87 protein-coding genes, 1 tRNA gene and 2 pseudogenes (1 of these 90 running past the window's edge) are annotated in these 115,343 nt (G+C 48.0%); 58 read left to right on the top strand and 32 right to left on the bottom strand.

The window, feature by feature from the left end; genetic code table 11:
* From BTV99_RS13245 to BTV99_RS00055, 11 genes and pseudogenes are all read left to right on the top strand, one after another.
* Positions 1 to 68 (top strand): annotated as a pseudogene (locus tag BTV99_RS13245) (elongation factor Tu); the annotation flags it as partial.
* 414 nt (positions 69 to 482) lie between these two features.
* Positions 483 to 558 (top strand) — tRNA-Trp (locus BTV99_RS00010).
* 51 nt (positions 559 to 609) lie between these two features.
* Positions 610 to 1,098 carry a preprotein translocase subunit SecE gene (secE, locus tag BTV99_RS00015; RefSeq protein ID WP_075100321.1) on the top strand — a complete coding sequence of 163 codons (489 nt, stop codon included), beginning with the start codon at positions 610 to 612 and terminating at the stop codon, positions 1,096 to 1,098.
* 69 nt (positions 1,099 to 1,167) lie between these two features.
* Positions 1,168 to 1,698: a transcription termination/antitermination protein NusG gene (gene nusG / locus BTV99_RS00020; RefSeq protein WP_075100322.1), complete on the top strand. Its 531-nt coding sequence runs from the start codon at positions 1,168 to 1,170 to the stop codon at positions 1,696 to 1,698.
* 88 nt (positions 1,699 to 1,786) lie between these two features.
* Entirely contained in the window at positions 1,787 to 2,218 is a 432-nt protein-coding gene (gene rplK / locus BTV99_RS00025) for a 50S ribosomal protein L11 (protein ID WP_075100323.1), read from the top strand.
* Positions 2,219 to 2,920: a 50S ribosomal protein L1 gene (gene rplA / locus BTV99_RS00030; RefSeq protein ID WP_075100324.1), complete on the top strand. Its 702-nt coding sequence runs from the start codon at positions 2,219 to 2,221 to the stop codon at positions 2,918 to 2,920.
* 428 nt (positions 2,921 to 3,348) lie between these two features.
* Positions 3,349 to 3,876 carry a 50S ribosomal protein L10 gene (gene rplJ / locus BTV99_RS00035; protein ID WP_075100325.1) on the top strand — a complete coding sequence of 176 codons (528 nt, stop codon included), beginning with the start codon at positions 3,349 to 3,351 and terminating at the stop codon, positions 3,874 to 3,876.
* A 126-nt stretch (positions 3,877 to 4,002) separates the two neighbouring features.
* Complete coding sequence (gene rplL / locus BTV99_RS00040; protein WP_075100326.1) at positions 4,003 to 4,374, top strand: 50S ribosomal protein L7/L12; 372 nt, start codon at positions 4,003 to 4,005, stop codon at positions 4,372 to 4,374.
* Positions 4,375 to 5,002: 628 nt separating this feature from the next.
* Positions 5,003 to 9,121: a DNA-directed RNA polymerase subunit beta gene (rpoB, locus tag BTV99_RS00045; protein ID WP_075100327.1), complete on the top strand. Its 4,119-nt coding sequence runs from the start codon at positions 5,003 to 5,005 to the stop codon at positions 9,119 to 9,121.
* A gap of 166 nt (positions 9,122 to 9,287) precedes the next feature.
* Entirely contained in the window at positions 9,288 to 13,505 is a 4,218-nt protein-coding gene (gene rpoC, locus BTV99_RS00050) for a DNA-directed RNA polymerase subunit beta' (protein WP_075100328.1), read from the top strand.
* A gap of 157 nt (positions 13,506 to 13,662) precedes the next feature.
* Complete coding sequence (locus BTV99_RS00055; protein WP_075100329.1) at positions 13,663 to 14,196, top strand: DUF6586 family protein; 534 nt, start codon at positions 13,663 to 13,665, stop codon at positions 14,194 to 14,196.
* A gap of 454 nt (positions 14,197 to 14,650) precedes the next feature.
* On the opposite strand, the gene BTV99_RS00060 is transcribed toward BTV99_RS00055, so the two are convergent.
* The gene (locus BTV99_RS00060) at positions 14,651 to 17,269 is read right to left on the bottom strand and encodes a penicillin-binding protein 1A (RefSeq protein WP_075100330.1); all 2,619 of its coding nucleotides are present in this window, start codon (positions 17,267 to 17,269) and stop codon (positions 14,651 to 14,653) included.
* A gap of 194 nt (positions 17,270 to 17,463) precedes the next feature.
* On the opposite strand from BTV99_RS00060, the gene BTV99_RS00065 reads away from it, so the two are divergent.
* From BTV99_RS00065 to BTV99_RS00115, 11 genes are all read left to right on the top strand, one after another.
* A complete protein-coding gene (locus tag BTV99_RS00065) occupies positions 17,464 to 18,519 on the top strand; it encodes a pilus assembly protein PilM (RefSeq protein WP_075100331.1) in 1,056 nt (351 codons plus the stop codon).
* The gene (locus BTV99_RS00070) at positions 18,519 to 19,169 is read left to right on the top strand and encodes a PilN domain-containing protein (protein WP_075100332.1); all 651 of its coding nucleotides are present in this window, start codon (positions 18,519 to 18,521) and stop codon (positions 19,167 to 19,169) included. Before BTV99_RS00065 ends, BTV99_RS00070 begins: the two co-directional genes overlap by 1 nt.
* Positions 19,166 to 19,873 (top strand): type 4a pilus biogenesis protein PilO, encoded by a 708-nt coding sequence (locus tag BTV99_RS00075; protein WP_075100333.1) that lies wholly within the window; start codon positions 19,166 to 19,168, stop codon positions 19,871 to 19,873. The genes BTV99_RS00070 and BTV99_RS00075 overlap by 4 nt, the downstream gene beginning before the upstream one ends.
* Positions 19,870 to 20,403, top strand: a complete 534-nt coding sequence (locus BTV99_RS00080; RefSeq protein WP_075100334.1) for a pilus assembly protein PilP — start codon at positions 19,870 to 19,872, stop codon at positions 20,401 to 20,403. Before BTV99_RS00075 ends, BTV99_RS00080 begins: the two co-directional genes overlap by 4 nt.
* A gap of 27 nt (positions 20,404 to 20,430) precedes the next feature.
* The gene (pilQ, locus tag BTV99_RS00085; protein ID WP_075100335.1) at positions 20,431 to 22,815 is read left to right on the top strand and encodes a type IV pilus secretin PilQ; all 2,385 of its coding nucleotides are present in this window, start codon (positions 20,431 to 20,433) and stop codon (positions 22,813 to 22,815) included.
* A gap of 158 nt (positions 22,816 to 22,973) precedes the next feature.
* Positions 22,974 to 23,531, top strand: a complete 558-nt coding sequence (gene aroK, locus BTV99_RS00090) for a shikimate kinase AroK (RefSeq protein ID WP_075100336.1) — start codon at positions 22,974 to 22,976, stop codon at positions 23,529 to 23,531.
* Between the two features lie 72 nt (positions 23,532 to 23,603).
* Positions 23,604 to 24,710, top strand: coding sequence for a 3-dehydroquinate synthase (gene aroB / locus BTV99_RS00095; RefSeq protein WP_075100337.1), 1,107 nt, complete (start codon positions 23,604 to 23,606; stop codon positions 24,708 to 24,710).
* Positions 24,711 to 24,841: 131 nt separating this feature from the next.
* Positions 24,842 to 26,023: a hypothetical protein gene (locus tag BTV99_RS00100; RefSeq protein ID WP_256713686.1), complete on the top strand. Its 1,182-nt coding sequence runs from the start codon at positions 24,842 to 24,844 to the stop codon at positions 26,021 to 26,023.
* 909 nt (positions 26,024 to 26,932) lie between these two features.
* Positions 26,933 to 31,396, top strand: coding sequence for a glutamate synthase large subunit (gltB, locus tag BTV99_RS00105; RefSeq protein ID WP_075100338.1), 4,464 nt, complete (start codon positions 26,933 to 26,935; stop codon positions 31,394 to 31,396).
* A 144-nt stretch (positions 31,397 to 31,540) separates the two neighbouring features.
* Positions 31,541 to 32,962, top strand: a complete 1,422-nt coding sequence (locus BTV99_RS00110) for an FAD-dependent oxidoreductase (RefSeq protein ID WP_075100339.1) — start codon at positions 31,541 to 31,543, stop codon at positions 32,960 to 32,962.
* A gap of 216 nt (positions 32,963 to 33,178) precedes the next feature.
* Entirely contained in the window at positions 33,179 to 34,414 is a 1,236-nt protein-coding gene (locus BTV99_RS00115; protein WP_075100340.1) for an FUSC family protein, read from the top strand.
* Between the two features lie 38 nt (positions 34,415 to 34,452).
* Here BTV99_RS00115 and BTV99_RS00120 read toward each other — a convergent pair whose 3' ends face one another.
* Positions 34,453 to 35,613, bottom strand: coding sequence for a PotD/PotF family extracellular solute-binding protein (locus BTV99_RS00120; RefSeq protein ID WP_256713687.1), 1,161 nt, complete (start codon positions 35,611 to 35,613; stop codon positions 34,453 to 34,455).
* Between the two features lie 265 nt (positions 35,614 to 35,878).
* Between BTV99_RS00120 and BTV99_RS00125 the strand changes: the two genes are divergently transcribed.
* Positions 35,879 to 36,142, top strand: a complete 264-nt coding sequence (locus BTV99_RS00125) for a hypothetical protein (RefSeq protein WP_075100341.1) — start codon at positions 35,879 to 35,881, stop codon at positions 36,140 to 36,142.
* Between the two features lie 405 nt (positions 36,143 to 36,547).
* Positions 36,548 to 38,167 (top strand): AbgT family transporter, encoded by a 1,620-nt coding sequence (locus tag BTV99_RS00130; protein WP_305956330.1) that lies wholly within the window; start codon positions 36,548 to 36,550, stop codon positions 38,165 to 38,167.
* Positions 38,168 to 38,406: 239 nt separating this feature from the next.
* Here the strand turns inward: BTV99_RS00130 and BTV99_RS00135 are convergent, their stop codons facing one another.
* Positions 38,407 to 39,237, bottom strand: a complete 831-nt coding sequence (locus BTV99_RS00135; protein WP_241900755.1) for an HAD family hydrolase — start codon at positions 39,235 to 39,237, stop codon at positions 38,407 to 38,409.
* 209 nt (positions 39,238 to 39,446) lie between these two features.
* Between BTV99_RS00135 and BTV99_RS00140 the strand changes: the two genes are divergently transcribed.
* Positions 39,447 to 40,052: a hemerythrin domain-containing protein gene (locus BTV99_RS00140; protein ID WP_083608452.1), complete on the top strand. Its 606-nt coding sequence runs from the start codon at positions 39,447 to 39,449 to the stop codon at positions 40,050 to 40,052.
* Positions 40,053 to 40,196: 144 nt separating this feature from the next.
* The gene (locus BTV99_RS00145; protein ID WP_075100342.1) at positions 40,197 to 40,670 is read left to right on the top strand and encodes a BLUF domain-containing protein; all 474 of its coding nucleotides are present in this window, start codon (positions 40,197 to 40,199) and stop codon (positions 40,668 to 40,670) included.
* 142 nt (positions 40,671 to 40,812) lie between these two features.
* Here the strand turns inward: BTV99_RS00145 and parC are convergent, their stop codons facing one another.
* A complete protein-coding gene (parC, locus tag BTV99_RS00150; RefSeq protein WP_075100343.1) occupies positions 40,813 to 43,119 on the bottom strand; it encodes a DNA topoisomerase IV subunit A in 2,307 nt (768 codons plus the stop codon).
* Positions 43,120 to 43,717: 598 nt separating this feature from the next.
* Here parC and BTV99_RS00155 point away from each other — a divergent pair.
* From BTV99_RS00155 to BTV99_RS00175, 5 genes are all read left to right on the top strand, one after another.
* The gene (locus BTV99_RS00155; protein WP_075100344.1) at positions 43,718 to 45,445 is read left to right on the top strand and encodes an AMP-binding protein; all 1,728 of its coding nucleotides are present in this window, start codon (positions 43,718 to 43,720) and stop codon (positions 45,443 to 45,445) included.
* Between the two features lie 590 nt (positions 45,446 to 46,035).
* Positions 46,036 to 47,826: an AMP-binding protein gene (locus BTV99_RS00160; RefSeq protein ID WP_083608453.1), complete on the top strand. Its 1,791-nt coding sequence runs from the start codon at positions 46,036 to 46,038 to the stop codon at positions 47,824 to 47,826.
* Positions 47,827 to 48,029: 203 nt separating this feature from the next.
* A complete protein-coding gene (gene rph, locus BTV99_RS00165; protein ID WP_075100345.1) occupies positions 48,030 to 48,746 on the top strand; it encodes a ribonuclease PH in 717 nt (238 codons plus the stop codon).
* Between the two features lie 76 nt (positions 48,747 to 48,822).
* Positions 48,823 to 49,326, top strand: a complete 504-nt coding sequence (locus tag BTV99_RS00170) for a hypothetical protein (RefSeq protein WP_075100346.1) — start codon at positions 48,823 to 48,825, stop codon at positions 49,324 to 49,326.
* Positions 49,327 to 49,552: 226 nt separating this feature from the next.
* Positions 49,553 to 50,341, top strand: a complete 789-nt coding sequence (locus BTV99_RS00175) for a hypothetical protein (RefSeq protein WP_256713688.1) — start codon at positions 49,553 to 49,555, stop codon at positions 50,339 to 50,341.
* Between the two features lie 168 nt (positions 50,342 to 50,509).
* Here the strand turns inward: BTV99_RS00175 and hemJ are convergent, their stop codons facing one another.
* The 6 genes from hemJ to serB form a co-directional block, all read right to left on the bottom strand.
* The gene (hemJ, locus tag BTV99_RS00180) at positions 50,510 to 50,944 is read right to left on the bottom strand and encodes a protoporphyrinogen oxidase HemJ (protein WP_075100347.1); all 435 of its coding nucleotides are present in this window, start codon (positions 50,942 to 50,944) and stop codon (positions 50,510 to 50,512) included.
* 128 nt (positions 50,945 to 51,072) lie between these two features.
* A complete protein-coding gene (gene bioB, locus BTV99_RS00185; protein ID WP_075100348.1) occupies positions 51,073 to 52,221 on the bottom strand; it encodes a biotin synthase BioB in 1,149 nt (382 codons plus the stop codon).
* Between the two features lie 226 nt (positions 52,222 to 52,447).
* Positions 52,448 to 52,957 (bottom strand): SCP2 sterol-binding domain-containing protein, encoded by a 510-nt coding sequence (locus tag BTV99_RS00190; RefSeq protein WP_256713689.1) that lies wholly within the window; start codon positions 52,955 to 52,957, stop codon positions 52,448 to 52,450.
* Between the two features lie 148 nt (positions 52,958 to 53,105).
* Positions 53,106 to 53,498, bottom strand: coding sequence for an AciT family ciprofloxacin tolerance protein (aciT, locus tag BTV99_RS00195; RefSeq protein ID WP_256713690.1), 393 nt, complete (start codon positions 53,496 to 53,498; stop codon positions 53,106 to 53,108).
* Between the two features lie 165 nt (positions 53,499 to 53,663).
* Positions 53,664 to 54,620 (bottom strand): DUF368 domain-containing protein, encoded by a 957-nt coding sequence (locus BTV99_RS00200; RefSeq protein WP_075100350.1) that lies wholly within the window; start codon positions 54,618 to 54,620, stop codon positions 53,664 to 53,666.
* 318 nt (positions 54,621 to 54,938) lie between these two features.
* Positions 54,939 to 56,135: a phosphoserine phosphatase SerB gene (serB, locus tag BTV99_RS00205; RefSeq protein ID WP_075100351.1), complete on the bottom strand. Its 1,197-nt coding sequence runs from the start codon at positions 56,133 to 56,135 to the stop codon at positions 54,939 to 54,941.
* Positions 56,136 to 56,484: 349 nt separating this feature from the next.
* Between serB and BTV99_RS00210 the strand changes: the two genes are divergently transcribed.
* The 6 genes from BTV99_RS00210 (at position 56,485) to BTV99_RS00235 (ending at position 61,578) form a co-directional block, all read left to right on the top strand.
* Positions 56,485 to 58,029 carry a hypothetical protein gene (locus BTV99_RS00210; RefSeq protein WP_075100352.1) on the top strand — a complete coding sequence of 515 codons (1,545 nt, stop codon included), beginning with the start codon at positions 56,485 to 56,487 and terminating at the stop codon, positions 58,027 to 58,029.
* A gap of 204 nt (positions 58,030 to 58,233) precedes the next feature.
* Positions 58,234 to 58,470: a PA3496 family putative envelope integrity protein gene (locus BTV99_RS00215; RefSeq protein ID WP_075100353.1), complete on the top strand. Its 237-nt coding sequence runs from the start codon at positions 58,234 to 58,236 to the stop codon at positions 58,468 to 58,470.
* A 264-nt stretch (positions 58,471 to 58,734) separates the two neighbouring features.
* Positions 58,735 to 59,292 carry a YecA family protein gene (locus tag BTV99_RS00220; protein WP_075100354.1) on the top strand — a complete coding sequence of 186 codons (558 nt, stop codon included), beginning with the start codon at positions 58,735 to 58,737 and terminating at the stop codon, positions 59,290 to 59,292.
* Positions 59,293 to 59,387: 95 nt separating this feature from the next.
* Positions 59,388 to 59,834 carry a YbjQ family protein gene (locus BTV99_RS00225; protein ID WP_075100355.1) on the top strand — a complete coding sequence of 149 codons (447 nt, stop codon included), beginning with the start codon at positions 59,388 to 59,390 and terminating at the stop codon, positions 59,832 to 59,834.
* A 44-nt stretch (positions 59,835 to 59,878) separates the two neighbouring features.
* Complete coding sequence (locus BTV99_RS00230; RefSeq protein WP_075100356.1) at positions 59,879 to 60,352, top strand: YbjQ family protein; 474 nt, start codon at positions 59,879 to 59,881, stop codon at positions 60,350 to 60,352.
* A gap of 302 nt (positions 60,353 to 60,654) precedes the next feature.
* The gene (locus tag BTV99_RS00235) at positions 60,655 to 61,578 is read left to right on the top strand and encodes a bile acid:sodium symporter family protein (protein ID WP_075100357.1); all 924 of its coding nucleotides are present in this window, start codon (positions 60,655 to 60,657) and stop codon (positions 61,576 to 61,578) included.
* 231 nt (positions 61,579 to 61,809) lie between these two features.
* Here the strand turns inward: BTV99_RS00235 and BTV99_RS00240 are convergent, their stop codons facing one another.
* A complete protein-coding gene (locus BTV99_RS00240; protein WP_075100358.1) occupies positions 61,810 to 62,856 on the bottom strand; it encodes a formate/nitrite transporter family protein in 1,047 nt (348 codons plus the stop codon).
* 295 nt (positions 62,857 to 63,151) lie between these two features.
* Here BTV99_RS00240 and BTV99_RS00245 point away from each other — a divergent pair, with 295 nt between their 5' ends.
* From BTV99_RS00245 to BTV99_RS00260, 4 genes are all read left to right on the top strand, one after another.
* A complete protein-coding gene (locus tag BTV99_RS00245; RefSeq protein ID WP_075100359.1) occupies positions 63,152 to 66,109 on the top strand; it encodes a valine--tRNA ligase in 2,958 nt (985 codons plus the stop codon).
* Between the two features lie 205 nt (positions 66,110 to 66,314).
* The gene (locus BTV99_RS00250) at positions 66,315 to 66,797 is read left to right on the top strand and encodes a hypothetical protein (RefSeq protein ID WP_075100360.1); all 483 of its coding nucleotides are present in this window, start codon (positions 66,315 to 66,317) and stop codon (positions 66,795 to 66,797) included.
* A gap of 312 nt (positions 66,798 to 67,109) precedes the next feature.
* A complete protein-coding gene (locus BTV99_RS00255; protein ID WP_075100361.1) occupies positions 67,110 to 67,532 on the top strand; it encodes a YbaN family protein in 423 nt (140 codons plus the stop codon).
* A 233-nt stretch (positions 67,533 to 67,765) separates the two neighbouring features.
* Positions 67,766 to 67,975 carry a cold-shock protein gene (locus tag BTV99_RS00260; protein ID WP_025644841.1) on the top strand — a complete coding sequence of 70 codons (210 nt, stop codon included), beginning with the start codon at positions 67,766 to 67,768 and terminating at the stop codon, positions 67,973 to 67,975.
* A 205-nt stretch (positions 67,976 to 68,180) separates the two neighbouring features.
* Here the strand turns inward: BTV99_RS00260 and BTV99_RS00265 are convergent, their stop codons facing one another.
* Positions 68,181 to 69,266, bottom strand: coding sequence for a YeiH family protein (locus BTV99_RS00265; protein ID WP_075100362.1), 1,086 nt, complete (start codon positions 69,264 to 69,266; stop codon positions 68,181 to 68,183).
* 282 nt (positions 69,267 to 69,548) lie between these two features.
* Between BTV99_RS00265 and BTV99_RS00270 the strand changes: the two genes are divergently transcribed.
* Positions 69,549 to 70,484 (top strand): LysR substrate-binding domain-containing protein, encoded by a 936-nt coding sequence (locus BTV99_RS00270; RefSeq protein ID WP_075100363.1) that lies wholly within the window; start codon positions 69,549 to 69,551, stop codon positions 70,482 to 70,484.
* Between the two features lie 132 nt (positions 70,485 to 70,616).
* Here BTV99_RS00270 and BTV99_RS00275 read toward each other — a convergent pair whose 3' ends face one another.
* Both BTV99_RS00275 and BTV99_RS00280 read right to left on the bottom strand, forming a co-directional pair.
* Positions 70,617 to 71,078, bottom strand: a complete 462-nt coding sequence (locus BTV99_RS00275) for a universal stress protein (protein ID WP_075100364.1) — start codon at positions 71,076 to 71,078, stop codon at positions 70,617 to 70,619.
* 99 nt (positions 71,079 to 71,177) lie between these two features.
* Positions 71,178 to 71,639: a universal stress protein gene (locus BTV99_RS00280; protein ID WP_075100365.1), complete on the bottom strand. Its 462-nt coding sequence runs from the start codon at positions 71,637 to 71,639 to the stop codon at positions 71,178 to 71,180.
* Between the two features lie 304 nt (positions 71,640 to 71,943).
* Here BTV99_RS00280 and BTV99_RS00285 point away from each other — a divergent pair, with 304 nt between their 5' ends.
* Complete coding sequence (locus tag BTV99_RS00285) at positions 71,944 to 75,021, top strand: insulinase family protein (RefSeq protein ID WP_075100366.1); 3,078 nt, start codon at positions 71,944 to 71,946, stop codon at positions 75,019 to 75,021.
* A 126-nt stretch (positions 75,022 to 75,147) separates the two neighbouring features.
* Here BTV99_RS00285 and BTV99_RS00290 read toward each other — a convergent pair whose 3' ends face one another.
* Positions 75,148 to 75,711, bottom strand: a complete 564-nt coding sequence (locus BTV99_RS00290; RefSeq protein WP_075100367.1) for an NUDIX hydrolase — start codon at positions 75,709 to 75,711, stop codon at positions 75,148 to 75,150.
* Between the two features lie 542 nt (positions 75,712 to 76,253).
* Between BTV99_RS00290 and BTV99_RS00295 the strand changes: the two genes are divergently transcribed.
* Complete coding sequence (locus BTV99_RS00295) at positions 76,254 to 76,991, top strand: CoA pyrophosphatase (protein ID WP_075100368.1); 738 nt, start codon at positions 76,254 to 76,256, stop codon at positions 76,989 to 76,991.
* Between the two features lie 32 nt (positions 76,992 to 77,023).
* Here the strand turns inward: BTV99_RS00295 and BTV99_RS00300 are convergent, their stop codons facing one another.
* The 3 genes from BTV99_RS00300 to nhaA form a co-directional block, all read right to left on the bottom strand.
* On the bottom strand, positions 77,024 to 78,379 hold the full coding sequence (locus BTV99_RS00300) for an oxygenase MpaB family protein (protein ID WP_075100369.1): 1,356 nt from the start codon (positions 78,377 to 78,379) through the stop codon (positions 77,024 to 77,026).
* A 40-nt stretch (positions 78,380 to 78,419) separates the two neighbouring features.
* Positions 78,420 to 79,001: a DUF2799 domain-containing protein gene (locus tag BTV99_RS00305; protein ID WP_172953127.1), complete on the bottom strand. Its 582-nt coding sequence runs from the start codon at positions 78,999 to 79,001 to the stop codon at positions 78,420 to 78,422.
* 221 nt (positions 79,002 to 79,222) lie between these two features.
* The gene (gene nhaA / locus BTV99_RS00310) at positions 79,223 to 80,428 is read right to left on the bottom strand and encodes a Na+/H+ antiporter NhaA (RefSeq protein WP_075100370.1); all 1,206 of its coding nucleotides are present in this window, start codon (positions 80,426 to 80,428) and stop codon (positions 79,223 to 79,225) included.
* 498 nt (positions 80,429 to 80,926) lie between these two features.
* On the opposite strand from nhaA, the gene BTV99_RS00315 reads away from it, so the two are divergent.
* Positions 80,927 to 81,682 carry a TSUP family transporter gene (locus BTV99_RS00315; RefSeq protein WP_075100371.1) on the top strand — a complete coding sequence of 252 codons (756 nt, stop codon included), beginning with the start codon at positions 80,927 to 80,929 and terminating at the stop codon, positions 81,680 to 81,682.
* Positions 81,683 to 81,826: 144 nt separating this feature from the next.
* Here the strand turns inward: BTV99_RS00315 and BTV99_RS00320 are convergent, their stop codons facing one another.
* The 3 genes from BTV99_RS00320 to radC all read right to left on the bottom strand — a co-directional run bounded on the left by BTV99_RS00320 (position 81,827) and on the right by radC (position 87,899).
* Positions 81,827 to 83,203 (bottom strand): dicarboxylate/amino acid:cation symporter, encoded by a 1,377-nt coding sequence (locus tag BTV99_RS00320; protein ID WP_075100372.1) that lies wholly within the window; start codon positions 83,201 to 83,203, stop codon positions 81,827 to 81,829.
* Between the two features lie 636 nt (positions 83,204 to 83,839).
* Positions 83,840 to 86,938, bottom strand: coding sequence for an acyl-CoA dehydrogenase (locus tag BTV99_RS00325; protein ID WP_083608455.1), 3,099 nt, complete (start codon positions 86,936 to 86,938; stop codon positions 83,840 to 83,842).
* Between the two features lie 277 nt (positions 86,939 to 87,215).
* Complete coding sequence (radC, locus tag BTV99_RS00330; protein ID WP_075100373.1) at positions 87,216 to 87,899, bottom strand: DNA repair protein RadC; 684 nt, start codon at positions 87,897 to 87,899, stop codon at positions 87,216 to 87,218.
* Positions 87,900 to 88,040: 141 nt separating this feature from the next.
* Here radC and coaBC point away from each other — a divergent pair, with 141 nt between their 5' ends.
* Together coaBC and BTV99_RS00340 are read left to right on the top strand one after the other, a co-directional pair.
* Positions 88,041 to 89,438: a bifunctional phosphopantothenoylcysteine decarboxylase/phosphopantothenate--cysteine ligase CoaBC gene (gene coaBC, locus BTV99_RS00335; protein WP_075100729.1), complete on the top strand. Its 1,398-nt coding sequence runs from the start codon at positions 88,041 to 88,043 to the stop codon at positions 89,436 to 89,438.
* Between the two features lie 107 nt (positions 89,439 to 89,545).
* Entirely contained in the window at positions 89,546 to 90,319 is a 774-nt protein-coding gene (locus BTV99_RS00340) for a sulfite exporter TauE/SafE family protein (protein ID WP_075100374.1), read from the top strand.
* 149 nt (positions 90,320 to 90,468) lie between these two features.
* On the opposite strand, the gene BTV99_RS00345 is transcribed toward BTV99_RS00340, so the two are convergent.
* The 4 genes from BTV99_RS00345 to BTV99_RS00360 all read right to left on the bottom strand — a co-directional run bounded on the left by BTV99_RS00345 (position 90,469) and on the right by BTV99_RS00360 (position 93,887).
* Entirely contained in the window at positions 90,469 to 90,675 is a 207-nt protein-coding gene (locus BTV99_RS00345; RefSeq protein ID WP_075100375.1) for a DUF2905 domain-containing protein, read from the bottom strand.
* A gap of 56 nt (positions 90,676 to 90,731) precedes the next feature.
* Entirely contained in the window at positions 90,732 to 91,649 is a 918-nt protein-coding gene (locus BTV99_RS00350; protein WP_075100376.1) for a histone deacetylase, read from the bottom strand.
* A gap of 119 nt (positions 91,650 to 91,768) precedes the next feature.
* Positions 91,769 to 92,617: a YbjN domain-containing protein gene (locus tag BTV99_RS00355; RefSeq protein WP_075100377.1), complete on the bottom strand. Its 849-nt coding sequence runs from the start codon at positions 92,615 to 92,617 to the stop codon at positions 91,769 to 91,771.
* A gap of 142 nt (positions 92,618 to 92,759) precedes the next feature.
* Positions 92,760 to 93,887 carry a hypothetical protein gene (locus BTV99_RS00360; protein ID WP_256713691.1) on the bottom strand — a complete coding sequence of 376 codons (1,128 nt, stop codon included), beginning with the start codon at positions 93,885 to 93,887 and terminating at the stop codon, positions 92,760 to 92,762.
* 211 nt (positions 93,888 to 94,098) lie between these two features.
* Between BTV99_RS00360 and ccmA the strand changes: the two genes are divergently transcribed.
* The 5 genes from ccmA to ccmE all read left to right on the top strand — a co-directional run bounded on the left by ccmA (position 94,099) and on the right by ccmE (position 97,611).
* Positions 94,099 to 94,728 (top strand): heme ABC exporter ATP-binding protein CcmA, encoded by a 630-nt coding sequence (ccmA, locus tag BTV99_RS00365; RefSeq protein ID WP_075100378.1) that lies wholly within the window; start codon positions 94,099 to 94,101, stop codon positions 94,726 to 94,728.
* A 60-nt stretch (positions 94,729 to 94,788) separates the two neighbouring features.
* Positions 94,789 to 95,502, top strand: coding sequence for a heme exporter protein CcmB (locus tag BTV99_RS00370; RefSeq protein WP_075100731.1), 714 nt, complete (start codon positions 94,789 to 94,791; stop codon positions 95,500 to 95,502).
* A 198-nt stretch (positions 95,503 to 95,700) separates the two neighbouring features.
* Positions 95,701 to 96,489: a heme ABC transporter permease CcmC gene (gene ccmC / locus BTV99_RS00375; protein ID WP_075100379.1), complete on the top strand. Its 789-nt coding sequence runs from the start codon at positions 95,701 to 95,703 to the stop codon at positions 96,487 to 96,489.
* A 16-nt stretch (positions 96,490 to 96,505) separates the two neighbouring features.
* Positions 96,506 to 96,718, top strand: a complete 213-nt coding sequence (gene ccmD, locus BTV99_RS00380) for a heme exporter protein CcmD (protein ID WP_075100380.1) — start codon at positions 96,506 to 96,508, stop codon at positions 96,716 to 96,718.
* Positions 96,719 to 97,110: 392 nt separating this feature from the next.
* On the top strand, positions 97,111 to 97,611 hold the full coding sequence (gene ccmE / locus BTV99_RS00385) for a cytochrome c maturation protein CcmE (protein WP_075100381.1): 501 nt from the start codon (positions 97,111 to 97,113) through the stop codon (positions 97,609 to 97,611).
* Positions 97,612 to 97,867: 256 nt separating this feature from the next.
* Here the strand turns inward: ccmE and BTV99_RS00390 are convergent, their stop codons facing one another.
* From BTV99_RS00390 to BTV99_RS00420, 7 genes are all read right to left on the bottom strand, one after another.
* Positions 97,868 to 98,716, bottom strand: coding sequence for an aldo/keto reductase (locus BTV99_RS00390; protein ID WP_075100382.1), 849 nt, complete (start codon positions 98,714 to 98,716; stop codon positions 97,868 to 97,870).
* 505 nt (positions 98,717 to 99,221) lie between these two features.
* The gene (locus BTV99_RS00395; RefSeq protein WP_075100383.1) at positions 99,222 to 100,181 is read right to left on the bottom strand and encodes a MetQ/NlpA family ABC transporter substrate-binding protein; all 960 of its coding nucleotides are present in this window, start codon (positions 100,179 to 100,181) and stop codon (positions 99,222 to 99,224) included.
* A 168-nt stretch (positions 100,182 to 100,349) separates the two neighbouring features.
* Positions 100,350 to 101,036, bottom strand: coding sequence for a methionine ABC transporter permease (locus tag BTV99_RS00400; RefSeq protein ID WP_075100384.1), 687 nt, complete (start codon positions 101,034 to 101,036; stop codon positions 100,350 to 100,352).
* Between the two features lie 18 nt (positions 101,037 to 101,054).
* A complete protein-coding gene (locus BTV99_RS00405; protein WP_172953126.1) occupies positions 101,055 to 101,825 on the bottom strand; it encodes a methionine ABC transporter ATP-binding protein in 771 nt (256 codons plus the stop codon).
* A gap of 287 nt (positions 101,826 to 102,112) precedes the next feature.
* The gene (locus tag BTV99_RS00410; RefSeq protein ID WP_075100385.1) at positions 102,113 to 104,359 is read right to left on the bottom strand and encodes a sensor histidine kinase; all 2,247 of its coding nucleotides are present in this window, start codon (positions 104,357 to 104,359) and stop codon (positions 102,113 to 102,115) included.
* A gap of 98 nt (positions 104,360 to 104,457) precedes the next feature.
* A complete protein-coding gene (locus tag BTV99_RS00415) occupies positions 104,458 to 105,180 on the bottom strand; it encodes a response regulator transcription factor (RefSeq protein WP_058025471.1) in 723 nt (240 codons plus the stop codon).
* Between the two features lie 317 nt (positions 105,181 to 105,497).
* Positions 105,498 to 106,799 carry an efflux RND transporter periplasmic adaptor subunit gene (locus BTV99_RS00420; protein ID WP_075100733.1) on the bottom strand — a complete coding sequence of 434 codons (1,302 nt, stop codon included), beginning with the start codon at positions 106,797 to 106,799 and terminating at the stop codon, positions 105,498 to 105,500.
* A 786-nt stretch (positions 106,800 to 107,585) separates the two neighbouring features.
* On the opposite strand from BTV99_RS00420, the gene pilG reads away from it, so the two are divergent.
* The 6 genes and pseudogenes from pilG to BTV99_RS00455 all read left to right on the top strand — a co-directional run.
* Complete coding sequence (gene pilG, locus BTV99_RS00425) at positions 107,586 to 107,963, top strand: twitching motility response regulator PilG (protein ID WP_075100386.1); 378 nt, start codon at positions 107,586 to 107,588, stop codon at positions 107,961 to 107,963.
* 219 nt (positions 107,964 to 108,182) lie between these two features.
* A complete protein-coding gene (locus BTV99_RS00435; RefSeq protein WP_075100388.1) occupies positions 108,183 to 108,545 on the top strand; it encodes a PleD family two-component system response regulator in 363 nt (120 codons plus the stop codon).
* 3 nt (positions 108,546 to 108,548) lie between these two features.
* Positions 108,549 to 109,079, top strand: a complete 531-nt coding sequence (locus tag BTV99_RS00440; protein WP_075100389.1) for a chemotaxis protein CheW — start codon at positions 108,549 to 108,551, stop codon at positions 109,077 to 109,079.
* A 516-nt stretch (positions 109,080 to 109,595) separates the two neighbouring features.
* Positions 109,596 to 110,669, top strand: a pseudogene (locus BTV99_RS00445) (methyl-accepting chemotaxis protein); the annotation flags it as partial.
* A gap of 57 nt (positions 110,670 to 110,726) precedes the next feature.
* Complete coding sequence (locus BTV99_RS00450) at positions 110,727 to 111,707, top strand: protein-glutamate O-methyltransferase CheR (RefSeq protein WP_083608456.1); 981 nt, start codon at positions 110,727 to 110,729, stop codon at positions 111,705 to 111,707.
* Between the two features lie 55 nt (positions 111,708 to 111,762).
* Positions 111,763 to 115,343 carry the 5' portion of an Hpt domain-containing protein gene (locus BTV99_RS00455; protein WP_075100391.1) on the top strand. 3,397 nt of this gene lie beyond the right edge of the window, so only the first 3,581 of its 6,978 coding nucleotides appear in the window; the start codon lies at positions 111,763 to 111,765; the stop codon falls past the right edge of the window.

A 115,343-nucleotide genomic window follows, 5' to 3' on the forward strand; every position in this document is an offset into this window, starting at 1 on the left:
TACGTTTCGCTATCCGTGAAGGTGGCCGTACGGTAGGTGCTGGTGTGGTAGCTAACGTTAAAAACTAAGCGATACTGCTCTCAGCGCAAGCTGACACAAAGTATTGAGTAGTGAAAAGCCATCCTTTATAGGGTGGCTTTTTTTGTGGGAATTGTAGGGGTTATGGGGGTTTATTAAAAAGGGGCGGGAAGGTGGTACTTCATAAAAGTATGTTTTTTAAAGCTATAACTATCAATAACTACAGTAAGTAAAAATACCGTTCTTTTTGTTTTTAGTCTATTGTGTTTTTTATGAGAGCTTGCTATATTAACGCTGCTTCTAATAAGTCAGTTGGGACATCGATTTTTACTTATTTATTTACTTAAGTAAGACTGATGTAGCCGCAAAATGACTAAGAGCAAAGCTCGGTAAAAATGATAATTTTACCGCTAAGGGCTTGCATTCTATGCTAAATATTGTATAATGCTGTCCTTTACACCCATAGGCGATTGGCTCAATTGGTAGAGCATCGGTCTCCAAAACCGAGGGTTGTAGGTTCGAGTCCTACATCGCCTGCCATCTTCTTATCACATCTTTGTTGTACCTCACCATCTCCGAAGCGAGTTCTTTATGAGCAATAATCAAGATAACCTCGAGAATAAGTTATCTGATGCCAAGGCGACGGCGAGCTCGATGCTGACTAAAGGTAAGCACGTCTCAGCAGGCAATAAGACCACTGCGGTCGAGGTTGCTAAGACAGGCTCAATCAAAGATTTGGTTTTGTGGCTTGTAGCCGCAGTAGTATTAATTGCAGCAACATTGGTCAATCAGTATTTACCCGGTTATTGGCAGCCAGCCAACGATGTCTGGGTGCGTATTGGCATCATTGTTGCTTTAGTTGTGGTTGCTTTGGTGTGTTTGGCCTTAACCCATCAGGGTCGCGCTTTTAAAATTTTACTAAAAGACGCTGCGGTTGAGCTACGCCGAGTGACCTGGCCGAGTAAAGACGAAACCTTTCAATACACATGGCAAGTGCTTGTCGTGATTGCGATTGTTGGGTTCTTTATTTGGTTGTTGGATAACTTTTTTAATTGGTTCGTTGGTATCTTTATTGGCTAGTCACACGTATTAGTGGGCAAGACCAAAATGGACAGATAACGACTTATTTATAATGATCAGGAGCGTGATATGCGTTGGTATATTGTCCAAGCATTTTCAGGATATGAAAAGCAAGTACAGCGTTCATTAACTGATCGTATCAACCGCAGTGAGTTTGCTGATTCGTTCGGTGATGTGTTGGTGCCGACAGAAGAAGTCGTCGAAATGAAAGACGGCAAAAAGCGTAAGAGTGAGCGTAAATTCTTTCCAGGATATGTATTGATCCAGATGGAAATGAATGACAACACGTGGCACATCGTCAAAGACTGTCCACGTATTATGGGCTTTATTGGCGGTACGCCAGAGATGCCAGCACCTATCACGCAGGCAGAAGCGGATCGTATTTTGAACCGTCTGAATCAGACTGAAGCTGACCCACGTCCTAAGACGCTCTTTGAGCCAGGCGAAGAATTATTGGTCATTGATGGTCCATTCACTGACTTTAAAGGGTTGGTAGAAAAAGTGGATTATGAAAAGTCTAAACTACATCTGACCGTAAACGTATTTAATAGGCCGACTCAGGTCGAGCTTGAGTTTAGTAAAGTTGAAAAACTAGACTAAACCTATAAAGTTCATTAACCGGGGAGCTGTTTTTCGACAAGGTTTCTACCATGTTGATTTGGCGCTATCACCCATTTAGGAGAATATCATGGCTAAGAAGATTGATGGTTACATCAAACTGCAAGTGCCTGCAGGTAAAGCAAACCCTTCACCACCGATTGGTCCAGCTTTGGGTCAAAAAGGCGTGAACATCATGGCGTTCTGTAAAGAATTTAACGCTGCGACTTCATCTCAAGAGCCGGGTCTGCCGATCCCAACTGAGATCACTGTTTATAGCGATAAATCTTTTACTTTCATCATGAAGTCACCACCAGCTGCGTTTTTACTACGTAAAGCTGCTGGTATCACGAAAGGTTCTGGTACGCCAAACACCGCAAAAGTCGGTAAAGTTGACCGTGCACAACTAGAAGAAATCGTGAAAACTAAAGACGCAGATTTGACTGCTGCTGATCTTGACGCTGCTGTTCGTACCATCGCTGGTACCGCTCGTTCAATGGGTATTACCGTGGAGGGTGTGTAAATGAGTAAACTTACTAAGCGTCAAAAGCTAATCGCTGATCGCGTTGAAAACGAAAAGCTATACACTCTTGAAGAAGCGGTGCAAATCCTAAACGATTTGCCACCTTTGAAGTTCAAAGAGTCTATCGACATCGCAGTAAACTTGGGCGTTGACCCACGTAAATCTGACCAAGTCGTTCGCGGTGCTACCAACCTACCTGCGGGTACTGGTAAAACCAAACGCGTTGCCGTATTCGCTCAAGGCGCTGCTGCTGAAGCCGCCAAAGAAGCTGGTGCAGACGTTGTAGGGTTTGAAGACCTAGCAGAAGACATTAAAGCCGGTAACATGGACTTTGACGTTGTTATCGCAGCTCCAGATGCGATGCGTGTGGTGGGTCAACTAGGTACTATCCTAGGTCCACGTGGCCTAATGCCTAACCCAAAAGTTGGTACAGTAACGCCAAACGTTGCGGAAGCTGTGGCCAATGCCAAAGCTGGTCAAGCACAGTATCGTGTTGACAAAGCGGGTATCATTCACACCACTATCGGTCAAGTTGGTTTCACGACTGAACAAGTTACCCAAAACGTTCAAGCATTGATCTCAGATCTAAAACGCGCTAAGCCTGCGACGTCTAAAGGTACATTCATTAAGAAAATCACCTTGTCTAGCACCATGGGCCCAGGCATCACTATCGATCCTGTTCCTTATCGCGTGGCTAAATAGTTTTTTGTATAAAAATTACTCGATATTCAACGATTTTGAATAAAGAGTCTATATTGTTTTAAAGAATTAGGTCAGCGTAGCAAACGCTATGCTGTCTAAGACCGTAGGTAGAGAGCGGTTTTACGTCATTATTAAGTGGTCTTTTGATAGCTAGTGATGACGGTAAGCTGCTTTTGTTAATCGACGACAGATGAAAATCTTAGTTGTCCTACGCAGACGGTGACCCACCCAGTTGTTGATAAGAGCCGATAAACCGGTATTTATACCAAGCTATCACTCGATGTCAGTCTGATAACGGTGCCGTAATCAGTCGTTATGAATAAACTCTATTTTTAGAAGTTATGAATAACGTGTCGTATCAAGTCAATCTTAGCTGATCGTTTTTAACTAAAAGATGAGCGGATTGATAAGATTAAAGGAGTCAACTTATGGCATTAACGCTAGAACAAAAACAACAAGTTGTGGCTGAAGTGTCTGAAGTTGCTGCTAATGCTTACTCAGCAGTAGCTGCCGAATATCACGGTATTGGTGTTGCACAGCTTACTAAGCTGCGCGAACAAGCTCGTGAAAAAGGCGTCGTTTTGAAAGTGGTGAAAAACACCCTAGCAAAACGCGCATTTGAAGGCACTAATTTTGAGAGCATGTCAGACCGTATGACTGGTCCACTACTTTTGGCTTTCTCTATGGAAGATTTGGGTTCTGCTGCCAGAGTCGTTTTCGACTTTAGCAAAGAAAACAAAGCGTTAGAGACCAAAATAGTATCAGTCGGTGGTGAAGTTTATGGTCCAGAAGAGCTAGAGCGCGTATCGAAGCTACCAACTCGCGACGAAGCAATCTCTATCTTGATGGCAACTATGAACGCACCAGTGACCAAGCTTGTCCAGACTATGAACGCTGTTCCTGGCAAGTTCGTTCGCACTGTAGCGGCAATCAAAGACGCAAAAGAAGCTGCTTAATTGCTTGTTTTAACGTAACTTTGACATCGCTGGTTGTACTGTATTGCCAACTCTATTTGCATATTTGGCAAACAATCAAAGCGATATTAAAATCAATTAATTTTTATCAGATAACGGAGAGTTCTCATGGCACTATCTAAAGAAGATGTGTTAAACGCAATCGCTGAAATGTCAGTAATGGACATCGTTGAGCTAATCAGCGATATGGAAGAAAAATTCGGCGTAACTGCTGCTGTTGCTGCTGCTGCACCTGCTGCCGCTGCTGCTGGTCCAGCTGCTGAAGAAAAAGACGAGTTTGACGTTGTTCTTGCTAGCTTCGGCGACAAGAAAGTTGGCGTTATCAAAGCCGTACGTGAAGCAACTGGTCTTGGCCTAAAAGAAGCAAAAGATTTGGTTGAAAGTGCTCCAGCACCAATCAAAGAAGGCGCATCTAAAGCCGAAGCTGAAGAGTTGAAAAAGAAACTTGAAGAAGCTGGTGCAACTGTTGAACTAAAATAAGTTTAACGCTGTACGAAAAAAAAGCTGGTAATGCCTTGCATTGCCAGCTTTTTTTTACTATAATTCGTAGCTTGACCTTTTGTGTCTGCCAACATACGTATGCAACATCACGGTGGATACCCATCAAAAGGACAGACGATATACATGCAAGCACACATGCCAGTTTTTAAAATCAGTGATATGAGCTAAACGTCTTGAGATGTTTGGCGTTTTTTTGTGTCTGCATGCTTTTCCATTAACGCTATAGTTTACACTGATTCTAAAAGTTATAGTTATCCCCAATATTATTAGTTCTAATAAGCTGTTTATCTTAGGTTATTCATTTTGCATGGTTGTACTGTCAGTATGTAGGCTCGTAGACGGTAGATATCAGCGACGATATTGGTTTTGATGAGTGACAGCTGATGGGGTTTTGGCTGGATGGTTTAGGTAAAAGACCTAGATGCTGATGACAAAACTTGATAAGGGTGCTAAGCCGGCACTGGTAGTAAAGTAGTCATTAACAAAAGATATAAACTGAACACGAACACCTGTTTTATATTAACGTTTACGTTGCTATGTTTGCATAGTATTTATGCACGCATGCCACGCTTTTAATTTGTTTCCACGTTTACTGTAAGGACTCTCGATGGCATATTCTTATACTGAAAAAAAGCGTATTCGCAAAAGTTTTGCTGAATTGCCCACTGTAATGGACATTCCCTATTTACTGTCTATTCAAGTAGATTCTTATGAGCAATTTTTGCAAGAGCACAAAAAGCCGAAAGCTCGTGAGAATACTGGTCTACAAGCTGCCTTTTCATCTATTTTTCCGATTGAGAGTCATTCTGGTAATGCAGAGCTACAATTCGTTGAATATTACTTAGGCGAGCCTGAGTTTGATGAGCGTGAGTGTATCTTGCGTGGCTCAACGTTTGCAGCACCGATGCGTGTCAAGATCCGTTTGATTATCAAGGACAAAGACAGCAAAGACAAAGACAGTAAAGCGGCGATCAAAGACATCCGTGAGCAAAGCGTCTATATGGGCGAGATGCCACTGATGACTGATAACGGTACCTTTATTATCAACGGTACTGAGCGTGTCATCGTATCACAGTTGCACCGCTCGCCTGGTGTGTTCTTTGATCATGATAAAGGTAAGTCGCACTCAAGTGGTAAGGTGCTTTATAACGCTCGTATCATTCCTTATCGCGGCTCATGGCTTGACTTTGAATTTGATGCTAAAGACTTAGTTTTTGCTCGTATTGACCGTCGTCGTAAATTACTTGCGTCTATTATCTTACGTGCGCTTGGTTTGACGACCTCTGAAATCTTAGACTTGTTCTTTGATAAAGTAAAAGTCTATAAGGGTGAAGAGCAGTTTGAGATTGATCTGGTCGCTGATCGTCTGCGCGGCGAGATGGCGCAGTTCGATATCGTGTCACCTGATGGTGATGTCATCGTCGAGCAGGGCAAACGTATCAATGCTCGCCGTATCCGTCAGTTAGAGCAAGCGGGTATGACGAAAATTGCTGTGCCTGATGAATATCTATACGAGCGCATCTTGGCTGAAGATATCGTGGTCAATGGTGAAGTGATTGCTCATGCCAATACGCTCATCGATCATGAATTACTGGTCAAGCTCAGTGCGTTCGAAGCCAGTGATGCACTCAAAGAGTTTAGCATTTTGTTCACCAACGATATCGATCAAGGCAGTTATATCGCCGATACGCTACGTGCTGATACCACTTCTAGCCGTGAAGAAGCATTGATTGAGATCTACAAAGTCATGCGCCCAGGTGAGCCACCAACGGTTGAGACTGCTGAAAAGCTGTTTGAGAGTATGTTCTTTAACGCCGATCGTTATGACTTGTCAAACGTCGGTCGTATGAAGTTTAACCGTCGCCTAGGTCTTGAGTTTGAGGACACTGACGACGCTGATATCCAGCGTGCGCGTAGTGTGTTGACCAATGATGACATCATCAATGTGTTAAAAGAGCTGATTGAGATTCGTAATGGTCGCGGTGAAGTCGACGATATCGATCACTTAGGTAACCGCCGTATTCGTTCAGTGGGCGAGATGGCAGAGAACCAGTTCCGCGTTGGCCTTGTGCGCGTAGAGCGTGCGGTCAAAGAGCGTCTGTCGTCAGCTGAATCTGATAACTTATCGCCACAAGATTTGATCAACTCAAAACCAGTAGCAGCTGCTGTCAAAGAGTTCTTTGGCTCAAGTCAGTTGTCACAGTTTATGGACCAAAACAACCCATTGTCTGAAGTCACGCATAAGCGCCGTGTATCCGCGCTTGGCCCAGGTGGTCTGACCCGTGAGCGTGCAGGATTTGAAGTACGTGACGTTCATGACACCCATTATGGCCGTGTCTGTCCGATTGAGACGCCTGAAGGTCCAAACATTGGTCTGATTAACTCACTAGCGACCTTTGCCAAAACCAACAGCTTTGGTTTCTTAGAAACGCCTTATCGCCGTGTGGTTGATGGCAAAGTAACTGACCAGATCGAATACTTATCTGCCATCGAAGAAGTTGGTACGGTCATTGCTCAAGCAGATTCGCCAGTGAATGAAAATGGTGAGCTGAGCGATGAGATGGTCAGCGTGCGTAGCTATGGTGAATTTGTCCGTATGCCACCAGAAAAGGTGACGCATATGGATGTGTCACCAAGTCAGGTAGTATCGGTCGCCGCAGGGTTGATTCCATTCCTAGAGCATGATGATGCCAACCGTGCATTGATGGGTTCAAACATGCAGCGTCAGGCGGTTCCGACGCTACGTGCGGATAAGCCGTTAGTGGGTACGGGTATGGAGCGTCACGTCGCGCGTGACTCTGGCGTATGTGTGATCGCCAAGCGTGGCGGTGTGATCGAAGACGTCGATGCCTCACGTATCGTCGTGCGTGTCAACGAAGAGGAGATGGTCGCGGGCGAAGCGGGTATCGATATCTATAACTTGATCAAATACACGCGCTCAAACCAAAATACTTGTATCAACCAGCGCATCATTGTCAACCAAGGCGACGAAATCGCATCAGGGGATATTCTAGCAGATGGCCCATCAACCGATTTGGGTGAGTTGGCGCTTGGTCAAAACATTCGTATCGCCTTTATGCCGTGGAATGGTTATAACTTCGAAGACTCGATTTTGCTTTCTGAAAAAGTCGTCAAAGAAGATCGTTTTACTACCATTCATATTCAAGAGTTGACTTGTGTGGCGCGTGATACCAAGCTTGGAACAGAGGAAATCACTGCTGATATTCCAAACGTTGGTGAAGCGGCGCTCTCAAACCTTGATGAAGCAGGTATCGTTTATATCGGTGCTGAAGTAGACGCAGGCGACATCTTGGTTGGTAAAGTCACACCAAAAGGCGAGACGCAGCTCACGCCAGAAGAGAAATTGCTACGGGCTATCTTTGGTGAAAAAGCCGCGGATGTAAAAGACACCTCACTGCGAGTGCCAACATCAAGTAAAGGTACGGTCATCGACGTACAAGTCTTTACCCGTGATGGCGTCGAAAAAGATGCGCGTGCCAAAGCAATCGAGAAGTCGCAGCTCGATAGCTATCGTAAAGATTTAAAAGAAGAGCTACGTATCTTTGAAGAAGCGGCTCGCGGCCGTATCGGCACCTTGCTTGATGGTCAAAAAGTCAGTGGCGGTGCTGGTCTAAAAGCCGGTACAGTCATGGCGTTGGCTGACATGAAAGAGATGAGCCTTGAGACGCTGCTTGATATCCAGCCAGTCGAAGAAGAGATCTCTGAGCGTCTCACGCAGATCGCTGATTACTTGGTCGATAAGCAAAAAGACATCGATGTGAAATTTGCAGAGAAAAAACGCAAATTAACGGCTGGTGATGACTTGCAGCATGGCGTCCAAAAAATCGTTAAAGTCTATCTGGCGGTGAAACGTCGTATCCAGCCAGGGGATAAAATGGCCGGTCGTCATGGTAACAAAGGTGTGGTATCACGCATCATGCCAGTCGAAGACATGCCGTATGATGAGCATGGCAATACCGTTGACATCGTATTGAACCCGCTAGGTGTACCATCGCGTATGAACATCGGTCAGGTGCTTGAGACGCATTTGGGTATGGCGGCCAAAGGCTTGGGTGAAAAGATTGACGGTATGCTAAAAGCGCAAGCGGCAATCAAAGAGTTACGTGAGTTTTTAGATAAGATTTACAACCAAGTCGGCGGTGAGTCAGTCGATCTAGACAGCTTGTCTGATGATGATATCTTGGCATTAGCAGACAATCTACGTGATGGCGTGCCGATGGGTACAGCAGTGTTTGATGGTGCTCACGAGTATCAAGTCAAAGACTTGCTAGAGCTTGCTGGTATGGATCGTGATGGTCAGCAAACCTTGTATGATGGCCGTACCGGTCAGAAGTTTGACCGTAAAGTGACCGTGGGTTACATGTATATGCTCAAGCTTAACCACTTGGTCGATGACAAGATGCACGCGCGCTCAACGGGTTCTTACTCACTGGTCACCCAGCAGCCACTAGGCGGTAAAGCACAGTTCGGTGGTCAGAGATTCGGTGAGATGGAAGTATGGGCACTAGAAGCGTACGGCGCAACCTACACGTTGCAAGAGATGCTGACAGTGAAATCAGATGACGTCGAAGGCCGTACCCGTATGTACAAAAACATCGTCGATGGTGAGCAGTACATGGATCCAGGTATGCCTGAGTCATTCAACGTACTGACCAAAGAAATCAAATCACTGGGTATTAATATTGAGTTAAAACAAAGCAACTAAACCCAAAGCAGAAAGATTGCTGTTTAACCTAGTTGTCAACCAAAAGTAGTACGCTTATGGCGACTACTTTTGGTGATTTGTCTCAACCCGATTCATTGCCTTCATTCATCTAACTTGGCGTCGACAATATGCTGTTAGATGATTATAAAGATAACGGAGAAGCAACTTGAAAGATTTACTCGATATCATGCAAAGCCCTACCGCTAGCGGTAATCAAGAGTTTGATAGTATTCAAATTACCTTAGCCGCCCCTGATGTGGTTAAGTCGTGGTCACATGGTGAAGTTAAAAAGCCAGAAACAATCAACTACCGTACGTTTAAGCCTGAGCGTGACGGTCTATTTTGTGCCAAAATTTTTGGCCCAGTCAAAGACTTTGAATGTTTGTGCGGCAAGTACAAACGCCGTAAGTTTCAAGGCGTTATCTGTGAGAAGTGTGGCGTAGAAGTCACCACTGCCAAAGTTCGCCGTGATCGTATGGGTCACATTGATCTTGCAAGCCCTGTTGCGCACATTTGGTTCTTAAAATCTCTGCCAAGCCGCATCGGTCTACTGCTCGACATGACCCTACGCGATATCGAACGCGTTCTATACTTTGAGAGCTATATCGTCACTGAGCCTGGCCTGACTTCTTTAGAGAAGTACCAGCTGCTCGATGATGAAGACTACTACAAAGCCCTAGAAGAGTTCGGTGACGAATTCACTGCCAAAATGGGTGCAGAAGCGGTACAAGACCTGCTCAAAGACATCGATATCGATATCGAGATTGATGAGCTGCGCGAAGCGATCCCGCAAACAGGCTCTGAAACCAAGCTCAAAAAGATGTCTAAGCGCCTAAAACTATTAGAAGCGTTCCGTGACTCGAACAACAAGCCTGAGTGGATGGTAATGAATATCTTACCAGTATTGCCACCAGACTTGCGCCCACTGGTACCACTAGAAGGCGGCCGTTTTGCGACATCAGATCTAAACGATCTGTATCGCCGCGTCATCAACCGTAACAACCGTCTAAAGCGTCTGCTCGAGCTAAGTGCACCTGATATCATCGTACGTAACGAAAAACGTATGCTACAAGAATCAGTCGATGCCTTGCTTGATAACGGTCGCCGTGGTCGTGCAATTACTGGTAGTAACAAGCGTCCATTGAAATCTTTGGCAGATATGATCAAAGGTAAGCAAGGCCGTTTCCGTCAAAACTTACTTGGTAAACGTGTTGACTACTCTGGTCGTTCGGTCATCGTGGTTGGTCCGACCCTGCGTCTGCATCAGTGTGGTCTACCGAAGAAAATGGCACTTGAGTTGTTCAAGCCATTTACTTACAACAAGCTACTATCGCATGGCTTAGCCACAACGATTAAAGCTGCCAAAAAGATGGTAGAGCGTGAAGAGCCGCAAGTATGGGATATGCTGGCCATGGTTATCCGTGAGCATCCAGTCCTACTAAACCGTGCGCCAACGCTTCACCGTTTGGGTTTACAGGCATTTGAGCCGGTGCTTATTGAAGGTAAAGCGATCCAATTGCATCCGCTGGTTTGTACCGCGTTTAACGCTGACTTTGATGGTGACCAAATGGCCGTACACGTGCCATTGACGCTAGAAGCTCAGCTCGAATCGCGCGCATTGATGATGTCAACCAACAACATCCTATCGCCAGCCAACGGTGATCCAATCATCGTACCCTCACAGGACGTTGTACTTGGTCTGTATTACATTAGCCGCTCGTCGATCAATGCCAAAGGCGAAGGCATGATATTTTCGACCGTCAACGAAGCTTTGCGTGCCATTGGTTCAAACGACTTGCATGTCAACGCAAAAATCAAAGTGCGTGTGACAGAAACGCACGTCGATGCAGAGGGCAACGAAAGCAAAGAAGTCACTCTAAAAGATACAGTGGCTGGTCGTTTGCTTATCTGGAACATCATGCCACAAGGCATGTCGTTTGATGAGTGCAACCAAGAGATGACCAAAAAGAACATCTCGCGTTTGATCAACTCTTGCTACCGTAAAGTCGGCGTCAAAGAAAGTGTCATGTTTGCTGACCAATTGATGTATCTTGGTTTTGCTCAAGCGACATTATCAGGCGTATCAATCGGTATCGATGATATGGTGATTCCGCCGCTGAAAAAACAAATCATCGAAACCGCCGAAGCGGAAGTTCGCGAAATCGAAGATCAGTTTGAGCAAGGTTTTGTGACTGCAGGTGAGCGTTATAACAAAGTCGTCGATATCTGGTCGCGTACCAACGATAAAGTCGCTAAAGCGATGATGGATAACTTAGCGACCGATAAAGTCATCAATGCCCAAGGCGAAGAAGACGAGCAAAAATCATTTAACTCTATCTTTATCATGTCAGACTCTGGTGCTCGTGGTAGTGCCGCGCAGATTCGTCAGCTTGCTGGTATGCGTGGTTTGATGGCAAAACCAGATGGCTCAATCATTGAGACACCGATTAAAGCTAACTTCCGCGAAGGTTTGACCGTACTACAGTACTTTATCTCGACGCACGGTGCGCGTAAAGGTCTTGCTGATACTGCCCTAAAAACGGCTAACTCAGGTTACCTAACACGTCGCTTGGTCGATGTGGCGCAAGATTTGGTTGTGACCAGCGAAGACTGTGGCACCGAAGAAGGCTTGCTCATGAAGCCGCATATCCAAGGTGGTGAGATCATCGAAAAACTCGGTGAGCTTGTTCTTGGCCGTGTGACCGCGCGTGATGTGACGTATAATGACGATCCGTCAAAAGTCTTGATTCCAGCGGGTACGTTGATCGATGAGCATTGGGTAAATGTACTAGACAACAACGCCATTGATGACATCTGGGTACGTTCAGTGATCACCTGTGAAGTTGAGCATGGCGTGTGTTCACAGTGTTATGGTCGTGATCTGGCTCGTGGTCATAAGGTCAATATTGGTGAGTCAGTCGGTGTCATGGCAGCGCAGTCAATTGGTGAGCCTGGTACCCAGTTGACCATGCGTACCTTCCACGTGGGCGGGGCGGCAAGCTCAGCATCTGTGGACAACAGCATCTCAGCACGTAATGCAGGTCAAGTGCATTTTGAAAACATGAAAACGGTTGAACACACTGATGGCCACTTGGTTATCGTCTCGCGTTCAGCAGAGCTTGCGCTGACCGATGAGCTTGGTCGTGAGCGTGAGCGCTATAAAGTGCCTTATGGTTCAAGCGTTCTGGTGAAAAACGAAGAGCAAGTCGAAGGTGGCCAGACCATCGCTAAATGGGATCCACACACGCACCCAATTATCACAGAGTTTGCCGGTACGGCACGCTTTAGCGATATCATTGATGGTTCGACAGCGACGGTCAAAGTCGATGATGCAACGGGTATGAGCTCATTTGAGATTTTAGCGACTCGTGACCGCTCAAGCTCGGCTAAAGATTTGCGTCCTGCTATCATCTTGAATACGGATGAAGGCAAAGAAGTGGTTTATTTCTTGCCAGCGGAAACCATCATCCGCGTCAGCGACGGTGAAAAAGTAGCCGCAGGTTCGGTATTAGGCCGTGTACCACAAGCGTCATCAGGTACCAAGGATATTACCGGTGGTCTACCACGTGTGGCTGATTTGTTTGAAGCACGTCGTCCAAAAGATCATGCAATCATGGCAGAGATGACTGGTGTGGTCAGCTTTGGTAAAGAAACCAAAGGGAAAAATCGCTTTATCATCACCAATGAAGATGGTGAGGTACATGAAGAGCTAATCCCGAAATGGCGTCAGATCAACGTTTTCGAAAACGAAACCGTTGCTCGCGGTGAGATCATCGCTGATGGTCCGCAAAACCCGCACGATATCTTACGTCTAAAAGGTCAAACCGCCCTTGCTGATTATATCGTCAACGAAGTACAGGACGTCTATCGTCTGCAAGGTGTAAAAATCAACGATAAGCACATCGAAGTTATTATTCGTCAGATGCTGCGCAAAGTTGAAGTGACTGATGGCGGTGATTCAAACCACTTTAAAGGCGATCAGGTCGAGTACGCGGATATCAAAGCGTTAAATAGCAAACTTGAAGCCGAAGGTAAGTTCCCAGTACAGTACGAGCGTCAATTGCTTGGTATCACCAAAGCAAGTCTGGCAACAGAAAGCTTTATCTCAGCGGCGTCGTTCCAGGAGACTACTCGTGTCTTAACTGCTGCTGCGGTAACAGGTAAAGTTGATGAGCTACGTGGTCTAAAAGAAAACGTGGTCGTTGGTCGCTTGATTCCTGCTGGTACGGGGCTTGCTTATCACAAAGCCCGTAAAGAAAAAGCAGAGCAAAAACTACAAGAGTCAGATCTAAACGCAGCTTTTGATATGACGGCCAGCACCGATAGTAAAGACTTTGCAAGCTTTGATGAAGCCTTTGCGCAAGAGCTAAATCAAGATAATTAATTGTCTTTGATGTCTTATCACTCTCAAAAAAGCCAGCCTATGTTGCTGGCTTTTTTGTGCACGTACAAAAGTCAGAAAGACGTGGTACTGTTATCCAAAAAAATAGTACACTGGAAAACAAGCTCCCACTTATATCTTATAGAAGGATAAATTGCCAATGGCTGGTAAAACCCGTGTTGCCAAATATCAAGCAGACCGCACCAATCAAAAGCTGTATTTTTGTCGTCTTGCCTGCCAAGCGGCGGACAGTAGTAGTGATAAGCAGCTATATCAGGCGCATTGTGAAACCGCTATTTTTCATTTATATGGTGCGTTGTTGGCTTTTACTCAGGAGCTTGGACATTTTTATGGTTTAAACATGACAGCGCCGACATTGTGCGACATCGAGCAAGCGCTAAGTGCGCGCACGCAGGTATCGCCTGAAGTCCAGCGTTTACAACAGTTGCAGCAGCAGGGCTTTGTGGCCAACATAGAGCGCGCGTATCAGCGTAGTTTGTATGCGGTACCGCCAGATACAGTGATTGATGAGACGCTAAGTGCGAGTAGAGATACGGCAAAAGCGACTGATCTTATTGTCAACGTTGTGACGTTATCGAATCAGTGGCTACCAGATGAAGCAACCATACGTGAGTGGCGTCAGCAGCTCTTAGAGCTGATAGAGCAGCTGCGTGCGGGTATGGTTGAGTTTTAACCACCCTGATCCATGCTGTTGTTTAACGGCTTTTTGGCCCTACCTTATACAAGAGCATCAAGAAAAAAAGCGTGTTTGATCATGGTCAAACACGCTTTTATATAAAGTCACGCTTTCATATAACGTATAGTCAGTTCGAAATAAAGTCGATAGGCCCAAATTAACGTGCAACTGATATACATTTTTCTTACTTACTGTGTCTACGTTGACAGATGCTGAGCAAAACTCATACCAGCTGCACTGTATCGGTTTTAAAGTGAATTAACCATACTAGGGCGTGTCCTCAATTCAATCGATAGCCATCTAAATGGGCTAAAAATGGCTAAATCTGGCCAAACGGTGTCAAATAGCTGACTAATATCTCGATATTACCTGTGCTATTTTCCTTGTTTGACGGCGACTTATCTCATTTTTATCGCCATTTTTAAAATGAGGACACACCCTAGAGCTTGGGTTATTCAGGCATGGCTGGCATACGCTCCACCGGGGTTACCGATAGCGGATTTTGCGGTACGCTATCATGACGCGTCGTTGGTGCTGGACGCTCGTCTTCGACCGGCTCAGGTGCTGGCGGCTTGCGCTGCTGGGTGCTGGTTTTGACAGGTTTTTCTGATGCAGTGTCGGCAGGCGTATTATCGTCTTCATCGCTGGTAACGATACCATCATCCGTCATTTCTATGATTTTTTGTTTTTGTTTTTTGGATTTTGAGCGATTATTGATAGAGACCCATTGATGAGGGGTGTCTTTGAGCTGGGCTTTCATAAAGTCAATCCATACTGGTAGCGCTGCCACCCCGCCGTATTCGCGCCGACCCATGGTCGATGGTTGGTCAAAGCCCATCCAGACGACGGTTGCGTTACTGGGATGAAACCCTGCAAACCAAGCGTCTTTTGCTTCGTTGGTGGTACCAGTTTTACCACCGATATCATCACGTCCCAGTGCTTTTGCTCTTCTGGCCGTGCCATGCTGTACAACATCACGTAATATGTCTGCCATCTCAAAGGCCACTCTAGGCTTTAAGATACGCGGTGCTTGTTTGGCCATCACGTACTGTACTGCAGGCGCTTTTAGGCGATCTGATTGCGGACTGGCATCATAGATACGGCTTTGATCGCTCTGTGTACTTGCTTCGGCATCACTGTCTTTTGAGTCTGCTGCTGCATCTACAGTTGCCGCTTGTTCGAGCGCGCTATCATAGTCTTCTAGCAGTTTTTTGTTGACGCGTTCTAGTTGCTCATTAAAACATGAGGCGCAGGCTTGCTGCGGGTTGGCTTGAAAAAGCAGTTTGTTATTGTAGTTATAAATTTGCTCAATAAAATAAGGCTGTACACGGTGACCGCCATTGGCAAAGGTTGCATAAGCGGTGGCCATCTGTAGCGGTGTCGCTTGCCCTGTACCCAATGCCAACGATAGGGTAGTTGGCAGCTTTTCTTTATCGAGACCGAACTCGTCTAATAATGTACGAGTATCAGAGATACCGACGGCCTGTAACAGACGGATAGAGACAAGGTTACGCGATAGATACAAACCGCGACGTAAGGTGATGTCTCCTAAAAAACGCCCGTCAGAGTTTTTGGGTTTCCAGTCTCCAACTTGGATAGGGCGGTCTGAGACGATACTATCAGGGCGATAGCCTTTTTCTAGGGCTGCGGTATAGACTAGAGGCTTGATGGTAGAGCCAGGTTGTCGCCAGCCTTGCAGCGCTCGGTTAAACTTACTGTGATTAAAATCAAAACCACCGACCAAAGCATTGAGCGCGCCTGTTTCTGGGTTTAATGAAACCAGACTGCCTTGTATGTCAGGAATTTGAGCCAGCTGCCAGCGGTTGCTCGCTGTCGGAATCAGGCGCACAATATCGTTTTTACTGACGACTTGGCTGGCATTACTTGGATAATAACCGATACGATCGGCAGAGATGTATTTGCGCGCCCAGCTCATCCCAGACCAGTTAACCGTCACCGTCTCACCCGAGGGGATAGTGGCCTCAAAACTACGAGCATTTACTTTTGTCACTTTGGCAGGTGATAGGTTACTATACCGACGGAAGTTCTCTAATGGCTCATCATTCGCTTCAGCGCCGCGCCATCCATGGCGATGCTCATAAGCGATGAGACCTTTGAGTACGGCGGCCTCTGCATCGGTTTGTGCTTTGCTATCGACGGTCAGACGTACGCGCCAGCCGCCATGCATGACCTGCTCACCGTAGCGATTTACTAAGGTAGAGCGTGCCATCTCTGCCAAATAAGGCATATTAACATCGAGTTTTTCTTGATAAAGCTTGATGCCGATGGGGGAGCTGACTGCCTCATCATGCTGCGCTTGACTGATATAACCCAGCTCATGCATACGGCCAATGATCCAGTTGCGGCGGGTCAGGGCGCGCTCAGGATTGGCGACAGGATTGTACTTAGAAGGGGCTTTTGGCAGACCTGCCAGCATTGCCATCTCTGCAATGGTGAGGTTGTCTAGTGACTTACTATAGTATTTTTTGGCGGCCGCACGGATGCCGTAAGCGCCTTCACCCAAATAAATCTTATTGACATAAAGGGTCAAAATGTCGTTTTTACTGAGCTGATCTTCTATTTTACGGGCTAAAAATAGCTCAGTTAGTTTACGATTTAAGGTACGCTCTGGGCTCAAAAAGTAGTTTTTGGCCACCTGCATGGTGATGGTTGAGCCACCTGTTTGACTATCATCATCGGTCACCACTTCGGTGACCGCGCGACCTAGACCTTTAATGCTGATACCACTGTGCTGGAAAAAAGACGCATCTTCTGCGGCCAAAAAAGCATGAGTCAAATCTTCAGGGATTTCCTCAAAAGTGATCGGCAATGATAAACGATTGCCGTATTGACCGATGAGTTTGTCATCACTACTATATATCTGCAATGGCATTTCTAGCGTTGCGGTCTTTATCTCTTGCGTACTTGGCAGGGTAGGCGATAAATACATGGCCATGCCATAAAAGCCAATAGGAACTGCCATTGCCAAGATGACCGCCAAGGCTAAACAAGCAATAAATAGCCCTACCAAAAAGTGAATAATGTGAGCAGTAGCATTTTTTTTGGCCATAATAAGACTTATTAATTAATGATTTGCAACAGGTAGTGCATTATACCTTGAACGAAATAGGGAGGTCATAATAAATGTGTAAGTTAGCCTTAATATATAATTTAAATGCTTGAATCTATCTATTAAGTAAAGTATTGTATTCAATTATTACAAATAACTATCAGATTGTACACTTAATATAAGGTATAGAGTTTGTGAGGCTATTTACTTCCAAAAGTCGACATTTGATTGGAGTGGATATCTGTGCCACCTCAGTAAAGTTGGTTGACATACAGCGCCAACAAGGCATGTTCCGCTTAAAATCTTATGGCATTGAAAGACTACCGGAAGGCGTAGTCGTCGATAAACTCATCGTGGATACTGAAGCCGTTGGCGATACGATTGCCAGTTTGGCCAGACGCTGTCAAGTGGCTAATGCTCATGCAGCGACAGCCGTATCAGGGTCAGCGGTGATTACCAAGATCATCGATATGGACATGGCACTCAGCGATGTCGAGCGCGAAGCGCAGATACGTCTCGATGCCGATCAATACGTGCCTTATCCTCTTGAAGACGTCAACCTAGACTTTGAAGTCTTAGGCCCTTCTTTGGTCAGTGACGATATGGTGCAGGTGCTACTGGCGGCTTCACGCTCGGAGAATGTCGACCAACGCGTCGATGCCTTGACCTTCGGTGGCATGCAAACCAAGGTCATGGATATTGAGTCGCACGCCATTGAGCGTGCTTTTGGTTTGATGGTAGATAATTTACCAGGGCTACCAGAATTAGTCGCTTTGGTAGATATTGGTCACAATCAAACCACCTTATATGTCGCCAAAAATGGCGAATTTATCTATAGCCGCGAACAGCTATTTGGCGGTGCTCAGCTTACAGAGGCAATACAAAATCGCTATGGCTTATCATCTGAGGAAGCGGCGCTGAGTAAGCGTGAGCGCACCTTGCCTGACGATTACTATCCTGAGATATTGACGCCGTTTATCGAAAACACCATTCAGCAAATCACTCGCTCTTTGCAGTTCTATTTTTCTTCGAGCCAATACAGCAATATCGATCACGTGGTCCTCGCGGGGGGCAGTAGCTCGATTCCCGGTCTGGCTGGCATGGCGCAACAAAAACTGGGCGTGACTGTCAGTATCGCCAATCCATTTACCAATATGACCATCGCGCCACATATCGATAATGAGCAACTGGCGATCGATGCCCCAAGCCTCATGGCAGCATGTGGTCTTGCGTTAAGGAGCTTTGACTAATGGCTCGTATTAACCTCTTACCCTGGCGCGCCGAAGAGCGCGAACGCCGCAACAAAGAGTTTATCACGCTTGTGGTAGCTGTGACACTACTAACGTTGTTGGCCGCATTTGCTACGTGGAGCTATTTTAACAATGAGCTTGAAGAGCAGCTCGATGCCAATGCCTTGATTGAACAAGAAAACGCGCGTTTAGACACCGTGTTGAGCGAAATCGATAGCTTAGAGCAGCGCCGTGAAGATATTATCTCACGTATGCAAGTGATTCAAGACTTGCAAGGTCGTCGCCCGGTTCCTGTACGTCTATGGGACGATTTGGCTAAAGCAATGCCGTCGGCGCTTTATCTCAATAATCTCAAGCGCGAAGGAGATGTCATCACCTTGACCGGCCTGGCAGATAACCCAAATGTGGTGTCCAATCTGATTCGTAATCTCGATAGTAGTAAATGGATGGGTAACTCTGCTGTCAGCAATATTCAACAAAACATCAGTGCTTATCAGGCAGCGCCTGCGCTCAATAACACCATCAATACAGGTGAGCAGACGCGCCCTGTTTATCCAGAAGACAGCTATGTACAGTTTGTGGTAACCACAAGGGTGCAGTCAGAGACGGCCACACCTGAAGAAGGTACTGGGCTTGGAGGTGCATTATGAAACTGAGCCGCAAAAAAAGCCTAATCAAAATCAAAAAAGCAGACCTAAAGCCAAAAAAGCAGTTTGACTTACAAGAGTTTCGTCGCAGTTTTGAGTCATTAGACTCTGAAAACTATGGTAGCTGGCCATTGCCCGTCAAGGTAACGGTGATAGGGCTTATCATTGTTTTTATCGCCGCCTTGTCATGGGCGCTGCCGATCAGTGGCAAAATCGATGAAATCAATGCCGCCGAAAGCCAGCAGCAAACCTTGCTCGATAGTTATCGTGAAAAAGAATCACGCGCCCGTCACTTAGAAGCGTATAAAGCGCAAGTGGTGCAGATGGAAGCTGAGTTTAACTCGTTACTTGATCAACTACCAAAAGACACACGGGTGTCAGAGCTGGTAGAGGGCATCAACATGACTGGTGTGGGCAGCAATATTCGCTTTCAGGATATCTCGGTTGAGCCTGAAATTGAAAACGAATTTTTTATTGAGCAGCCGATACGTATTGCCGCATTGGGTGAGTATCATCAGTTCGGCAGCTTTATCAGTGGACTGGCTGCTCTACCTCGTATCATCACGATGCATGATTTTGAGGTGAGTAACCCGCAGCCGAGCTTGGATGTATTACCAGAGCTAAATCTGGTACTACAAACCAAAACCTATCGTTCAAAAGAAGCAAATCCTGAAGGTGATGCCGCTGCTGCAGGAGACAGTCAATGATGATAAATAAACTGCCCACGTTACTGGCGTTAAGTATGGTTGTGTTGTCGATGACGGGCTGTAGCGATCGCATAGGGATGGCACAGCAGTCGATGAATGACATACGCAACCAGCCAGCGCAGCCGATTGAGCCCCCACCTAAGGCGGAGCTGGTAGAAGATTTTGTATACAGCGCAAGCACGCAGCGCAGTCCGTTTTTGCCCCCAAGTTTGGTCAATGTACAAGGGCCGACGACGCCTATCGATGGTGTACGCCCTGATATTACCAGAGTCAAAGGGCCGCTTGAGCAGTACGAGCTATCACAGCTGGTCTTTCGCGGTGTTGTTATTTCGCCTGAAGGTCAGCGATATGCGTTGGTACAACGTCCTGATGGCTCAGTTGCGAGTGTGAAAGTAGGTGATTATCTTGGATTGAATGACGGCCGTATTGTTGAAATCACGCCGACCCAGATTAACTTGATTGAAATTGTGCCAGACAGCCGCGCAGGGTTTATCGAAAAACCCCAGTCGCTGGTCTCTCCTATAAGCTAAGTCGGCAGATTTTTTGAGGAATAAATAATGACAGTACGCAACAACAAGGTAATGACGATGAGTAACCGCGTATCTTCTGCTTTTGCCGTTTCAGCATTGGCAGTCAGCATGGTAGCAGTGAGTAACCATGCCCGAGCTGCCCAGCGTATCAATAACGTCTCTGTGGTACAAACTGCGCCAGCAGTGACGCAAATGCGCTTGAGCTTTGCCAGTGCGCCAGCATTGCCTGCAGCCTATCAGCTAGATGATCCAAGCCGTTTGGTACTAGATTTTGAACAAGTGCAAAATGGGCTGGCTAGCCGATTTAACGAATACAACATCGGCATGGTCAATGATGTCACGACACTAAGCAGCGACAGCACCACGCGTCTCATTGTGGGTCTCAAGCAAGCAGGCAACTATACTACAGCGGTCGATGGTAATGATTTGCTGCTGACCATCACTGACCCTAGCCGCCCCGTGGTTAGCCAACCTGTTAATCAGCCCGTCGTTAATCAAATAATCACCAATGATCCTGTGCAAGATGTGCTGAATAACAGTAGTGGCATGACAACCACAGCAATTGTCACCCCCATTGTAGAAACCAGTAGCGTTTCTGTTGCGGCGGTCAATAGCACCAACACTACGGTGGTCAAAAATCAAGTACCCGCAGATACGATGGTGGTTCGGGTCAATCCGCTATTGGATCCACAGCTTGCCGCCTCACAAGTGAGTAAGCAGTATAGTTATGAAGGCCTAACCGCCGTCAATTTTGCTGCAGGTAACGATGGTGGTGGTAATATCAGTATCGCTTTGGCCAATGAAGCCATTCCAGTAGATGTACAACGTCAAGGCAATAAGCTGGTCGTCCGTTTGACAGGCAGTACGGTGCCTAGAAACTTGCTGCGCCGTCTAAATATCAATAGCGGTCTGGTCAGTAGTATTGATACCAAAAACCAAGGTCAAAATGGTGTCGTCACCATCAATATGAACGACGACTATGAGTATCAAGCGTACCAGTCAGGCAATCAGCTAAATATCAGCATCAGTAAGCCTGAGCTACTGCGTGAGCCGACGCTCGAAGAAAGAGTCTATAGCGGTGAGCCACTGTCTATGGAATTCCAAGATGTCGAGATCCGCAGCGTTTTAGATATTTTGGCGCAGTTTACCGAGATGAATATCGTGGCAAGTGATTCGGTTGCAGGTAACATCACGTTGCGCCTGATCAACGTGCCTTGGGATCAAGCGCTTGATATTATTTTAAAGAGTAAAAATCTGGGCAAACGTGAAAACGGCAATGTGATTTTGGTCGCGCCGGCGACAGAGCTTGCAGAGCAAGAAGCACGTGAGCTTGAAGCGCAGCAAGCGGTTGAATCTTTTGCACCATTACGTACAGAGTACATCCGCTTAAGCTATGCTAAAGCGCAAGATGTTCTGACATTGATTTCTCAAGGCAGCGGCTCTTCTGGTGGTAGCTCAAACCGTGCCGACGACAATAACTCTTTGTTGTCAAATCGCGGTACCGTCACTGTGGATGAGCGTACCAATACCTTGATTGTCAAAGATGTGGCAGACAGTATTGAAAACATTCATAAACTGATCAGCAAAATCGATATTCCGGTGCGTCAGGTGATGATCGAGGCGCGTATTGTCAGTGCGACCGACAGTTTTAGTAAAGAGATCGGTGTTCGTTGGGGTATCTTGTCAAATGGTGCGGCCAATAACCGCAACTTATTGGTGGGCGGCAGTAACCAGACATTGTGGGACTTAAAAGACTTTGATGTAGAAACCACCACCGTCAACGGTCAGACGGTCTCGTATCCTTCTTATGACATCACGCGCCCTGATAACCTAAACGTCGATTTGGGTGTGGCCAACCCAGCGGGTAGTATTGCCTTTGGTTTGCTCAGTATGTCAGATGTGATGCTCGACCTTGAGCTATCAGCGCTGCAAGCGGACAATCGCGGTGAAGTCATCTCGACGCCGAAGATTTTGACCGCGGATAAACAAACCGCAAAGGTGTCATCTGGGACTCAGATTCCGTATCAAGAAGCCTCAGCCAGTGGCGCGACCACCACCAGCTTTAAAGAAGCGGCGCTGAGCTTGGAGGCCACGCCAAACATCACCCCTGATGGTAAAATTGGCCTACAACTCCTCATCACCAATGGCACACCGACCATCATCAACAATCAGGTCGCCATCGCTGAAGACTCAATCTCAACCAACGTTATCATCGAAGATGGTCAGACCGTGGTCTTAGGTGGCGTGTTCAAAAACCGTACCAGTAACGGCGTGGATAAAGTGCCTTTCTTAGGGGATTTGCCGTATATTGGCCGCGCCTTCCGCAAAGATGTGCGTAGTAATGCCAAAGAAGAGCTATTAATCTTTGTCACACCAAAACTCATCAATGATGGTACCAGCCGCTTGAATTAATCACAGGTTGACCTACTTTAAAAAAGCGAGCCTGAGTGCTTGCTTTTTTTATGAGTAAGCCGAAAGAGGGATGAGATTTTGCGGACAATTATCGCGGCTCGTTACTAGCCAGAATATCAATGACGTTGTATCATAGCTAATTTAGCTGAGTAAGTACTATGGTGGAGGAATTGCCGTCGGTGTTTTTAGTGGGGCCGATGGGAGCAGGGAAAACGACAATCGGTAAACTGCTGGCTAAGCAGCTAGGACGTGAGTTTTTGGATAGTGACTGGTACATCGAGTCGCAAACAGGTGCCGATATTGCGTGGATCTTTGCCAAAGAAGGTGAAGCGGGCTTTCGCGAGCGTGAGACACGCGCCATCGATGAGTTGACCCAAAAACCGCAAATTGTATTGGCGACTGGTGGCGGTGCGGTCATGTCTGCCGAAAATCGCGCGTTTTTGCACCAGCGTGGCATCGTCGTGTATCTCAATGCCCCCGTTGATGTGCAAATGGCGCGTACGGCAAAAGACAAGTCGCGACCATTGCTACAGCAGCCCAACCCCAAGCAGATATTGCAGGATCTCTACAGCACCCGTGATCCGCTATACCGGCAAGTGGCGCATATCATCATGCCAACTGGCCATACTTATCCGCGTCATATGGTCAATCAACTCTTGCAGCAGCTGGCATCGTTTGATATGTCTGCCATTACCGTCCCCAATAACCGAAGCTAACTGTATAGATACTGTATGGATGACAGACAGTCAGCTGCTCATCGCTTATGACCACTATTTAAGGAGTACTTCATGGCCACGCCACTGTTTTTTGAGGGTTTAACCGTTCAGACACAAAGCCATGATTATCCCATCATTATTACTGAAGACGCGGCCAAAAATGGCAGTATGGCGCAGCAAGTGGCGCCTTATATAACGGGCCGTCAGGTTTTAATCGTCACTAATGAGACGGTTGCGCCTTTATACCTATCTGCATTTGAACAAGCGCTGGCCGCGCACTTTACTGTGAGAGTCTGCGTGCTGCCAGATGGTGAGCAGTATAAAAATCAAGACAGTATCAATCAGATTTATGATGCACTGATGGATGCCCATTTCAACCGTGACGTGACGCTCATCGCCCTAGGTGGCGGCGTCATTGGCGATATGACAGGCTTTGCGGCGGCAAGTTTTATGCGCGGCGTAAATTTTATCCAGATACCAACGACATTGCTGTCACAAGTAGACTCTAGTGTCGGCGGCAAAACAGGCATCAATCATGCACAAGGCAAAAACATGATTGGCGCTTTTTGGCAACCGCAAATGGTACTGGCTGATATGAGTACACTCAAAACCTTGCCCGCTCGTGAGCTCTCAGCAGGGCTGGCAGAGGTCATCAAGTACGCCCTTATCATGGATGTCAGTTTTTTGCAGTGGCTGGAGAGCAATCTGCCTGCCATGATGGCGCTGGATTTGGCCGTGCTTGGTGAGGCAGTAAAGCGCTGCTGTCAATATAAAGCCGATATCGTGGCCCAAGACGAGCGCGAGTCAGGTGTGCGTGCCTTGCTTAATTTCGGCCATACTTTTGGTCATGTGATCGAGACGCATCAAGGCTACGGCAACTGGCTACACGGCGAGGCTGTGGCGGCAGGTATGGTACAGGCCGCCGAGCTTTCACAAAAAATGGGCTGGCTAAGTAATGAGGAGGTGGCGCGTGTCAAGCATGTGTTGACCTTGGCAAATCTGCCTATCCACCCGCCTGCGATCGCGGTGGACACTGCGCTTGATCTGATGGGTCATGATAAAAAAGTGAAACACGGACAAATCCGCCTGATTTTGTTAAAATCACTGGGTGAGGCGGTATTGACCAATGATTTTGATGCCACGCTATTAACCGACGTGCTGGCCGCACACAGTACGTAAGATACTGATTTTACAATTATAAGCGTTTGGTGAAGACAATGTGCGTTTAGCGCCTAACGTGACCGCTGGCATTTACTTTCAACGAGTCTTTATGTTGCGTTCTTAACCCTATTTTCACCAAGGATACTCTCATGGCAGCACCAAGATCGACGACGCGTAGCGCAAGCCAAGCATATCGCCGCCAAGCATTGATTTGGCTGGTAGCGACGTTGCTACTTGGCGTGGTTACCGCTTTGGTTTGGATGTTTAGTCAGACCCCAGCGATGGGTGCCAAAATCGAAAACGCACCGATAACCACGCCGCAGCCGCTTAGTGCTGAGCTTGAGCAGCCGCTCACCATAGAATCCTTGCATGAGCTGGATACGGATGTGCAGCCGCTCAGCTTTGACGCGACCATTCGCGATTTGCGCAGCTATCCTGATGAGTTCAAAGACAAGCGCTATTTGCTAGCAAACAAGGGCAAGTGGACAGTACAGGTGATGAATGTCGCCGAAAACGACGTTATCGTCAGCTATCTAGAAAGCCGTGATGATCGCAAAAAGTTTGCGTATTTTCGCTATTTAGATGACGAAAACCAAGTGCGTTATATGCTAACTTATGGGCTGATGAGCAGTCCGCAAGAAGCGGTTGGCGCCTCAAAACTGGTGGACTTTAAACTACCGGCCGATGTCCGCGTGTTGCCAGAAGAAATAAATCGCTATATCGGTATCATCGATAATTATGAGCGCCCCGATCCCATAAAAGATTTGAGCAATAGGCGAACGCGCGCGGTTGATTTGCGCCCGACCAAGCGCGAAGTACCAGTGCGTCAACCTGCCGATGACAGCAACGACGCCGATGAAACACGGCGCGCTAAGAGCAGCAGTGAGACCAGTATTCGCCAGTCTATCGACACCTCTGAGACCTTATCTGTCACTGAGGAGCGTATCGTAGGCGGTGAAGAGCAGTCGTCTGTGACCGCAGGCAACGCAGAGTCGAGCAACAAACCTGCGGACAATCAAAAACCGGTAGCGACAGGCGGTGATAGTAGCAATAAGAAGCCACCAGTCGTGCCAACGCCGAAGCCGCCAAGTAGTAGCAGTGGGACAAATGCGGGCGCAAATAATGCGGCAAATAGTGGTGTCAATAACGCCAGCAATAAAAACAGTAATCCCAATAGAAATAGCAATACCGACACGGACAATAAAAGTACCAACCAAGGCGTAGCTAAAAACAATAACGCTGCCAAAAATGACGACTCTACAAAAAGTGACAATGCGACCAAAAATAACGGCGACAGTATTAAAGAGCTGATTGAAGAAAAAAGCAATTAAGTTGCGTCTGATGATTTGATCAGAGCCGTAGCGATAGTAATAAAGCCCATTAGCAAAGATGCTGATGGGCTTTTTTTGGCAGGTATTTTGTGTATCAAGTGACCGTTATTATTTTCTCCAGTTACCGCTTTTACTTTGATGTTCTGATATCTTAGTTGCATGAACCATGGCTTAAATGATGGCTGAAGCCTGCCTTTATATGCGTTTTTATCTGCTGTTTTTCGTCATTATATAACCATTAGTAATACGTTCTCTTACAAAATATGGGTGATGAATCGATAGAAAAGACTAGATTTTTTGTCAATCATTAACTAATATAACGGTGGGCGACGTTCTGTATAGTTATCGTAAATAACTATTTATTGAACATTCGGTGAGTGATTGCATCAAATTTATAAGATGCTTTGCTACTGTTTGTTGTCCCAAGCGCCGCCATTTTTATTTGCATTTATACGATAATAAATGGCGCAGCCTCCCTTACGGTCGCTCTTTTTAGAGTGAATAAAGCGCTTAAATACAGAGCGTCAAATATTCAATATAAATCATCGCACCGTTACACTACCTAGCCAATATAATCATAGCGTTCGGTAATACACGGTGACAAGCGATACTCCAGTTAACAATAGCATGTGATTGAGAACTGAGTAACTGGCAGATAAAACGATTTTTATCTGATTGCCAAGATCCATTACTTACTGTCTATTCATACATTAATTATCTGTTCAGACATCATTAATGACTAGGAGGGTCAAGGTGCTAACCTGATTCTCAGAGTATGATGAATAAGAACGTCACATCAATTATTAATTCGGATATACGAATATTAATTATTAGCCCGTTCTGCCTACGGATAGCCGTTTATGCTCCGCATTGGATGATAAGCGACCCGTTCACTTAAAAGGACTAGCCATGTCAATGATTTCCTCCCATACGCATTTGGCCACGCCAGATGACTTCTCTGATAACTGTGGTTTTGGTTTGATCGCTCACATTGAGGGTGAGGCCAGCCATGATTTGGTAAAAACAGCCATTCATAGCTTAAGCTGTATGACGCACCGTGGCGGTGTTGCTGCTGATGGTAAGACGGGTGACGGCTGTGGTCTATTGTTGGCAACGCCGACCAAGTTTTTTCAAAAAATTGCCGCCGAGCTACAGTTTGATATTACTGATAACTTTGCGGTGGGCATGGTCTTTGTCAATCTCGACGCTGCTAAAGCAAAACACAGCCAGCAAATACTCTCTAAAGAAATTACTGCACAAGGCTTGGATGTGGCGGGCTGGCGTAATGTGCCACTTGATTTGACGATTGTCGGTGACATAGGCCGTGAGACATTGCCTGATTTTAAGCAAGTGTTTGTCAATGCGCCTGATGATTTATCAGCAGATGATTTTAATCGTAAGCTGTTTGTCGCGCGCAAAAAAGCCGAGCAACGTTTGGCAGACGATGAGTTGTTTTATGTGTGCTCGTTGAGCGCTCAGACGATTATCTATAAAGGGTTGGTGATGCCGTCTGACTTGCCAGCGTTCTTTTTGGATCTGCAAGATGAGCGCTTGGCCTCACATATCGTGGTATTCCACCAGCGTTTTTCTACCAATACCTTACCGCGCTGGCCGCTTGCGCAGCCGTTTCGCTATCTGGCGCACAATGGTGAGCTAAATACCATCACGGGCAACCGTAACTGGTCGGAGGCACGCACCCCAAAACTCAAATCGGACAAACTGCCCAACCTAAATGAGCTGACACCACTGGTCAATCGTACAGGCTCGGATTCTTCGAGTTTGGATAATATGCTTGAGGTGCTGATGTCTGGCGGCATGAGTCTGTTTCATGCCATGTCGATACTCGTGCCACCTGCTTGGCAAAATGTCGATAGCATGGACATGGATTTGCGCGCGTTTTATGAGTTTTATTCGCAGCATATGGAAGCATGGGATGGGCCTGCGGGTCTGGTGATTCAAGATGGGCGCTATGCGGTGTGCATGCTTGATCGCAATGGCTTGCGCCCATCGCGCTGGGTGACGACGAAGAACGGCTACATCACAGTCGCCTCTGAGGTGGGTGTTTGGGATTACGCGCCAAAAGATGTACTGGCAAAAGGCCGCGTCGGTCCCGGTCAAATGCTGGCCATCGATACCATGACTGGCCAGATTTTAGATACCAAAGCCATAGCGACCTTACTAAAAAAAGCGCACCCGTATCGCAAATGGCTGCGTGAAGAAGCGACCCGTATCCGTGATGATGAGCGCCTAGAAGAGCAGCTGGCGGCGCAGGCCTGCCGCGGCGAGCCACTCAAAGCCCTACAAAAGATGTATCACATCACCAATGAAGAGCGCACCGAAATCATCCGTCCCAATGCCGAAAATGGTCAAGAGCCAGTGGGTTCGATGGGCGATGACACACCAATGGCAGTGCTGTCGCAGCAAATTCGTCATGTCGGCGATTTTTTTCGTCAGCAGTTCGCGCAGGTGACCAACCCACCGATTGACCCATTACGTGAGTCAATCGTGATGTCACTACAGACGTGTCTCGGCGCTGAAACCAATGTGTTTGCACCATCTGCGCGCGATGCACACCGTATTATTTTATCCTCACCAGTATTGTCAGCCAGCAAAATGCAGCAGCTTGAGCGCTTAGACGACCCAGCGTTTCAGATGGCGCGTATTGATTTAAATTATGATCGCACCCTTGAGCTGTCAGAAGCCATCACTGCTATCTGTGAGCAAGTGGCAAGCAGTATTCGCGCCGGCCATACGCTGATTGTATTGTCTGACAAAAACATCGTCGCCGACAAAGTCCCTGCCAATGCCATCATGGTGACAGGGGCAGTGCATCATTATCTGATCGCCCAAGGTATCCGCACCGATGCCAATCTCATCATCGAGACGGGGCTGGCGCGTGACTCGCATCAGGTGGCGGTATTAATTGGCTTTGGCGCCACCTGCGTCTATCCATATTTGGCTTATGATGTCATCGATGACTTGGTGGCAAGTGGTGAGCTGCTTGGCGATCCGATTCAGGCGCGGGTCAATTTCCGTAAAGGCTTGGATAAAGGTTTGCTAAAAATCTTATCAAAAATGGGTATCTCAACCATCGTCTCTTATCGCGGTGCACAATTATTTGAAGCGGTTGGTCTCTCAGAAGAAGTGGTAAACCTATGCTTTAAAGGTGTGCAAAGCCGTATCAAAGGTGCCACCTTTGCCGATCTGGCAGCAGATCAGGCCATACTCGCGGCCAACGCCTTTAAGCGCCGTGCGCCCCTTGATCAAGGTGGTTTGCTCAAGTTTGTCTTTAATAAAGAGTATCACGCCTTTAATCCTGATGTGATTAACAGCCTGCACACCGCTGTACGGACAGGCGATTATGCCAATTATCGTCATTATGCCGACTTGGTTAATAGTCGCCCTGTAGCAACCTTGCGGGATTTGTTGCAACTAAAAACGGATAACTCAATTGACGTGAATGAGGTCGAAGACATCTCGGCTATCTTGACACGCTTTGATTCGGCGGGCATGTCGCTTGGCGCTCTATCACCAGAAGCACATGAAGCGATCGCCATGGCGATGAATACCATCGGTGGCCGCTCGAACTCAGGAGAGGGCGGCGAAGATCCAGTACGCTATGGCACGCTGCGCAATTCAAAAATCAAACAAGTGGCTTCTGGTCGTTTTGGTGTCACGCCCGCGTACTTGCGCTCAGCAGAAGTCATGCAGATCAAGGTCGCTCAGGGTGCAAAACCAGGGGAGGGTGGACAGCTGCCAGGTGGTAAGGTCAATGCGCTGATCGCGCGCCTGCGTTACTCTGTACCAGGGGTGACACTCATCTCACCGCCGCCGCATCATGATATTTATTCTATCGAAGACTTGGCGCAGCTGATTTTTGACTTAAAACAAGTCAACCCCGATGCCTTGGTCTCGGTGAAGCTGGTCTCACGTCCAGGCGTTGGCACCATCGCGACAGGCGTGGCCAAGGCCTATGCCGACTTAATCACCATCTCAGGCTATGATGGCGGTACGGCAGCGTCACCACTGTCTTCTATCCATCATGCAGGCTCGCCGTGGGAGCTGGGCTTGGCAGAGACGCATCAGTCGCTACGCGTCAATGGCCTGCGCGATAAAGTGCGGGTACAAACGGACGGCGGACTCAAGACAGGCCTTGATGTGGTAAAAGCCGCTATCCTTGGTGCAGAAAGCTTTGGTTTTGGTACCACGCCGATGATTGCGGTGGGCTGTAAATACTTGCGTATCTGCCATCTAAACAACTGCCCGACAGGCGTTGCTACCCAAAAAGCCAAGTTGCGTGACGAGCACTTCATCGGTGAAGCGGAGATGCTCATTAACTTCTTTAAGTTTGTGGCGACGGAAACACGTGAATGGCTTGCTGCCCTTGGCGTACGTAGTATGGAAGAGCTGGTCGGACGTACTGACTTGCTCGAGGTGTTAGAAGGCAATACGGCTAAGCAGCGTCACCTCGACTTAACGCCACTCTTGTTTAGTCATCCAGCCAGCGTTGGCAACGCGCAAACGTGTCAGGTAGAGCGTAATGAGCCATTTGATAAGGGCTTGCTCGCTGAGCAGATGGTCAGTGATATGCTCCTTAATATTCGTCAAGGTACAGGCGGCGATTATAGCTATGCAATCGGCAACTGCGATCGCTCAATCGGCGCGCGTATCTCCGGCGAGATCGCTCAAGTCTGGGGCAATCTTGGTATGAGTGATATGCCAATCAAGCTGCATCTAACGGGCACAGCAGGGCAGAGCTTGGGTGTGTGGAATGCAGGCGGCCTAAATATCGAGCTAGAAGGCGATGCCAATGACTATGTCGGTAAAGGTATGGCTGGTGGCGAGATCGTGATCTATCCGCCAAAGGGTGCCAGTTTTAGTACCCAAGAGACCGCCATTATCGGTAATACTTGCCTTTATGGTGCGACAGGCGGTAAGTTATATGCGGCAGGCACTGCAGGCGAGCGCTTTGGCGTACGTAACTCAGGGGCGCACGCGGTGATAGAGGGCACAGGCGATCACTGCTGTGAATATATGACCGGCGGCGTGGTGACCATCCTTGGGCGGACAGGGCTGAACTTTGGCGCAGGGATGACCGGTGGCTTTGCTTACGTGCTCGACATGGATGGCGACTTTTTTGATCGCTGCAATCACGAGCTGATTGATTTAAACCGTATCTCCAGCGAGCAAACCGAAGAGCACCGCATTTATTTGCAGCAAGTGATAGAAAACCACGTAGATAAAACAGGCAGCGCTTGGGGCCAGACGATATTGGCTGACTTTGAGCACTATGTGCGCAAATTTTACTTGGTCAAGCCCAAAGCGGCGAATATTGCCAGTCTCCTAAAAACCACCATGGCTGATCCACAGTAGTCGGGTATAGGGTATAAGAGACGTTTTAATACATTGGTTTTTTCGCAGGTCGGTGCCCGCAGTGACATATATCAGATGGACTGACAGTGTGTCGCAGCGGCTCCCCACCCACGATAAAAGCCACCTAGAGAAGAGACAGTTATCATGGCAAAACGCTTAGAAAATAGTTTTCAGTTTTTAGATGTACCACGGTTTGATCCTGCCAAAAAAGACATTGCCACCCGCTCGACAGAGTTTGTTGAGATTTATAAGCCGTTTGAGAGCGAGGCGGTGGCGCAGCAAGCCCATCGTTGTCTTGAGTGCGGCAACCCTTATTGTGAGTGGAAGTGCCCAGTTCACAATTACATCCCTAATTGGCTAAAGCTGGCCACCGAAGGCCAAATCTTTCAGGCAGCAGAGCTGTGTCATCGTACCAATACTTTGCCTGAAGTATGCGGCCGCGTTTGCCCTCAAGACCGCTTGTGCGAAGGCGCTTGTACGCTAAACGATGGTTTTGGCGCGGTGACCATCGGTAATGTCGAAAAATATATCAACGATACTGCTTTTGCCTTAGGCTGGCGACCTGATATGTCAGATGTGGTTTGGACAGACAAAAAAGTTGCCATCATTGGGGCTGGGCCGGCAGGTCTTGGTTGCGCTGATATCTTGGTAAGAAATGGCGTCAAGCCTGTGGTTTTTGACAAGCGTCCTGAGATTGGCGGCCTACTGACCTTTGGTATCCCAGAGTTTAAGATGGAAAAAGACGTCATGCGCAATCGCCGTGTGATCTTTGAAGGCATGGGTATTGAGTTTCGCCTCGAGACCGAAATCGGTACAGACGTCACTATCGATGAGCTGTTGAGCGAGTACGACGCGGTGTTTATGGGAATGGGCACTTATACCTATATGCGCGGCGGCTTTGTAGGCGAAGAGCTCGACGGCGTTTATGACGCTCTAGATTATCTGATTGCCAACGTCAATCGCTGCAATGACTGGGAAAAAGATGCCGAAGAGTACATCGACCTAAAAGGCAAGCGCGTGGTGGTGCTGGGCGGCGGCGATACGGCGATGGACTGCAACCGTACCAGCATTCGCCAAGGCGCTGAGCAAGTCGTCTGTGCCTATCGCCGTGATGAAGAAAACATGCCAGGCTCACGCCGCGAGGTGGTCAATGCGCGCGAGGAAGGAGTGGAGTTTTTGTTCAACCGTCAGCCGACCGAAATCATCGGCCTAAATGGTAAGGTCAATGGCGTCAAGGTCGTCACCACACAACTGGGCGCGCCAGACAATCGTGGCCGCCGTCGTCCTGAGCCGATTCCAAATTCAGAAGAGATCATTGAGTGTGATGCGGTGATTATGGCCTTTGGTTTTCGTCCTAGCCCTGCTGACTGGTTTGAGAGACAGCAAGTGAGCATGGATAGCTCGGGCCGCGTATTGGCGCTCGAGCAGCAAGCATTTAAATTTCAAACCAGCAATCCCAAAATCTTTGCAGGTGGCGATATGGTGCGCGGCTCTGATTTGGTCGTGACCGCCATCTGGGAAGGCCGTGAAGCCGCGGACGGCATCTTGGACTTCTTAGAGGTGTAAGGCTGGCCCTAATGACCGTCAAGGCTTGCGCCAGCTTGTCAGGGCGCTGCCTGATAGACGCCTTTTATCTGTTGATAGATAAAAGGCGTTATTTTTTTGATAAATGTCGGTGAAGTGTTTAAGCTACTTGATAGACAGTGGCGCATGAGGGTTTGAGCCTACTAAGACGTGTGCCAAGCGACTGTTTTTTTATTCATCTAATAAGAGTGACCTTGCGTGAAACCAAAACTTTGGCAGCGATTTAGCGCACCGTTCATTGAGCCTTATGCGCGCTACCAGCATGCGGATGTCCTGCACGCCATCCGTTTGGGGGTGGCAGTGCTCGCCGCCTTATTATTAAATGAGTTTACACACTTTCCAAACGGGGAGTGGACGACCATTACTGTGTTTGTCATTTTGGGACTGCTGCAGTATCAAGGGGCGATTTATACCAAAGCCAAAGAGCGGATACTTGGCACAATACTTGGTGTGGCCGTGGGGTTGGGGTTTTTGTGGGTGAGTCAAGACATTGGCGGCTGGATGTGGCTATATTATGCGCTGATTGGTTTGATTAGCGGCATCATCGGTTATGTGGCGGTCAAACAATTGGGCTATATCGGGTTGCTCACCGGCATCACTATGCTGATGATTGTCTCTAGCCCTGATCATAGCAATGTCGGTCAAGATGGTCTGTACCGCGCGTTTAATATCTTGATTGGCGCTGGGGTGGCGGTCGGCGCGACGATGATTTTGCCCTTAAAATCAACCTTGATGTGGCGGTTTTTGTTGGCCAATAATCTGGAGACTTGTAGCAATCTATACGCAGGCGTTGGCAATCATATCGATGCTGAGGTCTTGGTGCCAAAGCCTTTTAAATACACCAAAGCCACCAGCTCAGCGAGTATCGTTTACCCCCAAAGCAGCTCTGTCCCTGATACGCCAGTCAACAAGTCACTGGTCAAAGCGCTACAAAAAATCAATAAACGCCTGCTGGCTGTGCGCCCACATATTGCAGCGACCGCCAGCGAGTCAGGTATCGACAAAGAAACCCTAGAAACCATCCAGCGTACCCACCGTAACATCATCGGGACGATTGATTTGCTGCTCAGTGCAGCGCCGCGCTTGGCCAATATCGAAATCGACGACGAAAACCATATTTTGCTGATACACTACCAGCATGAGCTGACCCAAGCCATGTTGCATATGGCGGCGGTGCTACGCAGTCCGAGCGATGAGGTGTTTCGGCCGATCACCCGTATTGCGGTCTCTGAATACCCCAGTGTAGAAAACCTAGGCTTTGAATGGCAGGGCTATTTTTGGTTGACTCAGACGCTACAAGTGCAGCTTCAGCGCCTCAGCGACTTATTACAAAAGACCAAGCCGCAGTGGTTTGCAGCCTCAGGCCTACGCTATCAGCGCCGCGAGCAACGCCGCATCGAGGACAAAGGCGGCGAGACGGATTTGCATTTATAATCCATCTCTATCGTTTTTTTGCAGACCAATAACCAAAGTTAACGGCCTGTTTTTAGCTTATCCCAATACTGCTGATACATTTGCAACGCTTCGTCACCCACATCTTCTTGGAACTCTGCTTTTGCCAGTACTTCTTTAGAAGGATAAATCGCCGGATTGTTGCGTACTGACTCGTCCATCATCTCGCGTGCGGCTAAGTTTGGCGACGCATAGCCAATCTCTTCACTGACGATTTTGGCGTTTTCGGGGCGAAGCAGGTAGTCGATAAACTTATGCGCGGCATCCACTTGCTTGGCATTTTTGGGAATGACAAAGTTGTCCATCCACAATATCGCGCCCTCAGATGGGTATTTATAAACCAAGCTGGTCAAGCCTTCATCATTGGCCATGACCGCTTCGCCATTCCACGTCATACCAAGCGCCGTCTCCCCTTCGATATAGGGCATACGCGTGGCATCTGAGTTAAAGGTTTTGACATTTGGCATCAATGTGGTGAGCTTGTCATAAGCGGCTTTTATTTCCTCAGGATTGCTGCTGTTGCCTGAGTAGCCGAGGGTTAGTAGTGCCATACCAAAGACTTCGCGCACGTCGTTGGTCAGCATCACTTGACCTTTGTATTTCGGGTCCCACAGATCATTCCAACGATTGACGGTCGCAGGGTCGACGCTATCACCATTGATGGCAAGACCTGTACTGCCCCACATATAAGGAATCGAGTACTTATTGTCTGGATCGACCTTGGTATTGGTAAATGACGTATCAAGGTTGTTAAAGTTACTTAATTTCGATTTATCGAGCTCTTGCAACAACCCTTCTTTGGCCATTTTTTCGACATAGTACGTCGATGGAATCGCCAAATCGTATTGGCTAGAGTCATCAAGTAGCTTGAGCTTGGCGTACATCGCTTCGTTGGAGTCAAAAGTGGTGTAATTGACGGCGATACCGGTCTCTTCTTCAAAGCCATCGAGAATCTCTTGAGGCATATACTCTGACCAGTTATACAGATTAAGCGTCTCATTGCTTGCGCCAGCACTGCCATCCGCTGCTGCATTGTCAGAGCTACTACAGCTGGCAAGTACTAAGCCGACTGCCATGGCAAGCAAGGCTTTTGGCGCAGTCTTTGTCACGGCCGTAGGCAATAGGCGACCGATGCCGGCCACAGAGCGGGCAGGCGCTTGGGATGATGATACGTGTGTCAAAATATCTCTCCTAAAGAATAAAGTCAAATCAATAAAACGGCATAAAAACGGGCGTATACAAAGCACTAAACGCTGCATACGGTGATCGATACTATTATGACCATTAGTGTTACTGATTTAAAGGGTCGGCGCAAAGAGATTTTGACCGCGCCTACCGTCGCCATAAAAAGTACAACAAAATAACTAAGATGATGCTGTCGTTTCAGGGTATGTTACTGAGCAAGTCACTAAAAAACCAAATATATGTGTAAGATTAGGAGAAAATATGAATAACCGTAACCGTGCCGGCGTGATTGCTGCCATCATTGGTATCATCGTTTTTATGGCGATGTTTAACTCAGGCTCACCGACGCCTATCGTCAATTGGCCGGTAGAAACCTACATGGGGATGGCCTTTACCATTGGCTGGCTGAGCAGCGTGCCGAATTGGCTGGCCTATGTGCTGGCGGCGCTGGTGTTGATTTTACTGGTGATTGGGCTTTATAAAATAGGCGGCTGGATTTATGGTCTGCTAGCGCGCACGCGTTAATGACAGTACTGCGGCACCGCTGCAAAAGCGAGAGATTAGAGATATTCTAATCTCTCGCTTTTTTGTTTTTGGTTTACTTGTATTGATGATTGTACTGGTGAATATAGTAGATTCAATTTAAAAATGTTATAGCGCTACTGGTATAAATTATCCTTGCGTGCTGTGCCTGCGCCGACAAAGACTGCGTAAAATTTATCCCAGCCCCACTGTAGCGTTTTTATACTGAACTCACTATATATAGGCTCCTTGTCATTTATAGATTGTCCAAAATTGCAAACATTTGGTTTTATAAGCCAAAAGTATTTGTTTCTGTTTCCCAACTATGTTTCAATCGCTATCTTTTATCAACGTTTTCATATGTTTGAAACCTATCAATTTATTTAAGTCCTAAATGGAGCAGTGGCTATGCAAGGAAGTAATTCGCCAAATGGCAGTCCACCAAACAATAACTTTGATACCGCAGCGAAAAGCTCTCGTATGCAGCGGTTTTTACAGGGGGTTGAGTGGCTCGGTAATCTACTGCCGCATCCGGTCATTTTGTTTGTTTGGATGTCTGTGCTGCTGTTGGTACTCTCAGCTGTGATGTCTTATTTTGGGGTGTCGGTGATAGATCCGCGCCCTGAGGGCACCAGCGGGCGTAGTGCCGATGGCATGATCGAAGTCGTTAACCTATTGAACGGCGAGGGTTTAGCACGCATTGTTGAAAATTTAGTCACCAACTTTACCGGCTTTGTGCCGCTTGGTACGGTGCTGGTGGCCTTGCTCGGTGTCGGTATTGCTGAGCACTCTGGCATGATATCAGCCGCCCTGCGTGGTCTGGTCATGAATGCACCCAAAAAAATGGTGACCTTTACCATTGTGTTCGCTGGCATCATGTCAAACACCGCCGCTGAGCTTGGTTATGTGGTATTAATACCACTGGCGGCCGTTATCTTTCACTCACTTGGTAGGCATCCGCTAGCCGGTCTGGCTGCAGCGTTTGCTGGGGTGTCAGGCGGCTATAGTGCCAATTTATTATTAGGAACCGTAGATCCACTGCTTTCGGGGATTACCCAAGAAGCGGCGCGTATCATCGATCCTACCTACACCGTCGGCGCAGAGGCCAACTGGTACTTTATGATCGCCAGTACCTTTTTGATCAGTGGTCTGGGCTATTTTGTCACCGAAAAAATCGTTGAGCCAAGCCTAGGTAAATACAATCCTAACGACGCTGACGATGCCTCTGTACTAGAGACACAAATCGAAAAAGTATCGTCAGTTGAGAAAAAGGGACTACTATGGGCAGGGTTAAGCATGCTCATATTTTGCTTATTGCTGGCGTGGACCGTGGTGCCTGCAGATGGCATCTTGCGTAATGCGGAGACCGGTCTGGTATCAGGCTCACCATTTTTAAAAGGCATCGTGGTCTTTATCTTTGTGTTCTTTGCCCTACCAGGCTATATCTACGGTAAGATTACCGGCAGCATCAAGAGCAATCAAGACGTGGTCGATGCCATGAGCAACGCCATGAGCTCCTTGAGTATTTATATTGTGTTGGTGTTTTTTGCCGCGCAGTTTACCGCGTTTTTTAAGTGGTCAAACCTTGGTTCGGTGATGGCGGTGTCTGGCGCGACCTTCTTAAGTGATGTTGGTTTGACAGGGCCTTTATTGCTGGTAGGCTTTATCATCATTTGTGGTCTGGTCAATCTGATGCTCGGTTCGGCGTCTGCCCAGTGGGCGGTGACCGCACCGATCTTTGTGCCGATGCTCATGCTCACAGGTTATGCGCCAGAGATGATTCAGGCGGCTTACCGTATTGGCGACTCATCCACCAATATTATCACGCCGATGATGAGCTATTTTGGTCTTATCTTGGCAGTAGCAATGCGCTACAAAAAAGACACTGGGGTGGGAACCTTGATGGCGATGATGCTGCCGTACTCCATGGCTTTTTTAATTGGTTGGACGATATTGTTTTCTGTCTGGGTGTTTGTGCTGGGTCTGCCAGTCGGCCCTGGCGCAGAGACCTATTATCCTGCTCAGTAGTTGTTATTTGAATAATCGCTAATACTATTTAGCTGATATAAAAAATAAAAACCCTTGTCAGCGATTGGCAAGGGTTTTGCTTAAGACTATAGTCAATTCTAAATAAAACAGATACATTATATGTCAACGTGGAACTGGTATAAATTTTCCTTGCGTGCTGTGCCTGCGCCGACAGAGGCTGCGAAAAATTTATCCCAGTCCCACTGTATCGTTTTTATACTGAACTCACTATATTCTATTTATGACGCCACCTTAAATTGCTCAAGCACCTTTTGAATACCATGTTCTTCAATGGTACCTGTGACAAAATCTGCGCGCTCGATCAGTGCAGGCTGGGCATCGCCCATCGCGACTGCATAGCCGACCAAATCAAACATCTCCAAATCATTCATACCATCGCCGAACGCCATACATTCACTGGCATTTACGCCGTAATAGTCACAAACGTCTAGGATGCCACGGGCTTTTGAGGCGTTGGCAGGCAAAATATCCGCGCCAATTTGATGCCAATGTACTAGCTTTAAATCGTCCTGTGCAAAATTGATGTCCTGCATTTTATCGAATTGATTGTTAAAAAACACCGAGCACTGATAAACAGGGTTTGATAGATAGTAGAGGGGATCGACGATGGAGTTGGGGGTTTTGGCATTGAATTCACGCAGACGCTCATTTTCCCCCGACCAAGCGATATGAGTCGCTGAGTCAAACTTATGAATCAGCTGACTGGTTTGGCATAACTGCACGATTTTGTCCGCCTGCTCAGCAGACAACGGATAGTGACTGATTAAGCCCTGATTATCAAAGCTGTACTGTCCGTTCATACAGATAATGGCGTCTAAAACCTCTGCCTCGAGCAAGGCCAAAATATCAGCCGGCAATATCGCTTTAGAGCGCCCTGTAGAAATCACCAGCTTAATGCCGGTTTGGGCAAGCGCCTCAAGGGTAGCCTTGTTGTGCGCTGCAATAATACCGTTGCGGCTTAGCGTATCGTCGATATCAAAAAATATCACTTTTGGCACAGGCAATGTATGGTTCATACTGGCTGTCGCAGCCTTATCTACAATAAACATGAGCATCCTTTATGTTTAAAAAACAACCGTGTAAGTCTTTTGAGTTAATGGGTCAGAGTGGGGCACGGGCTATATAAAATCTAAATATTATCTATTGTAATTGCAGTTATTTTTAATAAAATAGCAAATATATAAGTGCTTGGTGATACGTTTGAGTGAGCGTTATCAGCGCCAGTCATCAGCCAAAGCCACGACCTAAGGACACCTGCATGACCTTCTCTACCACAAGCGATAATAAGGCTAGTCCACAAGCATTAGACGATGATTTGTTTGCTCCATCACCGCGTCATCCTGAGAGTCGGCTAGAGGCGGAGTGGTTATTTTTATTCAATAAGTTACCGCCTGATCAATGGTTTGGCGCAGATTATGCCTATAAGACATCGGGCTGGCTAAAGGTACATACTAACATACGCAAACGCCAGCGTATCTTGACACAGATAAGTGAGGGTTATCAATCTGGTGAGTACGACTGGGCAAAATATCGCTCGCAGCTACTCAAACGTATCAATATGCATATCCTCAAGCTGCATCAGCATCATGGCGTGGAGGACGAGGGGTTTTTCCCTGAATTTATTCGGATGTACCCGCAGCTACAGGCAGGGTTTGAGATATTGGGGCGCGACCATGTGCGCTTGGATGCGCTACTCGATAAGCTGCAGCTGCAAAACGATACGCTGACGAGAAGTGAGGTTGAGGATAAAGTACTGGCAGTACAATTACATCAAACCTTGCTGGATGTCACCGATTTACTGTCGCAGCATCTGAGTGATGAGGAAGACTTGGTTATTCCTATTTTGGGGTTGCGACAGGGCTAAAGATGAAATGCTATCTATAACTCTAAAAAATCATAACAAGTAAAAGAAAGTCGATTAAAACCTAAAAAATATTTTATTATGTATTATAATAAAGTGTGTTTTAGTTTAGATAAGTATTTCAAATAAATAAGGTTTCTTATACCGATGACGACAAACTATACCTCAGAAAGTAAAAAAAGAAATGGCGAGCATATTCTTATTAACATGACATACGTCGCCAAAAACATCGGCCTAGATTCGGGCGTGGAGCTGACTCGTGCACTTGAGTATTGGCGAAGATATTTTGAAGATAATCGTATAGTTTCAGCTTTGGTCATTAGCGAAGGTTATTTTGTGCAAAGCTTTCAGGGGACAAGGCCTGATATCAATACTGCCTTAGAAAAAATACTTGATAAACACTCAGTCATTTCCCCTAATATTGTGAATATCTATGAAATAGAGTCGCGTCAATGGAATGGGTTTTTAGTCAAGCATCTCACCTCAAACGCTGAAGATGAAGATTATGCTCTAAAAAGCTTCTCAGCAGGTTCTGACTATAATCCCTATCTGATGACAAGCACTCAGATTGAAAGCTTCTTGACAGCAGTGTTTGGAGATAGCAACTTTAGCAAGTTTTAGCCGAGTAGTGTCTTTTCACTATACTGACCATTTGTTTTAGCGTGCATAAAAAAGCCGTCTACACCTTGTGTATAGACGGCTTTTTATTAACACTATGGAGGGCTGTGCCTATTAGAGCCTAGAGCACAAAGTATCGCCATGATTACCCAATCGCAACCGAACTCACATTCTGAAAGCCCCTTGGCAACTGACCGCCGCGATTACCACGAGTGCCTGTATAGTTGGCCAAATCATTGGGTTTTAGTGTCACATGACGTTTGCCCGCAGTAATGACTAGGCTGTCTCGCAAGCTTAGCGGCGTGATAGCAAGCACTTCTTCACCGTCTTTTAGTTTAATCAGCTTATTACCTTTACCACGTGCTTGCTCGGGCAAGCCATCAAGGGCAAATACCAATAAATACCCTGCATTGGTTATCACAGCGACATGGTCAGGTGCCACGTTTTCGTTGCTGCTTGCACCGTCAACATGAACCGTCACTTCTGCTGGCGCATCGATACGCACGACAGGAAGCAGACGACTATCGGCCGCTAGATTGATGATTTTTTTACCGGCTTTTTGATTGCTATCGAGGTTGCCAAGGGTATTGATAAAGCCATAGCCGTTAGAGCTGGCGAGGATGATACGCTGATCGTCGCGACCAGTTATTAGCTGCTCGAAGCTGGCACCTGCTGGCGGCTTGAGTACGCTGGTCAGCGGATCGCCTTGACCACGCGCTGAGGCTAGGCTATGCGCGTCGACACTATAGCTACGCCCTGTGCTATCGAGTACGTAGATTCTCTCGTTGGACTTACCGCGTGCGTGCGCTTGATAGCTGTCTCCTGAGCGATAGCTCATACCAGCGGCATCGACGTCATGACCTTTCGCAGCGCGAATCCAGCCTGCTTTTGAGAGTATCGCGGTGATAGGCTCGCTTGGTACCAGATCCGACTCTTTTAGCGCCTGCGCTTCTTCGCGCTCTGCTAGTGGTGACATGCGCTCGTTGCCGTGTTCTTTCATATCGGCGTTCAGCTCTTCAATCATCAGATTGGTCAGACTGTCTGGGTTGTCCAAGTGCTCTTGAATGGTGGCGCGCTCAGCGTCTAGTGCATCTTGCTCGCGGCGCAGCTCAATCTCTTCAAGCCTTGCCAGCTGACGCAAACGTATGTCCAAGATGGCATTGGCTTGGATGTCGGTCAGATCATAACCTTCCATCAATGCTGACTTTGGCTCGTCTTCCTCGCGGATGATACGAATGACCTCATCGATATGTAGATAAGCGATCAGCAACCCTGCCAAGATATGTAAGCGTTTATCGATTTTATCGAGGCGATACTGCAAGCGCCGCGTGACCACCGAGCGGCGACAAATGAGCCACTCTTCAAGGATGTCTTTGAGGTTTTTGACCTGCGGTTTACCGTTTAGGCCAATCATATTCATATTGACGCGATAATTACTCTCAAGGTCAGTACTGGCAAACAGGTGACTCATCACGCGCTCGACATCGACGCGGGTAGAGCGTAGCTCAAGCACGATACGGCAGGCGTTTTCGTGGTCAGACTCGTCATGGATGTCGGTCACCCATGGCAGTTTTTTGTCCAGCATGAGTTTGGCGATTTGCTCTTGCACTTTGTTGCCTGAGACTTGATAGGGCAGCGCATCGATGATGACGAGGTTTTTTTCTTTGGGGTCGATATGGTAGGTCGCGCGCATTTTATAGCTGCCGCGGCCGCTTTCGTACATGGCCTGCAAGTCTTTTTTGCTGGTGATGATCTCAGCTGGCGTGGGCAAGTCAGGCGCAGGTATCGACTGGGTGAGCTGCTTTACCGATAGCTCAGGATTTTTTAGTAAGCGAATGGCGGCGCGTACCACTTCATTTAGGTTGTGCGGCGGGATGTCGGTGGCCATACCGACGGCGATCCCTGTCGTGCCGTTTAACAAGATATTGGGCAGGCGCGCAGGCAGGGTGATAGGCTCTTGTAAGGTACCATCAAAGTTATCTTGCCAATCGACCGTGCCTTGGCCGAGCTCGGCCAGCAAGGTGTTGGCATAGGCAGACATTTTGGCCTCGGTATAGCGCATGGCGGCAAAGGATTTGGGGTCATCAGGGCTGCCCCAGTTGCCTTGACCGGTGATCAGCGGATAGCGATAGCTAAACGGCTGCGCCATGAGTACCATAGCTTCATAACAAGCACTGTCGCCATGCGGGTGGTATTTACCGAGTACATCACCGACGGTACGGGCAGACTTTTTGGCTTTAGCAGAGGATTTTAGGCCAAGCTCACTCATGGCATAGACGATACGGCGCTGGACGGGCTTTAGACCATCGGCGATATTTGGTAGCGCCCGATCCATGATGACGTACATGGCGTAGTTGAGATAAGCCTGCTCGGTGAACTCCGCTACCGAGCGGGTATCCATCGGCTCATGAGAAGGGGCGGCAGGGACGGTATGGTCAATAACATCGGACATAAAGTAAGGTTCACTTATCAGTTTTAATAGGTATCGGTAATAGGTGTGAATAATGCGCATCAGCGCCAAAATAAGATAGTGCTATCGTAAAGGATATCGGCAAAATTAAAAAGAGATAACTCAGAATAGACGACAGGGTGTGACGTGCCTGTTCAGGCAAGCAAGCAAGGTAAAATAACACAACTCGCTTCACATACAATAAAAGCCAGCGTTTTCGCCACGCTTTAGTAATAACTGCGTCAGTGAGGATGGTTTGGTATAAAAGTAGAAATTTGTCTATTAATAAATAAGAAAATGAAAATCTATGAAATGGCGAGTCATTTATTGCTTAACTGATTGATAATAATAACATTAACGAGCGTCAAGTAGCTTTGCGAACGCAAGTAGCAATCTTTTGTATTGAGTAGTCTTTATAAAGTGTGTATGTTAATGAACAAAGGGCTATTTACCGCTATAGGGTTTGCTTGTCACCATACAGCAAGGTCGGTGCCTGACAGCCATCACCATGGTTTGCCAGTGCTTTGAGACTTTGTGTGTTTGTCACGCTGTGATTTGTATGAGTGGACGGTAGCGTACTATTACTAGGAGAGAAAAGATTATGGAAAATCACGGTAACTTGATTCGTCGTAACGACAAAGTATGGGTCAAAACTTACGAAAAACTTGGCATGCAGTACGATATCGATATGCCGCCCGCCGACACCTCGTTGCTTGAGATACTTGAGCAAAACTTCATCAAACATGCTGGCAAAACCGCGTTTGTCTGTATGGATGTCAAACTCTCGTACGAAGAATTAGACCGTTATAGTAAGCAGGTCGCCGCCTATCTACAGTCCCTCGGCCTAAAAAAAGGCGATAAAGTCGCGGTAATGATGCCAAACATCCTGCAGTTGCCCGTTGCTGTCTTGGGCGTACTGCGGGCAGGTCTGACGCTGGTCAATGTCAACCCACTTTATACCACCAAAGAGCTTGGCCATCAATTAGAAGATTCTGATGCCAAGGCATTGATTTTGTTAGAAAACTTTGCCAAAACCTACGAAGATATCGGCAAGGAGATGGTCGATCATGTGGTGGTGACATCGATGGGCGACTTGATGAGCCCGCTGAAAGGGTTCATCGTCAATACGGTGGTGCGCCATGTCAAAAAAATGGTGCCAGCCTATCATATCAATGGTAGCGTCAAATTCAAAAAAGCGCTTAATCGCTTTTCGGCGGCCAGCTATCAGCGCCCCAATGACATCGGTTTGGATGATGTCGCGGTACTACAGTATACCGGTGGTACCACAGGCGTGGCCAAAGGCGCGATGCTCACGCATGGCAATTTGGTTGCCAACTTGATTCAGTGTGACACGTACTTAGGCGATGCTTTTGATAAGTTTGAAAAAATGAATGAGCAGCCAGTGATTATGACGGCACTACCGCTATATCATATTTTCTCATTTACCGTTTGTGGCATGTACGGCCTCTATCGCGGCTGTATTGGGCTCTTGGTACCTAACCCACGCGATGGCGCAAGCTTAATCAAAGCCTACAAAGATTATCCACCTGCGTTTTTCCCAGCGGTAAATACCTTGTTTAATGCGCTTGCCAATAGTGAAGTATTCAAAGCGCTCGATCATAGCAAGCTTGAGATGTCGATGGGCGGTGGTATGGCTGTGCTAAAGGATACAGCGGCAAAATGGCAGCAAATCACGGGCAATATCATTGTACAGGGCTATGGTCTATCAGAGACCTCGCCTGTTGCCTCAGCAAACCCACAAGGGACAGGCGAGTTCTCAGGCAACATCGGTCTGCCAATGCCAGCCACAGATATGGCCATCTTGGATGAGGCGGGTAATGAGGTTGAGATTGGTGAGCGCGGAGAGATTAGTGTGCGCGGGCCGCAGGTGATGAAAGGATACTGGAAACGCGATGATGCCACGAGCGAGGTGATGACGGCGGATGGTTATTTCCGTACCGGTGACATCGGTGTGATGGATGAAGAAGGCTACTTTAAGATTGTCGATCGCAAAAAAGACATGATCTTGGTGTCAGGCTTCAACGTTTATCCAAACGAAGTAGAAGACGCCATGTCAGGCCATCCAAAAATCTTAGAGTGCGGTGTCATCGGTATCGATGATGAAAAAAGCGGTGAGGTGCCAAAGATTTATGTGGTACGTAGTGATGACAGCTTAACAGAAGAAGAAGTCATCGCGTATGGCAAAGAGAATCTAACGGGTTATAAGCGTCCGCGTTATGTAGAGTTTATCGACGAGCTACCAAAGTCAAACGTGGGTAAAATCTTACGCAAAGACTTGCGAGAGCTTGAAGAAAAAAACCACGGTTAATCTTCTGCTTGCTTGAGCTAAGCTGATTAGCTAATCACAACTCACTAGGGCTAAGATTCTATAGTCCGGATGGGTTTTGCTCGAGATGTCATCGTACACAAAAATGATAAGGCCGCTGATTTCTGCTTTATCATTTTTTGTCTTTTCTGCTATTTTTGTCTGTACAACATCATCGCCATAGATAGAGAATTTTGCATAAAACTGCTATAGTGCCCACCGACCTATTTTTGTATATATCTGTTGGTTTGGCTTGAGCGGTTTGGCAAAACCATCATAATGACAGTAAGGTATACCTTAGCGTGTGGCTAAGGCATGGTGCCACTTATCGATGACGTGGTATGGCTTTGTGACTTGCAAAGCTTATGAATGATAAACCCAATGGTGTTGCCTTGTTTTTTTATTCATAAGCTTTTGTAGCCACAGATTTGCTGCGATAGATAAGGGTGCTTTATTGGGGCATGTCTTTCATTGAATCGATGCACTGCTTTTAATCGATGTATTGCTTTTAATCGATGCATGGCTAAAGGGCGAGAAATGATGACGCGCTTTTGATTATTTTATGTTTTTAACGGCAACATTTAGGGAAAATTATGACCGACAGTATCAATAAAGAGACGACAGAGGATCAAGCTGCCACGGGCCATACCGCTAGGCAGGCATATCAAGACAATGCCTTTCCCGATATGCCGACGATAGACAGCGACAGTCCGTGGTTGAGTGCTTATGAGCGTTATGGTATCGCAGCAACTATCGATATGCCAGAGGACAATACCTCTTTACTTGATGTGTTTGAGCGTAATTTTAGTCGTTATGGGCAAAAGCCTGCCTATATCTGCATGGGTGCTTCTGTTAGCTTTAAGCAATTGGATTTGTACAGTCGCCAAATCGCCAGCTACTTGCAGTCACTAGGACTGGTCAAGGGTGATAAGGTTGGGGTGATGATGCCCAATATCTTGCAGTATCCTGTCGTGGCCTTGGGTATTATTCGCGCAGGGATGGTGCTGGTCAATGTCAATCCCCTCTATACCAGCCGCGAGCTGTCGCATCAGCTGCATGATAGCGGTGCCAAAGCGCTGTTTATCGTCGAAAACTTTGCTAAGACTTATCAAGATGCCGAAGACAAAGGTCAGGTCGAGCATGTGATCTTGTGCAAAATCGGCGATATGCTGGGCACGCTCAAAGGCGCGGTGGTCAATCTTGTGGCTCGCCATGTCAAAAAAATGATTCCAGCCTATAGCTTGCCAGACAGTGTGAGCTTTAAACAAGCGCTAAACGCTGTATCAGCCAGCAAGTACCAGCGTCCAGATATGAACCTCAGCGATGTGGCGCTGCTCCAGTATACCGGCGGCACCACAGGCGTGGCCAAGGGTGCCATGCTCTCTCACGGCAACCTAGTCGCCAATATGCTACAGATCAGCGCCTTGATGAATAGTGCCTTTGACGATGATGTCGATGCCAATGATGTCATCTTGACAGCACTACCGCTATATCATGTCTTCTCCTTTATGGTCTGCGGTATGTACGGCATGTATCAAGGCTATGCAGGGCTGCTGATTCCAAACCCACGCGATTTGGATGGTTTGATTAAAGAGATGGGCAAATACAAGCCCTCGTTTATCCCAGCGGTCAATACCTTGTTTAATGGTTTGGTACACAAAGAAAGCTTTGCCGACTTGGACTTTTCTAACCTAAAAGCCTCTATCGGCGGCGGGATGTCGGTGTTGCCAAGCGTGGCAAAAGAGTGGCATAAAATCACAGGATTGCCTATCGTTGAAGGCTATGGTCTGTCTGAGACCTCGCCTGTGGTGGCCTTTAACCCAATGACCATCTCTGAGTTTACTGGCAAAATTGGTATTCCAGCCTCGAGCACCGATGTGATACTCATCGATGAAGACGAAAACGAAGTGGCATTAGGCGATCGCGGCGAGATTTGTGTCAAAGGCCCACAGGTGATGATCGGCTATCAAAACCGTCCAAAAGAAACCACCGAGACCTTTACCAGCAATGGATACCTAAAAACAGGCGACATCGGTATCATGGACGAAAAAGGCTTTATCAAAATCGTTGATCGCAAAAAAGACATGATTTTGGTGTCAGGGTTTAATGTCTATCCAAATGAAATCGAAGAAGCCATGAGCGAGCATCCAGCCGTGGTGGAGTGCGGCGCTATTGGTGTGTCAAACGAGCAGCGCGGCGAAGAGCCTAAGCTGTTTGTGGTCAAAAAAGGCGAGGTCACCGAGCAAGAGTTGCTTGATTTTGGTAAAAAGCAACTGACAGGCTATAAGCGTCCGCGTCATATACAGTTTGTCGATGAATTACCAAAGTCAAACGTCGGTAAGATTTTGCGTAAAGAATTGCGTAAGATGGAAGGTCTAGAATAACACTAGCGTCTTTTTTGCAGCGGCGTAATGGCTGGAGTGAATCTTGCTATTGCGCCGCTGCCACGTTAGGATATCGTCATACGGGCATCGGCTTAGACATTGGCTGGCTGAGAGTTTGTGGTTCATGCCGCTTTGTGCGTGCTACCTTTTATTGACAACACTTATTTTACAACACTGCTTTAAAACAAGTACTAGGAATTTTTATGCGTATTGACAATCGTGAGCTTGACCAACTTCGCTCGATCAGCTTTGAGCGCCATTATACCAAGCATGCTGAAGGCTCAGTGTTAGTCAGCTTTGGCGATACCAAAGTCCTGTGTACCGCTAGTGTTGAGTCTGGCGTACCACGCTGGCTAAAGGGTAAGGGTAAAGGGTGGATCACGGCCGAATACGGTATGTTGCCACGTGCGACCAACACCCGTAACCAACGCGAAGCGGCGCGCGGTAAGCAGTCAGGTCGTACGCAAGAGATTCAGCGCCTCATCGGTCGTAGTCTGCGCGCTATGATTGATTTGAGCAAACTTGGTGAAAACACCATTTATCTTGATTGTGATGTACTCCAAGCTGATGGTGGTACGCGCACCGCCAGTATCACAGGAGCGGCCATCGCGCTGATCGATGCGTTAGAGAGTCTACAAAAAACCAAAAAGCTCAAAGCCGATCCATTGATTGGCCTGGTGGCCGCGGTCTCTGTGGGCATGAAAGATGGCAAAGCGTACTTGGACCTCAACTACGAAGAAGACGCTAGCTGTGATACCGATCTAAACGTCGTCATGACCCAAAAGGGCGAGTTCATTGAGCTACAAGGCACTGCCGAAGAAAAGCCATTTACTCGCGCCCAAGCAGACGATATGCTAGCGCTGGCCGAAAAAGGCATTGCGGAGCTCATTACCATGCAGCAGACGGTGCTGGGCTGGTAAGCGACGTTTTTTGGTCTTATCGTCCTCTAAAGACGCATCATTCTTGCAGTAAATACTCGGCAATAGGTAACGATACATGCTCAAGCTGACCGATGACGGCGCCAAAATCACCTTGCAAAATCAAGCACCAGCGGCTGACAATGGTATGTTTTGGTTTGGCACCGCCTTGCTCGTGGGTGCCGTGGCGGTCGCGATGGCCATGAGTTTGTTGCCTGAGCGCCTTGCTATTGGCGCGCTGGCTTTGCTCATCGTTGGTAGTTTTATTTTTAATAAAAAACGCCAGCAGCAAAGACAAGCTGTGAGCAAAAATATCAGTAGCGGTGTGCTGTGGGTGCGTAGTGGTGAGCTGGTGCATGACCATCAAGGTAAGCGTCAGCACATCACCCTTATCGCTAGTGATAATGTCACACTGATGGGTGAGCAGCTACAGATCACGGATGTCGATGGTAGCTGTAAGTGCCAGATCAGCGGCTTTGAGAGTGTGCAAGAGGCCAAAGCCGCCCAAGCGATATTACAAGGCCAGACATTTGGCAAACGCCATGTCAATATTAAGATGAATGACAACCCGTCTCCCTCTTAGTTTTTCTATCTACCTTTCTTAAGCCTTATTTCCTTTCTTTAAGCGATGCTATTGCTATAGTCAATTCGAAATAAAATCGATACGCTCATACCAGTTACCCGGTATCGTGTTTAAAGTGAATGAACTATAGTGCTTGCAGATTTGTGCCCAAATGGTTTATAAGTAAGAATGAAAACTGGTATTTTGCTTTTTTGTTGTCAATGGTACCTTTGACAAGGAGTCAGTCATGTCGCGTCTGTCATCGTCTATGTCATCGTCTATGTCACTGTCTGTATCGTCGCCGATTACAGCGTCATGTAGCGTGTTATTGCTGCTTGTAGGTGGCATGGCATCCTCTCATGCCGATAGTATGAGTGTGCTTATCGCGCAAAAATCAGCTCAGTCAGATCTGAGCGCCCGTTATACCCCATCATATTCAACCGTCCCTTCTGCTAAGATTAGTACGCGCTCTCGTATTCAGCGCGCCGATAGCTATCGCGCTGACACGGCAGTTACCGCGCCAGTGGGGAGCACGGCATATCGCTATCCTGAGCGCGCCTATCAAGCGCCATCTGTGCTGCCAGCGTTTTTGTCTGGTAGCTATGACAATGTCGATAGTGAATATTTACCGATACTGAGCAGCGCAGAGCGCCAAAGCAGTATGGCGGCGCGTGAAGTCATTAGTACAGCACGTAAAATGGCGCTCAATGAGCGTACAATCATTCAAGGCGGCTGCTGGGATTATTTAGATGCAGTGTTTAAGCGAGCAGGGGTGACGCGAGATACAGTACACAAAGGCACATACCGCCAAGGGCCTTATGCTCATAGCAGTCAGATAGAAGCAGGTGACTGGCTGTATTATATCAACCACGGCTACAATGGCGTCGAGCATAGCGGCTTGTTTGTCGGCTGGGTCGATGAGCGTGCCAAGCAAGCACTGATTCTTAGCTATGCAGGCGAAAACCGCCGAGAGCCTGCGCGTTACCGCGTGTATGATTTGAGCAATGTCTATCAAATCATGCGCCCAAGTGTTTAAGCGTGATAAATAGGCTCAGGATAAAAACACTACAGCGAGACAAAGATGAGTTTTGCGCAGCAGCAAGCGGCGTAGGCACAGCAACCTTACATGCTTTACAAAAAACGCCCGTTATCTAAAGAGATGACGGGCGTTTTGGTTTGATCAATCTAGCTCGTGTCGCTGTCTTTAAAACGGTTTGACCACCACCAAAATCACGATAAATATCAAGGCAAAAACAGGTATCTCATTAAACCAGCGCCAAAACTTATGGGTTTTGTAATGTGGGTTATCGATCAGCTTTTTGCGATAAAAACCGCAAGCACCGTGGTAGGCTGAGAGCAGTACCACCAGCAGTAGCTTGGCATGTAGCCAGCCTTGGGTTTTGTACACCTCCCAGCCCAGTCCTAACATCCATAAGCCAAAAACCCATGTCGCTATCATCGATGGCGTCATGATGCCGCGATACAGCTTGCGCTCCATGATAGCAAAACGCTCGTGGCTGATACTGTCCTCACTCATCGCATGATAGACGAACAAGCGCGGTAAATAAAATATCGCAGCAAACCAGCAAACCATAGAAATAATATGCGCCGCTTTGATCCAATTAAAATAATCTGCCATTATCCTCTCTCTTACTGTTTGGTCGGGTAGGCTCCATCATGTCGGCAAGCTTAGCACATATTGCTCATTAGTAGCGCAACTACCAACATGACTACCAACGCAGCTATCAATCAATGGCATACAAAGGGCTACTGCGCCAACACGACCTGTGATTGATGACCACTCATCGCATCCAGCACAGGCACCTGCTTTGGCGCACGAGGGGCGGCAAACTGAGCAGTGAGGCCGAGCTCACGCATCAGTCTATTGTCACTCGATTGACTGGCGTTACCTGTGGTCAATAGTTTGTCACCATAAAAAAACGAGTTGGCACCTGCCATAAAGGCCAAAGCTTGCTCGGCATCAGAGAGGCTCTCGCGGCCAGCAGATAAGCGCACGTAGCTGGTCGGACAACAGATACGCGTCACCGCAATGGTACGTATCCACTCCAGCACAGAGAGCTGGCCTTCTGCTAAGACTTTATCACCGATCGGTGTGCCTTGAATGGGCACCAATAGATTGACCGGAATAGATTCAGGCGCTTTGGGTATTTTTAGCAGCTCATGTACCCAGTCGATACGGTCATCACGGCTCTCGCCCATCCCCACGATATTACCGCTACAGACATTGATACCAGAGTTACGAACATGAGCGAGAGTGTCTAGGCGCTCGTCATAACTGCGGGTGCTGACCACTTGCTCGTAGTAGCGCCGCGAGGTATCTAGGTTGTGATTGTAATAATCAAGCCCTGCATCAGCCAGCTGTGCGGCCTGCCGGTCATCTAGCATACCTAGGGTCATGCAGGTCTCAAGCCCCAATGCTTTGACTTCTTTGATCAGCTCGACCACATACGGCATGTCTTTGGCGCTTGGGTGTTTCCAAGCTGCACCCATACAAAAGCGCGACGAACCCGTGGCTTTGGCGCGCCTAGCGGCGGCGATGACCTTATCGACTTCGATACGTTTTTCTGCCTGCAGTTTGGTGGTGTCGCGGTGATGGCCTGATTGTGAGCAGTAGCCACAGTCTTCAGGGCAGTTGCCAGTTTTGATAGATAGTAAGGTACTAATCTGTACTTCGTTGGCTGTAAAATGCTGACGATGCACAGTCTGTGCTTGCATCAGCAAGTCCATCAATGGCAAGTCAAACAACCGCGCGATATCATCACGGCTATAGCTGCTATGAGAGGTAGGCTGCGCCGTCGCTTCGGTCTTTATGTCGGTCAAAAAGTCAGGCTCCAAGCCGTTGTCTTTTGTGTTTTGCTGGCTGCTGGGCTCTGAGATATTAAGCAATCCTGCCATAAGGTAAATCCTTTTATAATACGATGAAGAGAGTAGGTTGTGATTTTATATGATAAAAAAGGCTACGATATAGTATACCGCAACCTTTTGAGAAAGTCAGAATGCTGCCAAAGCGTACTGATAGTCGATAACATCAAAACACCAATGATAACGCCTTGATAAGTCTAGCCTTTATAGAATTATAAAGGAATATAGAGTTATAAAGGACACTTTAGCAAATAGGTGATTACTTACCCAGTTTGTGCTTAGCAACACCGATCCAATGATTGGCAAACTGCTGCGCTTTATAAGCGTAAGGCTTGGCCTTTTGGATATAAGGTTTGTATTCTTCTGGGATGGCGGGCACGATGTGCTTGGCAAGTTTATTGAACCACATCATCAAGCTGTAGTCACCCTCGATACTTAAGTTGCCTTCTTGTACCGCCGTCATAAAGCTTGGCAAATCGCCTTTGGTTAGCAGCTTTACGCCCGTCATCGAGTCTTTAAAAGTAATGGTCAAATCGGCTTCTGTTGCATGGCCACTTTGCTGACTAAACTGGCCATTATCAAAGCGATAATAACGTGCAATACCAGACTCAGTGCTGGCAAGCTCGATGGTCACATCACGATCCGCAAGTAGCTTTTGTACGTCTTCATTATCAGTATCGGCCAGCATAGAGAGGCGATAGCCAATCACGGCCAGCAATACATCTAACGGGTCAGACTTGATATCTAATACAGGTAGCGTAAACATCATAAAACTCCTAAAGAATAAGACAAAAAATATAGCGTACTTTATATGAATTTTTTCGGCAAATATATAATCAGAGTATAAACCATCAAATACCCTCAATTCTTTAGTAGTTAAGTAGAGAGCGTTTAGTATCTTGTAACATTAGCCATCATCAATGAAAACGCGGCTGATAATCGTCGTCATACACTGGCGTATGCTCAATATAGCGCGCGGCTTGCAACTCGCGCTGCTGCTGTACTGACTGACTGACATCATCGTAGCGTATGGCTCGATACAGCACCCAGCCTGCCAGCGGCAACCAGCTGATACCCATAGCGATGACATAGCTGTGCCATTCTGATAGCGCTAGCAGGGCCGGGCGACTGATCAATAGGCTTTGGACGGCCTCGACTGCTAGCCAATAGGCCATGCCGCCAAATAGATACCATAGCAGCCAGCGCTGTGATGACAACGCCAACGCCAGCACCAAACCTGCCAGTAGCCCATACGCAAACAGTGCCGTACCACTCAAGCTATCTATACCGATAAAGGAAAAAACAGTCATTAACATCATTCATCTCGCTATTGATAAGGTGAATTTCTTATAACAATGCGACTATTATGAAAGCTTGCTGAGTAAAGCTAAAGAGGGTAAAGGCGACTTTGCGACAACCGTTGACGTTTGTTTTTTTTAAATGCTAGGCACCAATCACAAAGCCGATAAGCGGCCTTAAGCGTGGCGATTACCCCACCACGAGAGCAAGGATACCAATACAGCGCCAAGCAGCATTAGCCCTATCGTGGTCGCCCACTGCGCGCCTGCCGGATACTGCCATGGCATGACGTTATAAATGGCGTCGCTGTCGAGCGTCCCCAACGCATCGACCTTCCACGGCCATACTTTGACCAAGGAGCCGGCGATAAAGCCGGTCAGTAGGGCGAGCGTGGCTTGGTAATAGCGCGCTAGTAACCATTTGAGCGCCCGCGTGAATAACAACAGCCCTGTTGCCATACCAGCGATTACGGTCAAAAGAATGCTAAGGTTCATGGTATCGACCGCTTCTAACACAGCATCATAAGCACCCAATAACAGCAAAATAAAAGACCCTGATACCCCAGGCAATATCATCGCACAAATAGCCACTGCCCCGGCAAAAAACAAATAAGGCAAGCTTGGCGTGGTGGTCATGATTGGTAGGCTGCTAATCACCACAGCACTGATAATCCCTACCAAAAACAGTAGCATGCGGCCGATATTCCAGCGTTTAATCTCTGTCAGTAATAAAAATACCGTGGCGACGACCAGACCAAAAAAGAACGACCAAATCAGTAGTGGTTGATGGGCTAAGAGATGCTTGATCATACCTGCTAACGTGGCAAAACTACTGGCAATACCCAGCAACAAAAACAACAAAAACGTGGCATCGACTTGTCGCCAGACCGCAAGCAAACCTCGTAAACCGCCCTCTGCGCGAAACACCTGCCACAAGCTGGGGCCAATACTGCCAAGCGCATTGATCAGGCGCTCATAGATGCCGGCAATCAAAGCAATGGTGCCGCCAGAGACACCAGGGACAATATCAGCGGCGCCCATCGCCATGCCCTTGATATAAGTGGCTGCTAGCGATTTTGGCTGGTTATCCGCTGCTGACGACTCGCTTGGCCGCGGTGATTGAGGTGCCGTCATGGGTACATCCTTTATACAAAAATACGTGATGGGGTAAAATATCGAGTGAAACAAAGCTAATAGTGCAACAAAGCTAATAAAGAAAAAATGCAACGAGATAAACATAAAAGCTAGGTCGATGACAAGGTATCAACCTAGCTTTTTTGAGCGCATGGTTACTCCACTTTAGAACAGGTACGGCGCGACTGGTATTCATGTACTTTGTGTGCCGTACCTACGCCGATAGATGCTGCACAAAATAAATACCAGTAGCACGTGGCACCCAGTATACATAGTATCTTGCCGGCCAGTTTTATGGGGGATTGGCTATAGTGTGTTTTACCATGACTTGGTCGGGGCGAGCGCTGGATAACCCAAGGCATAAAGCGCGCCCTCAAGCCCTGTGACATTGATGGCAGAGTCAGCACGCGCTTGAACGATGGGTTTGGCGCGGTAAGCGACGCCCAAGTCAGCAACGGCCATCATCGGTAAGTCATTGGCACCGTCGCCGACACAGACCACTTGTGACATATCAATACCTAAGCGCTCGGCGGTCTGCTCGGCGATGGTGGCTTTTTTGGCACCATTGACGATAGGGAGCTGCACATGACCGGTCACTTCGCCTTCGTCGATATCTAAGGCGTTGGCGTGTACTTCATCGATACCTAACTGCTCGGCGATATAGTTGGCAAAATAGGTAAAGCCCCCTGATACCAGTACCGTATGATAACCCAGTGCTTTGAGCGCACTGATCGTGGTGCGCGCGCCTGTCGATAAGGTCAAACCACGGCAGATATCATCAAGGACATCAGTTGAGATGCCTTTGAGTAGCGCCACGCGCTGGGCAAAAGACTCATCAAAATCGATTTCTCCGCGCATCGCCGCCTCGGTGATGGCTTCGACTTTTTCGCCGATACCAGCGGTTTTGGCCAGCTCGACGATGACTTCTTGTTCGATCAACGTCGAGTCCATATCAAAGCAGGCAAGCTTGTGCGTACGCAGCATATGACCGATGGAGAGGATATGACAATCAACCACATCTAGCTGCTCACCGCTGTCTGTACGGCTTGTATTGTTATAGGCTTTGGTCAAGTCGTGACGTAAGCGGGTGGTAAGCTGATCGTCGATGATGTGGGCGGCTGCCGTCTTTTTGGCAGGGTGCATCAAGGTGTCGGTCACAGGCACCAACAAATAGCGATAGACCTGCACGGGGGTAAATGGCAAGCGCTGCGCATCACCTGCTGTAGGCTCGGTATCAGACACCGTGATATTGACAAAGCTGGCATCGGCGTCTTCTGCTACGGTGACCAAATGCCAGTTTGGCTGCTCATCGACCCAAGACTGTACATACTGATGAATGTCCAGCGCTGATACATGAGTTGGCAGGACGACGATGAGGGCAAAAACAGGAAGGGACTGCAATGCGTCAAAATCTTGCAAATTCGTATTGTTGGGTAGTAGCGATGCAACAGAATCCACGGCTTGTTGCCATGCTTTGCTGTCTTTTGGTAACGAATAAGAGGTATTTTTTGGCATGACTCAATTGTCCCTTGTATGCTCATATAAGATTAGGAATAATAACAGTTTTACAGGTCAGCGCCTATAGATGGCGCGCAAAGTATTATGGTCTGCAAAAAACGGCTGCGTTGACCACATAAATTTCTAAAACTGCTAACGCTATAAGGTTTATTATGGTGCTATAGTAGCTATGATAAGCGCGCCCGCTTGGTCTGGGTGATAAGAGCGATAGCGGTATGTAAACACAGCTGTGTGTAAGTAAGATAGCAAGCACAACAGACAAGACCGACGATTTTTTAAAATTAGCCAAAAAATGAGCGACAGTCTCGTTTTTTAATTTCATTTATCCAAAAAAGTTTACCATATCATGACGTATTTAGCGCCGCGGCAAGGGTTGTTTGCCATTATTCTTCTGGTTAGTTTTTGTTTGCAGACACTGCTACTGGTCATCAGTACTGATCAGCAGTTGAGCAAAAGTCGTGCGTTAAAAGGCGAACAGATGGTCGCACAACTGATAGATGAAGCGAGGCTATCGCTAGAAAACAAAGACCGTGTCAGCCTCAGTGTCATCGCCAATCGCTACACCAGTGAGCAGGACGTGACGCGTATTTTGATCAAAGACAACAACGATGATATCTTGGTACCAGTAGGCAACGCACCGATGCAGCAGGGCGATACCATCCGTCAAATCGCTACCAAAGGCGATGCGGTCATCGGTAGTGTGGCGCTGACGCTAAAAGATATCAGCAAGGGCGAGATTATCGCCATGCAGTGGCCGTTTGTCATTGGTATGCTGCTTCTGCATCTATTGCTATGGCTGATTTATGGTTATCTTGCACGCCCGACCAAAGAGCAAATCAACGCCATCAGCCGTGATATTTCAGAGCTACACCGCGAGCAGTTTAGGCAGCTCGATCAGCGAGGCTCTGAGCGCGATTATGATCGTAGCAGCTATGAGGACGACCGCCGCGCCGCAGACGTTGAGGCGACACAGAGCACAGTTGACAATACAACCACCGCCGATGCCAGCGCTGCGGTACGTACGCTAAACATTCATGGCGCAGTCAATAGCTATATCAGAGGGCAGCAAGGCGCAACGTCTGCAGATGCTGATACTCGGACTAATAGCGAGCATGACTTGGATATAAGTGCGGATATAAATGCAGATATCAGTGCTGGTATGAAGGACGATGTTGATGCGACGTCCAAAGCAGACTCAGCCCATCATACAGAGGATAGGCCATCAGAAACAAGCCATGACCAAAGCATAGGCAAAGCGGCTCGTGGCAGCGCACGCCTATCAGCCACGCGTACGTTTGATAGTGTCAGGGTACAAATCGTCTTTCATGATGAGTTTAATATGCTTGAGCGTCTAGCGCCCGCCCAGCGCCTACCATATCTGGCGCTATGTACACAGCTGCTCAACCAAGCGACGACCGAGCTACTAAAACAGCCGCTACTGCTCGGTGTCAGCATGATAAATGAGCCAAGTTTTGATGATAAAGGGGCTAGCGTGCTTCTAAAAGCTGACAACAGCCATGCCAAAGTGGCGCTGGCAGGCGTGATGCTGGGCAAGCTGTATTTGATGCTCAACAAAATCATCCATGATAAGCATATCGAGCTGTCGCGTTTTGCGTTACCTGCCAAAGCAGGTGTCAGTGATGATGCGCAAAGTGAAGCCATGACGCATCTGCTGCACGGTATCGGCAAAAAAGAGCAAATGCTGATCTTATTGCCCAATGCGGGCCTCAAACAAATCAGCCACCATGTACAGGTACAGAGCGTCATGCGCCCAACGACCGTCTATGAGCGTGAGTGTGCGATATTTGATGGGGGCAATGATGCGATGATTCAGCGGTTGGCGGATGTGCGTAATGCGGTATTGATGGTCGACAATCAAGAGGCTTCTTAAGCATAGGTGTTCATCAAGAGCGCTGTCTTGTACCGATGTAGTCTGTACAATTGCCTATAGTACTGCTTGGCAAAGAGGTTTGGCCGCGATTGGGAAATATGCCATATTGACAAAAAGGATTGACAACTCTCAACAGAGACTTTATAAGGCATATATATATTGATGTATTTTTTATACCTTTGCTAAAACTGATAGGAGTTTGTCATGAGTGACGCTGATATTGACGACGATTTTGATGATGACTTTGTCGATGATGATGACGCAAAGATGGTAGAAGAGGCTGAGACAAGTGTGCGCACACGCTTAAGTAGCCTCGAAAAGCGTCGATTGATCGATAACTTGCTCGAAGAAAAGCGTTTGGCAAGAGAACTAAAAGACGATCTCGATGATCTCGACGATTTCGATGAAGATGACGATGATTGGGACGACGACGATATCTGAGCGGCTACGTCATAGTGCCGGTATTTTTTTCTGTCAGCAGCATTCGTTTGTCGCTCTAGCGCCGTATGTTTGTCAACTAAAGCCTTTTAATGACCGCTCTACAGCAGCGCTTTATCTTTCTATCGAGATTTAGCGTTGCCTGCTTTTATTTTTTATCATGACGGTTTGGGTTCGTAACTTTTAACAGTCACCTTCTTGTCCCCTCCATCATGCCTATCTTCGATCGTTTTGCGATTGACACCCTTCATTTAAGGATTTTAACTCATGAGTGATCCATTAAGCTTTGACGAATTACTAGACTACTTAGACACCCAAGAAAACCCCTACGTCCTCGATAGTGTCGCCGCCCATGGTTTTTTGACCGCTACCGTCATCGGTCGCCCGCTGCCTAATTGGTTGGATGCATTTTTTGAAGGTCATGTGAGCGAGATTCCAGAAAACGTCGTCGATGGTATCAAGCGCTGGCGTGCCGCTATCATGGCTGAGCTAAAAAACGAGACACCCATCGAGTTGCCTTTCAACGAAGACGCTGGTGATGAGGAAGTGGCGGTAGATTTCTCCGATGAGTCAGACATCGTCGCTTGGTCGATTGGTTTTGTCGATGCGATGTATGGCGAGGAAGCCAGTGATTGGTTTGAAGATGAAGAAACCAGCGAGGATGTGGCGGTATTGACGCTACCGATGATTGTGCTCAGTGGTATCGATGATGAAGATCCTGAGCTGGCCGCCATGCGCCGTGATGAAGACAAGCTGGCACAGATGGCCAATAGTATCGAAGGCAATCTGACCGAGCTGTTTTTGTTGTTTCATACCAACGACTGATACCGTACCTAGATCGTCCCGCGCGTCGGTTTTTTAAGTAGCAACTGTTTTAACAGACAGTCGCCGCTGTTATTTTGTATGCATAAGGTAATATCATGGCTTTGCAACTCTCCAATCTTGAGCATCTACCAGGGTATCAGATCACTGAGCGTTTGGATGTGGTCTATGGCAGTACGGTACGCTCAAAACACGTCGGCAAAGACTTGTTTGCTGGGCTAAAAAACATCGTCGGCGGCGAGCTGACCGCCTATACCGAGCTGTTAGAAGAATCGCGCCAAGAGGCAATCGATCGTATGGTGGTCAAGGCCGAAGCACTGGGCGCAGATGCGGTGGTGGGCTTGCGCTTTTCGACCTCTAGTATCGCTCAAGGGGCCTCCGAGCTGTTTGTCTATGGTACGGCGGTCAAGGCCGTACCGATGCCGGATCCAGCGTCTCAGCCTTCCCATCGTCACGATGATTCATCACGCCCGCCGCAAGCCGCGCCCACCCAGCCAAGCGCAGTGCCAGCTGATGACTTACCACGTTTCAACCCTTTTGGTTAACCACCTAAAAAGCCTATCCGCTTTTTTATAAGAAGAGACGTGTCATGAACCAGTCATTCACCCAAATGCTTATCAACTATGCGCCGCTCCTTATATTGTTTGTGGTGGGGTGGTTTTTTGGCACCCGTCATGAGCGTCAGCATCTAGCGCAGCTACGCCAAGCTGAGCAAACGCTGGGTCATATCGTGGTCTCAAGCGAGCGGTTTTATCGTCCCAAACTGGCGGCGGACACGCAAGGTGAGCTGGTGCTCGGTAGCGTCGTGATCGCGCAAGATTATTTTAAAATGATCGTCGCGCGGGTGCTGAGCATCTTTGGCAAAAACCTAACCACTTATGAGACACTGCTGGATCGCGCGCGCCGCGAGGCCATCGTACGTATGCGCACTCAGGCACATGCCAAAGGCTACAATCACATCTATGGTTTGCGCCTTGAGGTGACCAATGTCAACCAGCTCGGTAGCATGGTGGAGGCCATTGCTTATGGCACAGCGGTGCATAGTATCGATGACACGCTCTAATTGTCTTGCTGTTGCGCTTTATTTGCCTTCCTGATTTTCCTTCTTAGTTTGCTCTCCTTTCTTAGACCGTTACATCTGACTGATGAGTCGTTGAATAAAACAGATAAAGCTGCTTTTACAACGATATACTTTGTTATACCGCTCCATGAGGGGGCGTATAGACACGATGGCATGGAATGCTGTCATACACCGGCCCACGCAGGGTCTTATATCCGGTCAAAAAACAATACACAGGTGCTGACGCTTTGCGGGCGACTGCTGTTTCGGGTTTTTGGGCGGGTAGTATCTACAAGGATGTGGTTATGGAAGGTCTGGAAATTGTCACCTTAGTCAACTCAGTTATCATCCCCATTTGTTTGTTTTTGATTATGATGGGTATGGGTCTCACTCTCGTCGCCAATGATTTTAAACGCGTTTTAACATATCCCAAGGCAGTTGGTATCGGCTTGACCAATCAGCTGTTGTTATTACCGCTCATCGGCTTTGCATTGGCCAATATCATGCCTCTAGAGCCTGAATACGCCGTCGGTGTCATGCTGCTGGTGCTGTGCCCAGGAGGCACCACCTCCAATTTATTTACCTATCTGGCCAAAGGCGATGTGGCGTTGTCAGTGACGATGACGGCGATTGCCAGTGTCATCACAGTCTTTAGCATTCCTGTGGTGCTGAGCTTTTCGCTGGTTTATTTTATGGGTGCTGGTAGTGCGTTTGAGTTACCTGTCCTAAAAACCGTGCTGACTTTGGTGGTGTTGACCATCGTGCCTATCAGCCTCGGTATGCTGATCAAACGCTATGCGCCGCGTATCGCTGATAACTCTCAGGTCTATGTGTCGAGATTTGGGGTGATATTTTTGACGTTTTTGGTGGTGTTTTTAAGCTATGTCCAGCGTGATATCCTCGTCGAGGCGCTACTCGCGACAGGCCCGGTATCGTTGCTCCTTAACCTCTCGACCATGGCGCTTGGCTACTATAGCAGTAAATGGTTTGGCCTAAACTTGGCGCAAAGAACGTCGGTAACCTTAGAAATCGGCCTGCAAAACAGCACGTTATCTATCTTTATGGCATTGACCCTATTGGCCAATTATAAAATGTCGATGACGCCTGCGATTTATACCCTCATCATGTTTTTGACTGCTGGTATCTTGGTCAGAGTGTTTGGTGCTAAATATCGTCAGGTAAAGCGCTCAGAGGTGGAGATGAGTGTCTTAGCTGCGCGCCGCTTATAACTGGCTATAAAAGCGATCCGAGTCGCCCTGTGTCGCCTTGTATTGGTTTTATAGGGTGTCGACCAGCGCTAAGGCCACGCGCATCGATACTTATAGGTTATCTATTTTAAAATAGGTACAGCGCTACGGATATTTATTTTCCTTACGTGCTGTGCCGACGCTGCTCGATGCTGCGCAAAATACATACCAGTGGCATATGATATAAAGTGTGCCAATGTTATATCGGACTGACTATATTTTGTCGTCGGTCTGCTCTTTAACACGCTCCACCTCAAATAAAAAAGCGCGGTTTTTTAGTATCGCGACAAAGACCACGCCGCCCACCGTATTGCCAGCCAGTACCACTAGCAAAAACAGCAAATAGCGCCACAGGCTGACGGTATTGCCATATAGCAGGGCGGAGAAAATCTCGATGTTGCCGACGATGCTATGATGCAGTCCCAAAAAACCAATACTACCGGTGATTAGCGTTACCAAGACGATACGGCTAATGGTATCGCGCGCTGAGGTCACAAGCCATGCCGCGATGCCCATCATCCAGCCTGCCAGTACGGCACTGCCAAAGATGACCCACCATCTAAACCCCAAAATATGCTCAGCATAAGCATCGATATCACTGGCGCCAAACAGCTGCATATTCAGGCCAAGGCCAATCATCAAGGCGGCAAACAGGCAGCCGCCGACGATATTGCCTGCGATAACGATGCCCCATAGCCTTAGCAACTTGTGCAAGGGTTCGATTTTGTTTAAGACAGGCAGGCTTAAGAGGGAGGTCTGCTCGGTAAATAATAGCGACTGGCCGATGACAACGATGATAAAGCCCACCGGATACAGCAAGGAGGCGAGGACGATGGCATACTCGCTAGGTATGACGGCGCTCAGTAGCGCAAAGGCTGATAAAATCATAAAAAAGCTGATGCCAATCTCAAACCCTGCGGTAAAGGCGCTGGTAAATAATGAGCCCAAAGAGCGCTCAAAGGTTTCTTTGGCATGTATTACTTGCTCCACCAAGATACTGGCATAGCTTTTTGCTTGGCTTAGATTGTCATCGCCTGCGACTTTTTTGATGGTTTCTTTGTCTTCATCGCTGATTTCTTTGGGTAGGTCTTCATCCTTTAAGGTCTTAGTCGCTTGTACCTCGCTGTCGTCTGGCGGGTAGTGGTCTGCGGCGGCGTCATTGTCTGACGTATTGTCAGGGCGCGCGATATCCTTTGCGGTAGGCTTATTGCGTGATGGGTCGGCTTGGTAGGCGTTGTTATTTTCGGTATCTTTGGGCACAGTAAACTCGCTGGTTATGGGACAATGATGGGGCGCTACCGACTGGCAGAAGGTCACGGCCAATATATAGACAGACGTTATATGCTATAGCATGACTATAACGTATTATATTTGCCAGAGGGGGGATTGCTGTTCGTTAATTGTTTAATGAATGCGCCCCAAAGCCGATAAATTGCCTTAGCATCTAACAAAATCTGGCCATCTGCGTTAAAATCACTCTATCAATCCCATCGCTTACGTTTCATGTTATTTGTTTGACCGAATTCATTCATTATTAATAAAAGATTATTCTATTATGAGCAATCCTGAGAATCATACCAACAGCACGACCAACTTGACCGAGTCTATTCAAGCCGCTTTGAGCCAATTAGAAAACGCTTACAACCCAAAGGATGTCGAAGCGGGCATGTATCAAGGCTGGGAGGAGAGCGGTTATTTTGCCCCGACTTTTGATAAGGACGAGTCGTTTTCTATCGCCTTGCCGCCGCCGAACGTCACAGGCTCGCTGCACATGGGGCACGGCTTTAATAATGCCATCATGGATGCGCTGACCCGTTATCACCGTATGGACGGCGATAATACGCTTTGGCAACCGGGTACCGATCACGCTGGTATCGCAACCCAAATGGTCGTTGAGCGCCGCCTAGAGGCGCAAGGCATCCGCCGCCGTGATATGACGCGTGAAGACTTTATCGATAAAGTCTGGGAGTGGAAAGAAGAGTCGGGCGGCAACATCACCCGTCAGATTCGCCGCCTTGGTAGCTCGGTGGATTGGTCGCGTGAGCGCTTTACCATGGATGATGGCTTATCAAATGCGGTCAAAGAAGTGTTTGTACGCCTATTCGATGATGGCTTGATTTATCGTGGTAAGCGCTTGGTCAACTGGGACCCTAAATTTCAAACCGCGCTGTCTGATTTAGAAGTAGAAAACGTCGATGAAAAAGGCAGCTTGTGGCATTTCCGCTACTATTTTACCGATACAGACATCACCACCCAAGACGGCAAAAACTATCTGGTGGTCGCCACCACCCGTCCTGAGACATTATTGGGTGATACCGCCGTTGCGGTCAACCCAAGCGATGAGCGCTATGCGCATTTGATCGGCAAGACCATTACTTTGCCAATCACAGGCCGCGTGGTGCCGATCGTGGCCGATGATTATGTCGAAAGCGACTTTGGTACAGGCTGTGTCAAGATTACCCCTGCCCATGACTTTAATGACTATGAGCTGGGTCGTCGTCACAGCTTGCCACTGATTAACATCTTAGATGAGCGTGCCAACATTTTGCCTGAGATGGAGGTCTATGCTGATCTGCAAACGCGCGAGCCATCGCTTGAGACCACGCCGAGCGAATACGCTGGGCTTGAGCGTTTTGCGGCGCGCAAACAGCTGGTCGAGCAAGCAAGTAGCGAAGGCTGGCTAGAAGACATCGAAGACTACGCGCTAAAAGCGCCGCGTGCCGAGCGCGGTGGTACCATCGTCGAGCCGTGGCTGACTGATCAGTGGTATGTCGCCGTCAATAAGCTGGCGGGACCAGCGATTGATGCGGTCGAAGATGGTCGTATTGAATTTGTCCCTGCACAGTACAAAAACATGTATATGGCATGGATGACAGACCTGCAGGACTGGTGTATCAGCCGTCAGCTGTGGTGGGGTCACCGTATCCCAGCGTGGTACGACGACGCGGCAGGTGAGGTGTATGTCGCACGTAGCGAGGCGGAGGTTCGCACTAAATACAATCTAAGCGACGATGTTAAATTGCGCCAAGATGATGATGTACTTGATACGTGGTTTAGCTCAGGGTTATGGACCTTTAGTACGTTAGATTGGGCAGACCCTAAGGCCGATCCGCGTGTGATGCAGACTTTTCACCCGACCAGTGTGCTGGTGACCGGTTTTGATATTATCTTCTTTTGGGTGGCGCGCATGATCATGATGACCATGCATTTTGTCAAAAACGAAGATGGTACGCCGCAAGTACCGTTTAAGACCGTCTATGTCCATGGCCTAGTACGCGATGGCAATGGTCAAAAAATGTCTAAGTCGAAAGGTAATGTCTTAGATCCGATTGATTTGATTGACGGTATCGATCTAGAAGCGCTGGTCGAAAAACGCACCAGCAATATGATGAACCCCAAAGACGCGGCGAAGATTGAGAAGCAAACGCGTAAAGAGTTCCCAGAGGGTATCCCAGCCTACGGTACCGATGCGCTGCGCTTTACCTTCACCTCTCTTGCCAGTACTGGCCGCGACATCAACTTTGATCTCAAGCGCGTTGAGGGCTATCGTAACTTCTGTAATAAAATCTGGAACGCCAGCCGCTTTGTACTGATGAACTGTATCGATAATGACGGTAACGCCAAACCTATCGACCAAGCGGCCAACGTAGATGTTTGGGAATTACCAGAAAAATGGATCATGAGCCGTCTCAACTCGACGATTAGCAATATCCATCAGCACTTTGCCCAGTATCGCCTCGATATGGTCAGCCATGATATTTATGAGTTTATCTGGAACGAATACTGCGACTGGTATGTCGAGCTTGCCAAAGCCAGCCTCAATGACGACTCGGTGACAGACGAGCGTAAAGCGCAAATCCGCTACGTGCTGCTGCATGTGCTCGAGACGGCGCTGCGCTTTAGCCATCCGATCATGCCGTATCTGACCGAAGAGATTTGGCAGACTGTCGCGCCGCTGCTGAACCGTAAAGATACCGACAGCATCGTCATCGCAGCCTATCCTCAAGCTGATAATGCGCAGATCAGTGAGCAGGTGGAGGCGGACATGGCATGGCTACAAGAGCTGATTGCCAGCATCCGTAATATCCGCGGTGAGATGAAGCTGGGTAACGCCGTACGCCTGCCAGTATTGCTACAAAATATCTCAGATGAGGAAGAAGCGCGGCTATCACGTATCAAAAACCAGTTTAAAGCACTAGCCAAAGTCGAGAGCTTAGAGATCGTCAAAGAAGGTGATGAGGTGCCATTGTCATCATCAAGTATGGTCGGTCAGCTACGCGTGCTGGTACCGATGAAAGGTCTAATTGATCCAACGGCTGAGCTGGCACGTCTGGACAAAGCGCATGAAAAGCTACAAAAGCAGGCCGACGGCATCGCGCGTAAGCTGAGTAATGAAGGCTTTGTGAGTAAAGCGCCGGCGCAAGTGGTTGAAAACGAGAAAGCGAAACTGGCTGAGCTAGAAGGGCAGCTTAAAACGATGACAGCGCAGATGGCACAGTTAAAAGCGTTGTAAATAAAGCGTAAATATCTATAGTAATAAAGAACGCTGTCACAATTGTGATGGCGTTTTTTTTGTGAATATTGTTAACGCTCATTCTCATGTTTCGACCAATGTGCCATGATTAAAGAGTGATATGCTATCCCTCTTAAAGTGCTAAGGTAAACCATTTATATAACTTTTATAACCCCTCAACTCACTCATAACTAAAGGACGAGCCATGAGCCATTATCTTAAGATTACCGTTGCCATGCTAGGCGGCGCGTTGTTTTTATCCGGCTGTGCCAGTACTGGCATGTCGCCATCACACCCAAACGATCAGGTCAATAATACCTACCAGTTGCCACAACAGATCTACGACGGCTATTGGGCGATGACAGCAGGGATGGGCGGTCAAGCTGCTGTAGTCAACTTTCGCCGAGATGGCACAAGTTACAACTATCGCTTTAAATGCTATACCGATGGTAGCTATCAGCAAGCGGCCGTAGAAAAATATAACCTAAAGCCCAACCGTACCGCAGTAGGGCTTCAATACGAAAACGAGCCAGTTTTCTCCCAAGTTAAGGTCATAAAGCTGACACCCAAACAAACGCTGGTACTCAACCAAAGCTTTAGCGACTCCGAGTTGCAGCAAGCCTATCCAAATGGTCAAGAGTTCACTTACACCTACAAGCCAACCTTAGAGCCAGTGTGCTTATTGTAATGACGCTATAGATATCGCTGAGTAGAGAGATGGTTAATTCATTTATATGACACATGTGTTAAAGACCGCTATCATCATAAAGCAGCGGTCTTTTTGATTTATTTGCGACAGGGAGATAGACTCAATTTACCCAATCACTAACCAAACATACCGATTGATAGCAAAACCCTCATAAAAATAGTCTTGTAGCATATCTCCTGATACGGCATCCTTAGTGAGTTCTATAAGCCGCCGTCCTTGTCATAAATTTGCCGGCCAAAACCTGACTATCTGACACTATCCAACGATATCCATTATCCAACGACACCCTTTATGAGCCAAAAAAAGCACTTCTACTACCGCCCAAAGACCAATCAGCACCACAGCCCGACAGTGCGTTGGACATTTGTCATATTAGGCTGGTTGTTTTTTGTGCTGGGTATCATCGGCATCTTGCTACCCGTGATGCCGACTGCGCCTTTTATATTACTGGCGGCAGGGTGCTGGGCACGTAGCTCGCGGCGCTTTCATTTTTGGCTAATCAATCACAAATACTTTGGCAAGTACGTCCGTGATTGGGAAGAAAATCATGCGGTACCGCTTTATGCTAAGTGGCTTGCGACCATCATGATGGCGATATCGACTGTCATGTTGTTTTATCGTCTGCCCGCTGATATGACATGGGCGGCATGGCTAGTAGCACTGGTCTGTAGCGGGGTTATCGTCTATTTGTTTCGTCTGCCAAATGCCAAATAAAGTCGCCAATATAGGGCAATAGTTAAGTCCAGTTACATAAAACCTGAGATAAGGCTTGCGATACTAGGATGTTCCCCTTATAATACGTCCAAGCTTAAGAGCAGTTCTGCACCAAATCATTACCTCGTAGTATTAGTTATAATCCTTCGTTTTAATATTTATCGTTCAGTAGCTATTTGCAAGCGTTATCGGTCTATTAGACCACAAATAAATTAAATATCAGGGTTATGACTATGTCAGACGTTCAAAAAGGTACAGTTAAGTGGTTCAACGAAGCTAAAGGTTTTGGTTTCATCGCTCCAGAAAACGGCGCAGACGTTTTCGCTCATTACAGCGAAATCTCAGGCTCAGGCTTCAAAACTTTGGCTGAAGGCCAAGAAGTTGAGTTCACTGTAACTCAAGGCCAAAAAGGCCCACAAGCACACAACATCGTTGCTATCTAATTTGTCTTTTATAGATAAATAAAGCAAGATAAAAAAACGAGCCTTTGGGTTCGTTTTTTTCGTTTGTAGTTAAGGATCGTAAGTTATGGGGTCATAGATAGTTGTCGTCTATGATGGCTATCATCGCTTATGCAGACGAGCAATAAAAAAGACCAACGACTTCACTATCGTTGGTCTTTCTAGTTTTAGGTAAATGAGCTGCAGGTTAACCGAATGAGCTGATAGCGATATTGATCACTCCGCCGCCGAGCAGCAACCAAGCAAACATCACTGCTCCTAAAATCAGCGGCTTGACGCCAGCTTGTTTGATAGCGCTCATATGTGTGGTTAAGCCTAACGCAAACATCGCCATCGTCAGCATCACATCATCAAGCATCACCATACTTTGCGCAAAGCCATCGGACATCGGTATCCAAGTGTGCAACAGCACCACCAAGATAAAGATAAAAGCAAACCAAGGGATATTCACTTGTCGCACACGGCTCATTAGGGAAGGTTTTTCAGCTTGGCCGCTACCAGATGAGGTCAAGGCAAAGGATAAAATAAGCAAAAATGGCGCGAGCATCATGACCCGTATCATTTTGGTGACGACAGCGGTATTGCCGACCTCGGTGCTCACCGCGTTACCCGCGACCACCACTTGCGCCACTTCATGAATGGTGGAGCCGGTATAAATACCGTATTGCTGAGCGTCGAGCCACGGCTGCAGCCAGCCAAGATGGTATAAAAATGGATAAAGCAGCATGGCAATGGTGCCAAATACTACTACCGTCGCCACAGCGATCGTTACCTTGTGCGCTTCGGCCTTGACCACAGGCTCTGCGGCGATGACTGCCGCCGCCCCGCAAATACTAGCCCCTGAGCCAATCAGTAGTGTCGTTTGCTTATCAACCTTTAGCCATCTGGTACCGAGCCAGTAAGTCAATAAAAACGTCGAGGTCAAGACCAGAGCATCGGTCATGATTGCTGGCATTCCGACACTGGAGACTTGTGTCAAGGTCAGCTTAAAGCCATAAAAAATAATGGCCAGACGCAATATTTGCCCCTTAGCAAAGGCCACGCCCACCTGTAAGCGCTCCGCGAACTGTGGGTAGACGGTATTGCCCAGTACCATGCCAAGCAATATCGCCAGCGTCAACGAAGAGAGGCCAACGATACGGCCATTTGACCAACTATCGATGCTGGCATCCAACCACAAGCACAGCAAACTACCAAAGAACACCACCAGCAGCCCTGCTAAGTGGCGGTTGCGCGGGCAATAGTGATTCATTGACTGTGTAAAAGCATACATGGCTCGTCGTCCTCATGGCTATAATCAAAATAAGCATAAGCTTATGAGTAGACAGTATAAGACAAGCCAACTTATAATAAAAACAGATTAATAAGATAGAAACTATCGAAAATATAGGTAAGAGTGGCGTGAAAAACACCTTTATTAAAAGCAGAGGTGTCAGCTGTGACGAAGGCGTTGTTAAAACAAGCTTAGTAAAAGACAGATTGTTAAATCTGCTGTTTATTAAACAATGTCGGTTGTGTGCACACCTCCAAAGACGGATATAAGGCAAGCAAGACAATGAAAAAAGCCATGCAAACGCTACCGAAGATTACCCTAAAGCAACTGGCGGTGTTTGTGAGTATTTATCAAACTGGTAGCACCAGCCGCGCCAGTGAAGCGCTACATCTCTCGCAGTCGGCCGTCAGTAGTGCGCTGAGTGAGCTGGAGGCGCGTCTGCAGATGCCATTATTTGAGCGGGTCGGACGCAGGCTCAACCAGCACCCCAATGCCCATCCTATTTATATACAAGCGCAAGCGATCTTAGAGCAGTCGTTGACGCTGGAGCATTATCATAAGTATCAAGCCGGTCAGATTCATATTGGCGCCAGCACCACCATCGGTAATTATGCCTTGCCGCCGCTGCTGGCCAAGCTGTATCAGGTGCTACCAGACGCTCGTGTCGATATGTATATCGCCAATACGCAAGAGGTGGTGGCGGAGGTTGAGCAGTTAAATATCGATATCGCGTTGGTAGAGGGCATGCCGCGCCCCACAGATATTAAGGCCATCGAGCAGCGCGCATGGCGGACAGATACTTTGATGGTATTTGCCAAACGCGATAGCAGATGGCTGGCAGGTCTTGCAGATTATCAAGAGACTGAACGTCTGTATCATATGACTCTTACGCAGTTGGCCAAACTGCCGCTACTGGTGCGAGAGGCGGGGTCGGGCACGCGGCAGATCATCGATGAGCAGCTACTCAAACATCTGCCAGAGGCCGAGGTGATCATGGCGATTCAGCAGTCAGAGGCCATCAAGCATATGGTCAGTGCCGATATCGGTCTTGGCTGCCTATCTCAGCATGTCATCGAGGCGGAGCTGGCAGCAGGAAAGCTGGTACAAGTAAAAGTCGCAGGTATCGATCTGTCACGGACGTGGTGGTTGGTCTGGCACAAAGCCCGCCATCAAAACCCGATTTGGCAGACTTTTATAGATATGATACAAGACGATTGAGCAAACGCTAAAAAAGCGCGGCGTCCTAGATACACCGCGCTTTTTTAGCGTTTGAGGTTTTGAGCGTGACTATTTGCGCGTTACGGTTTGAGCGCTATTGTTTGAGCACCATTAAGTAACGTGTTATTGGCGCTACTTGGATACGGGTTTGTCGAGTCTTACGACCAAACTGTCGCATGGGACGTTGGGCAGGATATTGTCCGCCGTAGCACCGCTGATCCACGCGGCGATGCCTGTGCGTTTGTGTCGACCGATGACCAAAAGATCGACGTCGTGTTTGTGGCAATAATTGACGATGCCTTCGCTGCTAGAGATGGCGGTGGTCACTTGCGAGTTGACGGCGTCTAGCTCATTACGCGCCAAAAACTGCGCCAGCTTTGCCCGTGCTTCTTGGCAGCGCTCATCATCGATCTCATCGTATAAGCTCGAGGCGGGGACCAACTCATAACCAAAACCGACCATGGTGTCTTTGACGATATGCAGTACGGATAGCTTAGCGCCCGGGCGGTTATCGACGATACGTTTGGCCTTTTGTGCGACGATATCGGCATCAGAGAGTAAGTCGGTGACCAGTAGTATGTGTTCGTAACTCATAGCGTCTTCCTCATGTCAGATAGTATTTACTATAGCACTACTACAGAGCGCTGTTAAGTCGTCATCAGGTGTCATCACACAGATGACGCAGGCGGCGTATTACTCTGCAAAGGGCTGGTCGAGCTTGACCACCAAGCTGTCGCAAGGAATGTTTGGCAAGATACTGTCGGCTGTCGCTTTGGCCAACCATGCGGCGATACCGTGACGCTCATGGCGGCCGATGATGAGTAAGTCGACTTGATGGTCGCGGCAATAATTGACGATACCCTTACTGTTCGAGATAGCAGATGTCACCTCAGAGTTGACCGCATGCAGCTCATTACGCGCCAAAAACTGCGCCAGTTTTTCTCGTGCTTCTTGCCAGTGCTCGCCATCGACGTCGCCTGATAGGCTGGAGGCTGGCACCAGCTCAAAGCCAAAGCGCACCATGTCGTCCTCGACGATATGCAATACAGACAGCCTCGCTTCAGGAGAGCCTGCAAGGATACGTTTGGCCTTGAGTGCGACGGCATCTGCATCAGACAACAAGTCGGTGACCAGTAAAATATGTTGATAGCCCATCATCAGCTCCTATTAAGACGTTTATTTTATAGTAGCAGTGGTGGCGGTGTTTGTTAAGGGTTAAATCCATTATTTTATTATGGATATTCCCAGATAGACAATCTTTATAATCTCCTAAGTCATTTAGCATTTAACAGACAGCCCATAAGACTCTGTTGATCAGGCGACTGACAAAACGACCGGTCAATCGACTCATAAAGAGAAGGGGCGACGTAGAATATTAACGCTCAGATCGCTTGACTTATCAAAACAGCAGCCCCATCTACTACGGCACCCTATGTATTATAATTTGATAAGGATCACTATGACTGACACGCCATTTATCGCCGATCTAACGCTCCATCCAGCGTTTGAGTTGATTGAGCATCGCCATATCGAGGCGTTGTCAATGGACGTGCTGATCAGTCAGCATGTCAAAACCGGCGCGATGCATTATCATTTGGCGCACCCAAGTGATGAAAACGCCTTTTTGGTGGGCTTTCGCACTCAGCCGATGGACTCAAAGGGTGAGGCACATATCTTGGAGCATGTGGCACTGTGCGGCTCGGCAAGGTTTCCGGTTCGTGATCCGTTTTTTTCGATGATTAAGCGCTCATTAAATACCTTTATGAACGCCATGACCGCGGCCGACTGGACAGCGTATCCGTATGCCACACAAAATAAAAATGATTACTTCAATTTGCTGGCGGTGTATCTTGATGCATCGTTTTTCCCCAATATTCATCCGCTTGATTTTGCTCAAGAAGGTATCCGCGTAGAATTGGACGAAAATGACAAACCGCAGTTTAAAGGTATTGTCTTTAATGAGATGAAAGGCGCGATGAGCGGCGAGATCGACCAGCTCTATCATACGGTCGCTCATCATTTATTCCCAACGACCACTTATCATTATAACTCGGGCGGTGATCCTGCGGACATTCCTGATTTGACCCACGCCGAGCTCGTTGAGTTCCATCAAAGCCATTATCATCCGTCAAACAGCGTGATTATGAGCTTTGGTAATATTCCGGTCGCCGAGACCCAAGCGAAAATCCATAACGATGCTTTGAGCCAGTTTGAAGCGGGTAAAAAACATGTCTCACGTCCAGAGCAGCGCCTGCCTGCGCCGATCAGCGCGGTCGACACTTATACGGCTGACGAAGCGGGCCCTGACCAAACCCATCATGTGGTGGCGTGGCTGCTGCCATCGATCACCGATCCCAAGCAGCGTCTGGCTTTGCGTCTGCTAGAAGGCGTGTTGGTCGAGCATGCTGGCTCGCCATTACGTGCGTATCTCGACAGTCATCCGCTTGGCAAAGCGCCAAGTCCGCTATTGGGACTCGATGACAGCCATTATGAGATGGTATTTTATACCGGTCTACGTGGCTCCAACCCTGAGCATGCCGAGGCAGTAGAGCAGGGTATTATGGATTTACTGACTAAAGTGGCCAGTAAACCGATCGATGATGATACGATTGAGACCATTTTGCACCAAATTGAGATCGATCAGCGCCATATCGGCGGTGATAGTATTCCTTATGGTTTAAATTTGATGCTCGAAGGCTTTAGCACGGCCATTCATGATGGCAACCCGATCGACGTCTGGGAAGTGGATGAGCATTTGCAGTGGCTGCGTGAGCAAGTAAAAGACGCACAGTGGCTACCAAATCTTATCAAAACCCATCTGCTCGACAATCAGCACCGTGTGCGCGTGACGCTAACGCCAGATAGTGAAAAATCAGCACGCCTTGCTGCAGCAGAGCAGACCCGTCTCGATACCATCGCGATGGACTTGAGCGCTGATGATAAAGCTATCTTAAAACAGCAAGCCCTTGATTTGGCAGCGCGGCAAGCAGCGCCTGATGATTTAAGCCTATTGCCAAAAGTCGGACTGGAGGATGTCCCGACCGATATCAGCTTTAAGCAAGGCACACAAAAACAAGTGCGCTTAAGCGGGCAAGACAGTACGTTGTTTGAATATGAAGCGGGCACCAACGGCTTGTATTATTATCAAGTGATTGTGCCGTTGACCGATGCCATTGGCAATCAGGACACCAGTAGTCTGCCTGTGAACGAGGTGATCAATCATCCACTGCTACCGATTTATTTAAGCCTACTATCAGAGCTGGGTACTGACTCGATGAGTGCTCATGAGATGCAGGCCAAGCAAGCGGCGCATTCTTCTGGCGTGACGGCGCGTATCAGCCAGCGCACCAGTATCGATGATAGCCAAACGATCAGCAGTTATTTTGTGGTGGCGACCCGTGCCCTCAACCGCAAGCCTGAAGCGATTGATTTGCTCAAAGAGGTCATGGAGCATAGCGTCTTTAGCGAGCATGACCGTATCAAAGAGATTTTGCAGCAGCGTCAAGCGGGCTGGCAGTCGAATTTGGCTGGCTCTGGGCATTCTTATGCCATGCAAACCGCCAGCCGCGGTATGAGCCGTCAAGCGCAGCTTGAGTATGTGCGTAGTGGCTTGCCTGCACTAAACGCGCTAAAAGACTTTTTGGCGCATGCCAGTGATGATGACACGCAGTGGGATAAATTGGCAACCAGCCTGATGGACTTGCACCAGCGTGTGATCAGCTTGGCCAAGCATGCCGTGATCATTTGTGAAGCTGAGCAAACCGAGCGCTTAAGTAACTTAATCGTTGAGAGCTGGAAAAACAGCCAAGCACCAAAGATTGCCGCACAATTAAATGACTCTGATGCGACTATCGAAGACACTATACCAAGTGAGTTTGCCGAGCTGCACCTTGTGGCAGCGTTAAATGGCGAGACAGACGCCATTAAGACACGAGAGAGCAGCGATGCGCTCGATATTGAGGACTTGGCATGGCTAGTACCGACCAACGTCTATCATAATGCCAGCGCTTATCGTGTGCCAGCGGCCGATCATCCTGATACCGCCGCTTTGATGGTATTAGCGCCGTATCTGCGCAATGGCTACTTGCACAGCGCCATCCGTGAGCGCGGCGGTGCTTACGGCGGCGGCGCAGGCTATGACGCCAATGCCTGTTCCTTTAAGTTCTTTAGCTACCGCGACCCGCAGTGTGCTGAGACTTTTGCGCATTTTGAGGCCAGTATTGAGTGGCTACTAAATGAACCGCAGACCGATGAGCAGCTAGAAGAAGCCATCTTAGGTATCATCTCGGGTATGGATAAGCCAGGCTCTCCAGCTGGCGAGGCGGTCAAAGCCTGCTTTGCTGATCTGCACCATCGCGGTGCTGACTGGCAACGTAAGATGCGCGCCGCCATATTGGATGTGACGGTGGCGGACCTACAGCGTGTGGCCAAGCAATACCTGCAAGGGCAACAGCATGTACGTGCAGTACTAGCGCCTTATGATAAAGAAGAAGCCGTGAAAAACCTCGGCTTTAACGTTTGCAAAATAAAGAGCTAATGGTATTTTTTGAATAAAAACCAATCTGTCACTGTAAGCATTTATGAAGCAGACAATACTAGGTTATTGTCTGCTTTTATAGTTTGTGGTAAAAAGACTGATGGTTGAGCCAACGTTTAAAGGCGTTTAAAAACGTTTGATACTCAAGTCTTTGCCAATCATATCCTGATGAATAGGAAACTCAGACAATTGACTGAACTGCTGGCGATCGGCAAAGTAGCTTCGTAAAGTGCGACGCACCGCTTCAAAGGCGAGACTATCCCACGGGATGTCTTCTTCGCTAAACAGTGCACAGTCAAGGCTTTCAGAGCCGACACCATACGCACCGTCTTTGAGATCGGCCAAATAAATCGAGTATATCTGTCCGATGTCTGGCAGGTCATAGATACAGTACAGGTGAGGGTTTAGCACCACCGCATCCGCTTCTTCGTAGCTCTCACGCGCGGCGCCCTCTGCCATGGTTTCCCCATTTTCCATAAAGCCTGCCGGTATTGTCCAAAGACCGTATTGCGGCTCTATCGCGCGGCGGCATAGCAGCACTCTGTCTTTATGTACGACCAGCGACCCACAGATGACTTTTGGGTTTTCGTAGTGAATATAGTTGCAATTTGGGCATACCAAACGCGGCATATTATCCGTGGCTGGTATTTTTCGTTCTGCTTGATGACCGCATTGGAGACAATAGCGCATATCAACTGCCTTTATAAATGTAGTAAGCGTAAGAGATAAAGAGTCAGTACTCCTAATGGCAAAAACACCCCGTCATGGTCAGGCGCGCACGCTCTTCATACGTTGGTTTTTGTGTGTGCTATCAGGATACCGGTAAAGCGGTGCTGCAAGATGTTATTCTAATAAGCAAGCACCGCCTTAAGATAGCACACATTTTGCTCGTAGCGCAGCATGATAACAGTAACGCTGCATATCGCTGGCGGGTCATAGTCTGATAAATGACAGCAAAGCCCGTGGTATCTTGGCATCGTGGCAAGCCATCATTGCCGTTTGTCATAAGCGGTCACGCTAACCCATAAAACACATTGACTTATAAAAACAATACGCGGCGCCTGTCTGTCGATACGATTTGAGACGTTCATGGCAAACACCTCATGACGAATACCTCCTGACAAATGAACAGTCACACAAATAGCATGCAGCTGCATGAAGAGTACGCTAGTCTACAGCTAGTCACGCCACATATTGATAAAAACGTATTGACAAAAACATAGGGCAAGATCATGTTACTCCCTTCCCAGACTGTGCAGTTAGATGAGCAGTCAGTTGCTATACCATCTTTTATTCGCTATCCGACACTCAGGCAACTGACCGAGCGGGTTCAGCAAGAGACGTTAAATGCGTTGGCCGATTCAGCGCTGCATACCGCGCAGCAAAGCTCTCGCAGCGCGCGTGTCTTAGACAGTCTATACCAGATGCCCATTGCCGATGCTTCGATACTGGTGGCCATCACCCATGAGCGCCATCCCAAGCTGCTTTTGACGCGCCGCGCCGCGCACATGAATAGCCATGCAGGCGAAGTCTCTTGCGCTGGCGGTAAATACGAGATAGGGGATGGTAATAATGTCGTCACAGCGCTACGTGAGGCCTGTGAAGAGACGGCACTCCCGCCCAACAAGGTGCAGTTAATCGGTCAGCTACCCATTCAGACCTCCAAAAGCGGCATGAGCGTGCGCCCAATCGTGGCTTTAATCGCGCCTGATTTGGTACTGGTACCTGAAATCGGTGAGATATCACGTATTTTTTGGGCAGATTTTGAGGCGTTACTCACGCAGCCTACCGTTGAGTACGCGATAGAATATGCCATGCAAGATCAGGTGGCGACGATACTTACGCCCAGCTGGCAAGTCGATGGTGAGACGGTCTGGGGGCTGACAGGCCGCGTCATTGCCAGCTTATTAGAGACAGCTTTTGATCGGCAGTTGGAGTGGTATTACCGCGTGCAAGACAGCCGATTGTAAGATTGTAATGAGCTGAGCCGACAGCTGCTGCGTCATTGATAATAGGCGTCGTTTTTCTTGAGCCACCAGTTCATATTGTCTTGACGTTTGGCGCGAAAGGCTTCTAGTTTGGCGGCTACCGTTTGGTTGTGCTGGCGGGCGGTATCGAGCGCAAACAAGATAGGCACGGAGGATAAGACACCAAACCGGAGCTTCGATTTTGGTAGCGCTAAGCCGTCCCCGATATCATCACCGACCAACGTACGTGTCACACTGGCATTGACCATCTCTACAAAACGCCCGCGGCGATTGTCTTCGCCCATCAGTTGCCGCGGCAGATCGTGTAGGGCTTTTGCTAAAGGTCGTCCCATCTCAAAGTCTAGCTGTTGAATGGACAAGTAAGTATAGAGCCACTCCCAGCAGGCGGCCTCATCCTTTGGCAGGCGCTCTAAGTCCACCCCCATCCAGTAACTGGCAAGATTCCATAAATGCAAAATCCCCTCGGCCTCCTCGCTACTGATACGCGCGCCAAGCAGCCGTAGCCCGCGCATAATCAGTAACGAGAACTGCAGATGAGTGGCAATCATATCAGTTTGGTTGATCGGTACACCCCAATAAGCAGTGTTCCAGCTGCCATCGGGGTTGCGATGCTGATCGGCCTCTGTGACGACGCCTTTTGCCGTGTTGTTTTTGCCGCTGAGCAAGTTTTGCCGTACGAGCGTGTGAATCTGCCGCACCTGAATCGACTGACGCCAACCCTCAGAGCCGATCGCCAAAACGCTATCGATAGGCACTCGTGCGCGCGGCATACGTGTGCTTGTTTTGGACAATAATGGATGCTCAGAGACAGCCAAAATATAAGCATAAGTGCGCATGAGTCTTGGCAGGGCATCGTGCATCAACGCGCCGGTTTGGATCAGTGGCAGCGATAGGGCAGGGATGCTATAACCTGCCATCAATGCCACATTTCGCAGCAGCCAAATCAGCATCAGCGGATAGCGCCGATAGGCAACGGCCCCAGTCTGTGCAAGCTGTGGATCAAACCAAGTAGGATGATCGCTAAACTGCTCAGCCAGGGCACAAAAGGACGGATGAGCTGCGAGTTTACTGTCGGTTTTGTTATCGAGGATAAGCTGCTGTAAAGGTTTGGCAAAACGCAGGCCGTCAGCCGCGAGCGTATCTGTCAGAGGGTCACCGATGTCGTAGCCTGCGACCATCTCCTCTAATAAATCTTGCGAGATGACAAAATCTTTGGGCAGCAAATAGCGTTTGATCCGCTTTAAGACCTGTAGGTCATGATGATCATCAATCGCTGTGGTACGCCCATGACGCTGATACGATGCAAAGGTAGGTTGGCTCGGTTTGGACGCGCGCGCTGACTGTGTCTGCGCTGTGTTGTTTGGATCCATAGGTAGAAAATGCCTTTATTGGTAGGCTTTTTATTATGGCCTAATATTTAGACGTGTGGTTGAGCATATCGAGCTGCCTTTGTGTGTCATCGAGGCGACGTTTGATCGACCCAAGCTCATCGGCCAAAAACAACAGCCGTTTGCGAGCGTCTTTTTCGTTGGCAAAGTCTAGCATCGCGCCGCTCTCAAGCTGATCAAACTCTGCTTGATACTCATCTAATAGGCGTCTGTCTGTGTCGAGCTGGTTGTCTAGACGATAGTAGGCTAGGCCGTGCTGATTGGCCTGTTGAAGGTGATTTACCATAGCAGCAGGGCAGACGTTGTTTAACCTGCGCCCGCGGCGACCGACATTGTAAGCATTGGTGCTCGTACAATATTGCTGCAGACCAAGCTTGCGGCCGCGCTCCCACGCAAGATAATCAGGGGTCACATGCGCTTTGGCACAGGCTTTGCTGTGTGAGGCGAGGCGCTCTGAGGAGTAGCCTGCCACGCCATCGTTATAGCCTATCGTTTGCCAATCACCGATCAGGCATTGTTGTTTGGAGAGAGTCGCGCATGATAGTAAAAACATACTGCCAAGGATAGGCAGACTAAGCGATATAGGTCTGATAAGTCCTTGCATGGTCATCTCCTAAAACTGCTGTTATCAGTTGCGCCCAGTGTGTATCTAGAAGATGTCACGAGGCGAGGTGTCATTGCGCTTACTGCCTTTATCCAAACATGGCTTGTGGTGCTGGTTTTTCTACGGTTATTGTTTTTTACTGTTAAGGCTTAAAGAAGAAAGCAGTGAGCTATGTGTTGGCTAAATAACCGCAAAATAGCTCGCCTTCTTCTGATGATGGATTATGGCTGAGGCCGTGTCAAATCGACTGAGGTGCCACTGACGTTATCTTTTAGGCTAACTTTTAGCATTAGGTAACCTGCAATCCCAGAGACGATAGAGCCCATGATGATGCCTAGACGCTCATCAAATAACGCGGTGTCGCCTGCAAAAGCAAGGCCACCGATAAATAAGCTCATGGTAAAACCCACACCGCAAAGCAACGCAGCACCATAAATTTGCTTATAATTCATGCCCTTTGGCATGGTTGAGATACCCAGCTTGAAGATCAACCAGCACATCGCCATGACACCCAACTGCTTACCGATAAATAGACCGGCGGCAATCCCCAGCGGTACAGAGTGAAACAGCTCTGCAAAACCTGCGCCTTTGAGTGAGATGCCTGAGTTGGCAAAGGCAAATAGTGGCAAGATACCAAAAGCCACGGTGTTGTGTAGGTCGTGCTCTAGCTCTTCGACAGGGGAGTGCTCAGGGTCAGTGCGATCAAACATAGGAATAAATAACGCCAACACCACGCCTGCTAATGTCGCATGGATACCCGACTTAAGGACGGCTATCCACATGATGACGCCGATGAGTAGGTAGGGGGTGATACTGGTCACGTTGCGACGGTTTAGCAAATACAAAAACGGCAAGCATAGCCCTGCAAAGGCCAATGACTCAAGGGATAGTTCGCTGGTATAAAACAAGGCAATGATCAAAATCGCGCCGATATCATCAAAAATAGCAATCGATACCAAAAATACTTTGAGGGAGTTTGGGACGCGACTGCCAAGTAGGCTTAAGATACCGAGGGCAAAAGCGATATCTGTGGCGGCAGGAATGGCCCAACCTTTCCAAAACTCAGGCTCGCTATAGTTAAAGAGCAGATAGACTGCAGCGGGCATGATCATCCCGCCGATGGCCGCGCCTGCTGGCAAAATGATTTGTTTGACATTGGACAGCTCACCGATGAGCACTTCACGCTTGAGCTCAAGGCCGACCAAAAAAAAGAAAATCGCCATCAGGCCGTCATTGATCCAATGATGGGCGTCTTTGGCAATCGCAAAATCACCGATTTGAATGGCAACAGGGGCATGGATAAAGCCTTCATACCACGTACTCAAAGGGGAGTTGGCAATGATCATTGCAGCAATGGCAGCCAGTGCTAACACGATGCCGCCTGCTGCCTCAAATTCAAAAAATGCCTTAATCCTTCGTATTGCCATATTACCCTCATTTCCTAAATACAAATTACTAAAAACGAATTGCCAAACAATTCAATAACCTCAAATATCGATGCGGCCGCTTAGCGCGCCATACAAACAGACAGCAACAGTTTCTCATACTCTGATTCATATAGACAACAAAATACGTCAACCCAAAGTCATAAGCACGTCTTGCTATATCCACAATAGCGATATTATAACGATGATAACACTGGTAAATATAGTGATAAGTCGTTACTGACTATCCAGCGCGCGTCACTATCTTTAGCCCATCTAAATGACTATCGATTGAATCGAGGGCATGTCTTAGACAAATCTAGCAGACTTTTTTACGTTTTTGGCTTTTTTTACGTTTTTATCTTTATAATGAGCGTCACTCTACAGTGCCACTTATGGGTATAAATGTGTCAGCAGGTCGGTGTATCCGCTGATAGATAACGGTACAGGCAGCCTCAATATCGAGGCTGATTTTTCTTATCAATTTTGCAGGTCAGCGTCATGGACTTATCCCTCTCTATCGAGATCATCTTAATGCTTACGGCGGTGGCCGCAATAGCCGGTTTTATCGATGCCATTGCAGGCGGCGGTGGACTACTCACCATACCAGCCATGCTACTTGCCAATATCCCGCCAGTGCTCACGCTTGGCACCAACAAGTTACAAGCCGCCTCGGGTGCGCTAGCGGCCTCGATTACGATGATAAAAAAAGGCGTCATCAATCCTAAAAGTATAAAGGTGGCGATTGTCGGGGCTTTTATTGGCTCAGTCATCGGTACCATCGCTGTACAGATGTCGCCGCCGGATCTACTCGAAAAGCTGATTCCGTTTTTGATTGCCGCTATTGGGATTTATACTTTGTTTGCGCCTAAGCTTGGCGAGGTGGAAGCGGCGCCGCGTATCTCAGAGGGCAAGTGGCAAAAAATTGTGGCGCCATTGATTGGGTTTTATGATGGGTATATCGGGCCAGGGACGGGCATGTTTTTTGCGCTGGGTAATGTGGCGCTACGTGGTCGGCAGATCATCGAGGCAACAGGCGCGGCTAAGGTTTTGAACTTATCGACCAATATTGGCTCGCTGATTTTTTTTATTTTGGGCGGTAATGTGTTGTGGAAAGTCGGTCTGGCAATGATGGTCGGACAAACGATAGGGGCGTATTTTGGCTCGCATATGGTGGTCAAAGGGGGAAGCAAGCTGATCCGTCCTGTCATCGTGCTGGTCTGCCTTGCCATGATTACCAAGTATGTGATTGGCTAACGCAAGCTGTGATTTATTGAGTATCGATACAGCCTGTTTATAGGTGGTGTAGCCATAAAAATACCCCATAAGTTGTGTCCAACTTACGGGGTTCAGTTCATATCGCCGGGGTTTTTATGATTGAATAAATAAACGCTTTATCGATTAGCGGCGACGATCAATATCATCGTACTCACTACCCATGATGCCATCACTAAACACTTGAGAGAACTCACGCTCATTGTCTTCATCGATGTGACCATCAAAGACGTCTTTGGTGCCCGCCGCAGGATCGTTGTAGATAGCGACGTCCATTTTCTCCTCAGATTTTGCCACGATTGCTGTCACTGCTGCATCGCCGCCGACGTTGACCGCCGTACGCAGCATATCAAGAATACGATCCACACCCAAGATCAGACCAATACCTTCGATGGGCAGGCCGACTTGAGCAAATACCATAGACAGCATGATCAAGCCCACACCAGGGACGCCTGCGGTACCGATAGAGGCCAGCACTGACATCAAGATAACTGTCAGATACTCAGTCACACCCAAGTCAATACCATAAATATTGGCAATAAAGATGGTCGCCGTACCTTGCATGATGGCCGTACCATCCATGTTGATGGTCGCCCCAAAAGGCACGGTAAACGAGGCTACTGAGTTGTTGACACCCATACGCTTGGTGACGGTACGCAGCGTGATCGGAATGGTGGCGTTCGAGCTTGAGGTACTAAAAGCAAAAATCTGTACTTCGCGCATTTTTGCCAAAAACGTCTTAATAGACAGACCAGAAAACAGCTTTAGCACGATCATCATAGTGATAAAAAAGTGGAAAGCCAGTGAGCCAATCAGTACCGCAACATAACCGAGCAACGACCAAATCAGATCTAAACCCAGCTCCGCCATGGCTTTGGTCAATAGCGCAAAAACCCCATAAGGCGCAAGATTCATAATGATGGTCACCATCTTTAAGATGACTTCATTAATCAGCTCCAAGCTTTGTACCAACCCTTTGGCAGGTTTGCCGACCATCAAAATACTGATACCGATCAAGATGGCAAAGAAGATAATCGACAGCATGTCGCCATTTGCCATCGCACTGATGGGGTTTGACGGAACGATATTTGCAAAAACATCGAGTAGAGGTGGCGCAGACTTGGCTTCAAATGCCGCTTCTGTCTCAACCTCCATGCCTTTACCGATACCAAATAAAAACCCAAGCCCGATAGCAGTTGCAATGGCAAGCGCGGTCGTCATCATATAGATTAGGAAAGTCTTGGTACCTATGCGCCCAAGCAAGCGAATATCACCAATACCGCACACCCCGCAAATCAGCGAGATAAGTACCAAAGGCACGACCAGCATTTTGAGGGAGTTTACGAATAGCTTGCCGATGATGGCCAAAAACCCGTTGGTGATATATGTACTAACAAAACCGCCCTCAGCGTTCAGTCCTGAATAGTTGATAAATAATCCCAGTATGATACCGAGCACCATGGCAACGATGATCTTGCCCGTTAGTCCCATATTTTTCCACATAAACTCTATCCTTTTATCCGCAACATTCAGTATCAAGGGTGCTACTAAACCAATGCGTTTATGATTGTCATCCTTACGCCTGATGGTGTTGCATCTGCAAAAATTTGTCTGTCATTTCATGTCAGGCTATTCGACAATATAAAATAATTGTTAAGGTTACTGCAAGATTTTTTTATGACTTAAATAATAATCTATAACTGATTAAAGGCGGTTTAAGCTTTTTTGTCAAAAAATTGGCTGAGATAGTCACTTAGCAAAAAACAGATCTGATGCTATAAATCGCCAAAAGCACCATAATCATTAGGCTAACGTCGCTAAAATATCGACATTTAAGCCAGCACCAACGCATTTTTGTTAAATATCATCATCAAAAGGGTGCGATGACCAAAAACGCTCGGACAAAAAAAAGACTGCCTAACCGCGGCAGTCTTTTGTAAAAATGACAGTAATATATCAATGGTTAAGTCTCAGGCCACTGGTAAGAATCACCTTACTATAAAACATAAGTCTATCAAGATGAGAGGCTAGGTGTACTCTTAATTCTATCGATAGCTCTCTAAATAAGGACATGCGCTAATAAGCAACAGTGATTTAAACAGGCGCTTTTAAAAGGACGCTTTCTAAATAATCCATTGCTTAGTTTTTGGTTTCCTCGCGGCGGTGTTCGTTTTGCCATGGCTCACTATCGCCTAGCTCGTCTAGGTGCTCGTCGATAGACTGCGTTTTTTGCGCCCTGTCTTTTTGATTGATGCCTATATGATTGATTTCGTCATGACTGATGTCATCAGTATTGGCATGGTCAGTATCTATCTGGTCGGCATTGTCCGTTAGCTGGGAGCCATGCAGTTGAGTGCTGTCTGGCTCAGCGCGCTCTGAGGCTGTGCTACGATGATTGTTGCCCATACGCTCATTGAGGTGCGAGGCGGCGTCACGGTGACGTGCATCCAATGCCTCAATCTCAGGATGAGAGTCATCAAAGTCAGTCTGAGCTTGTGCTTCTTTTTGAGAGTCTTGCTCTGCGACCATTTCTACCTCACCATCAGGCTCATAACCATGGTTGGGATTGTCATCGCCTGTTGGTTCATCTGCTGAGGCCTGCAAGCCTTCTGCCGCTACGGCATTGTGAGCTGCGCTCGCTGCTATGCTATTGGCTGCTGTGCCGGTGATCGTGTCGGTAGCAGACTCATCATCAGGCGCGGCGTCACTCTGAGCTTGCGCCGCCCGCTTGCGCTCAGCATAGTCAGTCAACTGATTGACCGCATTTTCGATCGTATGAGGGTTAAAGCGTGGCTGCGCTTGTGATAGATGCTTGTCAAAGACATCGGTCAATAGCGAATCAAAACGTATGGCATTGTATTGGATAAGCACTTCGGCTTCTTCTTCGGTGATATCTTCGTTTTGGCTGGCATAGACCACATGGTCTTCAAAGCTCAGACCGGCAAAGCTGTCTTTGTGCTCTGCCTTTTTAAATTTTTGCCATAGCGGCTCGATACCTAACAAGGTCTGATAGGCGTTTTCCATACGGCCCGTCACATCGTCTTCATCGGTGTTGTAATAGACCATGGTCTTGAGGTAATCGCGAAAAGGATTGGCCTCAAAGTCTTCCATAAAGGTATCACCGAGCTGACGTTTTAGCTCGTCGCTTGGCGGCGTAAAGATGCGGCCACTGGGGAAAGTCACAAATCCAACCAACGCTGCGGCAAAGCGATTCGGGAAGTTTTCAAAAAATGACTCAAACGCTTCTTGGATGGTGAACAGGCTATTTTGTAAAGCGACTTCGGCATGCAAACGCTCCGCTTCAGACTTACTGCCATACTCATAAAACTGCAAGATGGCCGTCGCGATAAATAAATGACTATGAATATCAGCCAGACGCCCAGAGAGCATCTCTTTACGCTTTAGATCACCTGCGAGCAGCCCCAACGCCATATCGGCAGTTAAGGCAAAGCTGGCGCTCAAGCGGTTGATGTGCTTATAGTAAGGGCGGGTAAAGCGATCGGCAAAGCTTGGCACATGATTGCTGCCGCCGACATAGCCTGCGACAAAGGCTTTTGCCCCGCGGTTAAAGGTATAACCCAAATGCTTAAAGAATAGAGTATCAAACTCGCGGATAGCGCGGTGTTTGTCTTCGCTTTGTAGCAGTTGTAGCTCCTCAAACAGATAAGGATGGCAGCGCATCGCTCCTTGACCAAATATCATCAATGAGCGCGTCAAGATATTGGCACCCTCAACGGTGATAGAGACAGGGATTGCCTGATAAGGCGTCGCCAAAAAGTTGCGTGGCCCCATCTGTACCGCACGGCCACCGACCACATCCATACCGTCATTGACCACTTCACGCATGGTTTCGGTGGCGTAGTATTTTGCCATGGCCGTCATGACTGATGGTGTGCCCCCTTGGTTGAGACCACAGGTGACGAGATGACGAAACGCCTCTAACATATAGGTATGACTGGCCATACGGCTGGTGGCGTCTTGTACTCCTTCAAACTTACCGACAGAGATTTTGAACTGCTCGCGGACTTTGGCAAAGGCACCGACAGACAGATAGGTCATCTCACTGGCCGACGTGGACAGAGCAGGCAAAGAGATGCCGCGGCCGACGCCCAAGCACTCCATCAGCATACGCCAGCCGCGCCCCGCGTTTTCGACGCCGCCGATGATATAGTCCAGCGGAATAAAGACATCCTTGCCATCGACCGTACCATTCATAAAGGGCGAGCCAATAGGGTTGTGACGAGGCCCGATGACCACGCCCTCGTGATCGGCGGGAATCAGCGCACAAGTGATGCCGTAGTCGGTCTTTTTAGCATCCCCAAGCAAGCCTTCTGGATCGTGCATCTTAAAGGCTAAGCCCACGACTGTCGCGATAGGAGCCAGAGTAATCCAGCGTTTTGAGAAATTCATCCGTAGGCCGAGCACGTGCTCGCCTTCATGCCTGCCATAACACACCACACCAGTATCCGGTATCGCGCCTGCATCAGAGCCTGCTTCAGGCCCTGTCAAACCAAAGCAAGGCACTTCATCACCGCTTGCCAGTCCCGGTAGCCAGCGCTGTTTTTGCTCATCGGTACCATAATGCATGAGCAGCTCGCCTGGACCGAGTGAGTTTGGCACCATGCAGCTCACTGCTGCTGTCGGCGAGCGTGAGGCGATTTTGCTCATCACCCGACTTTGGGCATAAGAGCTAAACGCTCGGCCGCCAAATTCTTTTGGAATAATCAAACCCAAAAAGCCATTGTCTTTGATAAATCGCCATGCCTCAGCCGAAAGCTCTTTATCCTCATGCTGAATTTTCCATTCATCAAGCATGGCGCACAGCGTCTCTACTTCGTTATCGATGAAGCTTTGCTCTTCATCTGACAGCTCTGGATAAGGGTATTTGGCAAAAGTGTCCCAATTGGGCGCACCCATAAACAGCTCTTTTTCCCACCAGCTGGTGCCAGCATCCAGCGCCTCTCGCTCAGTATCGCTCATGCTGGGCATCGCACCGCCCAGCGTCTTATAGACCGGCTTGGTGATAAGGGACTGCCGCAGCGGCGAGATAAGCAGTATCAAGCACAACACCGCGATTGGGATACCCAAAACAAGCGACCACGGGCTGATAACAGCAGTGATGATAACGGTGGCAAGGGCGACGATACTGCCTGTGACACGTGATAAGGACATCAAAAAGATGGCCAAGACCATGGCTAATTGAATGAATATTGCCAAAATAAATAAGCCAATTGCCATGACTGTCTCCTTTATAACGCCAAACAATAGCGTAAAAATGTGTGAATGCAGGTCAGATACATATAGTTATGGTTTTTCTGACGTGGGTCTTTAAGTGTTATTTATGGCCGTGTGTCAAAGTACTGAGAGTCAAATCTCTACAAAAAACACAGTTAGCCATCAATATGAAACAGTTGTCGATGACTATCAATAGCGAAAGTGCTACGCTGTGTCGAAAATATGTATCATAAGACGCTAGGTATGGCGATTATGGGATGACTATCGCTATTTTTATCATTTAAGAAAAAGGTGCAAAGCCGTTTTCGGCATAAGACAACGTGTTGTTGCGCCCCACGATGATATGATCCACCAATGACAAGTCGATTAGGTCGCAGGCTTTTTTTAGCTCATAGGTAAGCACATTGTCGGCAGTCGATGGGGTCGCATCGGTGTGCGGATGGTTGTGGGCGATGATAAGCTGATTGGCTGCATGGCTCAGCGCATGGCGCAGGACGTGTTTGATACAGACAGAGCAAGAGGAGATACCGCCTGTAAACAGTATCTCAAAATTTAATAAATTGAGTGCGTTGTCCAAGCACAGTACGGCAAAGACCTCGCGGTGCTCGCCGCGAAGCTGGGTGCTGATATAGTCTTTGACTACTTGAGAGCGTCCAAGTGCTTGCCCTGTTTTTAGCTGACTGTCCAAGTAGCGTGTCCCCATCTCAAGCGAGGCCAGTATCTGGGCGTACTTGGCAGGGCCGATGCCATGGCAGGCGAGGACGGCGTCTTGCGGGGCGGCCAACAGCTCAGCGAGGCTGCCGAATTGGTCGATAAGATGCCGCGCCAGCTCGATTGCCGACTGTGACTGAGTACCCGTACGTAAAAATATCGCCAAAATCTCAGCGTCAGACAAGCTTGCTGCCCCGTTTTTGAGTAGTCTCTCACGCGGTCGGTCGTCTTCGTGCCAGTCCTTGATTGCCATTATTATTTCCTAAAAGTGCTATTTTGATAAACACGCCCGTATCGATAAATGGGCGAAATACGTAAATTTTTACCCAATTTATCTCATAATTGTTACTATAAGCGCAATTTATCTTTCCACTTTTTTATTGATGCCATGCTTATGTCCAATATCGTGCTCGCTATCACCGGCGGTATCGCCGCTTATAAATCCGCTATTTTTGCTCGCTTGCTTGTCAAAGCAGGCTTTGATGTGCGCGTCATCATGACCAGCGGCGCGCAAGCCTTTATCACGCCTCTGACATTGCAGGCGCTGACGGGTAACGAGGTGCATATCTCTTTACTCGATGAGCGAGCGGAGGCGGGTATGGGGCATATCGAGCTGGCAAAATGGGCAAATTTGGTCGTCATCGCGCCTGCGTCTGCCAATACTTTGGCACGCCTAGCGATGGGTATGGCGGACGATTTGCTCACCACAGTCTGTCTGGCGACGAGCGCGCCGGTGCTGGTTGCGCCAGCGATGAACCAGCAAATGTGGGCGCACCCTGCGGTCAGTCTCAATGTGCAGACCCTACGCGATATGAACTATCAAATCATTGCCCCTGCCAGCGGTGAGCAAGCGTGCGGTGATGTGGGAGCCGGCCGCTTACCTGAGCCTGAGGCGCTGTTGGCCGAGGTGTTATTGTTCAATGCCATGCAGACCACGCCGCAGCTATTGGCTGGTAAAAGAGTGGTCATTACTGCAGGGCCGACGGTCGAGGCGATCGATCCGGTACGCTACTTGTCCAATCATTCATCAGGGAAGATGGGCTTTGCGTTAGCGCGCGCTTGCGTGGCCGCCGGTGCCGAGGTGGTCTTGATAGCAGGTGGCAAGGTGAGTTTACCGACGCCGCTCAATGTCACGCGTATCGATGTGCTGTCTGCCGAAGAGATGTTGCTGACGGCTCAGCAGTGTGTGGCAGGTACGCATACGGCATTACAGTATATGCCCGAAGAGGAGCATGAACACCATTCTGAGCATTCTCATGACCATTCGCACGAACATCACGATGACTGTGGCTGCGGTGAGACGCATGAGCACGAAGATGATCACACTCACACTCATATGCACGACCATGTCACTGATGACGAGCCTAGAGTCGCTGATATCTTTATCGCCACTGCGGCTGTCGCTGACTATCGTACCCGAGACGCGGCGCCGCAAAAAATCAAAAAAACCCAAGAGTCGATGACACTAGACTTGGTAAAAAACCCTGATATCTTAGCGACTATCTCGCTTGCGCATCCTGAGCTGTTTGTCGTGGGTTTTGCAGCAGAAACGCAAGATGTCGAGCGTTATGCACGCGGTAAGCTTGTCTCCAAAGACTTGGATTTGATTGCTTGCAATGATGTGTCTCGCGCGGATATTGGGTTTGCCAGTGATGATAACGCCATGCAAGTGTTTTTCTCCGAGCGTTATGAGCATGACAGTGTCACGTTAGAAAAAGCAAGCAAGGATAAAATCGCTGAGCAGTTGACCCGTATTATCGGTGAGACCCTCTGGCAGCGGTATGATGCTTAGTCAGAGCTCAATCACGGCACAGCTATCAAGGCACAGCTATATGGTGATGTCAGAATAGTGATGCAGATCAGTTGGGTCAAATCGGGCGCTAAGGCGGTGTGGTAAGTATGATGGATGATACAAGTACCCAGACCGTATTACTGATGGCTATCTTTGCGCTAGCATCACTGCTGCATGGTATCAGTGGGCTGGGCGTCACCTTGGTCACCACCACTGCGCTTGCGAGCATGTACCCGCTGCCATACGCCATTGTACTGATTATTTTTCCGTCATTAGTGCTCAACGCGCTGACGTGGCTGGCGGGCGGTGGCCGTAGTATTTGGCAAAACTTTATCTATTATGGCAGACGCTACTGGCTGCTGGCGTTGACCAGTCTGCTTGGCAGTATTTTGGGGGCAAAGCTACTACTGTGGGTCGATAGCGCGTACATCTTAGTACTGCTGGCGGCGGTCATTGGCTATTATGTGGTCAGTAGCTTACTTGGTAAGCAAATTCGCCTGCCTGATAGCAAGCCAGTACTGATTATCGTAGGTTTTAGTGCAGGCGTTATTGGCGGTGCGACCAACGCGATGTCGACCATCCTGATGATGTATTTGCTCTCTGCCAGCAATGATAAAAACACCATCGCCAAAGTCGGCAATATGTGTTATTTCTTAGGTAAAATCGCTCAAATCATCGTATTGCGTGAGCCAATCATGGCGCTTGGCCGTGGTGAGTGGCAGCTGATAGCGATCCTTAGCATCCTGTCTATAGCGATGCTGCTGGTTGGTATCCGCCTGCGTCGTTATTTGCCGCAAGCACGCTTTCGTCAGCTTATTTTAGTGATTCTCACCGTATTGGGGCTGCGTGTGGGCTGGCAGGGGGTGATGGCGTTTTTGTAGTCAATACGAATAAAATCGCACCATCAATAATGATGCGCTACTGGTATAAATTTTGCTTGGGTGCTGCTATCGTTCGATGCTGCGCAAAAAACCTCCCAATAGCACTGACTCGGTTTAAAGTAAGTTGACTATAGGGAGTGCTTTTCAGGTTAGCGATTGAATAAATTTAACACGATGGTTGCGATAACACTGATGACTATCATAGTGACCACTGGAAAATAAACCCGAGTATTGCCTGAGGTGTGCTTAATATCGCCTGGCAGATTACCTATCCAAGAAAATGCGCTAGGAAACAGCAGCCAAATAACCCCGATAATGACCAGTACAGCCCCTATAATAATCAATATCTTTGCCATATAAGCCTCGCTAATCTTATTTTACTCTTTTGTATCGACCATACATGCGCTGAACCTTAACCAGCCATTTCACCGAAATACAGCTTCTGAGCGATGCGAAAGGTGTTACAGTGCGCTTCGACCACATCTTCAATATCTTCTGAATAACCACCGCCCATGACGATAGCAACTGGAATGCTAGCGGCTTTTGCTTGCTCAAGCACATATTCATCGCGTGCCTTACAACCATCTTGCGTTAAGCCAAGTTTACCCAGTTTATCGGTCGCCAGCACATCGACCGCCGACTGATAAAAAATCATATCTGGTGCAACCTCGCTGATCAAACGCGGCAAAGTGTCTTTTAATATCTGTAAATACTCTGCATCACCCGTATCGTTATCCAGCTCAATATCTAAGTCGGATATTTCTTTACGAAATGGATAGTTCTTAGCGCCGTGCATACTAAAGACAAAAACACGCGGCTCATCCGCCATAATGCTGGCGTTGCCATTGCCTTGATGCACATCCAAATCCACGATTAAAATCTTTTGCGCCTGCCTGCGATTAAGCAGTAGATTACTGGCGATACACACATCATTAAACACGCAAAACCCCTCGCCATGATCGGCAAACGCATGATGGGTGCCGCCTGCGACATTCATCGCCACCCCATACTGCTGGGCATATAGCGCACATTCATAAGTGGCGTGAGCGATATGACGACCCCGATCAACCAAAGCCTCGGTCATCTCAAAACCGATAGGTCGCGCTTCTTTACGAGGTAGCGTTTGGGTTTTGAGCTTATGCCAGTAGTCCGCTGTATGCGTGGTTAAGATTTCTTCTTCTGTCAGACGTTTTGGTGCAAAAAAGTTATCATGGGTGATGGTGCCTTCTTCAAGCAAGCGCTCAGGAATCATGATGTACTTTTGCATAGGGAAGCGGTGCTTGTCAGGCACGCTATAACGAAACACGTCAGAATAGGCAATTTTTAGCATAGTGTTAAAGCATGTCTTTTTTGAAAAGTGTTTTTAAGGATAGATAAGTTTAAACGCTTTGAAAATAAGGGGTTGGTGAGGAATTGTAAAAGCTACGGATAGCCATCAGAATCAGTGGGCTACTGCACATACTGAGTTGGTAAAAAGAAGGTTCGCGAATCCGATTGCTGCCTTAGCTCTGTCAGTAACGTCTGCATGTCTTCGGCAGGATATTGCTGATTGATCAAATCATAAAACAGCTCATGGGCGACTGTGGTCATGGCGATGACGCTTTGTAAGACATGCTCAATGATATCGTCATTGATACCGACGGCTTCGACATCGATAGCATATTTATAGCGTATCTCGCCATCGTTGATATCCATCTCTAGATTGCCAATCAGCATGTCATAATTGATTTGGGTAATCAATAGCATCGCGGCGCTTTGGTGACTCTCTGGAATCAAAAAAGGCAATATGCCATATACGGCCAGCAGTTTGTTTTCTGCTGGCACACGAAACAAATAGCCACAGCTTAGCTGCTTATGTTGCATCTTTAGCGACAAATGATGCGACTGCCGCTGATCGCCTTTGCTTGGGCGATAGTAGACATAGTGCCATTGTTTTTGCTCAAAGTATTGTTTTAAGCACTCGACAATATCGATATGAGTGTCGGTAGAGTTGGGCGGCTGATGAGTACTATCTGACGTAGGTTGAGGAGGGGCGGTACCGACAGGCTTGCTGTCATTATCAGAGGCGTCTACATGGCTTTTTAGATCGTTATTTAGATTGCTGTTTTGATTGTTTTTTTGATCGCTGTCTAGACGGCTAGCAGGCTTGTCGCTAGATAACGGCCTGCCATTGAGCTCATCATCGATCGTGGTTTGCCGCAAGTCGTCATTATCGTCATCGACGACAGCAGGCGGCGCGGCCTCTGTCAGCAGCCGCTTGAGTCGTTGCCATAAGCTGAGTTTGTTACGTTGGCTCATAAGATTGCCATGACCGATAGAGAAGTAAGGGCGTTACAGTAAAGGCAATACAGTAAAGATAATACCGTAAAGACAATAATGTCACTTTGCCGATGACCATACTGTTTGCTACGCCGCCCCTATCATCTACCGCGCTGGGTGATTAGCGGAGCTTATCGCCGCGCCCCGCAAACGAAGCTTTGATAGCAGGCTGCGCATAAAAAGCTTGTAGCATCTCACGAATATGAGCGGTAAACCATGGACTGTCAAGCGCGTCTTGTATGATCGGTCGGAATGCTGTGCTCAGTGGTGAGGCGAGCGAGGTATCGATAGGTAGGCTTGCCGCCACTGCCGCAATGGTGTCTGATTGATGATTGCTGTACCACGTGTCGATGCTGGCTGCTACTAGACTGCGCAGATAGGGCGATAAACGCAGGCGGTTATAGCTTTGCTGAATGCTGGCTTCGATATGCTCGATACTGTTATTATCGGCCTCGTCATTTAGGTATGTCTGTATCTCGCTGATCGGTAGGTCTTTGATACGTGACCAGCCCATGACCAACAGCCGCGCGACCTCATCGTTAGACAAGTGCGTTTGAGCGTTGGTCTCTGCGCGCTGCGTCAAGTCTTTGATGTTACGGTGCAAATAAGTTTGCAGTTTTTCATCTAGGTTTTTATTGGTGGCTTTTTCAAACGAGCTGCGGCCAAGCTTCATCAGTTTGCCCACGCCGCCTGCTTTATCGAGCGTATTTTCCATAAAATCATTGATAGCGTGATAAAGCGTCTGTGTGAGTAGGTCAGCAAAGGTCTCGTTGCCGATGAGCGTATGAATAAGGGCGTTGCGCTGCTCGTCATGACGGCCGATATAGCTGGCAAGGGTCTCGACTTGGGCGTCATCTATCAGCTCAGACAATGGGACATTGTCATTGATCGGATGGTAGATAATGGTATGCAAGATATCACGGATATCGGTGCGCATGACGTCGCTCATCGGCTGCTGTAATAAGCCGTCATTGATGAGGCGCTTTAAATCATCAGCCTGTAGGTACTGGCATAATGGCTGCTCGCCAAACCACTGACATGCCTGCACGCTCAAGGTATCCGCCTGTGCACCAAGCCATTGCTGCATAAAGCCAACTTGTGCCTCGATGATACTATCAAGACTGAGAGGCGCGCCAGCGTTAGTGTTTGACTGGCTATTTGGCTGAGTGCTTGGCTGGACATCTGCTGTTTGCCTCTGAGAGGGAGCAGGGTGGGTTTCTAAACTAGGGTTATCTTGTGAAGTCGGCATAGGTTTTGAGGTCATAGTGATGGACAATTTGTTATACTGTGTGGTTGGGGTAATATCAACCCCAAAAAATACGTTTGTCGGTGTCAGCCTTATTCATTTAGGGGACACAGGCAAGTTTTTGTGAATGGTAAGCGCATCAACTATTATGTCACGAACGCGGTGTTTTGTTGTGATGAATATTGCTAACGCTTAATAAATAACGAGAGATTTGATGACGGCACTGGATGCACCCTTACTTGCGCTCGATAAGCTGACCGTCCAGCGCGGTGAGACTCCCCTATGCGAAAAGGTTGCGCTCACACTGTCTGCAGGGGATATCTGCCATCTCATCGGTGCCAATGGTACGGGCAAGACGACACTGCTGATGCAGCTGGCAGGACTACTGCCGGTGCTGACAGGTACCGTACGCTACCAAGGCGTCGAGAGCTTACCTGTACAGCCGCTATATGTCTCGCATCAGCTGGGTATCCATCCTAATCTGACGGTCGCACAAAACTTGACGTTTTTGCTCAATCTATATGGCATCGCGCCAAGCACCGATAACATTGATGCCGCTCTCACTTGGGTAGGATTACAAGGCTTTGAGACCGTAAGCTCAAGCCATCTATCCGCTGGACAAACGCGGCGCATTACTCTTGCCAGATTGTATTTATTGACGCCTGCGGTGACACCATTATGGCTACTTGATGAGCCATTTACCGCGCTGGATGTCGATATGGTGGCACGAATGGAGGATAGGCTGTGCGACTTTGCCAGTGCGGGCGGCGCGATATTAATGACCAGCCATCAGGCCGTCGGCGTCGCCAATCAAATGCTCGACTTGTCAGATTATATGGTATAAGGGCGATGAGTCTCAGTAAAAGGATGGATCATGACAGATAGCCCAGTACAGTCTGCACCAATGCAAGCAGCAAAGCCGCGCTCAAATACCTCCGACGGTACGCGCGGTATCAGCTTTGGGCAGCTCTGGCGACGCGAATGGCAGGTCAAGCAGCAAGGAGCGGTACAGTGGTTATATCCGCTCGTACTGTTTTTAGTGATTATTACCTTGTTTCCGCTGGCCATCGGTAGTGAGCCTGCGCTGTTACAGCGTTTGGGCGTGTCTGCTGTGTGGATTGCCGCGCTCTTGTCACTGGTGATGGGCGTTGATGGGCTGTTTAAGCCCGCGCTCGATAATGGCACGCTGGCGCAGTTGGTCGTTGCCAGAGCCTCGTTACCGTTATGGGTGCTCGTCCGCTTAGTCATACACTGGATCTTTAGTAGCGGTATTGTGGCGGTGCTCAGCTTATTGGCGGTGCCGCTATTTCAGCTTAGCTGGTTTGAGGCGTGGATATTGCTGGCCTCTATCGTCACTGGCAGTCCGATGCTGCTGATGCTCTCTGCCGTTGCCAGTAGTTTGACACTGTCATTAAAAAACGGTGCCGTGCTGGTGCCGCTGATAGCTTTGCCCATGCAGCTGCCGGTACTGATTTTTGCCACTGGCGCGGTGGATTTGTTTGCCACAGGTCTCAATGGTTTGCCGATACTAGCGCTGTTATTAGCTGGTAGCATCATCTCGGTACTCGTGATGCCATGGGTGATTGCCGTGACCTTAAAGATGGCGTGGCTCAATTAAAAAAAACCTTTATATCAACAGCATGTTGAAAACGGGCAACTTTGCTATAATAGCCAATTAACGATACAAACAAGTCACTTGTAGATTCTATCCAGTGTTTAACGCCGGCAGGTTAGCGGATAGTAGCAATCATGATGTCGTAGCGCCCATGATGCCATATCTGTCAAACCACTATGCTGTGTAAATAGGTTTATCCCCATGCCCAACCTGAATAATGTCTCATCTCCTAGCCTGTGGCAGCGCATTTGGCAAGGCTTTTTGACCACTGTTGGTACCAAGCAGTTTTTTCGCATTTTTGCGCCTTGGGTCAAGTGGCTTGCCATACTTGCCAGTATTTGCCTTGTAATCGGTAGTGTCTGGGGGCTGGCATTTGCGCCGCCTGACTACTTACAAGGCAACAGCTATCGTATTATATTTATCCACGTACCGGCAGCCAGTCTGGCCATCTCCATCTATTTTGCCCTTGCAGTGTTGGGGGTTATCTTTTTGGTTTGGAAAATCAAGACGGCCAGTTTGGTGGCGCAAGCGCTTGCGCCGCTGGGGTTTTTGCTTTGTGTGATCAGCTTAATCACCGGCTCTATTTGGGCAAAACCCACTTGGGGGACGTATTGGGTCTGGGACGCGCGTTTGACCTCGATGCTGATTTTGGCGTTTTTGTACGCAGGCGTCATGGCGCTGTTTGCCGCCTTTGAGCATACCGCCAACCGCGGCAAAGCGGCAGCTATCTTGTCTATCGTCGGTGCGGTCAACCTGCCGATTATCAAATACTCGGTACAGTGGTGGAATACCTTGCACCAAGGCTCAACTTTTACCTTGACCGCCGCACCAAAAATGTCAGCCGATATGTGGATGCCGCTGCTGCTCATGGTCGTCGGTAGCTATTTACTGGTAGCGACCTTGGCGATTTATCGCACCAATACTTTGATTTTGTACCGTGATCAAGGCAAGGCTTGGGTCAAAGAATATATTCGTGGACAAAACAAATAACGGCTAGGAGATGATGATGCAGCCTTATTTTTACAGCGTGTCTGAGTTTATCGCCATGGGTAAGCATGGCGTGTTTGTCTGGTCGTGTTGGGCGATTACCGTGGGTGTGGTGCTGGCTTTTATTTTTTATAGCCGCAGACAACGACAAGCGCTGATTAAGCAATTGACCATCCAGCAAGCGCGGCAAGCACAGCGTACTGCCAACACCTCCAATCCTACAACCAAGTAGTCAAAAAACCATCTGTATATCATCAGTTTAGCTCGCAAGAGCAGGGTGTCTATATCGTCACTATATGGCGATATAAAGGCTTGGGGGCTTATTGATTGACGCAAAAAATGCTACTATATAGCCACTAGAAAGTACGATTAGAAAAATATTTAAAAAAGGTTTTTCTAATGGTGGTTTCTTTAATATGTTCTGTTTTATAGGTTTATATTGCATTGGATATGACTGATATGGTCAGTTCCAAGTAAAATCGTTTTAGATTTAAACGCGCTACTGGTATAGATTTTACTTGCGTGCTGTTATCGTTCGATGCTCGCAACATTTATCCCAATAGCACTATGTTATTTTTAGAATGATTTGACTATAAGACAGTGACTCATCAATGAGGTAGTGGTATGAACGCAGTTCGTCGCAAAAAACTGATGTGGGTGATGTTTACGCTGGCAGGAGCCGCGATAGCCGTGGCGTTGGTCATCTATGCCATTGGGCAGCAGACTGACTACTATTTTGATGCAACGGCCATCGCCCAAGGGGAAGCGCCGCAAAATAAGCGTATCCGTGCTGGAGGTATGGTCGTCGCTGGCAGCGTGCAGCGGGCACCAAATGATCCGCTGAGTGTGGAGTTTGCGATTACCGATTTTGAATCGACGGTGCCTGTGACTTATCAAGGTATCTTGCCAGATTTGTTCGCTGAAAACTCAGGCGTGGTTGCCACAGGTAAAATGCAAGGCGAGACCTTTGTCGCAGGGGAAGTGCTGGCCAAGCACGACGAAAACTACATGCCGCCTGAGGTTGCCAAATCTATGAAAGAAAACAATCGCAATGGATTGACGCCGCCTTCTGAGCAGTACAATCCAGCAGAGCCAATCCATGAGACCCAAACGCTGCAGCAGTAGCATTCAAAAATAGCCACACTGACCGCAAAAGCGCCGCTAATATTTGATTAGCGGCGCTTTTTTATGTGGGTTTTGATAAAAACATTAGGGCGTGTCCTCATTTCAAAAATGGCGATAAAAGTGAGATAAATCGCCGGTAAACAAGGAAAATAGCGCAGATACTATCGAGATAGTAGTCAGCTATTTGACGCCGTTTGGTCAGATTTAGCCATTTTTAGCCCATTTAGATGGCTATCGATTGAATCGAGGATACGCCCTAGTCATCCCATTCAGGCGTATAGTCAGGATGCTCTATCTTACGGCCATCGCTACGGGCCAAGTTGCCAATTTTTTCTAACTCATCGGCGCTAAGCTGGACATCGATGGCATCCAAGTTGCCTTGTAGATGGTCGGGATTGGACGTCTTGGGAATGGCCACACGGTCTCTGTCCGATAATATCCAAGCCAGTGATATTTGTGCAGGTGTCACGCCATGCTTATCCGCAATCTCTTTGATGACCTCATTGTCAAACACATCACCGCGCGCCAGTGGCGAATAGGCTTCTAATAAAATATGATGGTTATTCAAAAAAGTCTGCAGGGTGTTTTGTTTGATAAACGGATGAAACTCTACTTGGTTGACGACAATAGGCACATCAGCGTGTTTTTTGGCTTCGATGATATGAGCGATATTAAAGTTAGAAACCCCAATATGACGCGTCAGCCCTTGTTTTTGTAGTGCACACAGCGCAGGAATGGTCTCAGACAATGGCACGCGATCATCAGGCCAATGCAGTAATAGCAGATCGACATAATCGGTATCTAGGTTTTCTAATGAGCGCTTAGCGGCTGCTATCAGCTTTTCTGGCTCAAACTTCATATCATCAGGGAAAATCTTGGTGGTCAAAAAGAACTTATCACGCGCCACGCCTGATTGCTTGATACCTTCTCCGACCTCTTTTTCATTGTCATAAGCTTGCGCAGTATCAATGTGCTCGTAGCCCATTTTTAACGCTTGGCTGACGACATCGATACAGTCTTGGCCTGTTGATTGCCAAGTACCTAGTCCTAGCACAGGAATATTGGCTTGGCCTGCGGTACGAATATTATAAGTTTTCTTGCTCATATTATTATCCTTATTATGTGTTGAGTGTGGTTCTATAGCTGTTTATATAAGTGTTCTTTATATAACTGTTCTCTAAACAAGTAAGCACTAAATTCAGTGTCACTACCTATCACTACCTATCAATGTCACTACCTGAGTGAGAGGCTTTTAAACCTGAATAAATAACAGTCGTATCATAGTGTTGATTGTAAAACTTGTCCTAACAGAACAACGCGGCAACCCAGCTACTATAGAAAAAAATAGAATAAAGTAAAAGGTCGGTTGACGCTTTCCTACAAAGGACAAACAGGCTGTAACGTCATTTTTATCATTATTTTTGAGGTGAAGGCACGCTCTAAAGCCGCCTGACTTATAGATAAACGTTGTCAGTGTAATCACAAGAGTCAGAAAAGACAGTAGAGCAAAGGCGTAAGAAGCGTAGCGGACGGATGAGAGATAGGCAAAAAAAGCGTCCAATATCGATTGATATTGGGCGCTTTTATAGACGTGGAAGCACGGTTATAAATTACTGCGCCGCTTCGGCCTCTACAGCCGTGTTTTCAGGGGCTTCGGTTGCGTCAGTGGCGTTTTCATCCCAGATTTTTGGGTATTTGTAGCCCGGGAATGTCTCATGCGCGTACTTTTTGAAGGCTTCTGAGTTATAGGCGTTGGTGACGTCTTCTACCCATTTTTTGCCAGTATCGGCAGACTTGATCGCTGACCAGTTGACATAAGCAAAGCTTGGCTCTTGAAACAGTGCTTCGGTCAATTTGATACCAGAGTCGGTGGCATAGTTACCATTAATCACCGCAAAATCAACTTCATCACGGGCACGTGGTAGCTGTGCGGCTTCTAATTCAATGATATTGATGTCGTATTTGCTGTTATCCGCGATATCAGTCTTTGAGGCTGTCAACGGATCGATATTGTCTTTTAGCGTGATCCAGCCAAGGTCGTCCATCATCACAAGGGCGCGCGCAAAGTTGCTTGGGTCGTTTGGTGCTGAGACACTCATGCCTTTGTAGGCTTCATCAAGGCTGGTTTTTTTACCTGAATAAATACCAAGCGGGGCGGTCGGTACTTGGAATACCTCAACCAAATCTAGATTGTTTTCTTTTTTAAAGGTATCAAGATAAGGCTTATGCTGGAAGATATTGATATCCAAGTCGCCTTCAGCCAGCGCCAAGTTAGGACGAACATAGTCGGTAAATGCGATGAGCTCAACGTCATAACCTTGTTCTTCTAGCGCGCCTTTGACTTGGTTACGTACCATGTCGGCAAAGTCACCTTCAGTGGTACCGATGACGATTTTGCTGTGCTCAGGATCGACATCGCTGTCCGCCGTTTGGGCTGTGGTGTTTTCAGTCGCCGCTTCTTTGTTGGCTTCTGGCGCTGATGAGTTGTTACAGCCCACCAATACGAGCCCTGTCATACCAACGGTTGCAAAGGCAGTGGCCAACTGACGGCTGATATCTGTTAATTTCATAAAATTTCCTTATTCGTACATGGGATTGGGTTATGTGAGTCGCGCCTGAGCATTAAAAAAGCAACATTCTACATAGTAATGCTGCTTTTTATGATAAGAGCTAAGAGGATTCATTACTGCCAAAAATAAACCGAGTCGCTGGCAATGTCAAGTATTTGCCAAAGCGGCTTAACGTTTGTCTAGGCGGTTGGCCAGCCAGTTACCAGACGCTTGGATAGCAATGACCATGATCGACAGCATAATCACGATAAAAATCATCACCTCAGTTTGGTAACGATAATAACCATAACGAATGGCCAAATCGCCCAAACCGCCGCCGCCGATCATACCAGCCGCCGCAGAGTATGACAGCAAGCTGATACACAAGATAGTCACCGACAGCACCAGACCTGAGCGCGCCTCGTTGAGCAAGACTTTGATAATAGTAAAGGGGCGAGCGCCCATCGACTCGGTGGCCTCGATGATACCGCGCGGGACTTCACGCAGGTTTTGCTCGACCAAACGGGCAAAATAAAACGAGCCGGCAATCGCAAGCACCAAAGAGGCGGCAATCGGTCCGATACCTGTACCGACGATGGCTTTGGTAAATGGACTCATCGCAATCATTAAAATCACAAACGGGAAGGCGCGCATAAAGTTGGTGATGCCGCCTAACACACCATATAGTGTTTTATTTTGCAAAAACTGTCTATCGCTGGATAAGAATAAGAATATTCCAAATAGCCCACCGATCAAAATGGCAACCGTCGTTGAGATACCCAGCATGATAAAGGTATCAATAAACGCAGTCACAATCTCTTTACGCAGCGCAAACAGCTTGTCGATCGAGGCGGATAGTTCCGTACCAGTTAACATATTATTTCTCCTACCTCATTAGTCCTCAACGACTAAGCCTTGGCCAATCGGGGTGGTGGCCTGAATCAGACCATCTCTTACGTCTGCAACCTCAAGCAGCTTGCCTTGGTGTAATAAGGCGGCGCGGTCGCAAAGCCTGCGAATCACACTCATCTCGTGGGTGACGATGACGATGGTCACGCCTAGCTGCTCGTTGATATCACGCAGACAGGTGAGCAAGCTACGAGTTGTCGCAGGATCGAGGGCACTGGTCGGCTCATCGGCCAGTAGCACCTTTGGACTAGGCGCTATCGCGCGGGCGATACCAACGCGCTGTTTTTGGCCGCCTGAGAGCTGCGCTGGATAGTGACCGGCACGATCAGTCAGATCGACAATCTCCAGGCAGTCCATGACACGCTGATGAATATCACGACGCGGATAGCCTGCGACCATCAGGTTAAAGGCCACGTTGTCAAAGACGGTGCGATTGGACATGAGATTAAACTGTTGAAATATCATACCGATATTGTGGCGCGCCACTCGTAGGTCGCTGGCTGATAAGGTAGTCAAATCAGTGCCATCGATGATGACCTGACCTGAATCTGGACGCTCGAGCATATTGATCAGGCGCAACAAGGTGGATTTACCGGCACCTGAATAGCCCATTAGGCCAAAGATTTCACCTTGCTGGATGGACAGTGACGTCGGCTCGACAGCAGTAAACCAGTGGGGCTTGCCATCTTTGTCTTTGATTGAGCGGTCACTTAAAAAACTTTTGGTCACATCGTTTAAGACAATCATGTCATTCATGGAGGGCTCAAAATTCAATGGTTTTTTTAATGTCACAAACGCTTTGCTTTGCCTCTATCGTCATCTAAGAGGCAAAAAAACAACCGTTCATAACCCTATAATAAGGGGCGCTAATATAGCATATTATCGGGTACTTTGGATATGCGCATCCGCGACCCGCTTATGATGAATAGCGATTAGGCGGGGGAGGCGAGGAAAAGAGGCAGATAATAAGAGCAGTTTTTGACAAGAAGACTAGATAGGCGCACTTAATAGAGGGGTTTGCGCTAGCAAGATAAGAACACGTCCTAGCCATTTGGATGATAGTGCGGATTATGCTTGACTGGCAGTATGACCAAAAACCTTGTATGGCCATTGATGGTATCAGTGATGATACGGCCCTGATGCGCGGTGACGATTTGTGATACCAGTGATAACCCCAGCCCTGAGCCTTTGTTTTTTTGTTGCAAACGCACAAATGGGCTAAACACGTCTTCGCGCTTTTCTTCAGGGATGCCAGCTCCTTCGTCGATGACGGCCAGTACCGCGTATTTGGGCAGAGGACGTTCAGGCTCTGTTTTGGTTTTTTTGAGATGCTTGGTAAACAAACCTTCTTTGCGCGGCGCGTCCATAGCTTCCCCGTCAAGCTGCGTCGCGTTTTTGCTACTGGTTTTTTGGTCTTTTGGCTTTTTGCTATCATCGCTAGTGGCTGTACCATCGGCGATGGCGCTTTTTTGGCTGTGGCCATTTTTTAGCGCATTGATACCTTTGCTCATCAGACTGTCTTTGGTTTTCTGTACTGTAATGTCACTATCCGCTGCTGCCGCGCTCTCAGGTACCGCACGCCAAATGACTTTTTTGATTTTGTCCGCAAACTCAGAGGTAAAGCGCTGATAGTCTGTCATCACAGATAGCGATGCGCGCGCGTCCTTTGGTTTAAGAGCGGTATGGTTATTGGCCGAAGCGAGAGCGTTGTCATCCGTCTCCGTTGCAAGCGTGTCATCCGCCCCTACTACAGATGTCTTAATCTGATGCGTCTCGCAGCTTGGTGTTGCATCGTGGTTAGGACGGTCAGCAGCGTTGTCGTTTGTCGTGTCGACCGCAGTGTGAGTAGCATCAGTATTATCTGCCTCATTAACGACAGCGGCCTCGTCAACGAGCGTTTCGCCGTTTTTGTAGATAGGCGGTGCAGGCAGGGCTATGACCGTCTCTGTCATGTCTGCTTCAGCCGCGGCGGTATCTGTGAGCGCGGTATCGTCGCCTTGCGCTGATGCCGCCCGCCCATCCTCTCGGGTTGGTGCCGCGGTCTCATCATAGGAGTCAAAGTCTGAGCTATTATAGTCGGCGAAACTACTGCAAATGAGGGTTTGCAGCAGGTAGTCAGGGATGCTATCGGCCTCGTCAATGGTCTGTACGCCATATAGCAGTACGGTCACTGGCGGCACCCCATGTAGCATCGCATTGGTCAATAGATTGCGAATCAAATGGGTTAGCATAGAGGCCTGCCCATCGATGACGATGTGCTCGCCGATCAACGTCGCTTCAGGGTAATGTTGGCGCTCTTGATTGATGAGATCGTATAGATCTAGGCGCTCTACTTGCTGCAACGCATGACCTGCATCCAAGCGGCTGACCAGTAAGATGCTTTCTACCAAGTCATTGAGCCCAGACAAATCGCGATTGATGGCTTGGGCGCGTTTATCAAACTTTTCTTTGGTATCAGAAGGCAGCGCGCCTGCCAGCATGTCCATCATCTCAATCTGCAAGCGAATACGCGTGATGGGTGTGCGCAGCTCATGAGAGGCATGCGCCAACAGTAAGTTATTGGCATCGACCAAATGCTCGATTTTTTGTGCCGCTTGGTTAAAACCGCGCGCCAAGGAAGCAATCTCATCATTACCGCGCGCATTGACTCGCACGGTAAAATCACCATCACCCAGCTGCGTCATCTGCTGGCTCATCTGATTGATACGCCACGTCATGGTGCGAGCAATAATCCACAAAACCCCTGCCATGATAAGCAGCAGCAATAAGGTGCCGGTAAATAGGTTCAATGCCGCAGAAAGGGCTGGTTTTTTGGGCGGTAAACGCGGTTCGTACAGCAGCGTATAGCCTGTGCTGCTATATACTTGTGCTTGCTGGGTCGTGGCGTTATCAGAAAAAGAAGGGAAAACGCGTGATAACAAAGACGGGGTAGGCGGCAGCTCTAATGGCAAATCGCTGTGGTCGGTTTGCATCAGCAAATGACCATCACTGTCATACAGCCCCATCTTGGCCTGTAAAGACTCGTCAAAAATATCAAAGCTTTTTTTGACGACCGCCAGCATAAACCGCGACTGCAAACGGTTGTCTTTGCTAATGGCGGTATTTAGCTCATGCAAAAAAGGATCGATTTGCCCTAAGATCTGAGTGGCCAATACCTCTGAGCGAATTCCCGCATCTTTATCATGGACCAGCTGGGTCAACAGCACCATCGCCACTGCAAATAAGATAAGCGCCAGCATCACACTGGCAAATAGCTTGGCAAATAAAGAGCGAAAACCCAAGTGCTGCATTAAACCATCTCTATTATCAGACGTTTATAACGATTCAAAACGGCTACCATACAGTCTGCCGTTTATAGCGTGCTGCCGCTCATAATATGAACAAACAATCAGACCTGATCGGTGGCAAATTGATAACCGACGCCGCGTACGGTGATGATACGTTTGGGCTGGCGAGGGTTGTCTTCAATCAAGGCGCGCAGACGTGAAATATGCACATCAATGGCGCGGTCGATATTGTCTGAGCTGTCATCATTTGGCATCGCCTGCCAGAGCTGCTCACGATTGAGTACTTTACCAGAATGCGTGGCAAAGTAGTGTAGTAATTGAAACTGATGCGTGGTCAAACGTACCGGCTCATCATCAATCGTCACCTCATGACTGTCAGGGAATACGCTTAAGCGGCCAAAGGTCAAGCTATCTGACTGGCTGTCTGCTTGGTTTGGCTGCTCATGGCGGCGAATCACGGCGCGGATACGAGCCAATAGCTCACGCGGCTCAAAAGGCTTGGCGATATAATCATCGGCACCCATCTCAAGGCCCAACACGCGATCTGTGGTATCGCCTTTGGCCGTCAACATGATAATAGGTACCTTATTGGTCATGTTGTTTTTATTGCCACGAATCTTTTGACAGACCTGCATACCATCCATATCGGGCAGCATCAAATCAAGCACCACCAAATCGATATCACGCTCTTTGGTATCTAGTAAGTCAAGACCTTCTTGACCAAGCCCTGCGTGATGCACGTCGTAATAATTCATGGTCAGATAGTCGCTGATCAATTCTGCTAAATCTGGATCATCTTCTATTAATAAGATCTGTTTACTCATGGGTTATCCTCTAGTTGTTGTTATCATGGGTCAGGCGTTTATACGGCTCTGTACAGTCATTCTGATAAATACATCAGATGCGACCGCTGTTATGCCAAACGTCTGAATGTGTTATGTGCTATTTAAAGACATTATTTAAAGGCACTATTTAAAGGTGCTATCTTGTAAATATGCATACGCTTAAATACGTATGCTTGCTGTAAACGCGCTAATAATAAAGACCGCTAATAATAAAGACATAGTGCCTAATTTTGCTGTGACAAAACAAGACAAGCTTTGTTAATGTTTCTACATAATGTAACTGCCAGCATAAGCCATTAAGACACAATGACTTTTTTGCCTTTAGAATCAAGCGGTAAATCGGCCAAGCAAATCAAGCTGTCATTACTGATGCCTGCGATCAGATACTGCTGAGAGGTGGGGTTAAACTCGACCACTTCTACAGGCTGGCGCGTCAGACGCTGATCTTGTCCGATGATCCACACATTTGCCGCCAATGGCCTTAGAGGTTTATATGGTGGTGAATGCAATTCTGTCAAGTTCACATCATGTAAGGCGCGTCTAGGCACGATAGTGCCGACATCGATTTGTCCATAGTTGACCCGACCCGTGACCTGCATCTTAGGCAGCAGTTTTTTGCGACTGCTCTCGTTATCGATCACATTGACATGGACCAGCAGCTTTTTGGGGTGCGGGGCTTCGACCAGTTTGCTGACTTGACCGGTGAACTGATCTGTCAGCTCAGCGGTTGTAAAATTAACCGTTTGTCCTACCGATAGCTGCGGCTTTGCCTGAATAGGCACGGTTGCGACAAAGTATAGCTTGGTCTCATCAGCGATCTGCAATAAGGGCGTACGTGCAGCGAGCTGCTGTCCTGCGGCGGCGTTTAACTGCGCGACCCGCCCAGCGAAGCTGGCACGCACCGTGATAAGTTGGTATGACGAATGCTCTGAGGCGTCGTCGTCCAATGTGTCTGTCGCAGCGTCTGCATCCGTGTCGTTTTGGCGCGGCAGCTTGGCTGAGGCAGGGTTGTTGTCGGAGGTGGCTTTGCTAGCAGAGGTAGACTTGCCATCGATGGCCGATGGCTCGGCGGCCGCGTCCTCTATGGTGGCTTGTTTTGTCTGATCCGGACGAGGTGAGGTTTTTTCAATAGCTGGGCCTTTTGCTGCACTTTTGGTTTGCGGTGCTGCATTCTCGGCTTGCGGCGCTGAGTTGCCATCGGGCTTTGTATTTATCTCATCTGAGCGCTCGGGAGGTGTTTGACTGGTCATGTCCAGCTGTCGGACGATAAGCAAAGGCGCGTCTTTTTCGACCTGCTGACCCTCACTGACCAGCACCTGTTCGACATACAGCGGCTGGGCGGCGACAAACTGACTTTGTTTGATCGGCTGTATATTGCCCTGTAGCCCGAGGCTGGGTTGATAGCGCGATGGTTTGATACTTAGAATATGGTCTGGCGTCATCGTCACCGTGCTATCACTGATGATCAGTGGGTTATCTACTGTCTCACTGTTTTCTGCTGTGACAGGCTCATCGGTAGGCGGGGAGGGCTGACAAGCCAGCAGCAGCAAAACGCTAAGTAAGTACGGGCTTTTTTTTAACCATTGAAAAGCTGTCATAGCAGTCACCGTTATAATCATCGTTTTATTATATAGTGAAATCCTATGAGGTGAAACGATTGTACGCTAGCTGATTGTACAGTGACCAAACATTGCCGGTCGTCATGCAATCATGATTGCCAAATGCTAAGCCATACAACCTGCTAACAACCTGCTGATAGAAGCATGACTGCAGTATGACTATAGGTAGCTATTTAGATAACCACTTAGGTAATTATTTGGATAGCTATTTAAGTTATTAGCTAGGAGACTGGTCAGTCTGAACATAATTTTTTCAATCACTGGAATTGCATGAACAACTGTGCTAAAACAAACATAACAAAATATATTGATACATTTTTATCACAATCGAAAATTATTCAGCAATGTGGTAGTTGATTCTATATAATGCAGAAATATCATGAAGTTGGTGAGTTTTTTGCCCTGTTTTTATCAAAAAGTAGGATGACGATAGTTTATGGCAAAGTGCTTTAATGTTTTTTATGCATTAAGATACCTTTATCTGGCGACACGCTAAGCACAGTGGTTGGTGGTTGGCCACCGGATTGAGCGTCAATCGATTCAGCCATCATAAATTGCCTATCATGACCCAGATGGCGGGGCTACTTTTGCTCAGGACTGATAAAAGCCAGATACTCATAAAAGAAAAGATAGGTCCGCTACGATATAGATAGATGGCAGAGGTCGTCTCAAGCCCATAATCAATAAATGATCAATTGAGAATACCCTAACAGCTGTGTTGATAGATCGCGTGACAAACCCATAGTCGTTCATAGGACAATGAGAATGGAAAATAATTTTGATGGCTTAAAAGTGATGGTGATTGATGATTCCAAAACCATTCGCCGTACTGCAGAAACCTTGTTACAAAAGGCAGGCTGCGAAGTTGTAACTGCTATTGATGGCTTTGATGCACTTGCAAAGATTGTCGATAACAATCCCGATATTATTTTTGTGGATATTATGATGCCACGTTTAGATGGTTATCAAACCTGTGCTTTGATTAAAAACAACCCTGATTATGCCGACAAGCCTGTAATCATGTTGTCATCTAAAGACGGTTTATTTGATAAAGCACGCGGCCGTATTGTTGGCTCTGATGAGTATCTGACCAAGCCATTTAGTAAAGACGAGCTGTTTGACGCGATCAACCAATACCGCTAGACAAAGGGTCAAAATAAATGTGCCAGACTATCTTTGAGCGTGGCATATTTTGTGCAGGTTTTGATATCACGTACGGCTGTTGCTAGCCGCTTGACAACGAGTAACCACTGCGGTGAGAGGCGTGTGATCATGAGTATTTGGAGCACAGGCTGTAGCAGTTGGTCTTTATAATATATTTGAATATCCAAATGGATATCTTCGTAAATAAAGGAAAATCCTATGACTACCGTCTTAGTCATTGACGACTCGCCATCTGAAATGGCGAAATTTCGCGACATGCTCTCCAAAAACAATTTTCAAGTGTTGGAGGCGACCAATGGGGAGCAGGGCTGTCAGATGGCAGCAGATCATCTGCCAGATGTGATTTTGATGGATGTGGTGATGCCAGAGATGAATGGTTTTCAGGCGACACGCAAGATCACCCGCGGCAAAACCACCGCCCATATCCCAGTGATCATGATCAGTACCAAAAACCAAGAAACAGACCGTGTGTGGGGTAAGCGTCAAGGCGCTAAAGAGTATATGAACAAACCCATTGACGAGAGCAGCTTGGTCAATATCATTCGTCGAGTAATGGAGTAGCTTGTGGCTTCCAAAGGGTTTATTGAGCTTCTGCGTCTAGCAGATCTGGCACGCGCGCGCAAAAGTGGTCGCCGCAGTGGGCAAGAATATGACTGGCAAGGTGTGGTATTTGAGGTTGGCGGACAGCGTTTGGTGGCGCCAATGGGTCAGGTATCGGAGGTGTTGGCCATGCCAGAATATACCAGCTTACCCTTAGTGAAGCCTTGGATGCTAGGTATTGCCAATATCCGTGGTCGTTTATTACCGATCACGGATTTGTCACAGTTTTTACAAGTACCTAGCCGTGTAGCGCAAATGAGTCAGCGTAAGGTCATTGTCATCGATCACGACAACCTGTTTTCAGGTTTGCTCGTCGATCAGGTGATCGGTATTGAGCAGTTTACCAGTGACCAATATCGCGCCGAGGCCATCGAGCCAAGCTCACCATTTGCGCCTTATAATCACGGTAAGTTTTATAAAAATGAGCAAGATTGGTATATTTTCATGCCAAGCTTACTAGCGCAGGATTTGCAGTATAGTGATGCGGCAATATAACTGTCGATAATACAGAATCTGTCTCATTCATAAAGACAGAGGATTAGCGACTGACATGATGCGGTTGGATGTCAGCATTCATACAGGCTTTGTTGATCGTTGTTTTGATAACAATAAGATTGTCAAAGTCAGTCACGATAAGACTTTGACGATTGTTTGAAAGGAATACGTAAGATGAGTGATGTTATAAAAAAACCTGTAGCTGGTACGCCCAAAACCACAGCGGATGGCAAAGATGCCTATAGTGAATGGAATTTATTGCTGGTTCTGTTTGTGGCGATAAGCGTGGCTTGTTTGATTTGGCTAGGCAACTCTGTATCGTCAGTGAGTCAGTATTTCTCTGACTTTAATCAATCGGTCATTCTGCCTGTGGTGGTCTTGATCATAGGCATGCTAGGTATTTTCTTTGCCCTATATAAAATCTTAAAACAACGGGGCGGCTCAGAGCGCATCTTGATCGAAAAAGAGACCCTACGTCGCCGTCAAGAAGCCGAGGCGGAGTCTGAGCGTGCTCGTCAAATCCAAGAGGAAAACGAGCGTAACCAGATCGCTATTTTGCGTCTACTCGATGAGCTAGGCGACTTGGCAGAAGGGGACTTGACCGTCAATGCGACTGTATCAGAAGATTTTACAGGGGCGATTGCCGACTCAGTCAACTTTGCCATCGACCAGCTGCGTCAGCTGGTACTGGTCATTAACAGTACCGCTGAGCGCGTCTCGCAATCATCAGAGCAAACACAGATGAACGCTGTAGAACTGGCCGAAGCCTCTGAGCACCAAGCACAAGAGATCGCTGGCGTGTCGGCGGCGATTAATGAGATGACGGTGTCGATTGACCAAGTGTCTAACAACGCCTCAGAGTCAGCGACCGTGGCCCAGCGCTCAGTTGCCATTGCCTATAACGGAGCCGAGGTAGTACAGCGCTCTATCGAAGGTATGAACGTGATTCGTGATCAGATTCAAGAAACCTCAAAGCGTATCAAGCGCTTGGGTGAGTCGTCACAAGAGATTGGCGATATCGTTAGCTTGATTAATGACATTGCCGATCAGACCAACGTTTTGGCATTGAACGCGGCCATTCAGGCGTCGATGGCAGGTGAGGCAGGCCGAGGCTTTGCGGTCGTTGCTGACGAGGTTCAGCGCCTCGCTGAGCGTTCAGCCAATGCGACCAAGCAGATCGAAACACTGGTAAAAACCATTCAGGCAGATACAAATGAGGCGGTCGTTTCGATGGAATCAACGACCTCTGAAGTCGTACGCGGTGCACGTCTGGCAAAAGACGCCGGTGAGGCACTAGAAGAAGTGCAAAGCGTTTCAAACACGCTCGCTGATTTGATCCAAAACATCTCAAACGCGGCATTGCAGCAAGCTGAATCTGCAGGCCATATTTCACATACCATGAACGTCATTCAAGACATCACGTCACAGACCTCATCAGGTACCATGGCGACCGCGCGCTCTATCGGCGAGTTGAGTGAGATGGCAGCCGCACTGCAAGAGTCCGTCACTGGGTTTAAAATCTCAAATGACGATGAGTTGTTGGACGCTGATACGCTAGAGTCTGAAGAGGCCTTATCAGAGAGCGTCTGATAAGTATTTGGTGCCAGAGCCTGAGTCGGCAAACAGGTGCAGTAACGGTGCATAACAATGATAGCAGGTCATGTGGACGATCTTAATCAACCAACCCGCAGCTTTGTTAAAGCAAGTAGCGCTGCGCTGGGTAAGAAGGTAATGCAAAACGAGCATTTTGATGCGCAGCAATGGCGGCGGTATATAGAGCACGAAACGGGCTTTGTACTACCAGCTGCCCAGCTAAAATGGTTAAAAAATGCGATTGACCATACCGCCCAGTCGCATGGCTTAAGCGTCAAGCAGCTATGGTATCAGCTGCCCAAAAGCAATGCGCTGCGTCAACAGCTGCTGGACAAAGTACTTATCCACGAAAGCCGTTTTTTTCGACATCAGCCTTCGATAGATTTTGTGACCCAGTGCGCCGCTGAGCATCAAAGCCTAGTTCTAAACGCCGATAGGATAAGTGCTAATGGGGTAAGCGGCGTAGATAAGTTGTTTCGTATTTGGAGTGTGGGCTGTGCCGGTGGGCAAGAGGCGTGGTCGCTGACCATGAGTCTGGCGGCGCAGCAGCTGACGAGGTTTGCGATATTAGGCACTGACGTTAGTGAACAAGCACTGGCAAAAGCACGGTTGGCGCAATATGACAAACGTCAGCAGGCCTTGATTCCGCAGCACTGTCAGCCGTATGTGTATCCGTTATCAGCAAGCCGCCCAACGCCTACATCGAGCTTGGCAGATACCGCGATGCCTGCTACAACGATACAGACATCATGGCAAGTTGCCCCCACGCTGCAATCACACGTAAGCTTTGCTTTACATAATATTATCGAGCAGCAACCACCCACGCCACATCTGCAGCAGGTGATTATTTGCCAAAACATGCTGCTGTATTTTCGCAAATTTGATCAGCGTGATATTTTGGCGCGGCTGTCAGCGCAGTGTGCTCCCGGTGGATACATTGTATTGGCTCCGGGTGAGGCGCTGTTTTGGCGTCCTGCAAATATGCGCCGTATTGCGCACCCACAGGTTAATGTGTGGCAAAAGACCAACACTTAAACCTCGTGCCTTCATGAGTGGCAAAATTAGTGCCTAGACGAGTTAGGATGACCCTATGAAAAACCAGCCCAATGACATAGTGACGCTTGAGTGGTTGCTCCCTCTATTTAATCAGCAATTATCACAGGTATCGGATGGCTGGCAATTAGACGCTGATCCCATCAATTATGAGCACATGGTCGTGCCCTATCATCAGCTCGGTGGCGCGCTCATCATGAGCAATCTACCGGCATTGGCAGATCTGGCATACAAGCTCAGCGCATTAGCAGAAGTTGGTGGCCGCGATGGCCTAGCTAGCGAGGCGCGCCGCGTGGGTCAGCTGGCGCACCGATTGTTGCAGCGAGCGCTAAATCAGTATGCTCGCATCGGCAGTCACCATACCGCCCCAATCATGGCCGCCGCGGAGCAACTGCTTGAGGTGCTAACGCAATTGGGAGCGGCTAGTGGGTCATCATTGGCATCCAGCGCTATTCAGCAGGGCGCATTGCATCAAAAAACTGACACAGATGCGGCTGTGGATGGGTTTGAGCTAGCCGTACCTGTGCGAACAGATGACGTCACCGAGCATCTAGACGAGCAGCAATACCAGCAGTTATTGCTCGTCTGGCGACAACAAGTACAGGTGCTGTTAAGTGTTAATAGTAATCAGCCGCCGTTATTAACCCCGCTAGAAAAAGTCAGCCAATACCTGCAGCAGACGAGCCAAGATGAAGATTTGCAGCAGCTTTGGTACTTGACTGAGCTGTGGTTTAGTGAGCTTGCGCAAAATACCGCTCCGTTGCCTAAGCAGTATGCCCCTCTGTTAAGCGAGCTTGAGCAGATCATTGACGCTTTTGTACAGCAAACACCGCCTGTGCCAAGTGTCATCAACAGCCTTATAACCAATATCTATATCGAGCTAAGTGGTCTCGACCAAAGCAGTGACAATACGCAGTCGCTACTGAGCAACTTGCCCCAAAGCTCGGCGGTAGAGTCGCGTTTTTTACCGCGTATATTGAGTGAACTTGAGACTTTGGTTTTTCATTTAGACAAGCCAACCACACTGTTGTATCCGCTGCAAAAGATACAAGCCCAGCTGGAGGGGCGTGGTTGGACATATTATGCCGCTCAAGTGGCAGAAATACTGACCGAAATAGAGCAAGCGCTGGCGTCTGAGGCGGCGCTGACCCAAGTACAATGGCAAATTGAACAAAAGCTGCAAGAGCTATACAGCGCTATTTACAATACGGAGCAAGTGATCTCGCAAAAGATTGGTGAGGCCGCCGCGTTTGTTCCTTTTTCTGATGTACTTGCTAGTGCCAACGAGCAACCCGTCACAAGTGCTGATGCTGTGTCGGCGGGTGAAGAGCTGCGTGAGCTGCGCATCGCTGTCGAAGACGTCAAACAAAGCTTTAATGAGTATATACAGCGTCAAGAAGTGCAGCTGCTACCGAAGAATGCTGACTTTGCAAAAATCGGTCAAGCCTTTGATGATATGGGGTTGCCAACGATCTGCCAAACCACCGATCAGGTCGCGCATATCTTTAGCCAGCTAAAAACGCATGAGATTGATGCGCTGAGTTGGGATGTGACGCAAGCCTTGGCGGAAGCACTGACGTCAATCGAGCTGTTGTTAGATTATCTGGCTCAGCAGGTTTTTGATCAGCAACTATTAACGCTCGCAAGTGAGCATACGGCCAGAGCAGAAGCACTGCTTGATGCTTATATTGAGGCACCAGAGATGGTTAGTGATACTTTTCATACCCAGACACCTGCCGCAACTGACGTGCTGCGCTATGATGACAGCGGTGAGATTGCTCCTGCCAGTCATGATCTATCTGCTCAGCCATCCGATGATGCGCCAGAGGATGACAACATGCGTGATGACAACGTGCACGATGACAGTGCTACGCATAAGGATAGTGAGGCATTGGCCGAGGCTCGCGCGCAGCTGCAGCCTGATAGCTTTGAGGCAGATGCTGATATCCGTGAGATATTTATCGAAGAAGTCACAGAAGTGATCGCTGATTTAGAAGACTTTTTGCCTATTTGGCAGCAAGACTCACAGGATTTGACACCCTTGACAGAAGTGCGCAGAGGTTTCCATACTCTAAAAGGCTCAGGGCGCATGGTGGGGGCTTTTAGTATCAGTGAGATGGCTTGGTCTATCGAAAACTTGCTGAATCGATTGTTGGACAACACCTTGCCTGTCACCGAAGACGTGGTAACTCTGGTCACGCAAACCACAACGCATCTGCCTACTCTCGTCGCCGACTTTCAAGCGAAACGGCCGCCAAGTGTGGATCCTGCTATGACAATTTTGCAAAGCCGTAACCTATTGAGCGGACAGCCTATCGACGCTGGATTGGCCGAGAGCGAGTCTGCATTGGCCATCTCTGACACCGAGTCAGGGGCTGAGGCGGAAATGCTGGCTGATGAAGTGCAAGTGGCAGCTGACGTCGCTGCATTACAGAGTAATGATGCCGCTGCGTCTGATGAGATCGGTATGGATACAGCCGATACCGAAGCGCGCGGCGAAACGGTGTCTTTGTTTGATCTTGAGGTTCCAGCAGTGCTTGCGCCCTTTATGCCAGATGCTGGGCAGCTACCAGCCGATGCCAATGATGCAGACCCTGATATTAAAGAGATATTTATCGAAGAGGCCGATGAGGTATTGAGCGAAATCGTGCCTTTGTATGAAAACTGGCGCATGTCTCCTACTGACCTAGATGCCTTGACAGATATTCGCCGCGGTTTCCATACCCTAAAAGGCTCAGGCCGCATGGTCGGGGCCAACTATAGCGCTGAGCTGGCTTGGGCTATTGAAAATATGCTCAATCGTGTACTGGATCGCAGTATTGAGGTGACAGCAGATATCACTCAGCTAATAGCTGATGTATTAGCCGCTTACCCAGCGATGCTCGCTACCTTTGAGCAAGGTGGTGAAGAGTATCCAGCACTGATACCGTTATGGATTGCCTGTGCAAACGCCTATAGCAAACAAAAATCTCAGGACTTTAGTTACCCAGCCTTAATGGCGCAAACGGGCAGTACGCCTGCGTCTGATATTCACAAAGACGACTTGGCTTTAGCTTCAGAGCGGTGGTATGAGACTGATGCCGATGAGATTGAGGCTGCGCGCGACTATGAAGGTAGTGATGACAGTGATGACAGCGAGGTAAGGGACGCTGTAGCGGCCATAGAGATAGATAGCACCTTGCAGTCGCTCACCTCTGTCAATGAGATGATGGCAGAAGCACCGGTGATTTTGACGCCGCAGAGCGAAGAAGAGCAAGCCTTCTGTGAGATTTTCATCGATGAAGCCGAAGCGTTATTACAAGACATTGAGCAGTTTGTTGCCACGCATCGAGATCAGCCTCAGATTGAGGTGACCGATGAGATTGTACGAGCCTTTCATACGCTGCGCGGCGCATCAGGCTCTAGTGCGTTAGCGGCTATCAGTGACGTGAGTGCGACGATAGAGCATAGTTTAGAGTTGCTACAACAGCAAGACACCGCGATGACGCCGCTGCATTTAGAGGCATTGGCACGGTCAGCTATGCTGATCAATGGCTATCTAACGAATTATAAGCAAAACGTTCAACAAACTGATGTCTCGGTGGAAGATGCCCAAAGCCAGCAAGATATTGCGTCATT

The organism is Psychrobacter sp. Rd 27.2 (genome assembly GCF_001921755.1).
GTDB lineage: Bacteria > Pseudomonadota > Gammaproteobacteria > Pseudomonadales > Moraxellaceae > Psychrobacter > Psychrobacter celer.

Excerpts from the sequence above, each read along its gene's own strand:
- secE (WP_075100321.1), top strand. The coding sequence starts at position 610 with ATGAGCAATAATCAAGATAACCTCGAGAATAAGTTATCTGATGCCAAG.
- nusG (WP_075100322.1), top strand. The coding sequence starts at position 1,168 with ATGCGTTGGTATATTGTCCAAGCATTTTCAGGATATGAAAAGCAAGTA.
- rplK (WP_075100323.1), top strand. The coding sequence starts at position 1,787 with ATGGCTAAGAAGATTGATGGTTACATCAAACTGCAAGTGCCTGCAGGT.
- rplA (WP_075100324.1), top strand. The coding sequence starts at position 2,219 with ATGAGTAAACTTACTAAGCGTCAAAAGCTAATCGCTGATCGCGTTGAA.
- rplJ (WP_075100325.1), top strand. The coding sequence starts at position 3,349 with ATGGCATTAACGCTAGAACAAAAACAACAAGTTGTGGCTGAAGTGTCT.
- rplL (WP_075100326.1), top strand. The coding sequence starts at position 4,003 with ATGGCACTATCTAAAGAAGATGTGTTAAACGCAATCGCTGAAATGTCA.
- rpoB (WP_075100327.1), top strand. The coding sequence starts at position 5,003 with ATGGCATATTCTTATACTGAAAAAAAGCGTATTCGCAAAAGTTTTGCT.
- BTV99_RS00055 (WP_075100329.1), top strand. The coding sequence starts at position 13,663 with ATGGCTGGTAAAACCCGTGTTGCCAAATATCAAGCAGACCGCACCAAT.
- BTV99_RS00060 (WP_075100330.1), bottom strand. The coding sequence starts at position 17,269 with ATGGCCAAAAAAAATGCTACTGCTCACATTATTCACTTTTTGGTAGGG.
- BTV99_RS00070 (WP_075100332.1), top strand. The coding sequence starts at position 18,519 with ATGGCTCGTATTAACCTCTTACCCTGGCGCGCCGAAGAGCGCGAACGC.
- BTV99_RS00075 (WP_075100333.1), top strand. The coding sequence starts at position 19,166 with ATGAAACTGAGCCGCAAAAAAAGCCTAATCAAAATCAAAAAAGCAGAC.
- BTV99_RS00080 (WP_075100334.1), top strand. The coding sequence starts at position 19,870 with ATGATGATAAATAAACTGCCCACGTTACTGGCGTTAAGTATGGTTGTG.
- pilQ (WP_075100335.1), top strand. The coding sequence starts at position 20,431 with ATGACAGTACGCAACAACAAGGTAATGACGATGAGTAACCGCGTATCT.
- aroK (WP_075100336.1), top strand. The coding sequence starts at position 22,974 with ATGGTGGAGGAATTGCCGTCGGTGTTTTTAGTGGGGCCGATGGGAGCA.
- aroB (WP_075100337.1), top strand. The coding sequence starts at position 23,604 with ATGGCCACGCCACTGTTTTTTGAGGGTTTAACCGTTCAGACACAAAGC.
- BTV99_RS00100 (WP_256713686.1), top strand. The coding sequence starts at position 24,842 with ATGGCAGCACCAAGATCGACGACGCGTAGCGCAAGCCAAGCATATCGC.
- gltB (WP_075100338.1), top strand. The coding sequence starts at position 26,933 with ATGTCAATGATTTCCTCCCATACGCATTTGGCCACGCCAGATGACTTC.
- BTV99_RS00110 (WP_075100339.1), top strand. The coding sequence starts at position 31,541 with ATGGCAAAACGCTTAGAAAATAGTTTTCAGTTTTTAGATGTACCACGG.
- BTV99_RS00125 (WP_075100341.1), top strand. The coding sequence starts at position 35,879 with ATGAATAACCGTAACCGTGCCGGCGTGATTGCTGCCATCATTGGTATC.
- BTV99_RS00130 (WP_305956330.1), top strand. The coding sequence starts at position 36,548 with ATGCAAGGAAGTAATTCGCCAAATGGCAGTCCACCAAACAATAACTTT.
- BTV99_RS00135 (WP_241900755.1), bottom strand. The coding sequence starts at position 39,237 with ATGTTTATTGTAGATAAGGCTGCGACAGCCAGTATGAACCATACATTG.
- BTV99_RS00140 (WP_083608452.1), top strand. The coding sequence starts at position 39,447 with ATGACCTTCTCTACCACAAGCGATAATAAGGCTAGTCCACAAGCATTA.
- BTV99_RS00145 (WP_075100342.1), top strand. The coding sequence starts at position 40,197 with ATGACGACAAACTATACCTCAGAAAGTAAAAAAAGAAATGGCGAGCAT.
- parC (WP_075100343.1), bottom strand. The coding sequence starts at position 43,119 with ATGTCCGATGTTATTGACCATACCGTCCCTGCCGCCCCTTCTCATGAG.
- BTV99_RS00155 (WP_075100344.1), top strand. The coding sequence starts at position 43,718 with ATGGAAAATCACGGTAACTTGATTCGTCGTAACGACAAAGTATGGGTC.
- BTV99_RS00160 (WP_083608453.1), top strand. The coding sequence starts at position 46,036 with ATGACCGACAGTATCAATAAAGAGACGACAGAGGATCAAGCTGCCACG.
- rph (WP_075100345.1), top strand. The coding sequence starts at position 48,030 with ATGCGTATTGACAATCGTGAGCTTGACCAACTTCGCTCGATCAGCTTT.
- BTV99_RS00170 (WP_075100346.1), top strand. The coding sequence starts at position 48,823 with ATGCTCAAGCTGACCGATGACGGCGCCAAAATCACCTTGCAAAATCAA.
- BTV99_RS00175 (WP_256713688.1), top strand. The coding sequence starts at position 49,553 with ATGTCGCGTCTGTCATCGTCTATGTCATCGTCTATGTCACTGTCTGTA.
- hemJ (WP_075100347.1), bottom strand. The coding sequence starts at position 50,944 with ATGGCAGATTATTTTAATTGGATCAAAGCGGCGCATATTATTTCTATG.
- bioB (WP_075100348.1), bottom strand. The coding sequence starts at position 52,221 with ATGGCAGGATTGCTTAATATCTCAGAGCCCAGCAGCCAGCAAAACACA.
- BTV99_RS00190 (WP_256713689.1), bottom strand. The coding sequence starts at position 52,957 with ATGATGTTTACGCTACCTGTATTAGATATCAAGTCTGACCCGTTAGAT.
- aciT (WP_256713690.1), bottom strand. The coding sequence starts at position 53,498 with ATGACTGTTTTTTCCTTTATCGGTATAGATAGCTTGAGTGGTACGGCA.
- BTV99_RS00200 (WP_075100350.1), bottom strand. The coding sequence starts at position 54,620 with ATGACGGCACCTCAATCACCGCGGCCAAGCGAGTCGTCAGCAGCGGAT.
- serB (WP_075100351.1), bottom strand. The coding sequence starts at position 56,135 with ATGCCAAAAAATACCTCTTATTCGTTACCAAAAGACAGCAAAGCATGG.
- BTV99_RS00210 (WP_075100352.1), top strand. The coding sequence starts at position 56,485 with ATGACGTATTTAGCGCCGCGGCAAGGGTTGTTTGCCATTATTCTTCTG.
- BTV99_RS00215 (WP_075100353.1), top strand. The coding sequence starts at position 58,234 with ATGAGTGACGCTGATATTGACGACGATTTTGATGATGACTTTGTCGAT.
- BTV99_RS00220 (WP_075100354.1), top strand. The coding sequence starts at position 58,735 with ATGAGTGATCCATTAAGCTTTGACGAATTACTAGACTACTTAGACACC.
- BTV99_RS00225 (WP_075100355.1), top strand. The coding sequence starts at position 59,388 with ATGGCTTTGCAACTCTCCAATCTTGAGCATCTACCAGGGTATCAGATC.
- BTV99_RS00230 (WP_075100356.1), top strand. The coding sequence starts at position 59,879 with ATGAACCAGTCATTCACCCAAATGCTTATCAACTATGCGCCGCTCCTT.
- BTV99_RS00235 (WP_075100357.1), top strand. The coding sequence starts at position 60,655 with ATGGAAGGTCTGGAAATTGTCACCTTAGTCAACTCAGTTATCATCCCC.
- BTV99_RS00245 (WP_075100359.1), top strand. The coding sequence starts at position 63,152 with ATGAGCAATCCTGAGAATCATACCAACAGCACGACCAACTTGACCGAG.
- BTV99_RS00250 (WP_075100360.1), top strand. The coding sequence starts at position 66,315 with ATGAGCCATTATCTTAAGATTACCGTTGCCATGCTAGGCGGCGCGTTG.
- BTV99_RS00255 (WP_075100361.1), top strand. The coding sequence starts at position 67,110 with ATGAGCCAAAAAAAGCACTTCTACTACCGCCCAAAGACCAATCAGCAC.
- BTV99_RS00260 (WP_025644841.1), top strand. The coding sequence starts at position 67,766 with ATGTCAGACGTTCAAAAAGGTACAGTTAAGTGGTTCAACGAAGCTAAA.
- BTV99_RS00265 (WP_075100362.1), bottom strand. The coding sequence starts at position 69,266 with ATGTATGCTTTTACACAGTCAATGAATCACTATTGCCCGCGCAACCGC.
- BTV99_RS00270 (WP_075100363.1), top strand. The coding sequence starts at position 69,549 with ATGAAAAAAGCCATGCAAACGCTACCGAAGATTACCCTAAAGCAACTG.
- BTV99_RS00275 (WP_075100364.1), bottom strand. The coding sequence starts at position 71,078 with ATGAGTTACGAACACATACTACTGGTCACCGACTTACTCTCTGATGCC.
- BTV99_RS00280 (WP_075100365.1), bottom strand. The coding sequence starts at position 71,639 with ATGGGCTATCAACATATTTTACTGGTCACCGACTTGTTGTCTGATGCA.
- BTV99_RS00285 (WP_075100366.1), top strand. The coding sequence starts at position 71,944 with ATGACTGACACGCCATTTATCGCCGATCTAACGCTCCATCCAGCGTTT.
- BTV99_RS00290 (WP_075100367.1), bottom strand. The coding sequence starts at position 75,711 with ATGCGCTATTGTCTCCAATGCGGTCATCAAGCAGAACGAAAAATACCA.
- BTV99_RS00295 (WP_075100368.1), top strand. The coding sequence starts at position 76,254 with ATGTTACTCCCTTCCCAGACTGTGCAGTTAGATGAGCAGTCAGTTGCT.
- BTV99_RS00300 (WP_075100369.1), bottom strand. The coding sequence starts at position 78,379 with ATGGATCCAAACAACACAGCGCAGACACAGTCAGCGCGCGCGTCCAAA.
- BTV99_RS00305 (WP_172953127.1), bottom strand. The coding sequence starts at position 79,001 with ATGCAAGGACTTATCAGACCTATATCGCTTAGTCTGCCTATCCTTGGC.
- nhaA (WP_075100370.1), bottom strand. The coding sequence starts at position 80,428 with ATGGCAATACGAAGGATTAAGGCATTTTTTGAATTTGAGGCAGCAGGC.
- BTV99_RS00315 (WP_075100371.1), top strand. The coding sequence starts at position 80,927 with ATGGACTTATCCCTCTCTATCGAGATCATCTTAATGCTTACGGCGGTG.
- BTV99_RS00320 (WP_075100372.1), bottom strand. The coding sequence starts at position 83,203 with ATGTGGAAAAATATGGGACTAACGGGCAAGATCATCGTTGCCATGGTG.
- BTV99_RS00325 (WP_083608455.1), bottom strand. The coding sequence starts at position 86,938 with ATGGCAATTGGCTTATTTATTTTGGCAATATTCATTCAATTAGCCATG.
- radC (WP_075100373.1), bottom strand. The coding sequence starts at position 87,899 with ATGGCAATCAAGGACTGGCACGAAGACGACCGACCGCGTGAGAGACTA.
- coaBC (WP_075100729.1), top strand. The coding sequence starts at position 88,041 with ATGTCCAATATCGTGCTCGCTATCACCGGCGGTATCGCCGCTTATAAA.
- BTV99_RS00340 (WP_075100374.1), top strand. The coding sequence starts at position 89,546 with ATGATGGATGATACAAGTACCCAGACCGTATTACTGATGGCTATCTTT.
- BTV99_RS00345 (WP_075100375.1), bottom strand. The coding sequence starts at position 90,675 with ATGGCAAAGATATTGATTATTATAGGGGCTGTACTGGTCATTATCGGG.
- BTV99_RS00350 (WP_075100376.1), bottom strand. The coding sequence starts at position 91,649 with ATGCTAAAAATTGCCTATTCTGACGTGTTTCGTTATAGCGTGCCTGAC.
- BTV99_RS00355 (WP_075100377.1), bottom strand. The coding sequence starts at position 92,617 with ATGAGCCAACGTAACAAACTCAGCTTATGGCAACGACTCAAGCGGCTG.
- BTV99_RS00360 (WP_256713691.1), bottom strand. The coding sequence starts at position 93,887 with ATGCCGACTTCACAAGATAACCCTAGTTTAGAAACCCACCCTGCTCCC.
- ccmA (WP_075100378.1), top strand. The coding sequence starts at position 94,099 with ATGACGGCACTGGATGCACCCTTACTTGCGCTCGATAAGCTGACCGTC.
- BTV99_RS00370 (WP_075100731.1), top strand. The coding sequence starts at position 94,789 with ATGCAAGCAGCAAAGCCGCGCTCAAATACCTCCGACGGTACGCGCGGT.
- ccmC (WP_075100379.1), top strand. The coding sequence starts at position 95,701 with ATGCCCAACCTGAATAATGTCTCATCTCCTAGCCTGTGGCAGCGCATT.
- ccmD (WP_075100380.1), top strand. The coding sequence starts at position 96,506 with ATGCAGCCTTATTTTTACAGCGTGTCTGAGTTTATCGCCATGGGTAAG.
- ccmE (WP_075100381.1), top strand. The coding sequence starts at position 97,111 with ATGAACGCAGTTCGTCGCAAAAAACTGATGTGGGTGATGTTTACGCTG.
- BTV99_RS00390 (WP_075100382.1), bottom strand. The coding sequence starts at position 98,716 with ATGAGCAAGAAAACTTATAATATTCGTACCGCAGGCCAAGCCAATATT.
- BTV99_RS00395 (WP_075100383.1), bottom strand. The coding sequence starts at position 100,181 with ATGAAATTAACAGATATCAGCCGTCAGTTGGCCACTGCCTTTGCAACC.
- BTV99_RS00400 (WP_075100384.1), bottom strand. The coding sequence starts at position 101,036 with ATGTTAACTGGTACGGAACTATCCGCCTCGATCGACAAGCTGTTTGCG.
- BTV99_RS00405 (WP_172953126.1), bottom strand. The coding sequence starts at position 101,825 with ATGAATGACATGATTGTCTTAAACGATGTGACCAAAAGTTTTTTAAGT.
- BTV99_RS00410 (WP_075100385.1), bottom strand. The coding sequence starts at position 104,359 with ATGCAGCACTTGGGTTTTCGCTCTTTATTTGCCAAGCTATTTGCCAGT.
- BTV99_RS00415 (WP_058025471.1), bottom strand. The coding sequence starts at position 105,180 with ATGAGTAAACAGATCTTATTAATAGAAGATGATCCAGATTTAGCAGAA.
- BTV99_RS00420 (WP_075100733.1), bottom strand. The coding sequence starts at position 106,799 with ATGACAGCTTTTCAATGGTTAAAAAAAAGCCCGTACTTACTTAGCGTT.
- pilG (WP_075100386.1), top strand. The coding sequence starts at position 107,586 with ATGGAAAATAATTTTGATGGCTTAAAAGTGATGGTGATTGATGATTCC.
- BTV99_RS00435 (WP_075100388.1), top strand. The coding sequence starts at position 108,183 with ATGACTACCGTCTTAGTCATTGACGACTCGCCATCTGAAATGGCGAAA.
- BTV99_RS00450 (WP_083608456.1), top strand. The coding sequence starts at position 110,727 with ATGATAGCAGGTCATGTGGACGATCTTAATCAACCAACCCGCAGCTTT.